Below are 114,708 nucleotides of genomic sequence, written 5' to 3'. Positions count from 1 at the left end.
GCGCCTCGGCCTCGCGCCGCGCCGCCCGGGCGCAGGCCAGCACCGCGACGTAGGCCAGCACGTTGACGTTCCAGTCCTGGAACAGCCCGGGCGTCGTCATGCCGTTGAGGGCGAGCATCAGGATCAGGCAGGCGACGAGGCGGCGGGTGCCGCGATCGGCCCGGGCGGCGAAGCGGACCGGCTCGACCAGGGTCAGGACCGCGAAGGACAGGCCGATGATCCCGGTGCCCGCCCAGGCGCTCAGGAACATGTTGTGCGAGCTGGTGATGAACACCGCGTCGCGGCCGAGCTCGTCGGCGAGTTCGGTCGTCGGGATCAGGAGCTGCACGAAGCGGTCGGCGGCCGAGAAGCCGGAGCCGAGCAGGCGGTCCTGCGTCGCCGCGATGAAGGTCGGCCAGAACTGGCCGCGGCCGGTGGCGTTGGCGAGTTCCACCTTGGGCTTCTGAAGGACGACCGAGAGGAGGTCGAGAAGGCCCGGGAAGCTCGACAGGCCGACCATCAGGAACAGGAACAGCGCGAGCGAGACCAGCGCCAGGACGGTGCCGGCGAGGCGGAGCCCGGGGCGGCGCGAGGCGATCATCAGCCCCGGCCCGACGGCGATCAGCGCCCCCGTCGAGGCGGCCGATCCCGCGATGACGAAGCCCGCCGCCGCCAGCACCAGGTAGCGGCCCCGCCGCCGGTTGGGCGGCCCGAACACGGCCGCGAAGCCGAGGAGCGCGCAGACGAGGGGCATCATGTTGTTCTTGGCCGAGGAGAACACGATGCCGGAGGCCAGGTTCTGGAGGATCTCCGGTGTCACCGCGACGAGCCAGGCGACGATCACGATCGCCAGGATGTCGGCCAGACGCCGCCGGATGTCGGGACGGTCGAAGATCAGGATGCAGGCGAGGGTGAACACCGCGAGTTCCGCGGTGCGGTAGAGCGTGTAGGTCGGCACGATCGACCAGGCGGCGCTCACGCCGTTCACGCCGATCATCATCGTGAACGGCAGGTAGGGCATCGCGAAGGGCAGCAGCAGGATGCGGCGGTCGGCGGCGATCTTCACGACGAGATAGAAGGCCGTCAGCCCGGTGAGCACGATGGTGACGATGTTCGAGGCCGTCAGCCCCTGCTCCAGCACCGCGTTGCCGTCCTCGCGCGGCACCGTGAAGACGAGGGGCATGAAGGCGAACACCACCAGGAGGGCGAGCGGCCAGAACAGCGGCGCGCCGCCGGAGGGCGGATGCGTCTCGAGGCGGCGGCGCAGCACCGGGTAGGCCACCGTGAACCAGCTCGCGGTCCCGACGGCGATGAGGGCGTTCAGCATCGCGGGGCCTCCGCGCGTGTGGCCGGGGCACGGCCGAGGGCCGCCAGGAGGGCGAGGAGCGAGGCGCCGTGGGCCAGCGCCACCACGGCGGCAGCGCCCGTGGCACCGTAGCGGGTGAGGAGCGGCTGGATCAGCACCAGCGACACCGCGAAGCTGACCGCGAAGGCGCGGAAGATCACGTCGGTGCGCCGCCGCGCCCGGAAGATCTGCGCCGCCATGTCCCGCAGGAAGATGAACACCACCCCGAGCGCCAGCCAGCGCAGGGACGGGGCATAGGGCGCGTAGGCCTCGCCGAAGACGAGGCGCAGCCAGAGTTCCCCCGGCAGAGCCACGAGGGCGAGGAGGAGCCCGACCGGAACCCCGAGGCGGCGGGTGACCCTGAGGAGATAGGCCCTGAGCGCGGCCTCGCCGCCGGTGTCGTAGGCGCGGCCCGCCCCCGTCGGCACCACGTTCTCGGTCGCGGCGAGCATCAGGAGCACGAGGCCGACGAGGTATTGCGACGCCCGCAGACCCCCTAGGGCCTCGTCGCCGAGGACGCCGCCGGCGAGGATCCAGACCAGCTGCTCCTGCCCGAAGGTGACGAGCACGACCGGCAGGAGCCAGCGCGCCATCTGCCAGTGGCGCAAGGCGGCGGCGGCGAGGCGCCGGCGCCCGGGATCGGCCGCCCGGGCGAGGAAAGCCGGCAGGGTGGTCAGGAACGCCGTCAGCGCCAGCAATTCGACCAATCGCGTCGCGTCGAGGCGGAGTCCGGCCGCCCAGAGGAGCGCGACGGCGAGAGGGAACAAAGCCGCCCGGGCGAGGTCCATGGCGAGCGCCTTGTCTCCCCCGTCATAGGCGAAGAGCAGCCGCCGGGTCGTCAGCTGGAGGTTCTGCGCCAGGGTGAGCGCCCCGGCGGCGGTGACGAGATCGACCGGCACCGCCTCGCCGCGGGCGGAGAAGTACAGGGCGAGCGCCCCGGCGACGCCGAAGGCCAGCCCCGCCGCCAGCACCAGGGCGCCGGCGCCGACGGCGGCCGCGTAGCGGACCGGATCGCGCACGGTGCCGGCGAGCGTCATCAGCGGCGCGGTGACCAGCGCGTTGTGCAGCCCCTGCGCGAAGCCGGCCACGATGAGCACGAGGGCGAAGCGCCCGAACCCCTCCATGTCGATCAGGCGCGCCGCCGCGATGCCGGCGAGGAAGCCGAAGCCGCTCACCGCCCCCTGGTCGAGCAGCGAGAGCAGCGCCGGCCCGCGCAAGCGGGCGGGGAGAGCGGACAGCACGTTCACCGGGCCAGCACCGCCCCGGCCGCCGCGGTGACGAGGCGGTTCCGGCCGTAGAGCCAGAGCGGTCCGGTCGACGCGACGTTGCGGGTGAGCCCGCGCTTGAAGTCGTAGACGCCCCGGTTGTTCGCCGGGTCGATGCCGCCGAAATCGAACACCCGGCAGCCCTCCTCGGCGCCGCGGCGGATGAAGCTCCACACCGCCAGGTAGGCGGCGGCATTCGCCTTGGCCCGCTCGGTCGAGGCGGTGAAGAAATCGGTGAAGCGGTCGCGGCTCACATGCGCGATGCGCACCAGGCACAGCTCCTCGCCCTCGCGCACCTCGAGCATGACGTGGCGCGGGTCGTTCGCCGCGAGATCGCGGTACGAGGCGGCGTCGAAGTCGTTCGAGAAGCCCTTGCGGGTCTTCAGGGCCGCGTACATCGCCGTGAAGGCGTCGAAGGCCCGCAGCCGCTCGGCGGGATCGTCGAGGAAGCGGAGGGTCAGCGCCGCGTTGCGCTCGGCCTTGCGCAGGGCCTTGCGCCAGCGCTGCTCCATCTCGGCCTGCACGGTGTCGAGACCGCGGGTGAGGTCCACCTCCAGGGTGTGCCGGCTCGCTTTCGCGACCGGCCGGAACCCTGTCGCCAGGAGGCCGAGCACCGCGCCCGGGCTCTCGGCTTGGTTGAAATCGACCACCAGGAGGTCGAGCGGCCCGAGGGCGAGATGCGCGAGCAAGGCGCGCATCACCGCCTCGCCCTGGCGCTCGCCCTTGTGGGTGAGGAGCGGCCCGCCCTGGAGGTAGAGTTGCCGGGCCGGGCCCCGGCGGCGGCGCTGCACCTGTGCCAGGCCCAGGCAGTCGCCGGCCTCGTCGACGACGCTCAGCCGCTCGACGGCCGCCCCGCGGCGCGCCTTGTAGGTGCCCCACCCGGAGGCGGAGAAGATGGTGCCGCGCGGCTGCGCCCACACGGCCTCGTCCCATTGTGGCGCGTCGGTGAGGGCCAAGACCCGCAATCCCGTCTCTTGGTCCGTCATGGTCATGGGGTTTCCGTGCCAGGATGCGACATCGCTCGCCGCCGATGCGCCCGTGACGCAAGCGGCGCACCGGATGTCGTCCCCGCCGGACCCGAGCGCGCCCGGTCTACGTGGTTTTCTTGGCTTGTACCCGGGCCGGGCGGGTCGCACCTACCGCAAACGGATTCTTTTCCACGACGGCGGGCGGGATGCTGCATACCCTCAAGACCCTCGCCCGCGACCATCCGGCGGTCCGGGCCCTGCTGCTGCGCGGGCTCGCCCAGCTGCGCCGGCTCGCCCATGCGCCGCCGGGCCTCTACACCCTGTGCTACCACCACGTGCCGGAGCGCTTCCGGGCCGGGTTCGCGGCGCAGATCGCCTACCTGCAGCGGCACGGCCGCTTCGTCGGGGCGGACCAGGCGGTGGCCTTGCTCGAATCCGGCGCGATCGGGGCGGAGCGGCACTTCCTCGTCAGCTTCGACGACGGCTATGCCGACACGGTCGAGGTGGCGCTGCCGGTCCTGCGCGCGGCCGGCGTGCCGGCGATCCTCTTCCTCGTCAGCGACTGGCTCGACGCGCCGCCGTCCAGCCCGCCCGGTCCCTATGCCGACCGGGCCCAGGTGGCCGCCTGGCTCGGCGCCGGCATGGAGATCGGCTCGCACAGCGCGAGCCACGCCCGCATCGCGACCCTGGACGAGGCCGGGGCCGCACGGGAGATCGCGGGTTCCCGAACCGCGCTGGAGGCGGCGACCGGGCGGCCGGTCCGGCACTTCGCCTGTCCCTGGGGCGTCGCGGAGCGCGATTACCGGCCGCACCGCGACCCGGCCCTGGCGCTCGCCAGCGGCTACGCCACCTTCTTCACCACCCGCCGCGGCGTCGCCACCGGCGCCCACGACCTCCCGACGATGCCACGCCACGTCCTCGAGCCGGAATGGCCGCTGCACGAGCTCGACGCCCTGATGGGAGCGCGCCTTGCCCGGTGAGCCCGATTCCCCCGTCGTGGTGGTGACCGGCGCGCTCGCCCCCTACACCCAGGTGCTCTACCGGGAGCTCGCCGCCGCCCTCGACCGGCCGCTCACCGTCCTCGCCTGCGCGGCCAAGGAGCCTGCCCGCCAGTGGGAGCTGGCCGCGGCGGACGGCTACGGCTTCGCGGTGCTGCCGGGCCTGCGCTGGCACCGGGACGCCGTGCGCAACCTCTACGTCAATCCGGGCGTCGTCGCGCGCCTCGCCGCCGCGCGGCCGGCGGCCGTGATCCTCAACGACTTCTCGCCCACCATGGCGATGGCGGCGCTCGCGGCGCGCGCCCTGCGCATCCCCTACGCGATCCGCACCGACGGCGTGCCGGAGACCGATCCGGGCGCCCGCTCGCCGGCACACCGCCTGTTGCGCCGGGCCATCGTGCCGGGGGCCGCCTTCGGCCTCGCGCCGAGCGAGGGCAGCCGCACGCTGCTCGCCGCCTACGGCCTCGCGCCCGGGCGGGTCTTTCGCGCCCCGCTCTTCCCGGCCTGGACGCCCGCGCCGCCCCTGCCCGATCCCGAGACCCGGCCCTACGACGTCCTGTTCTGCGGCATCCTCAACGAGGAGGTGAAGGGCGCACGCTTCTTCACCGACGTGATGCGGGCCTGCGCCGCCGCCGGGCGTCCCCTGCGGGTGCGGGTGACGGGCGACGGCCCGCTCCGGGCCGAGATGGCGGCGCGCCTCGCGGAAGCCGGGATCCCGGCCCGGTTCGACGGCTACCTCGCGCAAGGGCAACTCGCCGAGGCCCATGCCTCGGCCCGGCTGCTGCTCTTCCCGAGCCGCGGCGACGTCTGGGGCATCGTGGTCAACGAGGCTTTGCAGAGCGGGGCGGCGGTCCTCGCCTCGCCCCATTCCGGCGCCGCCCGCGAGCTGCTGGAGGCGCGGGGCTGCGGCACGGTGCGGCCGATGGAGGTCGCGGACTGGGCGCGCACGACCCTGGCGCTCCTCGACGATCCCGGCCGGCGGGCGCGCCTGCGGGAGGCGGCCGAACGGGCACTGCCGGACTTTTCGCTCGCCCGCGCCGTCGAGGCGTACCGGGAGGGGCTGGCCTCCGTGAGGTGACGCGGCGCGGTATCCGCTGACGCACGAGCCGGATCTTTCACCCAAGCTCGGCGTTGAGACGCAACGAGCGCCCGTTCCAACCCGCGGCGCCTCCGGCAGAGGGACCCCTTCGCCCCATGAAACTCTCCGTGATCGCCGCCCTCGCCCTCTCCACCCTGGCGCTCGCCGGCGCCGCCGAGGCGCAGGGCATTCCCGGCGGCATCGACCGCGGCGCCCGCGAGGGCAACCGGGTCGGGGGGCCGGTCGGCGGCATCGTCGGCGGCGCGGTCGGCGGGGCCGTGGGCGGCGTCAACGGCGTGCTCGGCATCGATCCGGGCCGGCGTGCCTACCGCACCGGCCTGCCGGGGCGGCGGCATCACCACCATCGCCGGCACCGCCACAACCGCTGAGATCGAGGCCGCGCAGGCGGCAAGATCGATCCTGGAGATTGATCCTGGAGATCGATCTTGCCGATCCGCTTCGTTTTGTAGACGTTGCTTCTCTGCACCGGTTCATCGCCATTCCGGCGCACCGAACCCGCGGGCTCTACTGTGCGGATCGACGGTCATCCCCGCTTGACCCCCGCCGCGGACGGGTCCTAAGCACGTCGGCCAAAGACCGACGCCCGAGGACGCCATGACCGACCGCCAGCCCGGCTTCAACACTCTCGCGATCCATGCCGGCGCGGCGCCGGACGCCGCCACCGGCGCGCGGGCGACGCCGATCTACCAGACCACCTCGTTCGTGTTCGACGACGTCGATCACGCCGCCTCGCTGTTCGGGCTGCAGGCCTTCGGCAACATCTACAGCCGCATCACCAACCCGACCAACGCGGTGCTGGAGGAGCGGATCGCCGCGCTCGAGGGCGGCACCGCCGCGGTCGCGGTGGCCTCCGGCCACGCCGCCGAGTTCCTGGTGATGCACGCCCTGATGCAGCCGGGCGACGAGTTCATCGCGGCCAACAAGCTGTACGGCGGCTCGATCAACCAGTTCAACCACTCCTACAAGAACTTCGGCTGGAACGTCGTCTGGGCCGATACGGACGATCCGGCCTCGTTCGAGGCGGCGATTACCCCGCGCACCAAGGCGATCTTCATCGAGTCGATCGCCAATCCGGGCGGCGTCATCACCGACATCGCGGCGATCTCCGCGGTCGCCAAGCGCCACAACATCCCGCTCATCGTCGACAACACCATGGCGACGCCGTACCTGATCCGTCCGTTCGAGCACGGCGCCGACATCGTGGTTCACTCGGCTACCAAGTTCCTCGGCGGCCACGGCAACTCGATCGGCGGCCTGATCGTCGACGGCGGCTCGTTTACCTGGGCCGGCGACGCGCGCTACCCGATGCTGTCGCAGCCGCGGCCGGAATATGCCGGCATGGTGCTCTCGGAGACCTTCGGGAATTTCGGCTTCGCCATCGCGGTGCGGGTGCTCGGCCTGCGCGACCTCGGGCCGGCTTTGTCGCCGTTCAACGCCTTCCTGATCATCAACGGCATCGAGACCCTGCCGCTGCGGATGCAGCGCCATTCCGACAACGCCAAGACCGTGGCCGAGCACCTGAGCCGCCATCCGGCGGTGGCCTGGGTGAGCTATCCGGGCCTTGAGGCCGACCGCTACCACCAGCTCCACCGCAAGTATTGCCCGCACGGCGCCGGTGCGGTGTTCACCTTCGGCCTCAAGGGCGGCTACGAGGCGGGCGTCGCCCTGGTGTCGAACCTGAAGCTGTTCTCGCATCTCGCCAATATCGGCGACACCCGCTCGCTGGTGATCCATCCGGCCTCGACCACCCACCGCCAGCTCACGGACGAGCAGAAGACCCGGGCCGGCGCCGGCCCGGAGGTGGTGCGCCTGTCGATCGGCATCGAGGACCCGCGCGACCTCATCGCCGACCTGGATCAGGCGCTGGCCTGAGCCGCATCCGGCCGCGTCCATCGCGCGGCCGGCTGCCTTCCGCTGAGAGAGGGCGAATAAGGAAAAATGTCGCAAGCATTGCGGCCGAGCCTGCTCCCGTGATCTAGTGGTCTCGTCCAGTTTCGGCGTCGGGTTGAGCCGATCCGCGCCAGCCGGGATGCATGCCGCCCGGGCGGGTCTGGAGGCTGGTGGATGGTCGCCCACGACGCCGACGCCGAACGCGCCTCCGGTGACGAGACCGCGCGCCAGCGCGCCATCCACGAGGAGACCGCCCGGCTGCGCGCCCTTTTGCGCGACGCGGCCGGCCTTCCTGCGGGCGGCGCGTCCCCCGTCCCCGCCGGGTGGGAGGCGCGGCTCGCCACCGCCGAGGAGTTGAACGCCCGGCTGCGGGCGAGCGAGGCCTTCACCGCGAGGCTCCTGGCGGCGAGCCGCGACAGCATCCAGGTCCTCGCCCTCGACGGCACGGTGCAGTGGCTGAGCGAGGGCGGCCGCGCCGCCGCGGACCAGCCCGACGACCCGGTGATCGGCACCGCCTGGGCCGCGTCCTGGCCGGATCCCGGCGACCGCATCGCCGCCGAGGTGGCACTCGCCGCCGCGCGGTCCGGGCGCACCGGCCGCTTCCGCGCGCCCTCCGGCAGCCAGGACCCGCGCTGGTGGGACGTTGTGGTCTCAGCCATCCAGGGGCCCGACGGAACCCCTGAGCGCCTGCTGGCGGTCGCCCGCGACGTGACGGAGGCGCACCGGGCCGAGGAGCAGCAGGCGCTGCTGATGCAGGAGATGGCGCACCGGGTGAAGAACACCCTGGCGCTGGTCCAGGCGGTCGCCGCCCAGACGCTGCGCAGCGCCTCCACCCTGGACGCGGCGATGGAGGCGTTCAACGGCCGCCTGATGGCCCTGTCCGACGCGCACGACGTGCTGATCCGCGGCGCCTGGGCGGCGGCCGACCTCGCGGCGGTGGTCGAGGGCGCGATGGCGCCGCATCTCGACCGGGAGGCGGGCCGGTTCGCCGCCGCCGGGCCCCGCGTCAGCCTCGGCCCCCGCTCGGTCCTGACCCTGTCGCTGATGCTGCACGAGCTCGCCACCAACGCGGCGAAGTACGGCGCCCTGTCGAGCCCGACGGGCCGCGTCGCCGTCACCTGGGAGCTTGCGGGGAGCGCGGAGATCCTGCTGCGCCTGCGCTGGCAGGAGAGCGGCGGCCCGCCCGTCGCGCCGCCGACCCGGGGCGGCTTCGGCTCGCGGCTGATCGAACGCAGCCTCGTGCACAGCTTCGGCGGCCGGGTCAGCCTGCGCTTTCCGCCGGAGGGCGCCGTGATGGAACTCGAGGCGCCGCTCGCGGCGATGCAGGACGGGACGGCGTAGCCGTCACCCGGACGGGACGGCGTCGCAGTCCTGCGCCGATTTCCGGCCACGCTTGACCCACGGGATGCGGACCCATAGGCAGCACCCTTCGGCAGCAACCTTTCGCCCCCGGCCGCATTGCCCGCGATGACATCCGACCAACACCGACACGATCAGGCTTCCCGTCAGGAAGCCTCCCGGCAGGATGGGCCTGACGCTCCCTGCGACGCCGCGCCGGTGGTGCTCCTCGTCGAGGATGACGGCCTCCTGCTGATGGAGGCCGCCGACACCTTGGCGGAGGCCGGCTTCACGGTCCTGGAGGCGCCCCATGCCGACCAGGCGCTCAAGGTGCTGGAGAGCCGGCCCGACGTCGAGGTCCTGATGACCGACGTCGACATGCCGCTCGGCTCGATGAACGGCTTCGCCCTCGCACGCCTCGTCTCCCGGCGCTGGCCGCGCATCCCGGTGCTGGTGGTCTCCGGCATGGGCAGCCCCGGCCCGCACGACATGCCGCCGGGCGCGCGCTTCATCCCCAAGCCCTACGCACCGTCGGCCCTGGTGCGCACGCTCCACGACACCGTGCGCCGCGCCGCCTGAGCCGACCCTTCCACGGACGAACCCGATGACCGATCCGACCAAGCTGCATTTCGCCACCCGGGCGGTCCATGCCGGCACCGCGCCCGACCCGGCCACCGGCGCCCGGGCGCAGCCGATCTACTTCACCAACGGCTTCGTGTTCGAATCGAACGAGCAGGCCGCCGACATCTTCGCCATGCGGGCGACGGGCTTCTCCTATTCCCGCGGCTCGAACCCGACCGTGGCGGCCCTGGAGCGCCGGGTCGCGGCGCTCGAGGGCGCCAAGGCCGCGGTGGCGGTGGCCTCCGGCCAGTCGGCGATGCTGCTCGTGCTGATGACCCTGATGCAGTCGGGCGACGCCTACGTCGCCTCCTCGCGGCTGTTCGGCGGCTCGCTCGGGCTGATGCGCCGGCTCGAGGGCCGCTACGACCTCGTGCCGCAATTCACCCGCGGCCTGACTCCCGAGGACTTCGAATCCGCGATCACCGACAAGACCCGGGCGATCGTCTGCGAGTCGATCGTCAACCCGTGCGGCACGGTCATCGACCTCGAAGGCGTCGCCGCGGTGGCGCGCAAGCACGGCCTGCCGCTCGTCGTCGACAACACCCTCGCCTCCCCGGCCCTGATCCGGCCGATCGAGCACGGCGCCGACATCGTGGTCCACTCGACCTCGAAGTTCCTGTCGGGCTCCGGCACGGTGATCGGCGGCATCGTCTGCGATGCCGGCCGCTTCGACTGGAAGGGCTCGGGCCGCTACAACCTGATCAACGAGCCCTGGCCCGATTACGAGGGCCTGATCGTCTCCGAGCGCTTCCCCGAGACGTCCTTCGCCACCGCCTGCCGGCTGTTCGGCCTGCGCGACCTCGGCCCCGGCCTGTCGCCGATGAACGCCTTCCTGACGCTCACCGGCACCGAGACCCTGCCGCTGCGCATGGAGCGCCACTGCGCCAACGCCAAGGCCGTCGCGGCCTTCCTCAAGGACCACCCGAAGGTGGCCTGGGTGAGCTACCCGTCGCTGCCGGGCCAGCCGGGCGAGGCGCTGGCGAACCGCTACTCGCCGATGGGCGTGGGCTCGATCTTCACCGTCGGCCTCAAGGGCGGCGAGGCGGCGGCGCAAAAGTTCATCACCGGGCTCAACCTGATCTCGCACCTCGTCAATATCGGCGAGATCAAGTCCCTGGCGATCCACCCCGCGACCACCACCCACCGCCAGCTCCCCGCCGCCGACAAGGAGGCCGCCCGGGTCGGCCCGGACACCGTGCGGCTGTCGATCGGCCTGGAATCGATCGAGGACCTGATCGCCGACGTGGCGCAATCGCTCGACGCGCTCGACTGAGCATCGGCGCCGTCCGGGCTCCCCGGACGGCGCTTGCCTCTTTCTCCGAACAAATGTAGAACATGCTCCGGCCTCCGGCATGTGTGTAGTGGGCAAAAGGGCGCCCCTCCCCTTGCCGGTCCAGGCCTGTTCGGCCCAACTCGCGGACCCGAAGCGGTGGTCCGCGGCGTCGGCCGGGCATGCGCCCGAGTGAGATGGAACGAGAGGAGAGCGGGATGGCGGGCAGCGTGAACAAGGTGATCCTGGTGGGCAATCTCGGGCGCGATCCCGAGACCCGCCGGCTGGCCTCCGGCGATCCGGTGGTGAACCTGCGCCTGGCCACGTCCGAGTCCTGGAAGGACAAGGCGACCGGCGAGCGCAAGGAGAAGACCGAGTGGCACTCGGTCGTGATCTACAACGAGAACCTGGCCCGGGTCGCCGAGCAGTACCTGCGCAAGGGCTCGAAGGTCTACGTCGAGGGGCAGCTCCAGACCCGCAAGTGGCAGGACCAGTCCGGCGTCGAGAAGTACACGACCGAGATCGTGCTGCAGCGCTTCCGCGGCGAGCTGACGATCCTCGACGGCCGCGGCGGCGGGGCCGAGGGCGGCATGTCCGAGATGGGCGCCGACGACATGGGCGGCGGCCAGATCAGCCGCGGCGGCGATTTCGGCGGCGGTGGCGGTGGCGCCGGTCGCAGCAGCGGTGGACGCTCGTCGTCCGGCGGCGAGCGGCGCCCGGCCCCGTCGGGTGGCGGCAACCAGAAGCGCTACGACGACCTGGACGACGATATCCCGTTCTAGGGTTCCGACATCCCGTCGGTTGCGTCGATCGCGGCCCGGATCGCGCGATCCGGGCCGCTCTGCGTTCACGCCGCGCCCGTCACAGGTCGACCGACATCGACAGCAGGTAGGTGCGCGGCGCGCCCTGGAAGAAGGTGCCGAACGAGGCTACCCCAGTCCAGTAATTCGCCCCGGTGACGTTTAGCACGTTCGCCCGGAACGTCGTCTTGCGGCCCTCGATCACGGTCGCGTAGCGCAGGCCGAGATCGAGGCGCGCCCAGTCCGGCAGGGCCTGGGTGTTCGCGGTGTCGACGAACTGGCGGCCGGTATAGATGACGGCGCCGGTCAGGGTCAGGCCCGGCACCCCGGGCAGATCCCACTCGGCGCCGAGATTGAGCTGCACCCGCGGCACCCCGATCGGTACGTGGCCGACATTGGCGGCGGTCGCGGTCCGGGTGAGCACGCCGTCGAGCAGCGTCAGGCCGCCGAGGAGCCGGGCCTGCGGGGTGATCTCGCCGTAGACGCTGAATTCGAGCCCGCTGACCTGCTGCTCGCCGGTCTGCGCGAAGCGGCGCTGGAGGCTGAGCTCCCCGATCGGCCGCGTGATCTGGAAGGCGCTGAACGTCGCGCCGATCGTGCCCGCATCCACCTTGATGCCGGCCTCGACCTGATGCGCCACGGTGGGCGCCAGGATCTCGCCGGCATTGGTCGCCGTGGCCGGGGCGACGTCGCCCCGGCTCAGGCCCTCGATGGAATTGACGAAGAACGACACGCTCTCCCACGGCCGCACCACGAGACCGACCAGGGGACTCGTGGCGCTCTTGTCGTAGGCGGAGGCCAGGGTGCCGACATTCGGGACGTAGTTATGCGCCTCGATGCCCTGCCGGCGCAGGCCGAGGGTGAGCAGGACGCGGTCGTCGAGGACCGACAGCGTGTCGGCCACCGACAGGCCCGTCAGCGTGCTGTCGGAGAGGCGTGGCCGCGAGGTGATCGCCGGCGGGGCGAGGGTCGGGACCAGGATGGGATCGTAGAGGTTCGACCGATAGGTCCCGGTGCCGGCGGGAAGCCGGCGGGCGGTGTCCTCGGCGTAGCGGGAGGCCTGCATGACGAGGGCGTGGCGGACGAAGCCGGTGTCGAACCGGGCGCGCAGGCCGCCATCGATGGTGAGGCGGTCGACGCCGAGGCTGTAGAATTGAGGGGTGGTGGTGGTGTCGCCGCGCGCGTTGACGATGGTCGGGGCCGAGGCGAAGTAACGCTCGACCCCGGTCTGCGCGCCGCCGAGATCGCCGAACAGGGTGACCCGGTCGGTGAGGTCGTATTCCAGCCGCAGCAGGCCGCCGCGATCGTCGATATCCGAGTATTCCCAGGGCTGGGTGAGGTTGCGGCGGCCGTTCGGCGCCCTCGGGACCGGCACGCCGGCCCGGAGAAGGAACGGGCGCAAGGGAGCGGTGAAGCGGTCGGTCTGGGCCAGCAGGTAGAGCCACGCCCGGAACCGCTCGCCCTGGTAGTCGAGGGCGAGCGCCCCGACGCCGGTGGTCTCGGATTGCCGGTCGATCGGCGTGTCGCCGCCGCGCAGGCTGCCGACGAGGCGCGCGCCCCATTCCCGGTTCTGGCCGTAGCGCCGGGCGACGTCGATCTGGCCGCCGCCTTGCGCCACCGAGCCGTAATCGAGGGACAAGCGTGTGAGGTCCTCGCCGGCGCGCTTGGGCACGATGTTGATGACGCCGCCGATGCCGCCATTGGGGGCGACGCCGGAGAGCGCGGCGGAGGGTCCCTTCAGGACCTCGATGCGCTCGGCATAGTCGGTGAAGACGCGGAAGCTCGGGGCGACGCCGTACACCCCCTCGAAGGCGAACTCGCCGCTGGTGTTCTCGTTGATCGGAAAGCCGCGGATCGCGAACGAGTCGAACGGGGCGCCCGTCGTCTGCGTGCCGCGCACGGACGGATCGAGGGCGAGCGCCTCGGAGGCCGTCCGGGCCTGCCGGTCGCGGATCAACGTCTCGGTGTAGCTGCTGACGCTGAACGGAGACTTCGTCGTCTCGGTATTGCCGAGGAGGCCGAGCCGTCCGCCCCTAGCGACCTGCCCGCCGGCATAGGCCGGCACGATCCCGGGGGGGGCCGCCGGTCCGGAGACCGCGATCTCGTCGAGCCGGATGTCGGTCGCCTCCTCGGCCCGCGCCGCTCCGGCGTGATCCGCGAGCCAGATGAATGTCGCAGCGATCGCCCCGCATGATCTGCCGATGCGACGATGTCGTGCCTGTTTCATGCCGACGAGCCCAGCTCACAGGGCGTCGTCGGACCATGTTTCATGGTCCGATCGTCGTTCGCCCTAGGGAATGGATGGTCGTATCGCATCGGGTGCGACAAGGCGCAACACTCGAATACATGACGATGATATTTATTATTTATAATAATGCCAAATCGACATGAGCATTGCAGCTTGCAATTGTGGCTCTCGTGGCATGCATCGGAGCCTGCTTGAATTGGCCAACCGTCGTGCAGCCCTCTGCATCATCCCGGAGCCGTGCAGCGGAACTTGGCATGATGCAGAGAGATGTCGGACTGTCTGCCAGCTTGATCGATGCAACCGATCAAACGAATTCTCATAGACAGGAACATCGGATCTTGATCGACGCAGCCATAAACCAAGCGTGCGCCCAATAACCTATTTCGCCAACCTGCCCGTCATTCCCGAGACGCGAAATCTCGATCCGGCATCATGAAGCGCAAGTGGAAAGGGGGAGCGGGATAGTGTCCGCTTCGTTCCGAAGCGGTGAGAGCCAGTCTCGCCAGCTGCAACGAAATCGATCCTGCGCGCGTCATTCCAGGGCCGCGCAGCGCAGACCGGAATGACGCCGAGGATGCCAATATTGTCGATCAGTCAAACCGGATCAGTCGTTCCGGATTGCCCGCCGTGCCCTTTCGGGCCCGGGATCTTTCGGGACTCACCATGAAAGATTCAAGAGCGATCGACCACATTGCGCCGGGTCTTGGAGGGACCACATCGAGGCAGCCCCCCAATCATGGCGGACATCGAGGGGGCGTCCGGCCGAAGACGCCGGACGCCCCTCCCCGTCTCGCCTCAGGCCGGCGCGCCCGCGGCCTTGGCCTCGCGCCGGCGCGCGTGCAGCACGTACTCGGTGTAGCCGTTCGGCTGGACGCGGCCCTTGAACACCAGGTCGCAGGCCGCCTGGAAGGCGGGTCCGTCGAAGCCCGGCGCCATCGGGCGATAGAGCGGGTCGCCGGCATTCTGGCGGTCGACCACCTTCGCCATGCGCTTCATCGTCTCCATGACCTCCGACTCGGAGACCACGCCGTGGTGCAGCCAGTTGGCGATGTGCTGGGACGAGATGCGCAGCGTCGCCCGGTCCTCCATCAGGGCGACGTCGTGGATGTCCGGCACCTTGGAGCAGCCGACGCCCTGGTCGATCCAGCGCACGACGTAGCCCAGAATGCTCTGGACGTTGTTGTCGATCTCCTGCTGGACGTCGTCGGGGGCGAAGTTCGAGCGGGCGAGCGGGATCTGCAGGATCTCGTCGAGCGCCTGGCGCGGCCGGCGCGCCAGTTCCTGCTGGCGGGCCTTCACGTCGATCTCGTGATAGTGCAGCGCGTGCAGGGTCGCGGCGGTCGGCGAGGGCACCCAGGCGGTGCTGGCCCCGGCCTTCGGGTGGGCGCCCTTCTGCATCAGCATGTCGGCCATGGCGTCGGGTGCCGCCCACATCCCCTTGCCGATCTGCGCCCGGCCGAGCAGACCGCAGGCCAGGCCCACATCGACGTTGTTCTCCTCGTAGCCCTTGATCCAGGGCGTGCCCTTCATGTCGTTCTTGCGGATGACCGGGCCGGCCTCCATCGAGGTGTGGATCTCGTCGCCGGTGCGGTCGAGGAAGCCGGTATTGATGAACACCACCCGCTCCGCCGCCGCCTTGATGCAGGCGGCGAGGTTGACCGTGGTGCGGCGCTCCTCGTCCATGATGCCCATCTTGAGGGTGTTGGGCTTCAACCCCAGCATCGCCTCGACGCGGGTGAACAGCTCGACCGCGAAGGCGACCTCCTCGGGCCCATGCATCTTCGGCTTGACGATGTAGACCGAGCCGCGGCGGCTGTTGCGGAGGCCGGACGTGCTCTTGAGGTCGTGGATCGCGATCAGCGCCGTGATTGCGGCGTCCAGGATGCCCTCCGGCACCTCGGCACCGGATTCGTCGAGCACCGCATCCGTGAACATGTGGTGGCCGACATTGCGCACCAGCATCAGCGAGCGGCCGGGTACGCTCACCTCGCCCTGGCCGTCGGGGGCGGTGTAGGTCCGGTCGGGGTTGAGCTTGCGCTCGAAGCGGCGGCCGTCCTTCTCGACCGGGGCCGAGAGGGTGCCGTTCATCAGGCCGAGCCAGTTGCGGTAGACCACGACCTTGTCGTCGGCATCGACCGCCGCGACCGAATCCTCGAGGTCCATGATGGTCGAGACCGCGGATTCGACCAGCACGTCGGCGACGCCGGCGGCGTCGAAGCGGCCGATGCGGTGGGTGCGGTCGAGGACGATCTCGACGTGCAGGCCGTTGTGGCGCAGCAGCAGCGCGCTCGGCGAGGTGGCCTTCCCGCGATAGCCGGCAAACGCCTCCGGCCGGGCGAGCGGGATCGTGTCGCCGGTATTCATGTTGCCGACGAGCTGGCCGTTCTCCACCGCGTAGGTCACCACGTCGGCGTGGCGGCCGCCGGCGAGCGGCAGGGTGCGGTCGAGGAAGGCGCGGGCGCGGGCCACCACCCGGGCGCCGCGGGTGCGGTTGTAGCCGCCGCCGCGGGTCGCCCCGCCCTCCTCCGACACCGCGTCGGTGCCGTAGAGCGCGTCGTAGAGCGAGCCCCAGCGGGCATTGGCGGCGTTGAGCGCGTAGCGGGCATTCGAGGTCGGCACGACGAGCTGCGGGCCCGCGATGGTGGCGATCTCGTCGTCGACGTTGTCGGTGCGCACCTGGACCGGGCCCGGATCGGGCAGCAGGTAGCCGATCTCGGTGAGGAAGGCCTTGTAGGCCGCCTCGTCCACGGGCTTGCCGACCCGCTCGCGGTGCCAGGCATCGATCTTCGCCTGGATCGCGTCGCGGATCTCGAGCAGGGCGCGGTTGCGGGGGCTTAAGTCGCGCACGATGGCCGACAGGCCGTTCCAGAAGGCCTCCGGGCTGATCCCGGTCCCCGGCAGGGCTTCCTCCACCACGAAATCGTGCAGCACCGAGGCCACCGACACGCCACCGACCGTCTTGCGATCCATCAGCTTTCCTCCCGCGGGCATCCGCACGTGCCGCGTCTTCGGCCCCCCCTTAACAGGGGATGCGGGCGCCAGAAAGCCGGCGCGCCGGCGCAGCCCGCGACGGTCATCCCCGCATCCCGGGATGAGACGACCTGTCGAAAACGTAATGCAGTCGGTAGGCGAAAATGCCCCGCTCGGGCGTTGCCTCCCCGTGACAAATGCCGGCCCCCCTCCCATCTCGTGGGCGCCGGGCCGGGCCCGCCCGCCGGCAACCGAAGGAGTACGGCTCCATGAACAGCGAAGAACGCGACGTCATCAACGGCATATTCCAGCGACTGGAGCAGGCCGCGCAGCAGCCCCGCGATGCCGACGCGGAGCGCTTCATCGCCGACAAGATCCGCGCCCAGCCCTACGCCCCCTACGCCCTGGCGCAGCTCGTCTACGTGCAGGAAGAGGCGATCAAGAGCCTCAACCAGCAGCTCGAGCAGGCCCGGGCGGAGGCGCAGCGCGGCGGCCAGGGTGCGGGGCAAGGATCCGGCGGAGGCGGCTTCTTCTCCAGCATCTTCGGCGGCGGTTCGCGGCCCGAGCCGCAGCAGCCGCCGCAGCGTGCCGGCGCCTGGGGCAACCAGGGCGGCGGCTACGGCCAGCCGCAGCCCGGCTATGGCGGCCCGCAAGGCTACCCGCCGCAGCAGCCCGGCTACGGTGGCCCGCAGCAGGGCGGTCCCTGGGGCGGCCAGCCGCAGGCGCCGCAGCAGCGCGGCGGCGGCTTCCTCGCCACGGCGCTGCCGATGGCGGCGGGCGCGGCCGGCGGCATGCTGCTCGGCAGCGCGCTCAGCAACGCCTTCGCGGGCGGCCACTCCTCGCTGGGCAGCATGGCGGGCCTCGGCGGCGCCGGCGCGGCGGGAGCGGGCGGTGAGACCGTCGTGGAGAACAACTACTTCGGCAACCAGGGCGGCAGCGAAGATTTCGGTGCCCCGCTCGGCGGCGACGATGCCGGCTTCCAGGACGCCTCCTTCGACGGCGACATGGGCGACGGCGGCAGCGACGACTGGGTCTGACCGCGCGTCACGCCGGTCCTGAAGGGCCTCGCCGCGGCGACGCGGCGGGGCCTTTCGCGTCTCATGCCATCGTACCTTCGCATCGACGTATCGAGGCAAAGGCGTCCGGAGCATCAGCGCCGGCGCCCATTCGGGCTTGGCCAGCGCCGTCGAACGAGTTCGTTCGAAGGCGCCGCGGTATCAGATCACCTTCCCGTCAGATCACCTGCACGCGGGCACCGACCGGCACGCGCTCGTAGAGATCCATCACGTCCTCGTTCATCATCCGGATGCAGCCCGAGGAGACCGACTGGCCGATCGTGTGCGGCTCGTTGGTGCCGTGGATGCGGTAGAGCGACGAGCCGAGATAGAGGGCGCGGGCGCCGAGCGGGTTGGCGGGGCCGCCGGCCATGTGGCGCGGCAGGTCGGGGCGGCGGCGCAGCATCTCGGCGGGCGGGGTCCAGTCCGGCCATTCGCGCTTGGCGCTGACCGTCTTCATCCCCGACCAGGTGAAGCCCGGCCGCCCGACGCCGATGCCGTAGCGCAGGGCCCGCCCCCCGGGCTGGACCAGGTAGAGGAAGCGCGACGGCGTATCGATCACGATGGTGCCGGGCCGGTGCCCGCCGTCATAGGCGACCTCCTGGCGCTGGAAGCGCGGGTCGATCGCCCGGCCGATCCCCTCCTCGCGAGCCTCGGGCATCGGCACCGGGCGGCCGCGGGGCGCCTCGAACGGATCGGGCGCGTAGGCCTGCGGGGCCGGGGGCGGGTAGGCTTGGGAGGGATAGGCTTGGGAGGGATAGGCTTGGGAGGGATAGGCCTGGGAGGGGTAGGCCTGGGCCGGCACCGGGTCGCCGGAATGCGGGTATTGTCCGGGCACGACCGGGGCGTAGCCGATCTGCGCGCCCGACGAACCGGCGGCCGTGTAGCCCACGGTGCGGGCATAGGCCGGACGTTGCCCGCCGTAGGCGTCGGCTGCATAGCCGGCTTGCCGGTAGCCACGGCCCGCCAGGATCGTGCCGTCCGGGGCGACCGGGGCCGGGCGCAGAGGGCGAGCCACCGCAGCCGGGTCCTGCCCGGTCATCAGGTACTCGATGAAGCCGCCGCCATAGGGTCCCGGAACCCCTTGCGCCTGGGCCGGCAGAGTTCCGGGACCCGCCCCGAGACCGGCCGCGATCACCCCGGCCAGCACCATCCCGCGCACCACCATCGCAACCGTCCCCGACCCTCCGCCGACCACCGGCGATGGCGGCAGCAGAGCAGGACGCCCGGGACCGGACGGTGAAGGAACGTGGTGAGCGTTTCGCTAAATCCCTGCAGCAAATTGTTAATTCATCCGCATCGTGAATCCTTCGTCACCGCGTCCGCGCGCCCTGGCAGGCATTCAGCAATTCGCAATCAATCTTGGGGACATTGGCCGGCGTGGGCCGTGCGATGCGGCCGCGGTTGCAGGCTCTCTCGGACCCATGAAGAACAAGCGCTTCCGCATCGAGGACAGTCTCGGCGTTGCCTATGCTCCCGTCGAGGTGGCGGCGGCTCCGCCGTCCTCGGTCAACGACGACCGGATCTCCGAGATCCTGGCGACGGTCAACGAGCTCAAGCGGCTCACCGCCTCCACCACCGGCGACGTGATCGACGCCTGCCGGCGGGAGATGGCCGAGATCTACGGCATGCGCACCGAGCTCGACGTGATGAAGGCGGCGATCGGACGGACCAAGCACGAGATCGCCGTGCTGCACCGGCAGGATTTCGACGGCAAGGGCGTGCGCCGGGCCGCCGGCGAGCTGGACGCCGTGGTCGACGCCACCGAGCGGGCCACCACCGCAATCCTGGCTGCGGTCGAGGACATCGAGACCCATGCCTCCATGCTGCGCTCGAACGGCGGCCTGAAGGATCATTCCGACGTCGACACGATCCTCGAGCGCACCGTGGTGCTCTACGAGGCCTGCAACTTCCAGGACCTGACCGGCCAGCGCATCAGCAAGATCGTCAGCGTGCTGAAGTTCGTCGAGGACCACATCGACCGGATGATCGAGGCCTGGGGCGGGCTCGAGGCCTTCAAGGACCTCATCGGCGAGCGCGCCGGGGTCAGCATCGACGACGAGAGCAGCCTGCTCAACGGACCGAAGCTCGACGAGGATCCTGGCCACGTCGACCAGAACGATATCGACGCGCTGTTCGACTGACGATCGGGGCGATGGGCGTCGAGGGTCCGGGCTTCATGAGCCAGCCCGGATTCGTGGTCGAGCCCGCCGCGAGCCGAAAGATCGGCTTGCATCGGCCTGCCAAGAGGTCGGCTGGCCAAGAAATCGGCTTGCCAAGAGGTCGTCTTGCCAAGCGATATTTTTTCCAAGAGATCTGTTTCGTCCACCCGACGAATTTCGAACCCTCCGTCGTCATCCCGGGGCGCGCCGAAGGCGAGAACCCGGGATGACTCGGAGGATGTCGGCATCGTCGCTGGAAAATCAGGCCGGTCGACGCGGTTCACGGCCATGGCGGCCTCGGGCGAAGGAAGTCCGGAGCGGAATGGATCGCAAACGCTAAGTCCGCCCCCGCCCGGCCATCCGGCCCAGCCGCGACCACGCCGCCGACAGCACACCCCGCCCGGGAGCCGAGGCAGCCCGCATCCTGTCCATCCGCCGCAGCAACCCGTCGGCGGCGGCCCGCGGATCGGTGAGGGTCTGCTGGCTGCCGAAGGCCCCCGGCTCGGTCTCAGCCGTGCCGGGCTGGTGGAGATAGGCGACGGCATTGCCGCATAGGGCGTCGACGAGCAGGAAGGTGGGGTTGATCCGCGGGCCGGGGCTCAGCGCCACCACCCGACGACCGGACGGCGCGAAGAGCGCGGTGTGCAGGGCCGAGCCGAGGGAGCCCGCGACCACCTGCCTACGGGCGAAGAGCCGGACTTGATCCGAAAAGCTCATCGCCTCCGGGTGCAGGATCTCGACGCCCTCCCGCGCCAGGATCTCCGTCACCGCCTCCTCGTTCGCGAAGCGGCGCACGCCGCCGGACAGCCGCGTCTTGGCGAGGTAGGCCGGCCTTTCGTCCGCATCGACCTCGTCCGGAGCGTAGCAGCCGGCCCCGATCTCGCGGCACAGGTCGCGAAAGACCGTGTGGGCGAAGCCTTCCTCCTGGAACGCGGGAGCCGGTACGATCGCACGGCGCAGGCGCATCGGCGCCTCGAAGGCGTGGATGTCGCGCACGTCGAGGCCGAGGAGCGCCAGGATGTCAACGGCGAAGCGGAAGGGCTGCCACAACGCGGGATGGGCCGGGGCGTAGCACAGGACCGGCGCCGGGGCCTGAGCGCGCAGCAGCGGCCAGAACCGCGGCAGGGTGGTGACCAGGAAGTGCCCGTAATGCAGGTGCGCCCCGCCGAGGAAGAGGTAGGTCTCCTCCGGCGCCTCGGCCACGCTCGCCGGCGGGCCGTCCGGCCAGTCCTGTGGCCAGTCGGTGCGCTGCCAGGATGGCGTGGTGCCGCTCCCGCGGACATCCACGCTCTCGGGGATGAAGTGGCGCGCGGCATCGAACAGGGCCGAAGGCTGGCCCCGCGCCTCGCTGTGCGGCAGGTAGAGGACGTTCTCGACCACCCGCACGGCCGGCAGGTCACGCCGGAGACGCGGGGTCCGGGGCGTCCGGCAAACGCGAAGCGTCATGAGGGGTGAAGCGTCATGCGGCGTGAGGGGTCACTTGGCGCTCCTTCGCGGGCGCGGGGCTGAAGGGAGGCCTTTTAGCGCCCCGGCGCGGTCTTTCCAGCAGCGGGAAGGCCGCCTACATCGCCTGGATGAGCCGACAGCCTGGGAACGACGTGCCGCCCGACGCCCTCGACGCGATCGAGGACGACGACGAGGCGGTGGACGCCCTCGACACCGCCCCCGAGATCGACTTCGACCTCGATGCCGGCGCAGGCGCGATCCAGGCCGGCACCGCGGTGATCCGCCGGTTCTGGACCACCCTGCCGACCTCGCCGGGCGTCTACCGGATGTTCGACGCCAAGGGCGACGTGCTCTACGTCGGCAAGGCGAAGAACCTGAAGAACCGGGTCGGGTCCTACGCCCGCGGCCAGGCGCACACCAATCGCATCGCCCGGATGATCGCCGAGACGGCCTCGATGGAGTTCGTCACCACGGCGACCGAGACCGAGGCCTTGCTGCTGGAAGCGAACCTCATCAAGCAGCTGAAGCCCCGCTTCAACGTGCTGATGCGGGACGACAAGTCCCTGCCCTACATCCTGCTCACCGCGGATACCGACGCGCCGCAGCTCGTCAAGCATCGCGGGGCGCGACGCCGGGCCGGCCACTATTACGGCCCCTTCGCCAGCGTCTGGGCGGTGAACCGCACGGTCAACGCGCTGCAGCGCGCCTTCCTCCTGCGCTCCTGCTCCGACAGCTACTTCGAGAACCGCACCAGGCCCTGCCTGCTCTACCAGATCAAGCGCTGCTCGGGCCCTTGCACCAAGGAGATCTCGGTCGAGGATTACGCCGGCCTCGCCGCGGAGGCGCGGGGCTTTCTGTCCGGCAAGTCCAACGCCGTGAAGGAGCGCATGGCCGCCGAGATGCAGGCCGCCTCCGACGCCTGGGAGTTCGAGAAGGCGGCGCGCTACCGCGACCGCATCGCCGCGCTCGCCGCCATCCAGGGCGTGCAGGGCGTGAACACGCAAGGGATCGAGGAGGCCGACGTCTTCGCCCTCGACGAGCAGGCCGGCCAGTTCTGCATCGAGGTCTTCTTCTTCCGCAACTGGCAGAACTGGGGCAACCGGGCCTATTTCCCGAAGGCCGACCGCAGCATGACGCCGGCCGAGGTGCTGGCCTCGTTCCTGGCCCAGTTCTACGACGACAAGCCGGCGCCCCGGCTGGTGCTCACCTCGCACGAGATCGAGGATGCGGAGCTGCTGGCCGCTGCGCTTTCGACCCGGGGCGAGAACCGGGTCGAGATCCATTCCCCGAAACGCGGCGAACGGAAGAACCTCGTCGACTACGCCGCCCGCAACGCCCGCGAGGCGTTGGCCCGGCGCCTCGCCGACACCGCCTCGCAGGGCAAGCTCCTCGCCGCGCTCGGCACGTCGTTCGGGCTGGCCTCCGCGCCGCGGCGGATCGAGGTCTACGACAACTCGCACATCATGGGGACGAACGCGGTGGGCGCGATGATCGTCGCCGGGCCGACGGGCTTCATGAAGACCCATTACCGCACCTTCACCATCAAGTCCGAGGAGGTGAAGCCCGGCGACGATTACGGCATGATGCGCGAGGTGCTGCAGCGCCGCTTCGCCCGCCTGGTCAAGGAGCATCCCCGCACGAAGGCCGAGGCCGCGATCGCCGCCGCCGAGGGCGGGCCGCCGGAGCCGGAGCCCGCGCCCGATCCGGCCGACACCGACGTTTTTCCGGCCTGGCCCGACCTGGTGCTGATCGACGGCGGCCGGGGCCAGCTCGAGGCGGCCCGCAAGGCGCTCGACGAAGTCGGGGTGACCGACGTGCCGCTCGTCGGCATCGCCAAGGGGCGCGACCGGGATGCGGGGCGCGAGACCTTCTTCGTGCCCGGCCAGGCGCCCTTCCGCCTGCCGCCGCGGGACCCGACGCTCTACTTCGTCCAGCGCCTGCGCGACGAGGCCCACCGCTTCGCCATCGGGGCGCACCGGGCCAAGCGCAAGCGCGAGATGGTGCGAAACCCCCTCGACGAGATCCCGGGGGTGGGGCCGACCCGCAAGCGCGCCCTTTTGCACCATTTCGGGACGGTGAAGGCGATCCAGCGGGCGGCGCTGGAGGATCTCGCCAGAACGCCCGGCGTCAACGCCGCGACGGCCCGGGCGGTCTACGACTTCTTTCATGCCGATGCGTGACGAATCGCCGATGCGTGACGCCGAGTCCGGGCCGGGCTCGGTTGACGCCCCCTCCTCCCGCATGGTTTCACCGATGGCGATGAACGTGGTCGTACCCCGGCGCCGCTCGACGGCCCTGAACCTCGCCAACCTCCTGACCTACGGCCGTCTGGTCGCGGTCCCGGTGGTGGTGGCGCTGCTGTTCTGGCCACAGGACGACACGGCGCGCTGGATCGCCGTCGCGGTCTTCGTCGCCGCGGCGATCACCGACTATCTCGACGGCTATGTCGCCCGCACCTATTCCCAGAGCTCGGCGCTCGGGCGGATGCTCGACCCGATCGCCGACAAGCTCCTGGTCGCCGCGAGCCTGCTGATGCTCTGCGCCGACGGGACGATCCGCGGCTGGTCGCTCTGGGCCGCGATCGTGATCCTGTGCCGCGAGATCCTGGTCTCGGGCCTGCGCGAGTACCTGGCCGAGCTGAAGGTCGGCGTGCCGGTGAGCCGGGTCGCCAAGTGGAAGACGGCGGTGCAGCTCGTGGCCCTCGGCGTGCTGATCGCCGGCCCCGCCGGCGAGCGGGTGCTCCCCGGCAACGGCACCCTCGGGCTGATCCTGCTGTGGCTCGCCGCGGCACTGACCCTCTATACCGGCTACGACTACATGCGCTCCGGCATCCGCCACGTGATCGACGACGAGAGATGAGCAGCCCCCCATGAAGCTCGTCTACTTCGCCTGGGTCCGCGAGCGGATCGGCCGCCCCGAAGAGACCCTCGACCTGCCGCAGGAGGTGGCGACCGTCGCCGACCTCGTCGCCTGGCTGAGGGGCCGCGGTGAGGAATACGCCTACGCCTTCGAGACGGACGGCGTGGTCCGCGCCGCCGTCGACCGGGTCCATGCCAAGCCCGAGACGAGGCTTGCCGGCGCGAGCGAGGTGGCATTCTTCCCACCGATGACCGGGGGTTGAGGCGGTCAGCCTCGTCGGTCCACCCGTTCCAGTTTCAATTCATCCCACCCTGCGACCTCATCCCGAGGTGCCCGGCCGATCGGAGATCGGTTGGGCCTCGAAGGAGCCACCCGGAGTCACGCGGGTTTCTGGAGCCCACCTCCGAGGCTCGCTGACGCTTGCACCTCAGGATGAGATCGCGGGTGGGATCTCGAAACATCTCCGTGGGAGTTCCCGATGTCCCGCCCCCTGCCGCTCCTCGCGCTCCTGGCCTCGTCGCTGGCGGTCCCCGCCGCCTCGGCCGAGCCGGTGACGATCGGCCCGCTCATGGAGCATCGCGGGATGTGCGAGGCCTCGGGCGCGGTGCCCTATCCGCGCGGCAGCGTCAACGACCGGTTCCTGGTGGTCGACGACGAATCGACGGTGATGGGGCTCTACCGGGCCGGCGCCAGCGGTGACGCGCTGCCGCTGAGCGGCGCCGATCTCGCAGCCCATCTCGGTCTCACCCCCGAGGACCGCAAGGCCGACCTCGAATCCGCGACCTGGCTCGGATCCGACCTCTACGTGCTCGGGTCGCACAGCCGCCGGCACGGCGGCAAGCAGAGCCCGGGCCGCGGCCGCCTCGCCGCGCTGACGGTGACGGAATCGGGCGGCGTGACCAGCCTGACCCCCAAGGGCGGCACGGTCAGGGGACTGCCCCAGGCCTTCGCGGCCCTGTCGCCGCTCTTCGCGTCGCGGATCGGCCTCGACGTGCCGGCCCGGGACGACCTCGACCCCAAGCGCAAGGGTTTCAACATCGAGGGAATGGCGCCGCGGCCGGACGGGACGTCGCTCTGGCTCGGCCTGCGCAACCCGCTCGACACCGACGCGAACGCCCTGCTGGTGCCGCTGGAGAACCCGGCCGAGGCGGTCGCCGGCGCCGCCCCGCGCCTCGGCACCCCGGTCGCCCTGGACCTCAAGGGCCGCGGCATCCGCGACATCGCCTACGCCCCGGAGGCCAGGGCCTACCTGATCCTCGCGGGTGGCGCCGGCGGCGGGGGCGAGCCGTTCGACCTCTATCGCTGGTCGGGCGATCCGGCTGACAGGCCGGTCCGGGTCGAGGGCGCCGCCGCGGCCTTCGCGGGGATCCCGGATTTCCAGCCCGAGGCCCTGCTGGTCAGCCCGGCCGGCGACCGGATCCAGGTACTGAGCGACGACGGCGAGGCCCTGGGCTCCGACGGCAAGCCGTGCGAGGAGTCGCGGGACGGCAAGCGGTTCCGGAGCCTGACGCTCGACGTGAGGTGAGGCCAAGGCCTCACCCGCTCAGCGCCGCCACGAACTCCTTCACGTTGTGGCGGATCATCTCGAGATAGGTCGGGGCCGGGCCGCCGGGCTCGGACAGGGCGTCGGAGAAGACCCGGCCGCCCGCCCTGGCGCCGCTCTCGCGGGCGATCTGCTGCATCAGCCGCGGGTCGGAGATGTTTTCGAGAAACACCGCCGGGATCTTGTCGCGGCGGACCTGCCGCACGATGGCGGCGACGTCGCGGGCGGTGGCCTCGCTCTGGCTCGACACGCCCTGGGGGGCGAGGAAGCGCAGGCCGTAGGCCTTCGCGAAGTAGCCGAAGGCGTCGTGCGTGGTGACGATGCGCCGGCGCGCCTCCGGGATGCCGGCGATCGCCGTCCGCACCTCCGCGTCGAGGGCGTCGAGCTGCGCCAGATAGGCGGCCGCGTTGGCCTGGTAGGTCCCCGCTCCCTCGGGATCGACGCTCAGGAGGCCGTCACGGATCGTGGCGACGTAGCTCCTGGTGTTGGCGACGTTCTGCCAGGCATGGGGATCGGCGGCGTGGGCATGCCCGTGATCTTGGGAATGCCCCTGATCATGACCGTGACCGCCGCCCTCGTCCTCCTCCTCGATCGGGACGATGTCCTTTGCGGCGACGACGACCGTGGCCTTGGTGCCCGAGGCCTTGATCAGCCGGTCGATCCAGCCCTCGAAGCCGAGACCGTTGACCACCACGAGCCGGGCGGCGGCCACGGCCTGCGCGTCGGCCGGGGCCGGCACGAAGCTGTGCGCATCGCCGTTCGGCCCGACCAGGGTGGTGACGGCGACCCGCGAACCCCCGACCTGGCGCACAAGATCGCCGAGGATCGAGAAGGTCGCCACGACCCGGACAGGCTCCTGCCGGACAAGCTCCTGCCGGACGGGCTCCTGCGCCCGCGCCGGGGCGATCCAGGCGAGCCCCATGGAGGCCAGGCTCAAGAAGGCCAGGCTCAAGGCCAGCAGCAGCGTCCCGATCCTCAGCCTGCCCATCACACGCATTCCTCGCTCGATGACGGGCCTCACCTAGGCCGAAGCGAGAGAGAATGCAACAATGTTACATCCATGAGGGGCCGAGACTCTGCCGGCGAGTTAACCTGGGTCGAAGACAGGCCGCCGGGGCCGGTCCAGGGTCGCGCCCGTCACGCCGTTCCTGCCGCTCCCGCTCGGACGGTGTCACCGGCGGGCCGGACCATCATGCGCGAGCGGGATGCCCCGGCCCGCTGCTCTCCTGCCTCTCCCGACCGTCGGGCGGCCCTGCCTCACCCCGTCGCCCCGAACCCGGTGGCGACGCAGTTGATCGACAGGAGCAGGGCCGATTTCAGCGCCTCTCGCGCCGTCGCGTCGGTCTCGGTGCGGAAGCGGCGCAGGAGGTTCACCTGCTCGCGGCTGACCTGGTTGAGCACCGGCAGCCGCTCGGCGAGCCGGCCGCGATAGAGCGGGAAGCGTTCGGCGAGGGTGCGTGCGCCGCTCACCTCCAGGGCCATCGCGCAGGTGAGCCGGTACTCGGCCTCGATCATCGCGAAGACCGCCTCCCGGGCGCCCTCGTCCGGGCACAAGCCGGCGAAGTCGCGGGCGATGGCGAGATCGACGGTGAGCAGGGTCTTCTCGACCTCGTCCATGATCAGGCGGAAGAGGGGTGAATCCTCGAACATCCGCCGCAGCAGCGCCCGGCCGGCCTCGCCCCGCACGTCGAGGAAGCTCTTCAAGCCGCTGCCGACCCCGTACCAGCCGGTGATGCCGTGCCGGTTCTGGCTCCAGGCGAAGACCCAGGGAATCGCCCGCAGGTCGGCGAGGCTACGGGCTCCGAAGCGGCGGGCCGGGCGCGAGCCGATATTGAGGAGCGCGATCTCGTCGAGCGGGCTCGCGGCGCCGAAATAGGTCACGAGGTCGGGATGCGTCAGGAGCCGGGCATAGGCCGCCCGCGACGCGCCCGACAGCGCCTCCATCGCGTCGTCGAATTCCGGGTTCGCCGCCGGAATCCCGGGGGCCGCCCCGTCGAGGGCGTGGGCCAGCACGGCGGAGGCCAGAAGCTCCATCTGGTAGGCGGCGGTGCCGCGGTTGGCGTACTTGAACGACACCACCTCGCCCTGCTCGGTGGTGCGGAACCGGCCGCGGATCGAGCCCGGCGGCTGGGCGGCGATGGCCCGGGCGGTGGGCGCGCCGCCACGGCTCACCGAGCCGCCGCGGCCGTGGAAGAAGGCGATGCCGATCCCCGCCTGCTCGCCGACCTGGGTCAGCAGCCGCTGCGCCTTGGCCAGTTCCCAGTTCGAGGCGACGAAGCCGCCATCCTTGTTCGAATCGGAGTAGCCGATCATCACCTCCTGCACCCCGCCCTGCTGGCGGGCGGAGCGGCGCACCACCGGCACCTTGAGCAGCGCCCGCATGATCGCCGGGGCGGCGCGCAGGTCGTCGATGGTCTCGAACAGCGGCACGATCGGCAGCGGGCAGACCTCGATACCCGCCGCGTCGAGGAACACGCCGGCCTGCTTGGCCAGCAGATAGCCGCCCAGGATGTCGGGCACCGAATGGGTCATCGACAGCACGAAGGCGCCGAAGGCCTCGCGGTCGAGGCTGCCGCGCATCTCCGCCACCAGCCGGAAGGTCGAGAGCGTCTCCCGCGCCTCCTCGGGCAGGCCGGAGAGGTCGGGCAGGCCATCGAGGGGACGGGCCAGCTCGGTCTCGAGCCACCCGGTCCAGGCCGGGGCGTCAACGTCCGGCGGCTCGCCTTCATTCCGCTGGCGCCACAGCGCCTGGAGCGCCCGCGTCGTGCGGGTGGTGTTCTCGCGGATGTCGAGCCGCACGGTCGAGAAGCGGAAGATCTCGACCATCCGGCGCACCGGCCGCACCCGGTTGGCGGTGAGCGAGGGGCAGCCCGCGGCGGAGAGGCCCTCCTCCAGCGCGCGCAGGTCGGCGATCAGCGCGTCGGCATCGGCGTAACCGGGACCCACGGGCCCAGTCCCGGGCTCCTCCTCCAATCCGGTGATCGTCGCGTCGAGGCGCCGGCTCAGGCAGGTCAGGAACTGCCGGTAGGGCTCGCCGGGATTGCGCCGCGCGATCTCGTCCCCGTCCGGCTGGAGCGCGAGCTGGTCCTTGAGCGCCGCCGCGAAGGCCTCGGCCACCGGCAGGGCGCGGGCGCTGATCGAGAGGGTGCGGGCGAGCCCGCCGATCCCGTCGCGGTAGCGCCGGAGGCTCGCCAGCGCGTTGCGCCGCAGGTGCGCCGCGTCACCTCGGCGGTGACGAAGGGGTTGCCGTCCCGGTCACCGCCGATCCAGGAGCCGAACTGGAAGAAGGCCGGCACCTCGAACCGGGCACCCGGATAGGCGCTCGCCAGCGCCTCCTCGAGCGAGTTCAGGGTCTCGGGCAGCATCTCGAACAGGGTCTCGTCGAAGAAGTGCAGCCCCCAGGCGACCTCTCGGTCGACGGTCGGCTTCTCGAGATGCAATTCGCCGGTCATCCAGACCAGCTCGATCTCGTCGCGCAGGTCGTCCATCAGGGCGTGACGCTCGCGCTCGGTCCAGCGCGGCATCTCCAGCTCCTTCAGGATCAGGTAGATGCGCCGGAATTTTTCCAGCACCGTGACCCGCTTGGCCTCGGTCGGGTGCGCCGTCAGGGTCGGGCGCACCCGCAATGAAGTCAGGAGTTCGTGCACGGTCCCGGCCGGCACGCCCTGCGCGGCGGCCCGCGCCAGGACGGCGCTGAACGAGTTCTTCAGCCGGTCGCGCCCCGCATTGCGCTCGACGTGGCGCCGCCGGCGCATGGCGGTGTTCTGCTCGGCGATCGCGATCAGCTGGAACCAGATGCCCTGGACCTGCAGGGCGCGGGCGGTCAGTTCCGGCGACAGCCCGGCGATGTCCGCCTGCCCGCGCAAGACCGCTTCCAGCTCCGGCTGGTGGCGCCGGCAGACATCCACCAGCGAGCGGAACAGCACGTCGAGGGCGACGCGATCCTCGGTGCCGGTGATGAGCGGCGGGACGAAGGGCGTGTCGGGGACGGGAGTGTGGATCATCGGGGGCTCCCCGTGGGGATCGAGGGAGGGATTGTCGATGCGCGCGGCCTCCCCTCTCCCGTGTGGGAGAGGGGATCCAGCGCTGAAGCGCGGCCGTTCACGCCGCCTTGCGGCGCTCCGCCATCACCTGCGCCATGGTGGTGCCGAAGGCGCCGGGGCTGGGGGCCACGGTGAGGCCGAAGGAGCGCATGATCTCGGCCTTCTCGGCGGCGCTGTCGCCGGCGGCCGAGATGATCGCGCCGGCATGGCCCATCTTGCGGCCCTTGGGCGCCGTGAGCCCGGCGACGAAGCCGACCACGGGCTTCCTCATGTTCCGCTGGATCCAGGCCGCGGCTTCCGCCTCCTGCGGGCCGCCGATCTCGCCGATCATCAGCACCGCCGCGGTGTCGGGGTCCGCCTCGAACAGGGCGAGATGGTCGAGGAAGGACGAGCCGTTGATCGGGTCGCCGCCGATGCCGACCGAGGTCGAGATGCCGAGGCCCACCGCCTTCATCTGCGCCGCGGCCTCGTAGCCGAGCGTGCCGGAGCGGGAGATCACGCCGATATTGCCCTTGAGGTAGATGTGGCCCGGCATGATGCCGAGCATCGCCTTGCCGGGCGAGATGATGCCGGCGCAGTTCGGCCCCACCACCATCGGCCGGCGCTCCTTCGGGTAGCGCCGCAGGTAGCGCTTGACCCGCATCATGTCCTGGGCGGGAATCCCGTCGGTGATCGAGCAGATCAGCCGGATGCCGGCATCCGCCGCCTCCATGATGGCGTCGGCCGCGAAGGGCGGAGCCACGAAGGTGATGCTGGCCTCGGCGCCCGTCTCCTGCACCGCCTGGCGCACCGTGTCGAAGACCGGCACGCCGTGCTCGGTGCGGCCGCTCTTGCCCGGGGTGACGCCGGCCACCACCCGCGAGCCGTACTCGATCATCTCGCGAGCGTGGAAGCTGCCCTTGTCCCCGGTGATGCCCTGAACCAGGATCCGGGTCGTCTCGTCGATCAGGATGCTCATCGGACAGGTCCTCAGTTCTTGGTGCGGATGGCGGCCACCGCCTTCTCGGCGGCCTCCGTCAGGGTGTCGGCGGTGATGAGGTCGAGGCCGCTCTTCTCCAGGATTGCCTTGCCGGCCTCGACGTTGGTGCCGGCCAGCCGCACCACCAGCGGCACGCCGATCTTCACCTCGCGGGCGGCCTGGACCACGCCCTCGGCGATCCAGTCGCAGCGGTTGATGCCGGCAAAAATGTTGACCAGGATCGCCCGCACGTTCGGGTCGGAGAGGACGAGGCGGAAGGCCGTCGCGACCCTTTGCGGCGAGGCGCCGCCGCCGACATCGAGGAAGTTCGCCGGCTCGCCGCCGGCATGCTTGATCATGTCCATCGTCGCCATGGCGAGGCCGGCGCCGTTGACGATGCAGCCGATCTCGCCGTCGAGGCCAATATAGTTCAGGTTGTGCTCGGCGGCCTGTGCCTCGCGCGGGTCGCTCTGCGAGGGATCGTGCATGTCCGCGATATTGCGGCGCCGGAACAGCGCGTTGTCGTCGAACGACATTTTGGCGTCCAGCGCCAGAACCCGGTCGTCGCGCGTGACGACCAGCGGGTTGATCTCCAGCATGACGGCGTCGCAATCGCGGAACGCGCGGTAGGCGCTCATGATCGTCTTCACGGCGGCGCCGACCTGCTTGATGTTGAGGCCGAGGCGGAAGGCCAGCTCGCGCGCCTCGAAGGGCTGGAGGCCGACCGCCGGCTCCACCACCACCTGCAGCAGCGCCTCCGGGTCGGTCGCGGCGATCTCCTCGATGTCCATGCCGCCGGCCTTGGAGGCCACGACCCGCACCCGCTCGACCTTCCGGTCGAGGACGATGCCGAGATACAATTCGCGCTCGAACGGGTCGGCGGTCTCGATATAGACCCGCTGCACCGGCTTGCCCTCGGGGCCGGTCTGCTGCGTGACGAGGCGCCGCCCGAGGAGGTCGGTCGCGGCGTCGCGGACCTCGTGGGTGGTGCGGCAGAGCCGGATGCCGCCGGCCTTGCCGCGGGCGCCGGCATGGATCTGCGCCTTCACTGCCCAGTGCCCGCCGCCGAGTTCCGTGGCGGCGTAGACTGCCTGGTCCGGGCTGAACGCCACGGCCCCCTTCGGGATCGGCACGCCGAAGCTCGCGAGCAGCTCCTTGGCCTGGTACTCGTGCACGTCCATGGCGTCCTCCTGGATGTTTGGCAAAGGCTTCCCGTTCCGGGCGCGAGGGGGTTCCTCGCGCCCGGCCGAAAAAGCTCGGTGCGTTGCTTCGACTGTTCGGCCCGATCAGTTCATCGGGTCCGGCCGACCGTCAGGTCAGCTTCGACTTCACCAGGCCGTAGACCCGCTCGGTCAGGGCGTCGGCCCCGTCCAGCGCTCGGGCGAGGTCGGCGAGGCGGCCTTCCGCGAAGGTCCGGTCCTCGATGGCCTTGGCGTTGACGTAGACGTTGAGGGCGGCGCTGCGCAGGCCGGCCTGGGCGGCCAGCACCGCGACGCCCGCATCGCTGACGACGTTGAGGTTGCCGCGCTCGGCGATCCCCTCGCAGAGGTCGATCACCGCCCGGCAGGTCTTCGCGCAGGCGAGCGGCACGTCGGTGGCAAGCCTCAAGGCATCCTGGATCGCGGCGGCGCGTGCCGCCTTCTCGTCGTCGGTCGCCTTGGGCATCCCGTAGGCGCCCATCACCGCGTTGAAGGCGCTGACATCCTCGGCGATCATGCCGGTCAGCTCGGCCCGTAGGGCTTCCGCACGGTCGCGGATCGCGATCATCTCGCCCTCGACCTCGGCGTACTTCTTCTTGCCGATGGTGAGGTTGCAGACCATCGAGACCAGGGCGGCCCCCATGGCGCCGGAGATCGCCGCCGCGCCGCCGCCGCCGGGGGTCGGCCGCTCACTCGCCAGCGCGTCGAGGAAGCCCGGGATCGTGTCCTCGGAATGCGCCATCACGCCATCTCTTTCGCAAGCGCGTAGATCTCTTCCGCGTCGAGGACCAGTTCGGTGCTCTCGAACAGCTTGGCGACGCAGGCGCGATGCAGCTTGAGCTTCAAGCCCCCGATGCCGAGGGCCCCGAACACGGTCTTGCCGTGGCGGTCCTTGCCCTTGTCGGTCGCCTCGATCCCGCCGAAGCCCAGCGGCGGCTGAGCGTTGTAATCGGCCAGGAAGGCGAGGTCCCGGGCACCCTGCCACTGCGCTTGCGCGACGAGTTCCAGCCCGATCGCGCCAGCCGAGAACGCCACGTCAGCGTCGGCGACGGCCGCCCCACGGGATTCGGCATCCGGGGTCTCGATCGCCCGGATCGTGACCTTGAAGCGGGCCTCGATGGCCTTGGCGGCCTCCTCGGCCTTGGCGAGCTGGCGCCCGGCGAGGGTCACGGCGGCGCCCTCCTTGGCGAGGAGCGCCGCCGAGCGCATGCCGACCGGGCCGGTGCCGGCGAGCACCACGGCGCGCTTGCCCTGGAGCGAGCCCGCCGCCTTGGCGACGAGGGCGACGCCCGCCGCCGCGGTGGTGTTCGAGCCGTTGGAATCGAGCATGCACGAGACCCGGAACGGGCCGAAGAAGCGCTTGCGGACAGCCTTGAACACCGCCTCGCCGGCCGCCATGCTGCCGCCGCCGACGAAGATCGCGGTCGATTTCTTCTCCGATCCGCCGCGGGTGTAGATCGTGCCGTCGACGAGCGCCCCGACATTGTCCGGCGTGACATTGGCATAGCCGGTGATGATGTCGGCGCCGCCATCGTAACCCACCACCGTGTCGAACACGCTGGGCATCGGGTCGGTGTCGAACTGGAACAGGAGTTTCTTCATCGTCATCCTTTCCGCCGCGGGGCATCCAAGGGGCGTCCAAGCCCGCGCGGGGCATCCTTCGGGTCGCGGGAGCGGGTTAGCGCCCCCTCCCGCGCTACTCCACCACGTTTTGCGGCCGGCCGGCCACGAAGGCCTCGATGTTGTCGACGAGCTGGTCGGCCAGGATCTGCATGGCCTGCCTGCTCGCCCAGGCGACGTGGGGGGTGATGATGAGGTTCGGCAGGTCGAGGGCGAGGAGCGGGTTGTCGTCCCGCGGCGGCTCGCTGGTCAGCACGTCGAAGCCGGCGCCGCCGATCGTCCCGGCTGTCAGCGCCTCGGCGAGCGCCGCCTCGTCGACGAGGCCGCCGCGGGCGGTGTTGATGAGGATGGCGTCGCGCTTCATCCGCGCCAGCTCGTCCCGGCCGATCATGTTGCGGGTTTCCGGCGTCAGCGGGGCGTGCAGGGTGATGACGTCGCTCTCGCGGAGGATCGTGTCGAGGTCGACGAGGCCTGCTTGAGGCATCACGTCGTAGGCGAGCACCCGCATGCCGAGCGCTTCCGCCCGCTGGCCGATCGACTTGCCGAGCGCGCCGTAGCCGACGATGCCGAGGGTCGAGCCGGCCACGTCCCGGATCGGGTAGTCGAAGTAGCAGAAGTGCCGTGCCCGCCCCCAGTCGCCGCGCCGGACCGAGTTGGCGTAAGGTACGATCGCCCGGCGCAAGGCGAAGATCAGACCGATCACGTGCTCAGGCACGGTGTTGAAGGCGTAATTGCGGACATTGACGACCGTGATGCCGCGCGCCTTGGCGGCAGCCTTGTCGACCACGTCGGTGCCGGTCGCGGCGACCGCGATCAGCTTCAGGTCCGGCAGCTGGGCAAGGGTCTCCTCCCGCATCGGCACCTTGTTGATGATGGCGATGTCGGCGCCCTTGAGCCGCGCCACGATCTCCCCGGGGGCCGTCACGGCGTGCTCGACGTAATCGTGCGGGAAGCTCGGGCGCCGTAAGCAGGCATCCAGGGTCTCGCGGTCGAGGAAGACGATGCGGTGGGACATGTCGGTCTCCGGCGCCCCGGTGCGGCGGGGCATGGCGCGGCAGAATGGCACGGAGGGTGGGGATGTGGCAGCCGGTCTAACGGCTGGCCCGGGATGCCCCCTGCCCGCGGGCAGCAGGACTATGCGGGGGAAGGAGTGGCGCGGGCCCCCCAAGTGGGAGAGGCGCCGAGGGTGAGGGTGGCTCGGGTTCAGGAGAAACGGCCAAGTGTCGAGCCGCGCAGCTCGACAGTTCGAGCTATATTCGGAAGCGCGCCACCCTCACCCCTACCCCTCTGCCACTCGGCAGAGGGGATCCCGCGACGCTCATTTGTCTATCAGCCCTGCCATCCGCGGGGAGAGGAGCAGGCTTACGCCTCACGCCTCCACCCGCGTCTCCCGAAAATGCTCCTGCGCCGCCGCGACGCCGCTGCCGGGCTCGATCCGGATGCCGGCATCCCGCATCGCCATCTCGCAGCCTGAGAGGGCGCCGAGCAGCATCAGCTCGTTGAGGTCGCCGAGATGGCCGATGCGGAAGAGCTTGCCCGCCACCTGCGACAGGCCGGCCCCGAGGGCGAGGTTGTAGCGGCGATAGGCGAGGCTGATGACCTCGGCGCCGTTGATCCCCTCCGGCACCATCACGGCGCTCACCGTGTCGGAGTGCCACTTCGCCTCCTTGGCACACAGGGTCAGACCCCAGGCCCGCACCGCCGCGCGGGCGCCGTCGGCCAGCCGCCGGTGGCGGGCGAAGACCTGCTCCAGCCCTTCCTCCTCCAGGCAGCGCAGGGCCTCGCGCAGGCCGTAGAGCAGCGGCAGCGGCGGCGTGTAGGGGAAGTAGCCGGTGGCGTTGGCCTTCTGTTGGTCGGCGAACTCGAAATAGGCGCGGCGGCACTCGGCGGTCTTGGCGGCCTCCAGCGCCCGCTTGCTGGCGCAGACGATGCCGAGGCCGGCGGGCAGCATCAGCCCCTTCTGCGAGCCGGTGATGGCGCAGTCGACGCCCCATTCGTCGGCCCGGAAGTCGATGCTGCCGATCGACGAGACGCCGTCGACATAGAGCATGGCCGGGTGGCCCGCCGCGTCGATCGCCCGGCGCACCGCGCCGATATCGGAGGTGACGCCGGTGGCGGTCTCGTTGTGGACCACCAGCACGGCCTTGATCCGGTGCTCGCGGTCGGCCCGCAGGGCCTCCTCGATCCGCGCCGGATCGGCGCCGCGGCCCCATTCCTCATCCTGGATCGCGACGTCGAGGCCGACCCGCTGGGCGAGGTCGATCCACAGGGTGCTGAACTGGCCGAAGCGCGGCGCCAGCACCCGGTCGCCGGGGGAGAGGGTATTGGTGAGCGCCGCTTCCCAGGCGCCGGTGCCGCTCGACGGGAACAGGAAGACCTGGCCGTCGCGGGACTTGAAGATCTTCTTCGTCTCCTCGAACAGCGGCAGGACCAGTTCGGGGAAGACGGGCGAGCGATGATCCTCCATCGGCACGATCATCGCGCGCTGGACCCGCTCCGGCACGTTGGTCGGGCCCGGAACGAAGAGGAAGTTGCGTCCCGGGCGTCTCGATCCAGCCATGATGTCTCCTCCGGCCCTGCGGGCTGACCTGATCCGGACGTTGCCTCGTCCGGTGTCGTGGCATCGGGTCCGCGCCGCCGGCCGCCGCGGGGGGCGCCGGCCAGATCCCGTTTCGGGTCGGCGCGGGCGCGGTGATCGCAAGGCCAGGCGGCGGCTCGTCGCCGCCCGCTGCCCCGGATCGCCGTGTCGGGAGCGACTATGCGGGTGCCCGAGCGGCAAGGAAAACTGAAAAAACTGAGCCTGACCTTCAAAAATTTGAAACGCAGCCGGAGAGCTTGGCCGAAAGGAGTAGGCGGCTGCGCCTTCCGCCGCACAGCCTAATCTAGGCTATGCCGTATCGGCAGTATTGCTTAGAAATTCTGCCAACATTATCGAATGTGATCAGCGGTTCCGATCACGGCGGATATGCATCGGCCCCAAGATGCAACGGGTCGGACCCGGGGGGAGACTACCAATGACCGCGAGCAGCGTGGGCTCAGGGTTCACACGCGCATGGCCGCGCACGGTGCGGCGCTGGCCGACCTACAACCTGTTCCGCCGGCGCGAGGAGCCGGATCTGGTCTGTGCCGTGCCGAACGACTTCCCGGTGCCGGCCTTCGTCACCGGCGAGGCCTGGACGTATGCGGGCAGCATCGACGCTCCGTCCGAGGCGCCGCCCGGCTTCCTGGCCGAGGTGGCGGAACGCGGCGCCGAGACCTGCGGCTTCCATCTGTTCCATCAGCTGCCGGCTGCCGCAGCGGCACGCGAGGAGGGATGGCGGGCGGCCGGATAAGCTTTTTTCGGAGAACCGGGGCCGGGGTCTGCGCATTGTCTTGGCAAGAAATGCCGCGGCAGGATCTGCCCCGCACCGGAGACCTCGAGATGCTTCTCAAGACCGTCATCGCGGCCGGAGGGTTTTAGGGCTGCATAGATGACCTATCTTCCTCGCCGAGCGCATTCGGCGGGAGGTGGGTCATGGGTCTGCAGTGCAAGCGTTGTGGCAGTGAGGAGCACGTCAAAAATGGGCTGATGCGCTCCAAGCAGCGGTATCGGTGCAAGGCCTGTGGCCTGAACTTCACCGACACGCCCGCCCGCGGCAAGCCGCTGGCCATGAAGGCCACCGCGGTCCTGCTGTATGTCAGCGGCTTGTCGATGAACCGCACCGCCAAGCTGCTCGGTGTCTCGACACCGACGATCCAGGCTTGGCTGGAGCAGTTCGCCGCCGCCTACGCGCACAAGCCCGAGCCGGAAGGCCGGGCGGTGGTGATCGAGCTTGATGAGATGTGGCACTATGTGAAAAAAAGTCCGAGCCGCTCTGGATCTGGAAAGCTTGGGATCGTGCTTCAGGGCAGTTGGTGGACTGGGAATGCGGCGGTCGTGACAAGGCCACCTGCGAGCGCCTGATCCAACGGCTGCAGCGCTGGCGCACCCGGCTCTACTGCACGGACGCCTACGCTGCCTACACCGCGCTGTTGCCGATCGGGCAGCACTATACGGGCAAGGACGAGACCCACAGCATCGAGCGGGACAACGCCCGGCAGCGGCATTGGCTCGCCCGCTTTCGACGCCGCTCAATCGTGGTCTCGAAAGCCAAGCGCATGGTGGACGTCAGCCTCGCCCTCTTCGCCCGTTTCGCCGGAAACTGCAGGATCAGCGACCTGCTCTCTATGCTAACCTAAAACCCTCCGCGGCCGGCCTCGTTCTGGCCGGCTCCGCCGCCGCCCGCGCCGAGGGCACCAGCCTCGACCAGGCCGGCATCCCGGCCCTCGACGTGCCGGGCTTCTCGGAGCGCGTGCCGGCCGGCATGCCGCTCTTCGCCGCCCTGCCCCACATGGCGCCCGGCGCCGAGGTGGATGTGCGCGGCATCGAGACCAGCGGCCTCGTCGCCTTCGGACCGTCCGTGCCGCAGATGGTCGACCCGAACGCCGACATTGCGACCGGCTCGCTGAAGAAGTGAGCGGCGCCGCCGGGGCGGCCCCGCCCCGGCCCGTCAGGCGCTGAGGCTCGCGATCCGCGCCGCGGCCTCGAACTCCGCCCGCCGCCGTGCGAGGCGGTCCTCGGCTTCCGCATCCCGGCCCCAGACCTCTGCCTGGAAGGTCTCGTCGACATGGGCGGCGGCCCAGGCCTCCTGCGGCGTCAGGCGGCCATGAAGGACAGCGAGGGCGATCAGCAGCGAGCCGGTCAGGGTCGTCATCGAGTGCAGGCCCGCGAGGGCGGTGGGGCTCTCCACCGTCTCGACGGCGCGGCGGATCGCGGCGAGGGACTCGGCCGGCTGGGTGACGTGCATCACCCCCTCGCTCAGGATGAACCGGGCGCCGAGGATGTCGCGCGCCCAGTCGAGCACCGGATCCCAGGCCGCGCCCTGCGCCGCCACGAGCCGGGCCGGGTCGCCGGCCCGGTAGACGACGAGATCGGTACCCGCATAGGCCGCAAGGTCGTCGACCACCGCCTCGCGCCTGTCGGCCACCCCGTCGAGGGCCGAATTGACGAGGCGGGTGAGGGGCATCCGCGCCGGGTCGATGAACTCGCCCTGCGCGCCCCACTCCTCCGCCAGGGCCTCGGCGATGGCCGCCTGCGGCACCGCGAGGCGGCGGCGGGCGGGGGTCAGGGCCGGGCGGCCGTCGAGGACGAGGCGGTGGCCGTCCTCCGCCTGCGCGACGCCGGCCTCCTTGTAGAAGCGCTTCGGCAGCGCGGGCTTCGCCGATTGGCGGGCAGCGCGGACCGGATCGGGCTGTGGCTCCGGATCCCCGAGCCAGTCACGGGTCACGTCGTTGGTCATGGGCTTGAAGATAGGGCTCCGGGCTGCCGGTTGCGAGACGGTCGTCAGGCCGCCGCGATCCGCTCGAACAGAGCGGATTCGAGTTCCGAAAAGCTGTCCATCACCGCGTGCGCGCCGGCCGTCCGCAATGCCTCGGGCGTGTGGTACCCCCAGGCGACGCCGAGCGCGGAGACCTGGGCGCCCCGCGCCATCACCATGTCGTAGGTCGAATCGCCGATCATCACCGTCTCCGCCGGCGCGGCACCGGTCTCGGCCATCGCCTGTTCGAGCATCGCCGGGTGCGGCTTCGAGGGGGCGTCGTCGGCGGTCTGCACCGTCGAGAACCAGCCCTCCCAGCCGTGGAGGGCGACGAGGTGGTCGACGCCGCGGCGGGACTTGCCGGTGGCGATGCCGAGCTGCACCGCCGGCTCGCGGTTGAGGCGGGCGAGCAGGGCGGCGGCGCCGGGAAACAGCGTCTCGCGGATCTCGGCCCGGGCGCGCAGCCGGCCGAAGGCCTGCTTGTAGGCCTCCGACAGGGCCACCACCGGGCCGTCGGCCCCGACCAGGGCGGTGAAGGCCTGCGGCAGCGACAGCCCGACCACCGACAGCGAGCGCTCCCGCGTCGGCGCCGGCAGCCCGACCGCCGCGAAGGCCTCGGCTTGCGCCGCCACGATCATGTGCTGGCTGTCGACGAGGGTGCCGTCGACGTCGAAGACGATCAGGATCATGAGAGTTCGGGCCGCCTCGCTGTCGTGCCGGACGCGGCCCGGGCGAGGCCCGTCAGGGCTTGGCGCGGGCCGGCTGGCCCGGCTGGATCCGCTCATAGCCCAGGCGACAGCGGATCAGGAAGCGTCGCCGCGCGCCGCCCTTCAGGCTGCGCCGCTGCGAGGCACGGTTGCAGGCGGCGTAGCTCGGGCGGCGGCGGCGGGGCGTCGCCGCGCGCTCGGGCGTGGCCGGCCTGGCCGTCGACGCTCCCCCGTCGGCGGGAGCCGCGCGGCCCTCCGGGTGGCGCCCGTCCGGACGGACCGAAGCGGGCTTGCCGTCCGGGCGGGCGGCCGGCGCCGCCGGCGTGGTCGCCGGCGCCGGTGCGGGGGGCGAGGCGGTGGGGGCAGACGGTGTCGGGGCGGGCTGAGCCTGCACCGTCCCGGCGCAGGCGAGGAATCCGATCAGGCCGAGGCTGGCGAGCGCGGCGGGTCTCATCTGGCTTGTCTCACTCCCGGATGGGCCGCTTAAGCCCGCGCTGGTGCCGTGGTCGCGGCGGCCCGTCTTGAGAATAAGGCGCGCGGGCGTCCTGCCAAGGGTTCGGTTCCCGAGGGTTCGGTTCCCTTGGGTCCGGCCTCCGACGACCAGTCGAGGCCGGCCGGCCGCCGTATCACGCCTCCGGCGCCTCGACGATCGGGTCGTAGCGGGCGGCGTCGAAGCCGAGCAGGTTCCAGCTCTGCGCCATATGGGGCGGGAGCGGCGCCGTCACGTCGATCGGCTTGGCGGTGCGCGGATGCGGGATGACGATGCGGCGGGCGAGCAGGTGCAGGCGGTTCTGCAGCCCGCCGGGCAGCTCCCAGTTCTCGATGTCGAAATACTTGGGGTCGCCGACCAGCGGATGGCCGATATGCGCCGCGTGGGCCCGCAGCTGGTGGGTGCGGCCGGTGACCGGCTTCAGCGACAGCCAGGCGAGCTTCTGCCCGGCCTGGTCGACCACCGCGTAATAGGTCAGCGCGTGGCTCGCCCCCTCGTCGCCGTGCTTGGCGACCCGCATGCGGGCATCCGCATCGCCGATCTCCTCCTTGGCGAGGTAGGTCGAGATCCGGCCCTGGCGCACCTTCGGCACCCCGGCGGCGAGGGCCCAGTAGATCTTGCGCGCCGCCCGCGACCGGAAGGTCTTGGCCAGCGTCGCGGCGGCGAGCCGGGTCTTGGCGATGATCAGGCAGCCCGCCGTGTCCTTGTCGAGACGGTGGACGAGGCGCGGCTTCTGGCCGTCCTTGTCGCGCATCGCCTCCAGGAGGCCGTCGACGTGGCGGGTGGTGCCCGAGCCGCCCTGCACCGCGAGGCCGAAGGGCTTGTTGAGCACCATCATGTCCTGGTCCTCGTAGAGGATCAGGGAGCGCAGGAAGGCGAGGTCCCCTTCCGCCCGGGGCGAGTTCGGGGCCGGCGGGCGGGCCTCCAGGCTCAGGGGCGGCACGCGGACGCTGGCGCCGGGCTCGACCCGGTCGGCGGCCTTGGCACGCTTGCCGTTCACGCGCAATTCGCCCTTGCGCACCAGGCTCTGGATGCGGGTGAAGGGCAGCTGCGGGAACCTGGCCGAGAGGAAGCGGTCGATCCGCATCCCGGCCTCGTCCGGCGTCACCTCCAGGGTCTGCACCCCGGTGGCCAATGCCTCGGCGGTCGCCTCGCGCAGGGCCCGGCGGGTCGGGGCTTTGGGCTCCGCGGGCCCGCGGCTCCGCGGCGCCTCGGAATCCTGGCGCTCGTCGCGGCGCGGCCGGGCCGGCGGACGGCCCTCGGGGGGCTTACGGGAGGCGGGCCTTTCGGCCCGTTCCGCCGCACCGGCGCGCGGCCGTTCGGATTTCGAGCGTTCGGATTTCGGCTTGGCCGGGGATCCGGCGGGCGCGCGGCTCGGCGCCTCGTCCCGCTCCCAGGGCGCGGCGTCGCTCATGTCGCGGCCGAAGCTCGCGCGGGAGGGGCTCGCACGAGAGGAGATGGCCAGGCCGGCGGCGCGCTCGGCGGCGTCGCGGGCGGTGTTGCGCGGTCCGGTGCGGGCCCGCAGCGGGCGGCCGGAGGCGGGTCCGCCCGGGCCAGTCCGCGACCGCCCGGAACCGCCGCGAGAGGGAGGCTTCGTCATGCGGCGGCTCGTAGCACCCACAGCCTTCCCCGTCACGTCCAGCGGCTCACGAGCGGTGCGTCATCTCCGACGGATCCAGGTCATCTCCAGGAGACCCCGCGCGAGAAACCTTCCGTCCGTCCGTAGGCGGGCTCCGCGAAGGCGGCGACGCAGTCGATGCCGAAGCGCTGCACCAGATCGTCGGCGAGGCCGGAGAAATCCTCCGTGGCGCGGGCCCGGGGGCGGATGCGCCGCACCGGCTGGCGCAGGGCGAAGGCCTCGCTCACCGCCACGTCGGTGCGCACGCCCCGCACCATCTGGCCCGGGCCGAAGGCGGTGCGGAGCGTCCCCAGGGTCTCCCGCTCGACATTGGTGCGCAGGTCGATGCGCATCGGCGCGATGGCGAGGCCCAGGGGCGCGGCCCGGAACCGCAGCATCGTGTCATGGTAGGAGCGGGCGAACTGTCGCACGCCCTCGAGGCCGAGCGGATCGAGGGTGGTGGGGATGACCACGCCGTCGCTCGCCATCAGGGCGCAGACCGTCAGCGCCGCCGCCGCCGGCGGCACGTCGATCAGGACCAGGTCGTAGACGTGGCACAGAGGCGTCAGGGCGTTGGCGAAGCAGCGGATGTCGCTGGTGCCGAGCTGCCCGTCGAAGCCCCGGTCGGCCGGCACCAGCCACACATTGTCCTCGTCGGTGGCCTGGACGGCCCCGTCAAGGCGGGCCCCTGGCCGCAGAAGCGGCGTGTGGGCGTTGGGCGAGCCGAGCCGAGCCATGACCCCGAGGCCCAAGCCCGAATGGCCCTGCGGGTCGAGGTCGACCACCAGGACGCGGTAGCCCCGGGCGCCGAGCTCGGCCGCGAGATTGACGGCGGAGGTCGTCTTGCCGGTGCCGCCCTTGCAATTGGCGATAGAGAGGATTCGCGCGGTCATCCTGCCGGGCCATGCGGGAGGGAGAGATTCTGTCTCATTCCCACAGGCTGACTTAAGGGAGAGTGGCGCGTCAACGCCTATCCGTCAGGTCGTTCACATAACCGTCACGAATCTTCCCCAGCGCGCTCGCGGCGCCTCACCTCCCACCAATCCAGCCGCTCGGCGACGCGACGCTCGAAACCCCGGTCGGTCGGAGTATAGAAGCGTTGCCTGCCCAAGCGTTCCGGCCAGTAATCCTGGCCCGAGAAGGCGTCGGGCTCGTCGTGGTCGTAGCGGTAGCCTTCGCCGTAGCCGAGCTTGCGCATCAGCTTGGTCGGCGCATTGAGGATGGTGCGGGGCGGCGGCAGCGAGCCGTGCTCCTTGGCGGTGCGGGTCGCGGCCTTGTAGGCCGTGTAGAGGGCGTTCGATTTCGGCGCGGTGGCGAGGTAGACCGCCGCCTGCGCCAGGGCCAGCTCCCCCTCCGGCGAGCCGAGGAAATCGAAGGCCTCCTTGGCGGCGTTCGCCACCGCCAGGGCCTGCGGGTCGGCGAGACCGATATCCTCGACCGCCGCCCGCACCAGCCGGCGGGCGATGAACAGCCGGTCCTCGCCGGCGTCCAGCATCCGGCAGAGATAGTACAGGGCGGCGTCCGGGTCCGAGCCGCGGATCGTCTTGTGCAGGGCGCTGATGAGGTTGTAGTGGCCCTCCTGCGCCTTGTCGTAGACGGGGGCGCGGCGCTGGATCAGCTCCTGCAGGAGGGCGGCATCCAGGGTCTCGTCCGGCCCGACCGACCGCCAGACCTCCTCGGCGAGGGTGAGCGCCGCCCGCCCGTCGCCGTCGGCCATCCGCACCAGCACGGCGCGGGCCTCCTCGTCGAGGGGCAGCGGCCGGCCGGTCACCGTCTCGGCGCGGTCGAGGAGCTTGGCGACCGCCGCCTCGTCGAGGGCGCGGAAGACCAGCACCCGGGCGCGGGAGAGGAGCGCGGCGTTCAGCTCGAAGGACGGGTTCTCGGTGGTGGCGCCGACGAGCGTGACCGTGCCGTCCTCGACCACCGGCAGGAAGGCGTCGAGCTGGGCGCGGTTGAAACGGTGGATCTCGTCGACGAAGAGCAGCGTGCCCCGCCCCGCCGCCCGCCGCGCGCGGGCCGCTTCGAACACCTTCCGGAGTTCCGCGACGCCGGAGAAGATCGCCGAGATCTGCTCGAAATGCAGGTCGGTCTCGCCGGCGAGGAGCCGCGCCGCCGTGGTCTTGCCGGTGCCGGGCGGTCCCCACAGGATCAGCGAGCCGAGGTTGCGCCCGCGCAGGAGCCGGGTCAGCGCACCGCCATCCCCGGTCAGGTGCTCCTGCCCGACCACCTCGGCGAGGCTTGTCGGCCGCAAGAGATCGGCGAGGGGACGGGGCGCGTCGCGGTCGAGGCCGGCGGAGGCGAACAGGTCGGACATGGCCGCATCAACACCCGCCGGGCCCGGGCCCGCAAGGGGCCGCGGACGCCCGCCCACCGCGAGGATGATCCGGGCGACGGGAGCTGCTAGGTCTGACGGGCGCGATCCCCGGTCGCGCCGGCGCGCGCGCCACCGCCTTGCCGCGACACCGTCTTCAGCCTAGCAAGCAGCATGCGATTCAACTTCAACGTCGTCGGCCCGGCGAGCTTCGATCTCTGGATCGCGCCCGACGACATGCGCCGCACGCCGCGCCTGCGCGTGGTCATGGACCGGACGCGCGAGGCCGTGATCGAGGCCTGGGTCCATTACCCGCAGCTCAAGGAATTCGGCTGGCACGCCCACGGCATCTGCGGCTTCAAGCTCAACGGCGAGAGCTGCCCTGGGCTGGACCAGGCCGGGCGCTACGACATCTACGACGCCGACACCAACATCCTGCTCTACCGGCACCGCCCCGACGCCACGTATCGCCAGGCCCGCGTCCTTTCGCTCGACTACACGATCAACCAGGACAACGCCGCCCGCGACATGCTCTTTCCCGAGTTCGCGATGGCGTATTTCGGCGTCCACGACATCCATTTCGATCTGTTGCGCTGCATCATCGACATCAAGTACAGCGACTCGCTGCTGCTGCAGGGCAGCCTGCTCCTGAAGCGCTACGAGGACGTGGTCCAGGCCGGCGAGTACGTGAAGACGATCCTGGTCGTCGATCCCTACGTGGAGCTGGCCAAGCGCATCCTGTGGCTGCGCCGGATGGCGGAGATCGGCAAGGATCCGGTCCAGAGCTGGCGCGTCGACCATCTCCAGGGTCCCTGCGCCTTCGCGGCCGGCCTCGACCTCGGCAGCGTCTCGGCGCTGCGCAAGGGCTTCGACCGCATCGACCTGGAGACCCATGCCTGGCTGGAGAACCCGCTCACGCGCGACCTCTCCTGTACGTTCCCGGGCGAGGCGATGAAGCCGGGTCACTGGACGCTGGCGATCGAGGCGCTGTCGCGCTTCCACGTCATCGGCCACCAGCATTTCTGGGGCGCCTACACGGCGATGCTGGCCGACGTGCTGAAGCTCGAAGGCCCGGCCGCCCCGGAGCGCCGGGTGCCCGAGCCGGTGCTGGAACTCGCCGAGACCCTGAGCCGCGTGAAGAACACGATCGGCCTCGTCGAGATGGACATCAACCTCAGCGACAAGGTCTACACGATCATCGAGAGCCAGTGGGAGAAGGCGTAAGGCGCCGTCCGGACGACCTGTCCGACTTCGCCGACCGGCCTGCGATCCACGGCGTCATCCCCTGCCCGCGAAAGCGGAACCCCGGGATGACACGGAGGGTCGACGGGCCGTCCGGGCGCCCGCCTCTCGGGGGCTAGCGCCCCTCAGGGCCGGCGATACACCCAGACCCGCGCCGGCGGCAGGTTCAGCCAGACCTTGTTGGAGCGGCTGGCGGTGTAGGTCGTGGACTTGGCCGGGATCGGCGGCACCACCGCGTAGGTGAACTGCACGAACGGCGCATCCGCATGCATCAGGTCGTGGGCGGCCGTCAGCAGGTCGAGGCGCTGCTCCAGGGGCTTGGTGAAGAGCGGCAAGCTCGAGATCGTGGCGGAGGCCGGCTCGGCGACCACGCCCGCCAGGGTGGCGCGGATGTCGTAGGCATCGCCCTGCAGCACCGTGGCCTTCGGAAAGCGCCGGCGCAGCAGCTTGCAGAAATCCGGGTTGTACTCGACGAGCACCAGGCGCTCCGGGGCGATGCCGCGGCGGACCAGCGCGTCGGTCACCGGGCCGGTGCCCGGCCCGAGCTCGATCACCGGCCCGGACAGGCGCGGATCGACGTAGGAGGCCATGGTGCGGGCGAGCATCCGCCCCGACGGCGTCACGGCGCCGGTGACCAGCGGCCGCTCGAACCAGGAGCGCAGGAACCGCGCCTCGTCCTCCAGGATGTCGCGCTTCTTCTGGGGCTTCGGGTGGGGCAGCGGGCTCGAGACCGCGACGGCTTTGGCCCTGGATCGGTGAGGCAAAGGCAAGACCGAAGACCCTTGAACACGCGAAAGACGATGGGTTGGCGAACGGCTGTCGTTCAAAGGCGCGTCGCCGTCAAGCCTGACGCACCCGGAACGAGACCCGCAGCCCACGCAATCCTACCGCGCGTGAACGCGCGAGGGCTGCTTCGGTTCGCGGATCCCCTTTACGGAGCCCTGCGATCGGGCGCGGGGCACGCCGCGGTACCGGCCGTCTGGCGCGGCCGGTGCTCCAGCATCGACGGTCAAGCGCGGCCGGAGCCGCAGCGTCGATGGTCAAGCGCGGCCGGAGCCGCTCAAGCCGTCGAAGAACTCCTTCACCCGGGAGAAGAAGCCGGCACTCTCCGGATGGTTGTCGGCTTGGCTGCCATGGGTGTCGAATTCCTGCAGCAGCTCGCGCTGGCGCTTGGTCAGGTTCTGCGGCGTCTCGACGAAGACCTGGATGTAGAGGTCGCCGACGTCGCGCGAGCGCAGGACCGGCATGCCCTTGCCCTTGAGGCGGAACTGCTTGTTGGTCTGGGTGCCGGCCGGAACCCGGACCGAGGTGTGCGAGCCGTCGATCACCGGCACGGTGATCTCGCCCGAGAGCGCCGCCGTCACCATCGAGATCGGGACCCGGCAGAACAGGTCGGCGCCGTCGCGCTGGAAGAACGGGTGCGGCTTGATCGACAGGAAGATGTAGAGGTCGCCCGCCGGACCGCCGCGCAGGCCCGATTCGCCCTCGCCGGCCAGCCGGATGCGCAGTCCGTCATCGACGCCCGCCGGCACGTTGATCGAGAGCGTGCGCTCGCGGGTGACGCGGCCGGCGCCCGAGCAGGCCGGGCACGGGTCCTCGATGATCTCGCCGCGGCCCTGGCAGTTCGGGCAGGTCCGCTCGATGGCGAAGAACCCCTGCGCCGCCCGCACGCGGCCGTAGCCGGCGCAGGTCGGGCAGGTCTTGGGCTTCGAGCCGGCCTTGGCGCCCGAGCCGGCGCAGACCTCGCAGGTGACCGAGGTCGGCATCGTGATCGTCTCGGTCTTGCCGGTGAAGGCCTCCTCGAGGGCGATCTCGAGATTGTAGCGCAGGTCGGCGCCGCGCTCGCGGCCCCCGCCCGGCCGGCCTCCGGCCGCCCCGCCCGGGCGCCCGCCGCCGCCCCGGGCGTCGCCGAAGAACGTATCGAAGATGTCCGACATGAAGTCGCCGAACTCGTTGCCGAATCCGGGGCCGCCCTGGCCGCCCTGCGAGAAGGCGGCGTGGCCGAAGCGGTCGTAGGCCGCTCGCTTCTGCCCGTCGGAGAGGCACTGGTAGGCCTCGTTGAGCTCCTTGAACTTGAGCTCGGCCTCCTTGTCGCCGGGGTTGCGGTCGGGGTGGTAGACCATCGCCAGCTTGCGGAAGGCCGACTTCATCTCACCGTCGGTCGCGGTGCGGGCGACGCCCAGCACCTCGTAATAGTCGCGCTTCGACATTCCTGTCCCCGGCCCCGCCCGTCCCAGTCCCGGCCCCGTCGGGCATCGTCCACACACGTCCGGTCCCCGGCGCCGTTTCCATGCACCGGGGACCGGATCGGTCTGCCAATTTCCGGCCGCACGGATCTCAGATCCGTGCGGCAACCTCAAGGCGTGATTTTACGCCCGCTTCTTCTGGTCCTTGTCGTCGACTTCCTGGAAGTCGGCGTCGATCACGTCGTCCTTCTTGGGCTCGGCCCCCTGGGCGCCGGAAGCGGCGTCCGGGGCGGCCTGGCTGGCCGCGTACATCGCCTCGCCGAGCTTCATCGAGGCCTGCATCAGGTCGGTGGTGCGAGCCTTGATCTGCTCGACGTCCTCGCCGGCCAGGGACTGGCGCAGGGCGTCGATGGCGGTGGTGATCGCGGCCTTGTCGGAGGCCGGCACCTTGTCGCCGTGCTCGGTCACCGACTTCTCGGTCGCGTGGATCAGGCTCTCGCCCTGGTTCTTCACCTCGACCAGCTCGCGGCGCTTCTTGTCGTCGGCGGCGTTGGCCTCCGCCTCCTGCACCATGCGCTGGATGTCGGCGTCGGACAGGCCGCCCGAGGCCTGGATGCGGATCTGGTGCTCCTTGCCCGTCGCCTTGTCCTTGGCCGTCACGTTGACGATGCCGTTGGCGTCGATGTCGAAGGTCACCTCGATCTGCGGCAGGCCGCGCGGGGCCGGCGGGATGCCGACGAGGTCGAACTGGCCGAGCAGCTTGTTGTCGGCCGCCATCTCGCGCTCACCCTGGAAGACCCGGATGGTGACCGCGTTCTGGTTGTCCTCCGCCGTCGAGAACACCTGCGACTTCTTGGTCGGGATGGTGGTGTTGCGGTCGATGAGCCGGGTGAACACGCCGCCGAGCGTCTCGATGCCGAGCGACAGCGGGGTCACGTCGAGGAGCAGCACGTCCTTGACGTCGCCCTGGAGCACGCCGGCCTGCACCGCGGCGCCGATCGCCACGACCTCGTCCGGGTTGACGCCCTTGTGGGGCTCCTTGCCGAAGAAGGTCTTCACCTGCTCCTGGACCTTCGGCATGCGGGTCATGCCGCCGACCAGGACCACCTCGTCGATCTCGGAGGCCGAGACGCCCGCATCCTTGAGCGCCTTGCGGCAGGGCTCGATCGTGCGCTGCACCAGGTCGTCGACCAGCGACTCGTACTTAGCGCGGCTGAGCTTCAGCGCCAGGTGCTTCGGACCGCTCGCATCGGCGGTGATGTAGGGCAGGTTGATCTCGGTCTGCGTCGCCGAGGACAGCTCGATCTTCGCCTTCTCGGCAGCCTCCTTGAGGCGCTGGAGGGCGAGCTTGTCCTTGGTCAGGTCGATGCCCTGCTCGCGCTTGAACTCGGCCGCGAGGTACTCGACGATGCGGTTGTCGAAGTCCTCGCCGCCCAGGAAGGTGTCGCCGTTGGTCGACTTCACCTCGAACACGCCGTCGCCGATCTCGAGGATCGAGACGTCGAAGGTACCGCCGCCGAGGTCGTAGACCGCGATCAGGCCGGACTTCTTCTTGTCGAGGCCGTAGGCGAGCGCCGCCGCGGTCGGCTCGTTGATGATGCGCAGCACCTCGAGGCCGGCGATCTTGCCGGCATCCTTGGTCGCTTGGCGCTGGGCGTCGTTGAAGTAGGCCGGGACGGTGATGACCGCCTGGGTGACCGGCTGGCCGAGATAGGACTCGGCCGTTTCCTTCATCTTCTGCAGCGTGAAGGCGGAGATCTGCGACGGGGAGTAGGACTTGCCGTCCGCCTCGACCCAGGCGTCGCCGCCGCTCGAGCGGGTGATCTTGTAGGGGACGAGCCCCTTGTCCTTCTGCGTCATCGGGTCGTCGTAGGTACGGCCGATGAGGCGCTTGATGGCGAAGAAGGTGCGCTCGGGGTTCGTCACCGCCTGGCGCTTGGCCGGCTGGCCGACGAGCCGCTCGCCGTCGTCGGTGAAGGCGACGATCGACGGGGTGGTGCGCGCGCCTTCCGCATTCTCGATGACCTTGGGCTGCGTGCCTTCCATCACGGCCACGCAGCTGTTCGTCGTGCCAAGGTCGATGCCGATCACTTTACCCATGGTGGGATCCCTCGTTGGTGTTTTTTAAGCAGACCGCCGAGCCCCGAAGCAGCTCGGCCCATGGCGGTACTTGTCAAAGGTTTGAGCCGGGGCGGGCCGGACCGCGCCTCGCCGGGAACCCGGCGAGCGGGGGAGTTGCCCGCGCCGAGCCGGATATAAGAAGGCCGTTTCGGGGCCGCAAGGCGAGGCGGGCCGGCTCGCGCATCGCGCGTCGCCCGAGACGCCCGAGACGGCCGAGGGCCGTTTCTCCCGGGCGGCTTTCCTCCAACCCATGGTCAAGCCGCCACGACAATGTTGCGGGCTTGCCACGCCCCTGCCACGGACCCCATGCTAGGACCCTGCAGACAGCGATCCTCGATCGATGTCGTTGTGGCCTTCGCCCCTGGTGGCCCTTGCCTTTCGCCTGGAGCCTGATGCAGCCCGTTCGCCCCTCCCCCCGCCCGGTGGCCCTGCCCGTGCTGGCGGCCCTGCCCCTCGCGGCGGTCCTGATGGTGGCGCCGGCCCCGGCCTCGGCCCAGTCCTTCCTGGAGGAATTGTTCGGCATCGGCCGCGCCGCCCGCCCGCCGGTGCCCCCGGCCCCGATCCCGGGCGGACGCGCCCCGGGCGAGGCGCCGCCGCCCGAGGCCGCGCCCCGTCCCGCGCCCGCGCCGCCCGCGCCCCCGAAGCCGGTGGTGCTGAAGACCCCCAACGACGACGCGATCCTCGGCCAGGATCTGCAGCAGAACGGCAATGCCGGGTCGCTCCGCCTGGAGCGGGCGGGCGGCGGCTTCACGGCCCGCCTGACGCTCGCCGGCACGAAGGTCTCGCAGCCGACCGAGAGCTGCAAGGTCGCGCTCGGCGACGACCAGCCCCTGGCGCTCGCCGACCAGGGCAAGCCCAACGGCGTCACCCAGCTCGCCTCGTCGGGGGCGGCCTGCCCGCTGCGCTTCGAGATCCTGGAGGGCAGCGTGATGGTCACGCCGCTCGGTGAGCCCGATTCCTGCGTCTTCACGGCCTCGGACTGCGCCACCACCCCGAAGGGCCTGTGGGGGCCGGGCGCCGCCACGCTGCTGCCGCGGGCCCAGGAATTCGACTCGGCCCGCGGTGCCGCCGACAAGGCGGTGCGCGAGAACTACAAGGTGATGACCCAGCGCGCCCGGCGCGAGGACGTGCGGCCGATCGTGACCGAGCAGGCCGCCTTCTCGGCCGACCGGGAGCAGTTCTGCCGCGCCTATGTCCGCGAGGGCTCGCACGGCTTCTGCCACCTGCGCTTCTCGGAGGCGCGGGCCCTGTCGCTCGCCACCCGCCTCGGCCTGTCCGGCGCCGCCCCGACGGCGAGCGCGGCCCCCCGGCCCGCGGCGCGTGTCCGGCGTCCGGCCCCGGCCGTCGACGGGATGAATCCCGGCTTCGAGGCCGGCGCGCAGGACCAGTAGGCGGGGATCGGCCGGGCGGCGTGCCGGTCAGGCGTGGCCGGCGGTGGCCGAGAGCATGGCGGGCTCGATGCCGATGCCGCGCAGGGCCCGGTCGTACTTCGTCTCGAGGGCGGTGTTGAAGATCAGGTCCGGATCGGCCGGGCAGTGCAGCCAGCCATTGGCCTGGATCTCGCTCTCGAGCTGGCCGGCCTGCCAGCCGGCATAGCCGAGCGCCAGCACCGCGCTCGCCGGCCCCTTGCCGACCGCGATCGCCCGCAGGATCTCGATCGTCGCGGTGAGGCAGATGCCGTTGTCGATCAGGAGGGTCGACTGGTCGATGTGGAAGTCGGGCGAGTGCAGCACGAAGCCCCGGCTCGCCTCGACCGGCCCGCCCATCAGCACCGGCATGTGACCCACCCGGCTCGGCAGCCGGATGGCGTCATCCTGGGCGATGATGTCGAGCTGGACCAGGAGGTCCGGCATGTTGAGGTCGGCGGCCGGCTTGTTGACGATGATGCCCATCGCCCCCTCCGCCGAATGCGCGCAGAGATAGATCACCGAGCGCGAGAAGCGCTCGTCGGCCATGCCCGGCATCGCCACGAGGAGCTGCCCGTCGAGGTAGCTCGGCGCGCCGCGGGCCGCTCCCTCCCGGTCGCCGGCGCGCGGGTCCGGCGCCCCGCCGCTCACGGCCGGGTCCTGGGAGAGGAGGTCCTGTGGAAATCTGCTGCGCATGAAGCCCATGCTACGCTCCGCCCCGGCGTTGTCCATAGTCCGCTTGTGCGGGAACGCGCGGGGAGGCCCGCCGGGTCCCGCGCCGCTCGCCGCGGGGCGGAGGCGGGGCACGCCGCCCCGCGCAACCCTGACCCGCGACCTCGACTCACCTGGACCGCCGCGCTAGACCCCGCCCGGACCATTCCGCGAGGAGAGCCACGATGACGATCCAGGTCGGCGATCACCTGCCCCAGGCGACTTTCCGTGTCATGGGCCCCGATGGCCCCGTGCCCAAGACCACCGACGACGTGTTCAAGGGCCGCCGCGTGGTGCTGGTGGCGGTGCCGGGCGCCTTCACGCCGACCTGCCACCGCAACCACCTGCCCGGCTACGTCACCCGGCGCGGCGACATCCTGGCCCGTGGCATCGACGCGATCACGGTGACCTCGGTCAACGACGTGTTCGTGCTCGACGCCTGGTCGAAATCGGCCGGCGCCGAGGGCATCGAGTTCCTGGCCGACGGCAACGGCGACTTCGCCAAGGCGCTGGGCCTCGACATGGACGGCACCGGCTTCGGCCTCGGCGTGCGCTCGAAGCGCTACGCCATGGTGGTCGAGGACGGCGTGGTGCGCGTCCTCAACGTCGAGGACGCGCCGTCGAAGGCGGACCTGTCCGGAGCGGAGACGCTGCTGAAGGCGCTCTGAGGGACGGCTCTGGTTTCGTCCCGCCGGGCCGTCCGAGGAAAATCCTTCGAAGTTCAGGCGCGGGTCCCCCCCTCTCCCACCCGGGAGAGGGGGGGACCCGCGCTCAATCTTTTTCAGGACAGCCCAGCCTGTCCCGCGATGACTGGCGATCGCAGGTCGCTCTGCGCCGACGACCTTGCCGGATGGACGCGGACGCTTCCGCCATCCCCCGGACTCCGCGGCCGCCGCCCCGCCAGATGAATCCCATTCACCTTCAGCTGCAATTTCCGCGTTTGTCCGCCTCCCTCCGCCGGGGCACAGTGTGCCCAACGAGACGAGGGAGGAACCGTCGAGGACGGGCGGCGATGCGGGGGTGAGCCCCGAGCGCCGCGAGACTCTCCCTCGTGCCCGAAGGCCGGCCCGACGCACGGGCCCGCGCCGAACAAGCCAGGGAGGACGACATGCTGCTGACCGACAAGGTGTGCCTGATCACCGGCGCCGCATCGCTGCGGGGGATCGGCCGCGCCACCGCGAAGCTCTTCGCCCAGCATGGCGCCAAGGTGGTGATCCTCGATCTCGATGCCGGCCAGGCCGAAGAGGCCGCCCGCGCGATCGGCGAGGGCCATGTCGGCCTCGCCTGCAACGTCACCGACAAGGCCGCCTGCCAGGCCGCCGCCGACGAGGTGGTCTCCCGGTTCGGTCGCATCGACGTGCTGGTCAACAATGCCGGCATCACCCAGCCGCTGAAGTTCATGGAGATCGAGCCCGGCAACTACGACGCGGTGCTCGACGTGAACCTGCGCGGGACGCTCTACATGAGCCAGGCGGTGGTGCCGCAGATGCGCCGGCAGAAATCCGGGTCGATCGTCTGCATGTCGTCGGTCTCGGCGCAGCGCGGCGGCGGCATCTTCGGCGGGCCGCATTACAGCGCCGCCAAGGGCGGCGTGCTGGGCCTCGGCAAGGCGATGGCCCGCGAGCTCGGCCCCGACACGGTGCGGGTCAACAGCATCACCCCGGGCCTGATCCAGACCGACATCACCGGCGGCAAGCTCACCGACGAGCTGAAGGTCGAGATCGCCAAGGGCATCCCGCTCGGCCGCCTCGGCGTCGCCGACGACGTCGCCAATGCCTGCCTGTTCCTGGCTTCCGACCTTTCCTCCTACATCACCGGCGCCGTCATCGACGTGAACGGCGGCATGCTGATCCACTGAGGAGCCGATCATGCCGACCGTCGAATCGCCTCCCCGGCAGAACAGCCCCTCGCTCGCCGAGCGGGCCTACCGCATCCGCCGCAACGCCCTGCTGATGGGCGAGGTCCAGGGCCAGGGCTACATCGCCCAGGCCCTCGGCATCGCCGACGTGCTGGCGGTGTCGTACTTCCACGCCATGCGCTACCGGCCGGACGAGCCGGAATGGGAGGGGCGCGACCGCTTCCTGCTCTCGATCGGCCACTATGCCATCGCGCTCTACGCCGCGCTGCTCGAGGCCGGGATCCTGCCGGAGGACGAGCTGACGAGCTACGGGGCCGACGACAGCCGGCTGCCGATGTCCGGCATGGCCGCCTACACTCCCGGGATGGAGATCACCGGCGGCTCGCTCGGCCACGGCCTCGCGCTCGCGGTCGGCTTCTGCCTCGGCCTCAAGCGCAAGAAGTCCGACTCGTTCGTCTACTGCCTGATCTCCGACGGCGAGCTCGGCGAGGGCTCGATCTGGGAGGGCGCCTGGTCGGCGAGCCACTGGAAGCTCGACAACCTGATCGCCATCGTCGACGTCAACAACCAGCAGGCCGACGGCCCGGCCTCGCAGGTCACCGGCTTCGAGCCGGCGGCCTCCCGCTTCGAGGCCTTCGGCTGGCACGTCCAGCGGGTCGACGGCAACGACATCGACGCCCTGGTCCGGGCCTTCGACCAGGCCCGGGCCTGCACTGAGCCGAAGCCGCGCATCATCATCTGCGACACCAAGATGGCGAAGGGCATTCCCTTCCTGGAGGCGCGCGAGCGCAATCACTTCCTGCGGGTGGAGCCGCAGGAATGGCAGGACGCGATTCACATCCTGGATGCCGGGAGGCCCGCATGAGACGCTCGAAGTACACGCGCCCGGCCTGGCTCTCCGAGGCCAACACGGGTGAACGGCTCACCACCTCGGCGATGATCGCCTCGCTGGCCGGCCCCGACCAGCGCACCGCGCCGGCCCCCTTCGGCCATGCGCTGGCCAAGCTCGCCGAGGAGCGGCCCGAGATCGTCGGGCTGACCGCCGACCTCGGCAAGTACACCGACCTGCACATCTTCGCCCAGAAGCACCCCGAGCGCTTCTACCAGATGGGCATGGCCGAGCAGCTGCTGATCAGTGCTGCCGCCGGCATGGCGCGCGAGGGCTTCCAGCCCTTCGCCACCACCTACGCGGTGTTCGCGGCGCGGCGGGCCTATGACTTCATCTGCATGGCGATCGCGGAGGAGAATCTCGACGTCAAGATCGTCTGCGCGCTGCCCGGCCTCACCACCGGCTACGGCCCGAGCCATCAGGCGACGGAGGACATCGCGATCTTCCGCGGCCTGCCCAACATGACGATCCTCGACCCCTGCGACGCGCACGAGATCGCCCAGGCCGTGCCGGCCATCGCCGATCACAAGGGGCCGGTCTACATGCGGCTCCTGCGCGGCAACGTGCCCCTCGTGCTCGACGAGTACGGCTACAAATTCGAGCTTGGGAAAGCGAAGACGATCCGCGACGGCAACGACGTCCTCATCATCTCGACCGGCCTGATGACCATGCGGGCCCTTGAGGCGGCGGAGGCCCTGCGGGGCGACAAGATCGACGTCTCGGTGCTGCACGTGCCGACGATCAAGCCGCTCGACACGGAGACGATCCTGCGCGAGGCCGGCAAGGGCGGGCGCCTGGTCGTGGTGGCGGAGAACCACACGGTCGTCGGGGGCCTGGGCGAGGCGGTGGCGGGGCTGCTCCTGCGCTCCGGCACGGTGCCGAAGGCGTTCCGCCAGGTCGGCCTGCCGGACGAGTTCCTGGATGCCGGCGCCCTGCCGACCCTGCACGACCGCTACGGCATCTCGACGAGCGCCATGGTGCGGAGCATCCGCGAATGGCTGTGAGCGCAATGTCCCCCGTCGCCTTCGTGGGCTTGGGCTCGATGGGCCTGCCGATGGCCCGCAACCTCGTGCGGCACGGTTTTCCCGTGCGCGGCTTCGACGTGCGGGCGGAAGGGCGCAGCGCCTTCGCGACTGCCGGCGGCACCCCCGCCGACACGATCGCGGCAGCGTCCGAGGGCGCCGGCGCCCTGGTGCTGATGGTGGTCAACGCCGATCAGGCGGAGAGCATCCTGTTCGGCGAGGGCGCCCTGGAGCGCTTGGGCCCGGACGCGGCAGTGGTCCTGATGGCGACCTGCCCGCCGGCCGCCGTCGCGGCGCTGGCCAGGCGGGTGACGGCGACCGGCCGGGCCTTCGTCGATGCGCCGGTCTCCGGCGGAGTCGTCGGTGCCGAGGCCGGGACCCTCACCATCATGGCGGCGGCCCCCGCCGACGTGATCGCCGGGGTGCGGCCGCTGCTGGAGGCGATGGGCGACAAGGTGTTCCATGTCGGGCCCGAGCCCGGCCAGGGCGCCACCATGAAGGCGGTCAACCAGCTCCTGTGCGGGGTCAATCTCGCGGCGGCGGCGGAAGCCCTGTCGCTCGCGGCGAAGGTCGGGATCGACGGCGCGACCGCGCTCGAGATCGTCTCGGGCTCCTCGGCATCCAGCTGGATGCTGCGCGACCGCGGTCCCCGGATGCTGGAGGAGACCCCGCGGGTCACCAGCGCCGTCGACATCTTCGTCAAGGATCTCGGCATCGTGCTCGAGGCCGGCCGCAGCGAGAAGGCGGCCCTGCCCCTCGCAGCCCTCGCCCACCAGCTCTTTCTCGCGGCGTCGAGCCGTGGGGCGGGCGCGGAGGACGACAGCCAGGTGATCGGGTCCTACCGCGCACTGAACGGCAAGTAAGCCCAACACACCTCCCCTCTCCCATGTGGGAGAGGGGCCGGGGGCGAGGGTGGCGACGGTCAAGGATCGAGCACCGAACGTCGAGCCGCCAGCATCACGGTATCCGCTTCACGCTGAGGCGTCCCACCCTCACCCCTACCCCTCTCCCACACGGGAGAGGGGATCCCGCGCTTCATTCTGGATCTTGCGGCTCCGCCGCAGACGAAATCGTCACGTTCAGAGGCCGGCCCACCGGCCCTCCCCTCCCGAGGAAACGACCATGAGCCACACCCTCTCCCGCCGAACGCTCATCGCCGGCGCAGCCGCATTCCCGCTCGCCACGATCTTCACCCGGCCGGTGCGCGCCGCCGAGTTCGAGTACAAGCTCGCCACCGGCCAGGACCCGACCCACCCGGTCAACACCCGCGCCCAGGAAGCGCTCGCCCGCATCCGCGAGGCCTCGAACGGGCGGCTCGACATCAAGCTCTTCCCGGCCAACCAGCTCGGCTCCGACACCGACCTGCTGTCGCAGGTGCGCAACGGCAGCGTCGAGTTCTTCAATCTCTCGACCTCGATCCTCTCGACCTTCGTCGCCGCCGCGGCGCTGCCGAATACCGGCTTTGCGTTCAAGGATTACGACGACGTGTGGAAGGCCATGGATGGCGGTCTCGGCACGTATGTCCGCGAGCAGATCGCCAAGACGCCGATCCAGACCGTCTCGAAGGTGTGGGACAACGGTTTTCGCCACATCACCTCCTCGACCCGCGAGATCAAGGTTCCTGAAGACCTCAAGGGCTTCAAGATCCGCGTACCGCCGTCGCCGATGCTGACCTCGCTGTTCAAGGCGCTCGATGCCGGCGCCGCGCCGCTCAACTTCAACGAGCTGTATTCGGCGCTGCAGACCAAGATCTTCGAGGGCCAGGAGAACCCGCTCGCCATCACGGCGACGACCCGGCTCTACGAGGTTCAGAAGAGCTGCAGCCTCACCGGCCACGTCTGGGACGGCTACTGGATCCTCGGCAACAAGAAGGCCTGGCAGCGCCTGCCCGAGGACCTGCGCGCCATCGTCACTCGCGAGCTCGACCGCTCGGCCGACGACCAGCGCGCCGACATCGTCAAGCTCAGCTCCTCCCTCCGCCAGGATCTCGGATCCAAGGGAATCACCTTCGTCGAGGTCGACCGCCAGAAATTTCGCGATGCGCTCGGCCGCACGACATTCTACAAGGACTGGAAGAACAAGTACGGCGACGCGGCTTGGGAGCACCTCGAGGCCGTCTCCGGCAAATTGGCCTGAGGGAGGCATAGGATGCATGTCGACATCGCGACGGAGACGCCTGCCTTGCCGGCGGCGTCCGCCAAGCGCGCCTGGGCGCGCACGCTCGACGACACGCTCGGCTGGCTGATCGAGATCCCGGCCGCCCTCCTGGTGGTGGCCGAGGTCGTGGTGCTGCTCGCCGGCGTGGTCAGCCGCTACGTCTTCCACGCCCCCATCGTCTGGTCGGACGAGCTCGCCTCGATCCTGTTCCTCTGGCTTGCCATGCTGGGCTCGGTCGTCGCCTATCGCCGCGCCGAGCACATGCGGATGACGGCGCTCGTCAGCATGGCCTCGGTGAAGACCCAGGCCTTCCTGGAGGCGGTGGCGCTCGCCGCCGGCCTCGCCTTCGTGCTGATGCTGCTGCATCCGGCCTACGAGTTCGCCGCGGAGGAGGTCTTCGTCCAGACGCCGGCGCTCGAGATCACCAATGCCTGGCGCGCCGCCGCCCTGCCGGTCGGCTTCGCCCTGATGCTGGTCGTGGCCACCCTGCGCCTGATCGAATGCGCCGACTGGCGCCACGCGGTCGGCGCGGTCGCGCTCACCGGCCTCATCATCGCCGCCCTGATGCTGGCCGAGCCGACCCTGCGCACCCTCGGCAACTGGAACCTGCTGATCTTCTTCGTGCTGGGCGTCGGCGCGCTCGTCTTCACCGGCGTGCCGATCGCCTTCGCGTTCGGGCTCGCCACCTTCGGCTACCTGATGCTGACGACGCGGGCCCCCGCCATGGTGGTGGTCGGGCGCATGGACGAGGGGATGAGCCACCTCATCCTGCTCGCCGTGCCGCTCTTCGTGTTCCTCGGCCTGCTGATCGAGATGACCGGCATGGCCAAGGCCATGGTGGGCTTCCTGGCGAGCCTGCTCGGCCATGTCCGCGGCGGCCTGCACTACGTGCTCGTCGGCGCGATGTACCTCGTCTCGGGCATCTCGGGGTCCAAGGCTGCCGACATGGCGGCGGTGGCCCCGGTGCTCTTCCCCGAGATGAAGAAGCGCGGCGCCAAGGAGGGCGACCTCGTCGCGCTGCTCGCGGCCACCGGCGCGCAGACCGAGACCATCCCGCCCTCGCTGGTGCTCATCACCATCGGGTCGGTCACCGGCGTGTCGATCACCGCGCTCTTCACCGGCGGCCTGCTGCCCGGCGTGGTGCTCGGCATCACGCTCTGCACGCTGGTCTGGTGGCGCTACCGCGGCGAGGATCTCCGTCACGTCAAGCGCGCCGGCAAGGGCGAGATCGGCAAGGCGCTCGTCATCGCCTTTCCGGCCCTGGCGCTGCCCTTCGTCATCCGCGCCGCGGTGGTCGAGGGCGTGGCGACCGCAACGGAAGTCTCGACCATCGGCATCGTGTACGCGATCCTCGCCGGCCTCCTGATCTACCGCCAGTTCGACTGGCGCCGGGTCTACCCGATGCTGGTCTCGACCGCCTCCTTGTCGGGCGCGATCCTGCTGATCATCGGGGCGGCGACCGGCATGGCCTGGGCCCTGACCCAGTCGGGCTTCTCGCAGAGCCTGGCCGTGATGATGAAGAGCCTGCCCGGCGGGGCGCGCGGCTTCCTGGTCGTCTCGGCGGTGGCCTTCGTGATCCTCGGCTCGGTGCTGGAAGGCATCCCGGCGATCGTGCTGTTCGGCCCGCTGCTCTTCCCGATCGCCCGCCAGGTCGGAGTGCACGAGGTGCACTACGCGATGGTGGTGATCCTGGCGATGGGCGTCGGCCTGTTCGCGCCGCCCTTCGGCGTCGGGTACTACGCCGCCTGCGCGATCAGCCGGATCCATCCGGATGCGGGCATCCGGCCGATCGTCGGCTACATGCTGGCGCTGCTCGTCGGCCTCGCGGTGGTGATCCTGGTGCCGTGGATCTCGATCGGGTTCCTGGGCTGATCGAGGCGGTCCGGATCACGGTCCCGACACACGACGCGTCATCCCGGGGCCGCGAAAGCGGAACCCCGGGATCCATGACCGCAGAAGGTCCAGAACAGCGCGGATCGCATTCCGTGCCGTTCTTCACCGTCGGCGGAGATGCATCCCGGGTCTCGTCTTCGGCGAGGCCCGGGATGACGCGGATTGACTTAAGTCCAACCTACGAAAACACGATCCCTACTCCGCCGCCTTGGCCAGCGCCTTGCCGTAGGCGCCGCTCTTCAGCGTCTTCGACAGCCACCCGTCGACCGCCGCCTTCAGGGCCGGGTCGCGGGTCATCCAGAACGCCTTGTCGGCCTTGTCGAAGGTGCCGGTCACGGCGGCAGGGCAGAGCACGCCGGCATTGAGCCGGGACTGGTAATCGACCTCGGCGCCATCGGTCACCATCAGGTCCGCGCGACCCTCGGCCACCTCCTTGAAGATCGCGCGGTTGTCCGGAAACACCCGCACCGAGGCGTGCGGAAAGTTGGCATCGGCGAAGCGCTGGTTGGTGCCGCCGGGATTGACCACGACCCGGACCTCCGGCTTGTCGATGTCCTTGATCGAGACGTAGCGGTCCTTTTCAGCGCAGCGCACGATCGGGCGTTTGCCGTCGGTCAGCACCGGAATCGAGAAGTCGGCCACCGCCGCCCGGTCCGGGGTCACGCTGACGCCCCCCATGGCGACGTCGTAGCGGTCGGAGAGCAGATCGTCCTTCAGGGTCTTCCAGGTCGTCGGCACGATCTCGACCTTGACGCCGAGGGCCTTGGCGAGGTCGCCCGCCATCACGACGTCGGCGCCCTTGATGCTGCCGTCGGGCTGGCGCAAGGAGTAAGGTGCGTAGTCGCCGGTCAGCCCGACCCGCAGCGTGCCGTCCTGCTGAATCGCGGATAACGGCCGCCCCTCCGCCGGCAAAGCCGCCAGCGCGGCCAGAACGCCCATTACCCCCACGATCTTGCGCATCGTCACCGCCCCGACCCTCGCGTTGCCGTTAACTCTTCCGTCGTAGGGACATCGCATGGGGGCGGTAAAGCCCGGATGACGGCGCGATCCCCCGCGAAGCGGTGCCGCGGCGGTTGACTCGGCGGCCCGCACCCGCTCTGACCCGGCCATGGCTTCACTTCCGGGCAGCCTCTCCGACCGCCTGCGGCGCTGGTTCGACCGGCAGCGGCCGCGCCTGACGCAGGGCTTGCGGATGACGGCCGCGAGCCTCGCGACCTACGGGCTGGCCGAGGCGTTCGGGCTGCCGCAGGGCTACTGGGCGGTCATCACCGCGCTCATCGTCACCCAGAGCAGCGTCGGCGGCTCGCTCAAGGCGGCGCTCGACCGGTTCCTCGGCTCGGTGCTGGGCGCCTGCTACGGCGGCGTGGTCGCCTTCGCGATCCCGCATCACGGCGGCGCCTCGACCTTCGCGGCGCTGTTCGTCGCGGTGGCGCCCCTCACCTTCGCGGCGGCGGTCTCGGCAGGCTTCCGGATCGCGCCGATCACCGCCATCATCGTGCTGCTCTCCACCACCGGCTCGACCCTCGGACCTCTCGCCTTCGCCCTCGACCGGATCCTGGAGATCGGGCTCGGCTGCGTCGTGGGTCTCGCCGTCTCGCTCCTCGTGGCGCCGGCCCGGGCCGCCCGGGCGGTGACGGGTCAGGCCGCGCGCCTCGCGCGCCTCCTCGCCGACCAGCTCGAGGCGCTCGCGCGCCTCGACGCGGAGGAGACGCCGGAGGCCAAGGCCCTGCCGCCGACGGTGCGCCGGAGCCTCGCGCGGCTGGAGACCCTGGCGGGCGAGGCTGCCCGGGAGCGCCGCAGCCGGCTCTCGGCCGCCCCCGACCCGGACCCGCTGCTGCGCACCCTGATGCGCCTGCGCCACGACCTCGTTCTCCTGCGCCGCGCCATCTCGGAGGCCGACGTGGAGGTGCTGCGGGCCCATCTGGCGGAGCCCTGGGGCACGGCCGCCCGGGCGGCGGCCGCGCGCCTGCGGGACCTCGCCGACGCGCTCGGCACGGGGCGGCGCCCTGCCGGGGACGACGCGGCCCTGGCGGCGGCGATCGCCGGCTATCGTGACGCCATCGACGGGATGCGCCGGCGCCAGGTGACCCGGACCCTGTCCACCGACGGCGTCGGCCGCATCTTCTGGCTCGCCTTCAGCCTGGAACAGATGCGGCGCAACCTCGACGACCTCGCCGCGCGGGCGACGGACTTCTCCGGGCCCGAGACCGGCGGCGAGGCGTGAGCGCCGTCACGGCGTGCGCTTGCGCAGCACCATGTTGCCCTGGAACAGGAATTTCTGGGCCCGCTTGCCGGTATCGACCTCGGTGGTGAAGACGTTGCCCCGCGAATCGACCGCGAGGTTGTGCACCTAGTGGAAGTCGCCGGCCATCCGGCCGTTGCGGCCGAAACGGCCGAGGACCGCGCCGTCCTCCCGCCGCAGGGTGCGGACCTCGTTGTTGGCGCCGTCGGCATTCAGCAGATAGGTCTGCGCCTCGTCCGGCCACAGGGCGAGCTCCCAGACCGAGCCGTTGGCCCGGGTCTGCGGCTCGACCCGGAACTCCTTCACGAAGGTGCCGTCGCGGCGGAAGACCTGGACCCGGTCGTTGGTACGGTCGCAGACATAGACGAGGCCGTCGCGGGCCACCTGCACGCAATGGACCGGGTTGCGGAACTGCCGGGGCAGCGCCGCTGCCGGGTCGTAGGGCCCCTGCACCTCGTCGGTCGGGGGCTCGCCATAGGCGCCCCACATCCGCTTGAACGCCCCGGTCTCGGCGTCGAACACGATGACCCGGTGGTTGTAGTAGCCGTCGGCGACGTAGAGTTCGTTCGTCTCCGGATCGACCTGCATGTTGGCCGGGCGGCCCAGCCGCGTGGTGTCGCGGCTGTCGGTCTGCGGCCCGGACTTGCCGATCTGCATCACGAAGCGGCCGTCTTTCGTGAATTTCAGGATCTGCCCGTCCTGATCGCCGTTGCCGGCGAGCCACACGAAGCCCTTGTGGTCGATGTGGATGCCGTGCTCGTTCTGCGGCCAGTCGTAGCCCTGGCCCGGCCCGCCCCAGGACTTGATGAGAGTGCCCTCCTGGTCGAACACCAGAACCGGCGGGGCGGGGGCGCAGCAGCGGGTGCGCGGCGGGTTCAGGCTCGCGGCCTTCTCGTCGTCGGTCAGCGTGCGCGAGCGCTGGATCACCCAGACATGGTCCTCGGCATCCACCGCGACGCCCGCGGCCTGACCCATGATCCAGTTGTTCGGCAACGGCTTCGGCCAGGCCGGGTCGACCCGGAACGCGAGCGGCTCCTCGGCCAGGGCCGGTGCCGCATAAGGGGACGCGCAGACGAGGGCGACGAGGACGGCGATCCAGCGCATGAGTTCCTCCCGGCATGGTTGTTGCCGGCAGTGTAAGGGAGGATCGCCCGGTCACGCCAGCGCTCACGTCTGGAGCGCCCGCCCGACCGCGAGCGCCGCGCAAGCGACGAGGAGCGCCGCCAGAACGAGGCGGGCGAGGCGCCCGGTGCCGGCGAGACGCGCCCGGCAGGACGGCCGCGCGAGGACGAGGCCGACGAGGCCGAACCATGCCGCCGCCATGCAGAACACCGCCGCCCCCGCCACCGGCACCGCCGCCCGGTCCGGATGGGCCAGGAAGAAGCCGGCGAAGAAGGCGAGGCTGACCGGGTTGGTCACCGCCGCCCCGAGGCCGAGCGCGAAGGTGCCGGCGTCGCGCCCGCGCACGAGCCGAGCCGGATCCTCCGGCAGGCCGGCCCGGCCGCTCACCAGGCGATAGGCGGCGCGCAGCATCAGGAGCGCGAACAAGGCGGTACCGAGGCCGGTGACGAGGCGCCCCGCCGGCAGGAGCGAAGCCCCGAGCCCGGCGAAGGCCGCCGCCAGCCCGGCCCCGCAGGCGACCCCGAGGGCGGCGACGAGCGGACCGCGCCCGGGCGCCGCGACGCTCGCGCGTAGCACCACCAGCAGGTTGGGCCCGGGCACGGCGAGGACCGGGGCATAGGCGGTGACGAGCGGCCCCAGCAGGGCGGACCACGCATCGGCGTCGGACATCCGGCATCCCCCCGGCGCCCGCGGCGCCGCTCAGGTGCCATAAAGATGCCAAACCCCGGCATTTTGCGTCATTCAATTGAAGGAGCCGAGGTGCGCCGGCGCACAATGCAGCGCAATCGACGGATAGTTGTCGCCAATCGACGGGACCCGCAACCGGCATACGGGCAGTCGAGGGACAATTCGCTCGCCAGGATGGCGGCCCGTGCCGCGCTCCGGGCGCAAAAGGGAGCGGCGGCAGGGTCGCCCCTGCCGCCGCCTGTTTCACGTCACCCGATGACCAATCAGCGCCGCTCGGTGCCCAACGGCTGACGGGCCGGGGGCAGCTCGTCCTCGATGCCGACATGGCGCTCGCGGGTGGTGCCGGGCAGGCCCGCATCGACCGTCTGGGTGGTCGGCGTGGCGCCGGCCGCAAAGGGCATCCCGCCGGTATTGAGGCCGGTGGTGGTGCTGCCGGCCGCGCCCACCGCCGACGAGCCGCCGGCGACCGCCGCCGGGTTGGTCAGCGAGGAGGCCGTCTCGTCGTGGCGTCCGGTCCAGCCCTCCTGGCGCCAGCCGCGGGCGCGGTCGTCCATGTCGACCGAGCCGTGCTCCTTGAGGATGCTGTTGACGCGGTCGGCATGGGCGTCGTCCGCCCGCACCGTGACCAGGGTACCGCCGCGGCGCACGCCTTCGGCGTAGGTGTGGGCGTGCTCCTCGCTGAGGCCCGCCCCGGTGAGGGAGCCGATCAGGCCGCCGGCTGCGGCGCCGACGCCGGCGCCGGTGAGCGTCGCGACGAGCCAGCCCGCCGCGACCACCGGGCCGACGCCCGGAATGGCGAGCAGGCCGAGGCCGGTGAGCAGGCCGGCGCCGCCGCCGAGAATCGTGCCGAGCGAGGCGCCGGCCCCGGCGCCGGTCGAGGCGTCATGCGCCGTCTCGCCGGTCGTCGTGCCGGTGGTCGTGGCGTCGCGCTGGCCGATATGGCCGGAATAGCGGTCACCCTGGTTGTTGGCCACGATGCTGATGTCGGAATGCGGCACGCCGGCCGCCTCCACCTTGCGCACCGCCGCGGAGGCGTCGTCGTAGCTGTCGAACAGGGCCGTGATGGTACGGGTCGCCATGGGCGTCGTCCTCATAGGTTGTCGGGAGGGGGATACGGGTCCTGGCTCTGCTTACCGGGCCGTCGAGACGTTGCCCTTGAAGTCGAGGCCGACCATCACGGTGTTGCCGGCCTGCATGGCTTGGCCGCGCCAGATGCCCTGGTCGTCCTTCTTGAGGTCCTTCACGTCCTTGAAGCCGGCCTGCTCCATGCGGCTGCGGGCCTGGGCCTCGGTGAAGCTGTTGGCACCGGGCTCGAGCTTGGCGTTGGTCGACACCGTCCCGGTGGTGCCCGGGTTGCTCTTGTCCATCATGTCGGTGTTGGGCCGGGTCACCGCCTCCTGGCCCTGCGAGTGGGTGCTGGGCTTGGCATCGCGGGCCGGGTCGCCCGTCACGGTGGTCTGGGCCTGCGCCATCCCGGTCCCGAGAGCGCCGAGGGCCGCGAGGGTGATGAGAGTCTTGCGCATGGTCTCCTCGAACCTTGTCTGACCGATCGATGCCATCTCAATCGTTGCCGGGCGGCTTGGTTCCGCAGGAGGAACGTTGAACCTCGGACGCCTCCCCGATTTCAAAATACCTCGTATTCAGCTTGACCGTTCGGTTCAGAATCTTTGCTTTGCAATTTTATTGCGACGCACAAAACCGGAACGCGAAGATTGTTCCCGTCCGATACTGAACAGTGCTTCATCGTGCGTCCCGGGTAGCGGCCGGTGGCGCTACCGGCCCCAGGGGCAGCGTCGTTAACGGTTCCCTAACCATGGACCCGGCAGGAATTGCCGGGTCGACGGGAAGGTGGGACTTCGATGAACGAGACCGGGGCACTCGGCGCGGGACGCATCTTCGCCCTGCCGACGCGGGCGGACCTGATGGCGCTGACGCGGCGCAGCGATCTCGTGCTCGCCGTCTCGGTGCTCGCCATCCTGGTGGTGCTGATCTTCCCGCTGCCGGCCCTGCTGCTCGACCTTTTGCTCGCGGTCTCGATCATCCTGTCGGTCCTGATCCTGATGACCGGCCTGTTCATCGAGAACCCGCTCGAGTTCACGGTCTTCCCCACGGTTCTGCTCATCACCACGATGCTGCGGCTGGCGCTCAACCTGGCCTCGACGCGGCTGATCCTCGGCCACGGCCACGAGGGCACGGCGGCGGCCGGCCACGTCATCGAGGCCTTCGGGCAGTTCGTGATGGGCGGCAACTTCCTGATCGGGATCATCGTGTTCGCGATCCTGATCATCGTGAACTTCATCGTCATCACCAAGGGCTCGGGGCGCATCGCCGAAGTGGCGGCCCGCTTCTCCCTCGACGCGATGCCGGGCAAGCAGATGGCGATCGACGCCGACCTCTCGGCCGGCCTGATCGACGAGAAGACCGCCCGGACCCGCCGCCAGTCCCTCGAGGACGAATCCTCGTTCTTCGGTGCCATGGACGGCGCCTCGAAATTCGTGCGCGGCGACGCGATCGCGGCGCTCCTCATCACGTTCATCAACGTGGTGGGGGGCATCATCATCGGCGTCGCCCAGCAGGGCATGGGCTTCTCGGAGGCAGGCAAGACCTACACCCTGCTCACCGTCGGCGACGGCCTCGTCAGCCAGGTTCCGGCCCTGATCGTCTCGACCGCGGCGGGCCTGCTCGTCTCCAAGGCCGGCGTGCGCGGCGCCGCCGGCCGGGCTCTCGGGCGCCAGATCGCCAACTACCCGAAGGCGCTCGGCATGTCGGCCGGCGTGATGATCCTGATCGGGCTCCTGCCGGGCATCCCGATGCTGCCGTTCCTGAGCCTCGGGCTCGGCGCCGCCTATCTCGCCCGCCGCATCGCCCTCCTGCCGAAGCCGGCGGAGGACGAGGCGTCCGGCGGCGCACCGGCGGCCGACGGCGCCGTGACCGGGGCCGGGGCGGGCGCCGCGGCCAAGGAGGAGACCGCGGCCGACCTCCTCAAGCTCGACGACCTGAAGCTCGAGATGGGCTACGCGCTGCTCGCCCTCGTCAACGGCCCGGAGGGCCAGGACCGGCTCACCGACCAGATCCGGGCGCTGCGCCGGCAGCTCGCCGCCGAGCTCGGCTTCGTGATGCCCTCGGTGCGCATCCTCGACAACGTCCAGCTCGACGCCAACACCTACGTGGTGCGGGTCAAGGAGATCGAGGCCGGGACGGGCCAGGTCTTCCCGGGCCAGTTCATGGCGATGGACCCGATGGGCGGACAGGTCCAGCTGCCGGGCCAGCATCTCATGGAACCGACCTTCGGCCTGCCGGCGACCTGGATCGATGCGGCGTTGCGCGACGAGGCCCAGCTCAAGGGCTACACCGTGGTCGATGCCGCGACCGTGGTGTCGACGCACCTCACCGAGGTGATCAAGGCCCATGTCGCCGACCTGCTCAACCACGTCGAGGTGCACAAGCTCCTCAAGGAGCTGCCGAAGGAGCACGGCGAACTGCTCAAGGAGGTGGTGCCGGGGCAGATCGCCACCACGGGCATCCAGCGGGTGCTGCAATACCTGCTGGCCGAGCGGGTCTCGATCCGCGACCTCGGCACCATCGTGGAAGGCATCGCCGAGGTGGCTGGCCACATCAAGAACCCGCGCGACATCGTCGAGCATGTCCGCGCCCGCCTCGGCCGCCAGATCTGCGCCCAGTACCAGGGACCGGGCGGCGTCCTGCCGATCGTCACCCTGTCGCCGGCCTGGGAGAGCGCCTTCATGGACGCGATCGTCGGCCACGGCGACGAGCGCCACCTGGCGATGCAGCCCTCGAAGCTGTCCGACTTCGTCACCACGGTGCGCGACCGCTTCGAGGAGGCGGCGCGCCTGGGCGAGATGCCGGTCCTCGTTACCTCGGTCCAGGCCCGGCCCTTCGTGCGTTCGATCATCGAGCGCTTCCGCCGCGAGACCCCGGTGATGAGTCAGGCGGAGATCCATCCGCGGGTCCGGCTGAAGACCGTCGGCTCTGTCTAGGATATCGACCCGAGTCGGTAGGCTGGCGCCTCCACTTGCCGGGCACGGCCGTGGTCCTGTCATTCGGCAGACTAGATACTCCCATACCGTTCCACTCGTCCTGGCGGACCGTCGCTTTTTCTCCGAAAGCGGTAAGGCGCGACTTCATCCTCCACTGGAGTGCTGGCCGCTCCTCGGCCCTTTGCGCCCGCTCGATTTGCCGCACCCTGGTCTAGCCTTCGCGGCGCAACACGGGATCGGGGAGCAGGGCAGGTGGCGAGCATCGGCATCGTCGGCACGGGATTCGTGGCCGATTACTACATGCGCTCCCTGGCGACCGTGCCGGAGGTGACGGTCGTCGGGGCGTGGGACATCGATCGCGACCGGCTGCACGCCTTCCGCAAGTACTGGCGCGTCCCGGCCGCCGCGAGCCTCGACGACCTGATCGGCCGCCGGCCCGACCTGATCCTCAACCTGACCAATCCGGGCTCGCACTACGCCGTGAGCCTGGCCTGCCTGGAGGCCGGGCTGCCGGTCTACTCGGAGAAGCCGCTGGCCACCCGGCTGGACGATGCCCGCCACCTGCACAGGATCGCGACCGAGCGGGGCGTGATGCTCGCCTCGGCGCCGTGCAGCGCCCTCGGCGAGAGCGCCCAGACCGTCTGGAAGGCCCTGCGCGAGCGCGTCATCGGCACGCCCCGGCTCGTCTACGCCGAGATCGACGACGGCTTCCTGATCCGCGCGCCGCACACGACCTGGCGCAGCGAATCCGGCGCGCCCTGGCCGGTGCAGGACGAGCTGGCGGTGGGCTGCGCCCTCCAGCATGCGGGCTACTACCTGACCTGGCTGATCGCGATGTTCGGCTCGGTGACCCGGGTCGCGTCCGCCTCCGCCGACGTGCTGGGCCTGACCCTCGCCGACGGGTCCGCGGCGGCGCCGACCTATGCCTGCGCCTCGCTGTTCTTCGAGAGCGGAATGGTGGCCCGCCTCACCTGCTCGGTGGTCGCGCCGCACGACCACTCTCTCCGCATCTTCGGCGACGAGGGCATCCTGGAGGTCGCCGAGTGCTGGTCGAACGAGTCCGCCGTACGGGTGCGCCGCCGCCACGTGGTGCGCCGCCGCCTGATCGATTCTCCCCTCACCCGCCGCCTGCGCATCAAGACGCCGACCCACGCCAAGGTCAGGCGGAAGGGGGTGACGGCAATGAACTTCGCCCTCGGTCCGCAGGAGATGCTGGCGGCGCGGGCGGAAGGGCGGGCGAGCCGCCTCGACGCCGACCTCGCCCTGCACCTGACCGAGGTGGCCCTGGCGATCCAGACTGCCGGCAACGCCACCGGCCATCAGGTGATCGCCTCCCGGGCCGGGGCGGTGGCGCCGATGCCGTGGGCCCTGGTTTGAGGAGCCTTGGTTTGAGGGGCCTTGAGTTGAAGGAGCCTTGAGTTGAAGGAGCCTCGGGTTGAAGGAGCCTTGGGTTGAAGGAGCCTTGGGGTGACCGGACCTGGGTTGATCGGGCTGACGGCGCCCGTCCGGCATGCGAAAGGAGGCCTCAACCACCGGAGGATCCCACGATGCCGCTCTACGCCCTCGACACTGTCAGCCCGATCCTGCCCGAGGATGGCAGCGCCTGGATCGCGCCGGACGCCCACGTGATTGGTCGCGTGCGGCTCGGCCGCGAGGTCGGGGTGTGGTTCGGCGCGGTCATCCGCGGCGACAACGAGCCGATCACGGTCGGCGACCGCACCAACATCCAGGAAGGCGCGGTGCTCCATACCGATGCGGGCTTCCCACTGACCCTTGGGCAGGGCATCACGGTCGGGCACGGGGCCATCGTGCATGGCTGCACGATCGGCGACAATTCGCTGATCGGGATGGGCGCGACGATCCTCAACGGCGCCAGGATCGGCCGCAACTGCCTCGTCGGCGCCAACGCCCTCGTCACCGAGGGCAAGGAATTTCCCGACAACAGCCTGATCGTCGGGGCCCCCGCCAAGGCGGTGCGGGTGCTGGACGAGGCGGCGGTGGCGTCTCTGCGCGCCTCGGCCGACCGCTACGTCGCCAATGCGAAGCGCTTCGCGCAAGGCCTGCGGCGGGTGGACTGAGCGTCAAGGCCCGCGATCCGGATCGGCCCCGCGGCTCATGCCGCCGCATTCTCGCCGCCGGGCCCCTCACTGGTATGCTCGGCGAATTGCGCGATCGGGCCCGGGCGACCGAGGAGGTAGCCCTGCGCCTCCTGACAGGCCTCGGCGCCGAGGAAGGCCAGCTCGGCCGAGGTCTCGACGCCCTCGGCCAGGACCGGCAGCCCGAGGCCGCGCCCGAGGCCGAGCACCGCCCGCATGATCGCGGCGGTCTCCCGGTTGACGTCGACGGCGCGGATGAACGAGCGGTCGATCTTGATCTTGTCGAACGGGAAGGCGCGCAGGTTCGACAGCGACGAATAGCCGGTGCCGAAATCGTCCATCGCGATCCGCACCCCCATCGCCTTGACCCGCCGCAGGGCGGTGAGCGCCCGGACCGGGTCGCGCACCAGCGCCGTCTCGGTGATCTCGAGCTCCAGGCGGGCGGGCGCGAGGCCGGTGGTGAACAGCACCTCGTGCACCAGCTCCGAGAAGCCCGGGGCGTGGAGCTGGACCGCCGAGACGTTGACGGCGATGCGCAGGGGCTTCTGCCAGGAGGCGGCCTCGCGGCAGGTCTCGCGCAGCACCCACTCGCCGATCTGTAAGATGCTGCCGGTCTCCTCGGCGATCGGGATGAACAGGTCGGGCGGGACGGTGCCGCGCTCCGGATGGTGCCAGCGCAGCAAGGCCTCGAAGCCCACCACGACGCCGCTGTCGATCGCCATCTGGGGCTGGTAGACGACCCTCAGCTCGCCGCGCTCGACGGCGTGGCGCAGGTCATGCTCGAGGGAGCGGCGGTCGCGGATCTGCGCCGCGAGGACCGGCTCGAAGAACCGGTGCACGCCCCGCCCATGATTCTTGGCGCAGTAGAGCGCGGCATCGGCGTGGTTGAGCAGGGTCTGCCCGTCCTCCGCATCGGTCGGGCAGAGCGCGATGCCGATGCTGGTCGCCAGGATCGGCCCTCTTCCCGCCCGCTGGTTGCCCTCGCGGATCACTCGCAGGACCTCCTCGGCGATCCGGCCGGCCTCGTCCCGCTCGACGTCCGGCAGGAGGATCGCGAACTCGTCGCCGCCCAGGCGGGCCATCATGTGTCGCGGCCCCAGCACCGGCGCGACCCAGCGCGCCAGGGCCTGGAGGAGTCCGTCGCCCATGGCGTGGCCGTAGAGGTCGTTGACGTCCTTGAACCGGTCGAGGTCGAGGCAGAGCACCGCCACCAGCCGGCCGCCGGCCCGCGCCAGGGCGATCTCCTCGTCGAGGCGGGCGCGGAAGGTCGTCCGGTTCGGCAGGCCGGTCAGGGTGTCGTGATGGGCCAGGAACTGGATGTCGCGCTCGGCCTGGCGCCGCGCCCGCAGGTCGCGCACGGCGATGGCGCGGCAGGGCCGGTTGCCGACCGGGCGGCGGATCACCTCGACCGGCAGCGCCTCGCCGCCGGCACCGACGAGCTCGGCCTCGATCGCCCGGCCGTCCGGGCCGGCATCGAGGCGCGCGACCACCGTGTCGGGCAGGATCTCGCCGATCGGCCGGCCGGTCAGCGCCGCCGGCGCCCGCCCGATCAGCTCGGCGAGGCTGGTATTGACGGTCACGATGCGGCCGCCCTCGCAGATCGCGATGCCCTCCACCGCCGCATCGGCGAGGCTGCTCATCAGGTCCTGCGACTCGCGGCGGCGCCGGACGCGGCTGTCCAGGGTCAGGCCGAGGAAGGACAGGACGAGCAGCGTCAGGCTGGCGAAGCCGAGGGAGGCGGCGAACTCACCATCGAGCATGACCGGCTTCAGCCCGCCGCCCGCCGCGGCAAGGCCGACGGCATGCGGCAGCATCACGGCGCCGGACAGGCACAGGGCCCCCACGGCGCGGCGCGCCGGGCTCTCCCGCAGGCTGCAGCCCAGGGCGAGGCCGGACAGGACCATTCCGGCGACGCCGGACAGGACGAGGCCCGCGCTCCAGGCCGGCCCACCCGCCCCCGGCAGGCCCGCCGATACCGCGGCACCGACCGCCGCGAGCCCTAAGCCGATCAGGCCCCCGCCGAGGGCGGTGGCGACGCGCCGGGGCGCCGAGACGGCGGCCCGCAGGCCCGCCCCGGCGAGGAGCACCATGAGCACGAGGCCGAGCAACAGGGTCTCGCTGCCGCGCAGGATCTCGGCGGCGGGGCGGATCGAGGCCTGCGCGATGAACTGGCTCGCCCACAGCCCGAACCCGCCGGCGATGCCGGCAGCCGAGATCCAGATCCCCCGGCTGCTGCCGCTGGTGGCGCGGGCGTGCTGGAACAGGTCGATCATGGTGATCGCCGCGAGGACGCCGATCAGCAGCGCCAGACCGATGAGCCGCCCGTCATGCAGGGCGAGCAAGGTGTCGGCGGTCTGCAGCATGGGAGGTTCGCGGTCCAGCCTCGGCTCCCGACACCGTGACGGCGAGCCGGTTGCGAAGCGGTAAAGCATGGCGGCGGATTCGAGCGGCCCGGCCCGCGCGGCGTAGAATTGCACAGCTAATCTTGGGTCAGCGGCGATCGATCACCGGTCGCCGGCACGGATGGACACTCGGGCAGGACATTTGTCTCATCCTTTCGCCGCCGGCCTTTTCCCAAGGGAAAACCGCCCCGAATCCTCGTCAGGCGCGCGCAAGGACATCGTGCAAGGACAAGCGCAAGGCCGCCGCGCAACCGTCCGCTCAGCGCTCGTCGAGCTGCAGCCGCGTGATCGCGCAGCCCCGCGCCACGAGGTCCGCCGGACACAGATCGGGGAACAGGCCGGCGTAGCGGCGCACCAGGGCCGCCGCCAGGGCGTCGGCGTCGCGGATCGTCGGCAGCGAGACCCGGAACAGCTCCGGCGTCACCGCCGCCACCGGCACGCGCTGGCGCACCTCCACGCAGAGACCGGTCCGGAACCGGGTCGGGTCGAGGACCGGCAGTTCCTCGGGCCCGCCCGGCCGCCGGAAGCCGGGCCGCAGGATCGGCAGCAGGGCGTAGCGCAGGCCGGCGCGGTTGATCGTGCGCTCGAGGTTGAAGTGGACGAGGTCGCGGCCGACGCCCGCCAGCCCCGCAAAATCCGCCTCGTGCAGGCGGATCAGTGCGTCGACGCCGAGCGACACGGCGAGGTCGGCGACCGCGACGACGCGCTCGGCGGTGCCGTCCGCCACGGCGACCTGACGGCTGTTCGAGATCGGCAGCGGCACGGGCGTTCTACCGGAAGGCCGGCTCGTCGAAGCTTCGCAGCTTGCGCGAATGCAGTCCGTGGCGGTTGCGCCTCAGGGACTCGAGGGTCGCGAGCCCGATCAAGAGGTGCTCGCCGACCGCCCGCTCGTAGAAGGCGTTGGCGGCGCCCGGCAGCTTGATCTCGCCGTGCAGCGGCTTGTCGGAGACGCAGAGCAGCGTGCCATAGGGCACCCGCAGGCGGTAGCCCTGCGCCGCGATGGTGCCGCTCTCCATGTCGACGCCGATCGCCCGGGACAGGTTGATCCGCCGCCGTTCCTGCGACCAGCGCAGCTCCCAGTTGCGATCGTCGTAGGTCACGACCGTGCCGGTGCGCAGGCGCTGCTTCAGGGCCTCGGCCCGCTCGCCGGTGACGCTGGCGGCGGCCTCCTGCAACGCCACCTGGACCTCGGCGAGCGCCGGGATCGGCACGTCGGGCGGCACGACCTCGTCGAGGATCCGGTCGCGGCGCAGATAGCCGTGGGCCAGCACGTAGTCGCCGATGGTCTGCGACTGGCGCAGGCCCCCGCAATGGCCGACCATCAGCCAGCAATGCGGCCGCAGCACCGCCAGGTGATCGGTGATCGTCTTGGCGTTGGAGGGACCGACGCCGATATTGACCAGGCTGGTCCCCTGTCCGTCCCGCGCGACGAGGTGATAGGCCGGCATCTGGAAGCGGTGCCAGGGCGAGGCGGCGATCAGCGCGTCGGCCTGCGCGCCGGCGGCGTCCCCGGCCTCCACCGCGACGCCACCGGGCAGGACCAGGCGGGCATAGCGCTCGGGCTCGGCGGCCAGCGCCTTCAGGCCGACCCGCACGAACTGGTCGACGTAGCGGTGATAGTTGGTGAGCAGGATCCAGGGCTGGATCTGGCGCCAATCGGCCCCGGTATAGTGCACGAGGCGGCGCAGCGAGTAATCGACCCGCGGCCCGTCGAACAGGGCGAGCGGCCGGGGCTCGTCGCCGGCCTCCAGCCACAGGCCGTCGGCGATCTCGTCGCCGACGCTCGACAGCATCGGCGTCGGGAAGTAGCGCGCGAGGTCGCTCGAGGTGACGCCGCGGGCGAGCTCCGCCCCGGGCTCGACGACGTAGGGGTACGGGATCTCCTGGGCGCTCAGGCCCACCTCGATCGTGGCGCCGTAATCCTGCACCAGGGGGCGCAGCTGCTCGAGCAGGTAGGCGCGGAAATGCGCCGGCTGGGTCAGGGTGGTGGCGTAGACGCCCGGCCCCTGGAACTTCGCGGTGGCGCGGGTGATCCGCGGCAGCGGCCCGGTCGGGCGGTAGGTCAGGCGCAGCTCGGGATAGCGGAAGGTCAGCCGCTCGGCGGCGTCGGGGGGCACACCGTCCGCGAGGAAGCGGGCGAGCGCGTCCCGCAGGCTCCCGGTGGCGGCGGCGTGGAGCGCCGCCAGGCGGTCGACCGCCGTCTCGGGGTCGGCCACCGTCTCCATCGGTCTCAGCTCGTCGGCGAACACGGTCGATCGGTCTCCCTGATGCCCTGGCGGCCAGCCTATACTGGGTGGAGCGGCGGGGCGACCCGGATCCCGCCCTGATCGTGGGACGTCAGATGACGCAAGCGGATTTCGGCCCGCGGCCGGGCGAGGAGAGCATCGCCCTGCCGGAGGCGTTCGATGCCGGCCTCTACTTCGTCGGCCGGGTGCGCACGCCCTGGACCGAGCGGGCGGAGTGCCCGCGCAATTCGGCGCAATCGGACGCGGTCTGCACCCTGGAGGTCGATCCCCGCTTCGCCCCGGGCTTGCGGAGCCTCGAGGGCACCACCCACCTGATCGTGCTCTACTGGATGGACCGGGCGCCGCGGAACCTGGTGGCGCAGCAGCCCCGCCACGCGCCGGACTCTCGCGGCACCTTCGCGCTGCGCTCGCCGGCCCGTCCGAATCCGATCGCCGTCTCGGTGGTGGAACTCCTGGGGATCGACGGCGGCACCCTGCGGGTGCGCGGGCTCGACTGCCTCGACGGCACGCCGCTCCTCGACATCAAACCCTACTTCGCCTCGACCGATGCGCGGCCGGACGCCAGGGTCGGCTGGCGGGAGGCGGAGAGGGCGGCCGCTGTCAGCGGCCCCGCAGGCGGGCGAGCCGCGCCCTGAGCCAGGCTTTCGCGGCGTGCTGCCGCCGGGCCCGGGCGGCGATCCGCTCGGGCGCGGGCCCGCCCCGCGGCGAGACCACGATTTCGGCGATGCGGGTGCGCTCGGGGTAGAGGTCGTCGAGCACCGCGCTCGCCAGCGTCGCCGAATCGAGCCGGTCGGCGAACCGGGTCTCGTGCAGGGCCCGCACGATCTCGGCCTCGAGCAGCACGCCCGGGGCGAGCGCGCGCAACGCCTCGTCGTAGGCGGTCTTGAGCAGCGTCGCGGTGCCGCCGCAGACCAGCGCGAGGCTCGCGGCGACCACCCGCCCGTCGAGGCGCAGGAGGTCGGCCCGCGCCGTCACCGGCCCGCCGCCGGCCCGGAACAGGTCTTTCGCAAGGCCTTCGGTCTGCGGCCGGCAGGCGAGCGCGGTGCCGGCCCGCCCCTTCCAGCCGCGCCGCTCCAGATCGAGGAATGCCGCGACCGCGCCGGCCAGGTCCCCGTCCGGCCCGATCGCCTCGACCGTGACGATGCCGGCCTCGTCGAGGCGCCGGCGTCGCCGGCGCAGGTCCTTGAGCCGGCCCTTGTGCGGATGCTCCCTGAGGAAGATGTCGTGGCTCGCGCGCCGGTCGAGCACCGGGCGTGAGAAACCCGAGACCTCGGCGCTGCCCCAGCCGTCGCGGGCGAGCGCGGCGAGGAGGGGCGATTCGTCCGCCGGCAGGAGCGGCCACCACCACGGTTGCCCGAGCGTTCGCATCCCGGCGACGAGCGCCGCCAGGGCCGGGACGCCCTCCGTCCCGGCAACCACGAGGGGCGCCGTCACGGTGAGGTAGGGCGAGGCGAAGGGCCGGGCGATCCGGCCGAGCCCGAGGGGGCCGCGCCCCGTCCGGTAAGGCAGCAGCGCCAGCAGGTCCGGGCCGGCGCGCACCGCGAGGCAGGGCAGGTCCGCCGGGGCGAGCCCGTGGTCGCGATGCGCCTCCAGCACGCGGCGCGCATAATCGGGCGTCGGCCCGGCGGCACGGGCGACCAGGGCGTCCCAGGACGCGGGCTCGCGGCTCAAGGATGCGAGGGTCGTGATCTCGCAGGCCGGGGCCGCGACGGTCGTCGGGAGCGGGAATGCCGGCGCAGTCATCGGGCGAAGGCCGGCGTGACGAGGCCGAGGCGACGATAGGCGAGCCTCGCCAGGACGCCGCCGCGTGCGGCGGTCACGAGGGCGGCGGCGAGCGCCGCGCCGGTGAGTCCGAGAGGCGGCACCAGCGCCAGGGTGAGGAGAACCGCCGCGACGAGGAGCGCGACCGTGACGGCGGCGCAGGCACGCTCGGCTCCCAGCATGGTCAGGAGGTCTTCCGCCGGCCCGCAGGCAGCGGCGAGGCCGTGGCCGGCGACGAGGAGCGCGAGGAGCGGCAGGGCTTCGCGAAAGTCCGGCCCGAACAGGCCGAGCAGCAGCGGTCCCGCCGCCACGAGGGCGAGGCCGGTCGCGAGGGTGGCGAGCAGCGTCAGCCGCGCCCAGCGCCGGACCAGGGTTTCGAGCTCCGCCCGGTCGCCCCGCGCCTGCGCCGCGGCGAAACGCTGCGCCGTCACCGAGGAGGCGGCGTACTGGACGAAGACGACGAATTGCAGGAGCCGCGTCGCCGCGAAATAGGCGCCGACCTCCGCCGGCGGCAGCAGGAAGCCGAGAACCAGCACGTCGACGAAGTTGAAGCCCGAGCCGGCGAGATCGATCAGCGCCATCGGCAGGGCCGCCCGCAGCCAGTCGCGCCAGGGGTAGCGGGCGCGGGCCGAGGGCCGTTCGGCCCGCAGGCGCCGCAGCAGGAGCGTGGCCTGCATGGCGAGGGACAGGGCGGTGGCGGCGAGCGTGCAGGCGACGGCGACCGTGGCCTCGGCCGGCGCCCCGAACGCGACCGCCGCCAGCATCAGCGCCATGATCAGGCCCTGGCGCAGGAGGTAGGGCGGCGCCACGGCGAGCAGCGTCCAGTTGCGGCCCCGCGCCACGCCCTCGCAGAAATCCTGGAGCGCGAAGAGCGGCAGCACCAGCGCCGCCACGAGGAGCGGGCCGGCATGGTTGCCGGCGACGAGGCCGGGAACGAGCCAGAGGAGTGCCGCGCCGAAGCCCGCCAGGGCCGAGGCGGCCGTCAGCGAGAACACCGCTCCGAAGGCGAGGAAGCCGCGCTCCGGCCCGACGGCTCCTGTCGCCCGGTAGGTCGGCAGGAAGCGGCAGGCGGCCTGAGACAGGCCCCAGGTCGAGGCATGGCCCATGAGCGCGGTCCAGACCCAGATCGTGGCGAAGACCCCGTATTCCGTGCCGCCCATCAGCCGGGCCATCAGCACCTGGGCCACGAAGGCGCAGGCCGCGGCAACGATCCGCACGCCGAACACCGCGAGCGCGGTGCCGGCACCGCCACCCGCCTCGCCGAGAGCCGCCCCGGCCGCCATCCCGCCGCTCCTTCGCCGCGCGAGCCTCCGTGTTAGCGGATCGGCCTTGCGGGGGGGTTAAGTGGCGCGTCGCGAAACGACCGCCCCGGAACGGCCGCCTCCCGAGGCCGCCGCGGCCCGTCAGAGCGCGATGTCGATGCTTGCCGCCGTGCCCTTCTCGGCTTGCGCGTAAGCGATCTGCGCGCGCAGGTTCGACGCCATGGCGCGCACGATGCGCGAGCCGAGCCCGGTGCCGCGCGGGGTGCCGGCGCCCTGCCAGCCGACGCCGTCATCCGCCACGGTGAGGCGCAGGGTGTCGCCGTCGCGGCGGGCCGTGATGCGGATCTCGCCGGTCGCGCCCTCCGGATAGGCGTATTTGTAGGCGTTGGTGACCAGCTCGGTCACGATCACGCCGAGGGAGACCGCCTTGTCGGTCGCCACCTCGACCGGGGCCGCGTCGAGGAGGATGCGGTGGCGCTGGCCGGTGGCGTTCATCGCCCCGTCGAGATCCTCCACCAGGGTCGCCAGATAGGCGTCGACCGCCACCACCCGCACGTCGTCGGAGGTGTAGAGCCGCCGGTGGATGCCGGCGATCGCGGTGATGCGGGTCTGGGTCTCTTCGAGCGCCGCGCGGGCGGAGGCGTCGGTGACGGCGTTGGCCTGCATCCGCACCAGGGCCGCCACCAGGGCGAGGCTGTTGGCGACCCGGTGGTTGACCTCGCGCAGGAGCAGCTCGGCCCGGTCGCGGGCCTCGCGCACCTCGGCCTCGGCCCGCTCCTTCTCGCGCCGCGTGCGGTCCTGGAGCACGGCGGTCGCCACCGCCTCGGCCAGCAGCTCCCGGAAGTGGCCCTGAAGATCCTTCCAGACGTAGTCGACGGCGCCGGCCTTCAGCGCCGCCACGGCGACGCGGCTGTCTTCCGAGCCGGTGACGTAGATCACCGGCGGCGCCTCGGCGAGGGCGCGGATGCGCGGCAGGATGTCGAGGCCCGTCTCCAGCGGCATGTGGTGGTCGAGGGCGACCACGTCGAACCGCTCCGCCGCGATCAGCGCCAAGCCCGCCTCGCCGTCGGGGGCGTGCACCACCTCGCAGCCGCGGCCCGCCAGTGTGCGGGCGACCAGCCGCGCCAGTCCGGGATCGTCGTCGATGTAGAGCAGGCGGACCGGTTCGGTCACGATCAGGCGCTCTCCGGGACCTGCATCACCGAGAAGAACAGGCCGAGCTGGCGGATCGCGTTGGCGAAGCCCTCGTAGTTCACCGGCTTTGTGATGTAGACGTTGCAGCCGAGGTCGTAGCAGCGCTGGATCTCGCGCTGGTCGTCGGTGGTGGTCAGGATGACCACCGGCGAGCGGCGCAGATGCGGGTTCGACTTCACCTTCTGCAGGATGTCGATGCCGGTCATGTCCGGCAGGTTGAGGTCGAGGAGGATGAGGAGCGGCCGGCCGGCATTGATCTCGCCGCTGCCGTCGGGCCCGAACAGCGCGGCGAGCGCGGAGGTTCCGTCCCGGAACGACTCGATGACGTTGTTGACGCCTGCGCGGCGGATGTTCCGCTCGATCAGCCGGGCATGGCCCTCGTCATCCTCGATCATCACGATGTGTACGGCCGGCACCTGACGACTCCCCGTGGCGAAAACCCGGCTGCGCCGGGACGCCTGTCCCTTGCTCACGACACCGCGCCGAAAGCGGTCGTCCCAGGGAGACATGCTCCCGTCATACTCTCTAGACCATTTACCGCGGGCTTGGACACGCGGCTGGCGTAGAAAACGCCGAGACCCGGTTAACCTGGCGTTGCACCCCGCCGAGTCCAACTCACCCCTGGCGCAGCGGCAGCGTCACGCTGAAGGTGGTGCCGGCCCCGATCTCCGAGGACAGGTCGATCCGCCCCCCGAGCGCCCGCACCAGGGTCCGGACATGGGCGAGCCCGATCCCCTCCCCCGGCCGGTCCTGGGCGCCGGAGCGACGGAAGAGCTCGAACACCCGGGCATGGTCGCGGGCATCGATGCCGCGGCCGTTATCGGCGACCCGGAACACCGCGAGCCCGTCCGAGACCGACCCGGTGACCGCGATCCGGCCCGGCCGGTCCTTGGCCAGGTACTTGATCGCGTTGTCGATCAGGTTGCCGAAGATCTGCTCCACGGCGAGCCGGTCGGCGGTGATCCCCGGCAGATCGCCGATGGCGATGACCGCGTCCGCGGCGTCCGTCTGGTGGCGCTGCGCGTCGGCGAGGCCCTGGACCAGGGCGGTCATCGCCAGGGGCTCGGGCTGGAAGTTGCGCCGCCCCTCCCGCGACAGCTTCAGGATGGCGTTGATCAGGCCGTCCATCTTGGTGATCGCGGCCTTGATGAAGCTCACCGATTCGCTGAGGTCGGCGTCGATCCGCCCCGCCTCCGGGCGGCCCGCCAGGGCGGCCCGGATGTCGTCCTGGCTCGCCTCGATCTCGCTGGTGAAGCCCATGATGTTGACGAGCGGCGCCCGCAGATCGTGGCTAACGATGTAGGCGTAGCGCTGGATCTCCTCGTTCGATTCCCGGAGCGCGGTCTCGGCGGCGCGCTGCTCGGAGATGTCCGAATGCACGCCGACCCATTCGCGGATCGAGCCGTCGGGGTCGAGCACCGGCACCGCCTGGATCGCGAAGGTGCGAAACACCCCGTCGTGGCGGCGCACCCGGTGCTCGTGGGTGTAGCGCCGGCGCTCGGCGACCGCCGCGTTCCAGCTCTCGACGCTGGCGGCGCGGTCTTCCGGATGCACCGCCTCGGCCCAGCCGTAGCCGGCATATTGCTCCTGCGTCTGCCCGGTGAGCGCCGCCCAGGCCGGCTGGTCGCCGGCCATGCGGCCTGCGGCGTCGTTGGTCCAGAGCACGCCGCGCACCGCCTGGACGGCGGCGGCGAAACGGTCCTGCTCGCGCCGCACCGAGGCGAACAGCCGGGCATTGTCCATCGCGACCGCGGCCTGTCCGGCCAGGCCCTCGATCAGCGCCGCTTCGCGGGTGCCGAAGCGGTGCGGCTCGGGATGGCCGAACAGCAGAGCGCCGAGGATGACGCCGTCGCCCGAGACCACCGGCACCGCGAGGTAGCTGCGCACCGGCAGGTGGCCCTGCGGCATGCCGCCATGGCTGCCGTAGCGCGGATCCGCCGTCACGTCCTCGCTCAGCACCACCCCGCGGGCGGCGAAGGTGTGGCTGAACAGGGTCGTCACCCGGGGCAGGCCGAAGCGGGTGAAGGCCTCCCGCGGCGCGCCGGTGAGGCTGAGGAGCCGCCAATGCTCGGGACCGTCCGGGCTCTCCGGCACCCGCTCGAACAGGGCGCCGTAGGCCGCGCCGGTCAGGTGGGTCGCGGCCTCCACCACCGTGTCGCCGAGGCGCTGGCGGTCGAGCTCGCTCGCGAGCGCCGTGCCGAGGCGGTTCATCACCTCCAGGCGCTGGGTCTCGGCGCGCAGGGCCGCGGCGGCCCGCGCGCGCTCGGCCGCGCGCTCGCGCTGGCGCTGGGCAGCGCTCGCGATCTCGGCGCTCACCGCGGCGACCTCCGCCGGCACCCCGGCGAGGACGGGGGCCGCGCGGCCGGAGCCGAGGGCCACCGCCTGATCGCGCAGGGCCCGGAGCGGCGCCGCGATGCCGCGGGCGAAGGCCAGCGCCAGAACCGCCGCGATGGCGGCCAGCATGCCGCCGAGCGCGGCGAACCAGACGAGGGAGGCCCGCACCGGGGCCGCCAGCGCCTCCTCCGGCACTCCGACGGCGACGCGCCAATCCGGTACCCCGGCCCGCGCATAGGCGACGAAGAACGGGTCGCCCTCCATCGAGGCGCCGCGCCAGCTCCCCTCCGGCCCGGTGGCTCGGCGCAGATCGTCGGGGGCCTGCACGCCGGTGAAGCGCTCCGGCGCCCGGGTGCGGGTCAGGATCCGCTGGTCGCGGTCGATGACGCTCAGCACCCAGGCCTTCGGCACGCCGCCGGAGGCCAGCACGTCGCGGATCCGGTCCGTCGGCAGGGAGAAGGACAGGAGGTAGAGCACCGCGTCGCCGCCGCGGCGCATCACCGGCACCGTCACCCGGAACCGTCCGTCGACCACGCCCGAGACCGCAGGGCGGCCGTTGAGCGCGCTCGCATCGGCCGCGTCGAGGCGTTCCGCCATCGGTTCGGCGCCGAGGTCGATCAGGCGCCGCCCGTCGGCGTCGCGCAGGGTCGCCGGCAGGCCGCTGCGGCGGAGCAGCTCCTGCATCTGCTCGCGGAACGCCGTCACGTCGCCGCGCTGGAGCGCGTTGGAGAGGCTCAGGGCCTCGAGGGTGGCGACGAGGCTCGCCACCTCGCGGTCGACCGCCGCCGCCTCCATGCGGGCGCGGCCCAGGGCCTCCGCCTCGAGGCGGTCCCGCGCCGCGCCGGCGAATTGCCACAGCACCACGCCGCCGAAGATCAGGATCGGCACCGCCAGACCGAGGGCGAAGACGACCAGACGGCGCATGATCGAGCCCGGACGCGCGCGTCCAGGCGGAGACGGGGCAGGCCCCGGCGGGGCCGCTTGGGCCTGCATCGGCATGGCGGTGGGTTCCTATTCGCCGGGTGCGACGTAGAGGTCCCCGCCCTGCGTCATGAATTCCGCCGATTTTTGGGCCATGCCGGCCGCCCGCTCCGCTTCGCTCAAGGGTGTGGCCTCGCCGACCACGGCGCTCGCCGCCGCCATGGCCAGCACGTCGGCGCGCAGGTCCTGGGTGATCTTCATCGAGCAGAATTTCGGCCCGCACATCGAGCAGAAATGCGCGACCTTGTGGGCGTCCTTCGGCAGGGTCTCGTCGTGATAGGCCCGCGCCGTGTCCGGATCGAGGGAGAGGTTGAACTGGTCCTCCCAGCGGAAGTCGAACCGGGCCCGCGACAGGGCGTCGTCGCGCAATTGGGCGGCCGGGTGGCCCTTGGCGAGGTCGGCGGCATGGGCGGCGATCTTGTAGGTGATGACGCCGGTCTTCACGTCGTCGCGGTTCGGCAGGCCGAGATGCTCCTTCGGGGTGACGTAGCAGAGCATCGCGGTGCCGAACCAGCCGATCATCGCCGCGCCGATGCCGGAGGTGATGTGGTCGTAGCCCGGCGCCACGTCGGTGGTGAGCGGGCCGAGCGTGTAGAACGGCGCCTCGCCGCACTCGGCGAGCTGCTTCTCCATGTTGACCTTGATCTTGTGCATCGGCACGTGGCCGGGGCCCTCGATCATCACCTGGCAGCCCTTGGCATGGGCGACCTCGGTGAGTTCCCCCAAGGTCTCCAGCTCGGCGAACTGCGCCGCGTCGTTGGCGTCCGCGATCGAGCCCGGGCGCAGGCCGTCGCCGAGGGAGAACGACACGTCGTAGGCCCGGCAGATGTCGCAGATCTCCTCGAACCGCTCGTAGAGGAACGATTCCCGGTGCCCGGCGAGGCACCAGCGCGCCATGATCGAGCCGCCGCGCGAGACAATGCCGGTGACGCGCCGGGCGGTGAGCGGCACGTGGGCGAGGCGCACGCCGGCATGGATGGTGAAGTAATCCACCCCCTGCTCGGCCTGCTCGATCAGCGTATCGCGAAACACCTCCCAATCGAGCTTGAGGGGATCGCCACCGACCTTCTCCAGCGCCTGGTAGATCGGCACCGTCCCGATCGGCACCGGCGCATTGCGCAGGATCCAGCCACGGATGTTGTGGATGTTGCGCCCCGTCGAGAGGTCCATGACCGTGTCGGCGCCCCAGCGGATCGCCCACACCATCTTCTCGACCTCCTCGGCGGCCGAGGAGGTCACGGCCGAGTTGCCGATATTGGCGTTGATCTTGACGAGGAAGTTGCGGCCGATGGCCATCGGCTCGAGTTCGGTGTGGTTGATGTTGGCCGGGATGATCGCCCGCCCGCGCGCCACCTCGTCGCGCACGAAGTCCGGCGTGATGAAGGGCGGGATGCTCGCCCCGAAGCTCTCGCCGTCGGCGAGCTTGTCCGCGGCCCCCGCCAGCATCGCCTCGCGGCACAGGTTCTCCCGGTGGGCGACGTAGATCATCTCCTCCGTGACGATCCCGGCGCGGGCGAACTCGTACTGGGTGACCCTCTGGCCCGGGGCGCCCCGGCGCACGGTGCGGGCGGCCGGGCACGGCGCCACCAGCCTGTCCGCGCTGGCGAAGCCGTTATCCTCTGGCTTCACCGCCCGGGGGGCGGTTGCCGCGTAGCCGCGGCCCGCGATCCAGCGCTTACGGATCTCGGGCAGACCGGCCGCGAGGTCGATGCGTGCATCGGCCTCCGTATAGGGGCCCGACGGGTCGTAGACCCGCACCGGGGCCTCGCGCGGATCGGAGAGCGCGATCTCCCGGTAGGGCACATGAAGGTCGGGGCGCTCCTGGGGCGAGGCGTAGGCCTTCACCGAGCCGGCGACGGGCCCCGTGGTGACGCTGTGCGGCAGATCTTTCGCGAGGATGGGTGCGTTCATGGATCTCTCCCGGGGAGACGATCCGGCCTCGGGGCGCGAGGACGCACGGGTCACGTCGGTCATGGCAGGTTCCCGTCCCTCCGCCGGTACGAACCGGATCAGGTTCAAGGGTCAGGACGCACGCTCGTCCAATCTCAGCCCCCGTCGGCGGGGCTCCCCTCGGTCACGGGGCGACTGTCCGGCGGGGCGCGAGGTTTGTCAATCGCAGGCCGGCGGCGGCGCTGCGGCATCCCGGCCGCGACCTTGAAACGCCCGGGCGCCGCGACCCAGATACGGACGGTTCTCCCCGCCATTCAGGAGCTGGCCTTGGGACGCCGAGAGCGGCGCTGGCGCGACGACGACCCCTCGACCCATGGCACCCATGCCAGCGAACCGGCGATCTGCCCGCTCTGCGAGCGGCCGATCCCGCCCGGCGCCCGCCAGAGCAAGCATCACCTGACGCCGAAGCTGAAGGGCGGCACCCATGGCGAAACGGTGCAACTGCACCAGATCTGCCACTCGGCGATCCATGCCCGCCACAGCGAGGCCGAACTGGCGCGTCGCCTCAGCGACGTCGAGAGCCTGCGGGCCGAGCCGGAGATCGCCCGCTTCCTCGCCTGGGTGCGCACCAAGCCGGACGATTTCCACACCGCGACGCGCCTGACCCGGACGCGGCGTGAGGCGAGGCGGAGCGTCCGGTAACGGCATCGACATCGTCGACGAGACGGTGAATCCGCGGTTGCGAGTTCTCGCGCGATTCGATCGGCCGATCCGGCTGCGATCTTTACGCCTCCCTGCGAGCCTTCGCGCCTTGTCCGTGGAGACGCCGATGTCCGCCCGCCCCAGCACCGAACCCGCCCTCTCGGTCCGGCCGGACGATCCGGTGCGCCCGCGCGGCGTGCCGGAAGCGGGCCGCCTCGCCTGGGTCGACGTCGCCAAGGGGATCTGCATCATCCTGGTGGTGATGATGCACTCCACCCTCGGGACCGGCGAGGCGATGGGGGCCGAAGGCTTCATGCACCACGTGGTGGAGTTCGCCAAACCGTTCCGGATCCCGGACTTCTTCCTCCTGTCCGGCCTGTTCGTCGGCCGCGTGATCGACCGCGACTGGCGGCTCTTCGCCGACCGGCGCATCGTCCACTTCGCGTATTTCTACCTGCTGTGGCTTCTGCTCCAATCGGCGGTGAAGTACGGCCAGATCACCGACGGGGCGGGACCCGGCGCGTTCCTCGCCCATCTCGCCTACGGGTTGATCGAGCCCTACTCGACCCTGTGGTTCATCTACCTGCTGGCGGTGTTCTCGGTCGCCGTGAAGCTGCTGCGCCGGGTCCCCGGCCCGGTGCTGCTGGTCGGCGCCGCCCTGCTGCAGCTCGCACCCATCCATACCGGCTCGACCCTGATCGACGAGTTCTGCGCCCGCTTCGTCTACTTCGTCGCCGGATACCTGTTCGCGGCCCGCATCTTCGCCCTGGCCGACTGGGTGCGGGCGCGGGCCGGCCTCGCGCTCGCCGGCCTCGCCGCCTGGGCGCTGATCGAGGGTGTCCTGGTCTTCACGCCGACCGGCCTGGCCTCGCACCCGACCCTGGCGGGCCTGCCGGGGTTGAGCCTGGGGCTCGGCGCCGCCGGGGCGCTGGCCATCGTGGCGACGGCGGCCCTGCTGACCCGGGCCGGTGGTCCCGTCACAGCCTTGCTCCGGGCCTGCGGCGAGCGCTCGATCGTGATCTACCTCGCCTTCTTCCTGCCGATGGCGGCGCTTCGCACCGCCCTCGTGAAGAGCGGGATCATCGCGGATGTCGGCCTCGTCTCGCTCCTCGTCACCGTGGCGGCGGTGGCCGTGCCTCTCGGGATCGAGCGGCTGGTGCGCCACAGCCCGGCCCGGTTCCTGTTCCGCCGGCCGGCCGCCTTCCACCTCGTCGGCGAGGAGCGCCCCGGCCCGGCTCCCCGCCTCGCCTCCGCCCCGACGACCTGACCTGCCGGCCTCGGGCCGGCTGAACCGGTTGCCGGACCTCAGCCGACAGCCTCATTCACGAGAAGCCGGGCTTCTCGGGGCCGAGGTCGCACGCTTCCTGCCCTGCATGCGGGCGGCCTCATCCGCCTCAGCGGCGGGCGGCGCGCGGCCGCACCAGACGGTCGAGGAAGTTCCCGATCTCGCGCCGGCGCCGCTCCGGCACCAGCACCTCGGCGGTGACGCCGAGGCGCCAGGCGAGATCGGGGCGTCCTTCCGGATCGTGATGCAGGTCGCGCAAGGAATCCGCGTAGGCCTGAAGCGAAGGCGCGTCCGGGCACAGGCCCGCCTCCACCACGCCCTGGGCCGACAGGCGCAGCATCGCCGCGACCTCGTCGAGGTCGAGCTCGGGATGGTACTGCGTGCCCCAGAACACCCCCTCGCCGAGGCGGATCTCGATCGCCTGGACGTCGAGGCGGTCGTTGCCGGCAAGGATGCGGGCGCCCGGCGGCGGTTCGATCACGGCGTCGTCGTGGATGGCCGGCGCGTCCCAGGCCGGCGGCCGGCCGTCGAGGAGCGGGTGCCCGGCTCCGGCTTGCGTCCGGCTGATGGCGCGGGCGAGCCCGAATTCCGGGCCCTTCGGGTTGCGGCCGGCCCGGCCCCCGGCGATCGTGGCCGCCACCTGCACGCCCCAGCACGAGCCGAAGACCGGAAGGCCGGCCTCGAGCGCCGCCCGCATCAGCTCGCATTGCCGCGTCACCGCAGGCCCGCCCTCCTCCACGTGCAGGGTCGAGCCGGTCAGCACCAGGGCATCGCATTCGGGAAGAGCGCGAGGCAGCACCATATTCGCATCGGCGGGGGCGACGAGATGGCAATGGGCGTCCGGCGCCAGGGCGCGCAGGATGCCCGCATAGGTCTCGGCCGAGGTCTTGTCGCAGACCGAGAGATGCGTCTCGCGGCCGGCCCGGTCGTTCCCGTCGGCCACCAGAAGGTGCAGCATGTCGGCTCCTTGATAGAGCCACCGCAACGCTCGCCCTGGTGCGCCGTTCCCGGCGCGGCTTGCCGCAGCCCGGCGGCCACAGCGCTAAGTCCCGAGGATCCTTCGACAAAGTTTCGGTTAACGGCCCTTAAACCCGCCTCAATTAACGTCTCTTGAGTGTCCTGCGCGGGCCGGCGACGCCTCGCGTGGGCCGGCGACGCCCCGCGCGGGCCGGCATGTCCGGGGGCGAAGGGGAACTCGGCAGGATGGCGAAGGGACGCGAGCGCAAGGGCCGGGTCGAGCCGCGCTTCGAGGCGGAGGGGCCCACGGACCCGGCAGCCCTCGACCTGCGCCTCTCGCGTGGGGACCGGGCGGGGGGCGGCGTGGCAAAAGGAACGTCCAAGGGAACCGGGAAGGCAGCCCCGAGGCGCGCGGCCGCAGCGGCCCCGCGGCGCCGGCGGCGCTCGTTCCTCGGGAGCCTCGTCTACGGCACGATGATCCTCGGCCTCTGGGGCCTGGTGGCGGTGGCCGGCATCGTCGCCTACCACGCCTCGCAGCTGCCGCCGATCGACCAGCTCGCCGTCCCGAAGCGCCCGCCCAACATCGCGATCCTGGCCGCCGACGGCTCGCTGCTCGCCAATCGCGGCGAGACCGGCGGCCGCACGGTGAGCATCCGCGAATTGCCGCCCTACCTGCCCCGGGCCTTCGTGGCGATCGAGGACCGGCGCTTCTACGGCCATATGGGCATCGACCCGATCGGCATCGCCCGGGCCATCGGCCAGAACCTGACCCGCCGCGGCGTGGCCCAGGGCGGCTCGACCCTGACCCAGCAGCTCGCCAAGAACCTCTTCCTGACCCAGGAGCGCACCGCCTCGCGCAAGATCCAGGAGGCGATCCTGGCGCTCTGGCTCGAGCACAAATACACGAAGGACGAGATCCTCGAACTCTACCTCAACCGGGTCTATTTCGGCGCCGGCGCCTACGGCGTCGAGGCGGCCGCGCAGCGCTACTTCGCCAAGCCCGCCAAGGAGGTGACGCTGGCGGAAGCCGCGATGCTCGGCGGCCTCGTCCAGGCGCCGTCGCGGCTGGCGCCCAACCGCAACCTGGCCGCCGCGCAGGCCCGCGCCGCCCAGGTGCTGGCGGCGATGCAGGAACTGGGCTTCGCGAAGGCCGCCGACGTGCAGGTGGCGCTCGCCCAGCCGGCGAAGCCCGCCCGGGCGAAGGGCGGCGGCTCGGCCAACTACGTCGCCGACCTCGTGATGGACGTGCTCGACGATTACGTCGGCAAGATCGAGACCGACGTCGCGGTGCAGACCACCGTCGATCCGGCGCTCCAGGCGGTGGCCGAGCGCGCCCTCGTCGACGAATTGAACCAGAAGGGCGGGCGCTACAACGTCGCTCAGGGCGCCGTCGTGTCGATGCGGCCGGACGGGGCGATCCGGGCCCTGATCGGCGGGCGCGACTACGCCCAGAGCCAGTTCAACCGCGCCACCACCGCCAAGCGCCAGCCCGGCTCGGCCTTCAAGCCCTTCGTCTACCTCGCGGCAGTCGAGCGCGGCCTGACCCCCGACACCGTGCGGGACGATTCACCCGTGAACATCAAGGGCTGGAGCCCGGAGAACTACTCGCGCAGCTATAGCGGGCCGGTCACCTTGCGCGACGCGCTCGCGCATTCGCTCAACACCGTGGCGGTGCGGCTCGGCCAGGAGGTCGGTCCGAAGGCGGTGGTGCAGACGGCCCAGCGCCTCGGCATCACGTCGCCGCTCCAGGCCAACGCCTCGCTCGCGCTCGGCACCTCGGAGGTCACGCCGCTCGAGCTCGTCGGCGCCTACGCGGCCTTCGCCAATGGCGGCATGGGCGTGATTCCCTACGTGATCGCCAGCGTGAAGACCGTCGACGGCCGCATCATCTACAAGCGTGCGCCCAGCGGCCTCGGCCGGGTGATCGACGCCAACGCAGTCGGCATGATGAACGCCATGCTGCACGAGGTCTTCGTCACCGGCACGGCGAAGAAGGGCGACATCCCGGGCTGGGACCTCGCCGGCAAGACCGGCACCACCCAGGACTTTCGCGATGCCTGGGCGGTCGGGTTCTCCGGCACCCTCGTCACCGGCGTCTGGCTCGGCAACGACGACGGCGAGGCGACCAAGAAGGTCTCGGGCGGCAACCTGCCGGTCGAGATCTGGAACCGCGTGATGACCGCAGCCCTGCGCGGCGACAAGCCGGTGCCCCTGCCGGGCGCGGCCCGCTGGCGCCGCAGCAGCGGCACCGCCGTCGCGGCGGCGGGCCCGGCCGAGCCGCAGACGCTCGGCGGCCTGATCGACACCCTCGTCGGCGGCGGCCAGCCGCCGGCGCGCCAGCCGGCGCCGCAGCGCGGCGGTCCGGCGCGGGAGGAGAAGAACTTCCTGGAGCGGATGTTCGGGATCGATTGAGGGGATAAGCCCCCGTCGCAACGGTGATCGCCGTGGGGTCCCCGAACCGGCAACCCGGCGCCGCCGTCCGGGATCCGTGCGCGAGGCGGCGGATGCCCCTGCATCCGCGGCGCTTGCCGAGCCCCAAGGCTCCGTGCTCCGCTGCCCCGTGCTCCGCTGCCCCGTGCTCCGCTGCCGCGACGCCGCTTCAGGACGACCCGATGCCCCCCTCCTCCGATCTCGTGACGATGCGCGCCACCGACCTCGCGCGGGCGATCCGCGACCGGGCCGTCTCGGCCCGGGAGGTGATGCAGGCCCATCTCGACCAGATCGCCCGCCACAACCCCGTGGTGAACGCGATCGTGTCGTTGCGCGAGCCCGACCTGCTGCTCGCCGAGGCCGAGGCCGCCGACCGGGATCTGGCGGCGAACGGCCCGCGCGGGCCGCTCCACGGCCTGCCTCACGCGGTGAAGGACCTCTCGGCCACCGCCGGGATCCGCACCACGCAGGGCTCTCCCCTGTTCCGCGACACCGTGCCGGCGACCGACGCGCTCCACGTCGCGCGGCTGAGGGAGGCCGGCGCGATCCTGATCGGCAAGACCAACGTGCCGGAATTCGGCCTCGGCTCGCACAGCACCAACCCGGTCTTCGGCGTGACGCGCAACGCCTATGACCCCGCGAAGGCGGGCGGCGGCTCGAGCGGCGGGGCGGCGGTGGCGCTCGCACTGCGCATGGTGCCGCTCGCCGACGGCAGCGACCATGGCGGCTCGCTGCGCAACCCCGCCGCCTGGAACAACGTGCTGGGCCTGCGCCCCGCCGCCGGCCGGGTGCCGGGCCACACCGACGAGGTCTTCCTGCCCCAGCTCGGGGTCGTCGGGCCGATGGCGCGGTGCACCGCCGATCTCGGCCTGCTGCTCTCGGTCCAGGCCGGCTACGACCCGCGCACCCCGAACGCGATCCGCCAGGATCCCGCGGGCTTCGCTGCCCCGCCGCCGCGGGAGCTGAAGGGCCTGCGCATCGGCTGGATCGGGGATTTCGGCGGTCACCTGCCCTTCGAGCCCGGCGTTCTCGACCTCTGCGAGGCCGGCCTCCAGGCGTTCGCGACCCACGGCGCCGCGGTCGAGCCGGTGCTGCCTGCCTTCGATCCGGAGGCGATCTGGCGCGCCTGGATCATTCTCCGGCAGTGGATCACCGGCGCCAGCCTCTCGGTCCACTGGCGCGACCCGGCCAAGCGCGCCCTGATGAAGCCGGACGCCGTCTGGGAGGTCGAGCAGGGCCAAAGGCTCTCGGCCTTCGACGTGCACGCCGCCAGCGTCACCCGCACCGCCTGGTACCAGTGCGTGCGCGGGCTGTTCGAGCGCTTCGACGTGCTGGCCCTGCCCGCCGCGCAGGTCTTCCCGTTCGAGGCCGGGGAGACCTGGCCGCGCCGCATCAACGGGCGCGCGATGGACACCTATCACCGCTGGATGGAGGTGGTGGTGCCGGGCACGATGTCCGGGTGCCCGGTGATCAGCCTGCCGGTCGGCCTCAACCCGGCCGGACTGCCGATGGGACTCCAGCTCATCGCCCCGAACCACCAGGAGGCCGATCTGCTCGCCATCGCGGCAGCCTACGAGGCCGCGACGGGCTTCGACCGGACACTGCCTCCTGCCCTGCGCGGCTGATCACGGCGGCGTGAACGGCCTAGGCGTCCTGCTCTGCTTGCCGCCTGTGAGAGCTGCCGGCATACATGGCGAGCAACAAGCTCGGCCACGCCTGAAATGGCCGACACGGAGGACACCCCGATGAAGCCCTTCCTGATGGCGGCTCTCGCCGCGAGCGTGTCTTTCGCGGGCTCGGCCCTCGCGCAGGACGCCACCGCCGGCGACACCAAGGCCAAGGTCGACAACCTGGAGAAGCTCGGCAGCTTCAAGCAGACCGGCGTCGCCGAGCCGCCGCCGATCCCGCAGACCGGCCGGCGCGCCGACGCGATCAACCGCACCCTGCAGAAGATCAAGGTGCCGGACGGCTTCAAGATCGAGCTCTACGCCGTGGTGCCGGATGCCCGCGCCATGGCGGTCGGCCCCAATGCCGGCGTGGTCTTCGTCGGGACCCGCAAGTCCAAGGTCTACACCGTCACCGACCGCGACAAGGACCGGGTCGCCGACGAGGTGAAGGTCTACGCGCCGGGCGTCGACTTCAAGATCCCGAACGGCGTCTGCTTCTCCCGCGACGGCGTCCTGACCATCGTCGAGCAGAACCGGGTGCTGGCCTTCCCGGCGGCCGAGTTCTTCTACGAGGGAACGGACGGCCCGGCGGTCGTCGTGGTCAAGCAGGGCGAGCTGATCCCGCCGGGCGAGGAGAGCTACAACCACACCGCCCGGATCTGCCGCATCGGGCCGGACGGCAAGCTCTACGTCTCGCTCGGCCAGCCCTACAACGTGCCGCCGAAGGACAAGGCCGACCTCTACGCCAAGACCGGGATCGGCGGCATCATCCGCATGGATGCCGACGGCAAGAACCGCGAGGTCTACGCCACCGGCATCCGCAACTCGGTCGGCATGGACTTCGCCCCCGACAAGACCCTGTGGTTCACCGACAACCAGGTCGACGGCATGGGCGACGACCAGCCCCCGGGCGAGCTGAACCAGATCACCAAGCCGGGCCAGAACTTCGGCTTCCCGTGGTATGGCGGCGGCGGCGTCCGCACGGTCGAGTACAAGGACGACAAGGTTCCGGCCGACGTCGTGCCGCCGAAGGCGGAGCTGCCGCCCCACGCCGCCGATCTCGGCATGATCGTGTACAAGGGCAAGCAATTCCCGGACAAGTACCGCGGCGGCATCTTCACCGCCGAGCACGGCTCCTGGAACCGCACCACGCCGATCGGTGCCCGGGTGATGTTCGTGCCGGTCAACAAGGACGGCACCGCCGGCAAGCCCGAGCCCTTCGCCGAGGGCTGGCTGACCGAGGGCGGCGAATATCTCGGCCGCCCGGTCGACGTCGCGACCCTGCCCGACGGCTCGCTGCTGGTCTCCGACGACACGGCGGGCGCGATCTACCGCATCTCCTACGAGAAGTAGCGTTTGTTCAAGGGGGCGGTCCTCGGGCCGCCCCTCCCCCTCAGGAGACGCCCATGACCCGCTCCCTCGCCCTCCTGCTGCTGCTTGCCGCGACCGTTCCGGCCGCCGCCGGGGACGCCAAGGCCGGCCGGGCCAAGGCGGTGGGTTGCCAGGCCTGCCACGGCCTCGACGGCCTCTCGAAGCTGCCCGACGCCCCCAACCTCGCCGGCCAGGTCGAGCCCTACCTCGTCAAGGCGCTGACGGAGTTCCGCAATGGGACCCGCAAGAACGAGGTGATGTCGGTGGCGGCGCAGGATCTGTCGGATGCCGACATCGCCAACTTGGCCGCGTATTACAGCGGGATCCAGATCGATGTGGTGCCGCCGGGATAGAAGCCGATCAAACCCGCGCGAGACGTGCCGAACGGACCTTGCCGGTGCCGCAGAACGGACCGGGCTCATCGCCGAGTGGCGCTGCGTCCTCTCCCCGGCACGCGCGCCGCGCATCCGTCTTCCGTCCAGTTCAGCACGGCGAGGCGCTGTGGCGATGCACGTCCAGCCTCCTCGGGCCCGCCCGGGACCTGCGCCTGTGCGCGTACGGACTTAACGGCTTGCAGGCCTTGCACCTGGCGGTGGTCCCGGCTCATCGCCGTCTCGGGGGAGGCTGCGTTCCCCACCGCGAAGACTCGTCGCGCGCGGGAGCCGGTGAGCTGTCCTGGACGGGTACGGATCTGTTGCCCCTGGCGCCATTCAGCCTGGACGACCTGCATGCGCGGGCGCTCGACCCTCGTCGAAGCAGGTCCCCTGGAGGCGCGCGGCGACGGCTGGCGGGCCGTCCCAAGTGGAGGAGAGCCGTGGGACGGCACCGGCCCACCTGGGCGCAGCACCCCCGTCCTGCCCGGCGATGCCGCGCCGCCACAAGCCTGGCCATAACTGCCTGAGCGCGGGTAGCCGGGCCGGGGGCGGATGCGCTACTCTGGCCTCCCGCGCCCGGGAGGTCTGCAACCCGATGCCGATGCCGTTGAGCCGTACCCGGCCCGCCGTGTCCGCACGGGCCTCCATCGTCCTGTGGGCCGAAATGCCCTCAAGGGCGTCGTTTTCCCGGACCGCAATGTCCGTCCGGTCCGAAGTGTTCGCCGGATGACGTTCGTGTCCCCCGTGCCCGGCGGCGCTCCGCAGCGGGTGCTGATCTACTCGCACGATACGTTCGGGCTCGGCCACCTGCGCCGGGCGCGGGCCATCGCGCATGCCCTGGTGGCGGGGGCGCCGGAGCGGCGGGTGGTGATCCTGTCCGGCTCGCCGGTGAGCCACGCCTTCCGGTTCGCCCCCGGGGTGAGCTGCCGGCGCCTGCCGGGGGTGACCAAGCTCGCCAGCGGCGAGTACCAGAGCCTCGGCCCCGGCCACGGCCTCGACGAGGTGGTGGCGACCCGCGCCGCCCTGATCCGCCACGTCGCCGAGCGCTTCGCCCCCGACCTGTTCCTCGTCGACAAGGAGCCGGCGGGCTTCCACGGCGAGGTGCTGCCGGCGCTCCACCGCCTCAAGGCCAGGGGCTGCCGGCTGGTCCTCGGCCTGCGCGACGTCCTCGACGATCCGGCGCTGCTGGCGCCCGAATGGGAGCGCAAGGGCGCCCTCGCCGTGCTGCCCCTCTACGATTCGCTCTGGGTCTACGGCCTGGAGGAGATCTACGCTCCCCTCGACGGGCTGGCGCTGCCGGGGGGCGTCGCGGAGCGCCTGACCTATACCGGCTACCTGCGCCGCGACGCCCCCGACGCCGCCTTGCCCGACGCGACGGCGGAGGAGCCGTTCCTCCTCGTCACCCCGGGCGGGGGCGGCGACGGGGTCGAGCTGGTCGAGGCGGTGGTGCGGGCCTACGAGGCGCAAGGACTGGAGCACCGGGCGCTGGTGGTGTTCGGCCCGTTCTTCCCCGCCGCCGAGCAGGCGGCGCTCAGCGCCCGCATCGCCGCCCATCCGCGACTCGCCTCCCTGGATTTCGACGCGCGGCTGGAACGGCTGATGCGCCGGGCCGCCGGCGTGGTGGCGATGGGCGGCTACAACACCTTCTGCGAGATCCTGTCCTTCGACCGCCCAGGCCTGATCCTGCCGCGGGTGCGGCCCCGGCGCGAGCAGCTGATCCGCGCCCGCGCCGCCGCCCGGCTCGGCCTCGTCGGGGTCATCGAGCCCGGGGAGGACGAGGACACCGCCCGCATGGCCGCGGCCCTCGCCGCCCTGCCCCACAATCCGCCCCCCTCGTCCCGGCCGATACCCGGCCTCCTCGACGGCCTGCCGGCGATCCGCCGCCTCGCCGCCGCGGCGGACGCCGCCTGCGTGGCCGCCGAGTAAGCGACCTGTCCCGAGCGACCCCTTTCATGCCCCCGCTTCGCATCGCCGTCCTCGTCAAGGGCTATCCGCGCCTGTCCGAGACCTTCATCGCGCAGGAGCTGCTCGGCCTCGAGGCGCGGGGCCTGGACCTGACGATCTGGTCCCTCCGCCAGCCGCATGACGGCGCCGTGCACCCGATGCACCGGCAGATCCGCGCCCCCGTCGCCTACCTGCCGGAATACCTCTACCAGGCGCCGCTCCGGGTGCTGCGCGGGGCGCTCGCGGCCCTGCGCCGGCCGGGCCTCCTCCCGCTCCTGAAGCTCGCCTGGCGCGACCTCGCCCGCGACCTCACGCCCCATCGCGGCCGGCGGCTCGGCCAGGCCCTGGTGCTCGCCCGCGAGCTGCCGGCCGAGATCGCGCACATCCACGTCCATTACCTGCACACCCCGGCCTCCGTGGCGCGCTACGCCGCGCTGCTCACCGGGCGGAGCTGGAGCGCCTCGGCCCATGCCAAGGACATCTGGACCACGCCGGACTGGGAGCTGTCGGAGAAGCTCGACGATGCGCGGCTCTCCTTCGCGGTCACCTGCACGGCCGCCGGCGCGGCGCGGCTGCGCGAGGTCTCGAGGAATCCGGACCGGATCTCGCTCGTCTATCACGGCCTCGACCTGTCGCGGTTTCCCGAGCCCCCGGAAACCCGTCCGGCCCGGGACGGGTCGGACCCGGCCGATCCTCTCAGACTCGTCACCGTCGGCCGGGCGGTGGCGAAGAAGGGCTTCGACGACCTCCTCGACGCGCTCGCCGCGCTTCCGCCCGACCTGCACTGGCGCCTCGCCCATATCGGCGGCGGCGAGGCGCTGGCGGCGTTGCGCGAGAAGGCCGCCGCCCTCGGCCTGTCGCAGAAGGTGATCTTCCTGGGCGCGAAGCCCCAGCCCGAGGTGGTGGCGCTGCTGCGCGAGGCCGACCTGTTCGTGCTGCCGGCCAAGCGCGCGCCGTCGGGCGACCGCGACGGGCTGCCCAACGTCATCATGGAGGCGGCCTCGCAGGGCCTCGCGGTGGTCGCCACCGACTTCGCGGGCATACCGGAATTCCTTCGCGACGGCATCGAGGGAAGGCTGGTGCCGCCGGGGGACTGGGGGGCGCTCTCGAACGCCATCAACCTGCTCGCCCGCGACCCCGCCGAGCGCAGCCGCCTCGCGGCCGCCGCGCTCGCCCGGCTGCGGGCGGAGTTCGGGGCCGAGGCCGGCTTCGAGACCGTGGCGTGCCTGCTCAACGGGGCGGCCAAGGGGGCGGCCAAGGGGGCGGCCAAGGGGGCGGCCAAGGGGGCGGCAATGCGATGAGCCGGGTCGCCTTCTACGCACCCCTCAAGGCTCCCGGCCACCCGGTCCCCTCCGGCGAGCGCACGATGGCGCGGCTGCTCCTGCGGGCGCTCGCGGCGGCGGGGTTCGCGCCCGAACTCGCCAGTGCCCTGCGCACCCGCGATCCCGACGGGGCGCAACACCCGGTCCTGAAGGCGGCGTCGCTGGAGGAGGCCGGGCGGCTGATCGCGGCGTACCAGGCCGATCCGCCCGCCCTCTGGTTCACCTACCACGTCTACTACAAGGCGCCGGACTGGATCGGTCCGGCGGTCTCGCGGGCGCTCGGCATCGCTTACGTGGTGGCGGAGGGGTCGCGGTCCCCCCGGCGTGCCGCCGGCCCGCACGCCCTCGGCCATGCCGGCGCCGAGGCCGCCCTCGACGCGGCGGACCTGATCCTCGTCATGAACCGCCGCGACCGGCCGGCCCTCGAGGCGGCGCGGCCGCGGGGACAGGTGCTCGCCGACCTGCCGCCCTTCCTCGACCCGGCGGAGTGGCCGGTGACCGACGCGGCACGGGCGCCCGGCCCTTTGCGCCTCGTCACCGTCGCGATGATGCGGGAGGGCGACAAGCTCGCCTCCTACCGCCTGCTGGCCGAGGCCCTGGGCCGGATCGGCGATCGTCCCTGGACCCTCGACGTCGCCGGAGACGGCCCGGCCTCGGAGGCGGTCGCGGCCCTGCTCGCGCCGTTCGGCGACCGGGTGCGCCGGCACGGCAGCGTCGCGCCCGCCGGCCTTTCGGGGCTCTACGGCGGCGCCGACCTGCTGGTCTGGCCTGCCGTCAACGAGGCCTACGGCATGGCCCTTCTGGAGGCGCAGGCCCATGGCTGCCCGGTCGTGGCCGGCGGCTATGGCGGCGTGCCGGACGTGGTGCGCGACCGCGTGACCGGCCGGGTGACGCCGCCCGGCGACGCCGCGGCGCTCGCCGCCGCGATCCACGGCCTCGCCGAGGCGCCCGGGACCCTTGCGGCGATGCGGGATGCGGCCCTCGCCTTCGCCCGCGAGGAGCGCGGCCTGGACGCCGCAGCCGCCCGCCTGCGCGCGGCGCTCGCCCCGCTCCTGGGGGATCGCCCGAGGGATCACGCATGAGCCGGATCCTGATCGCCGTCACCCACCTTCTCGGGGCCGGGCATCTCACCCGGGCGGCGGCTCTGGCGCGGGCCTTCGCGGGCGCCGGCCATACCGTGACGCTCGTCTCCGGCGGCCTGCCGGCCGTGCTGCCCGGCCTCGACGGGATCCGACTGGTGCCGCTGCCGCCGGTACGGATCACCGGCACCGCCTTCACGGCGCTCCTCGATCCGGAGGGCGCACCGGTCACGGCGGAGCGCCTGGCGGCCCGGCGCGACGCCCTGCTCGCCGCCTTCGCGGAGGCCGGTCCCGACGCGGTCGTCACCGAGCTCTATCCCTTCGGCCGCCGGGTGCTGGCGCCGGAATTCGAGGCCCTGGTCGAGGCCGTGCGGAGGGCCTCGCCCCGTCCCCTGCTCCTTGCCTCGATCCGCGACATCCTCGCGACCCCGAGCCGGCCGGAGCGGATCGCCGCCACCCACGCACGCCTCGATGCCTATGACGGCGTGCTCGTCCACGGCGATCCCGCCTTCCTGCCCCTCGACGCCTCGTGGCCGGTCGATGGCGAGGTGGCGCGGCGCCTGCGCTATACCGGCTATGTCGACGAGGCCGGGGCGGCGCCGGCCCCGGACGGTCCCCGCGCCGGCATCGTGGTCTCGGGCGGGTCCAGCGCCGCGGGGCTGCCGCTCCAGGAGGCGGCGGTGGCCGCGGCGGCGCTGACGCCCGGCCTGTCCTGGCGCATCCTCGTCGGCCGCGCCGTGCCGGAGCCCGCTTTCGCCGGGTTGGCCGCGGCAGCGCCCACGAATGCGGTCGTCGAGCGGGCGCGGCCGGATTTCCGCGCGCTGCTCGCGCGCGCCGCCCTGTCGGTGAGCCAGGCCGGCTACAACACCGTGCTGGACCTCCTGCATGGTGGCTGCCCGGCCCTGCTGGTGCCGTTCGAGGCCGGCCACGAAACCGAGCAGCGCCTGCGCGCCGAGACCCTGGCCGCCCACGGCCTCGCCCGGGTGCTGGCGGAGAGCGAGCTGACGGCGGAGCGCCTCGCGGAGGCGGTCCTGGCCGCCCCGCCGCCGGGCGCCGATCACGCCATCGCGCGGGACGGGGCGCGGCGGAGCGTGGCGATCGTGGAGGAGATGCTGAGAGGGGCGAACCGGGGCGGGCGGACGCCATCCTCGCAGGATGCGGCGCCGGCCGCCCCTCTCCCCGCGGGCGGCGAGAGGGCTGCTGCCCACACGTCGGGTCAGCGGCGAGCCCGCAGGGCGAGGGTGAGGGGGGGGTCCGGAGAAGTCTCATCCGGAGATACCCCCTCACCCTTGCGCCGGCTGCGCCAGCGCTCGCCGCCCCTCTCGATCTCACGCCCCTCATCGACGCCCTCGCCCGCGCCGGGGAGGAAGGCCGCACCACCACCCTCTGGTGGCGCGACGACGACGCGGTCGCCCACACCCCCGCCCTCGACCGCCTGCTCGCCCTGGCGGCCCGGGCCGGCTGGCCGGTGGCCCTCGCGGCAGTGCCGGCCCGGGCCGAACCGTCGCTGGCGGCGCGCGTCGCCGACGAACCGGGCGTCGACCTCCTCGTCCACGGCCTCGCCCACACCAACCACGCGCCCGCCGAGGCCAAGAAGGCGGAGTTCGGCCCGCATCGCCCCCTCGCGGTCATACAGGCCGATGCCGCAGCGGCCCTGGCCCTCGCGAAAAGCCGCCTCGGTCCCCGCCTGCTGCCGGTGCTGGTGCCGCCCTGGAACCGCATCGCCCCCGACCTGCCCGCGACCCTGCCGGCCCTTTCCTACCACGGCGTCTCGGCGGCCCGTCCCCTGCCCCCGGTGCCGGGCCTCGCCCAGGCCCATGCCGCCCTCGATCCGGTCGCCTGGCGCTCCGGCGGCGGGCTCGCCGATCCGGCGGTCCTCGTCGCCCGGGCCGCCCAGGCGGTGACGGAGGGCGATCCCATCGGGCTCCTCACCCACCATCTCGTGCAGGACGAGGCGACCTGGCGTTTCTGCGAGCGTCTCCTCGACCTCCTCGCCTGCCACGCCGCAAAATGCCGGGCGTTGAGACTATCGCGTGCCGCCGCTTTGTTTGCGCACACGGCGTCGCCCGTGTCACACATGGACCCTATCTCCTGTGAAGATCCGGGGATGCTCCCGCCCCGAGAGGACCGCACGGCACCAGGATGACGGCACCGCTCCTGTCGATCCGCGACCTCAGGGTCGATTTCACGACCGATTCCGGCGCGTTCCGGGTGGTCGACGGCCTGTCCCTCGACGTGCCGGCGGGCCGCACCGTGGCGCTCGTCGGCGAATCCGGCTCGGGCAAGTCGGTCACCGCACAGGCCATCCTGCAGATCCTGCCCAAGGTGGCGCGGATCACGGGTGGCAGCATCCGCCTCGCCGAACCCTCCGGGCCTCCGGGCGGCATCGACATCGCGGCCCTCAAACCCGATTCCGCCCGGATGCAAGCCCTCCGCGGCGGGCGGATCGCGATGATCTTCCAGGAGCCGATGACCTCGCTGTCGCCGCTCCACACGGTCGGCGACCAGGTTACCGAGGCCCTGCGCCTGCACGCCGACGTCTCGGCCGACCAGGCCAGGGCCCGGGCGATCGAGGTCTTCGAGCGCGTCGGCTTCCCGGATCCGCAGCGGGCGCTCGTCACCTACCCGTTCGAATTGTCGGGGGGCCTGCGCCAGCGCGCGATGATCGCGATGGCGCTCATCACCCGGCCCGCCCTCCTCATCGCCGACGAGCCGACGACCGCCCTCGACGTCACCACCCAGGCCCAGATCCTGGAGCTGATGCGCGACCTCCAGGCAGAGACCGGCATGGCGATGCTGCTCATCACCCACGATCTCGGCGTCGTCGCCAACATGGCCGACGACGTGGTGGTGATGTATCGTGGCCGGGTGATGGAAGCGGGCTCGCGCGAGGAGATTTTTCGCCGTCCCGGCCACCCCTACCTCAAGGCCCTGATGCGGGCCGTGCCACGCTTCCACATGGCGCCCGGCGAGCGCCTGACCCCGATCCGCGAGGTGAAGAGCGCGGTGCTCGCCCGCAAGGCCGGGGAGCCGCACCGGCCCGATCCGGACGGGCCGCTCCTCGCCATCGAGGAGGTGCGCAAGTCCTTCACCCTGCGCTCGGGCTGGTTCAAGGGGAAGACCCGCACCATCAACGCCGTCAACGGCGTCTCGCTCAAGCTGTATCCGGGCCGGACACTGGGCCTCGTCGGCGAATCGGGCTGCGGCAAGACCACGTTGTCGAAGGTGGTGATGCGGGCCCTGCGCCCCGATGCCGGCACCGTCACCTTCGACGACGGCTCGGGCCGGGGCCCCCGCGACGTCTTCGCCCTCAAGGACCGCGAGCTGAAGGATTTCCGCCGCGCGGTGCAGTTCGTGTTCCAGGACCCGTTCTCGTCGCTCAACCCGCGCATGACGGTCTACGAGCTCTTGACCGAGCCCCTGCGCATCCACGGCATCGGCACATCCGACGAGCGCTATGAGCGGGCGAAGGAACTGCTCGACATGGTCGGGCTCGATCAGTCGTCCCTGCGCCGTTACCCGCACGCCTTCTCGGGCGGCCAGCGCCAGCGCCTCGGCATCGCCCGGGCGCTGGCCCTGAAGCCCCGGGTGCTGCTCTGCGACGAGCCGGTCTCGGCCCTCGACGTGTCGGTCCAGGCCCAGGTGCTCAACCTCTTGAAGGACCTCCAGGCGAGCCTCGGGGTCTCTTACCTGTTCGTCTCCCACAACCTCGCGGTGGTCGACTACATCGCCGACACGATCGCGGTGATGTGCCGGGGCTACATCGTCGAGGAGGCGCCGAAAGCCGCCTTGTTCAAGAACCCGGCCCACCCCTACACGAGGGCGCTGCTCGCCGCGGTGCCCGAGCCCGACCTCGACCACCCCCTCGACCTCAAGCTCCTGATGAGCGACCGCTTCTCCGACCCGGCGAGCTGGCCCGAGCCCTACCGCCTCACCGGCGGCGCAGCCGGCACCATGACCGAGATCGAGCCCGGGCATTGCGTCCGGGTCGCCGGGCCGGTGCTCCGGCAAGCCGCCTGACCTGTTTCGACGAGACTCCGATGTCCCACGGCGCCGCCCTCCGTCCCCACCCCTTCGTCGAGCGGCTGCGCCGCCGCTTCCTCGGCCGCCTGTTCGACCGCCTCGGCTACGACCTCGTCCCGGCGGTGTCCGACTGGACCCACCGCCCGCTCTCCGGGCCGGAGACGGACGCGCTGATCGCGGCCGCCGCCGCGCGGCTCGACCACGACCTCGCCGCCTCCGGCCTCAGCCTGCCGGGCGGTGCCGCTCCCGCGGTGGCGGCCTTCTGGGATCTGATCGCCTCGGCACCCGTGGCGCAGAAGCGCGGCGGCAACGGCTTCAACGGCGCGCTCCAGCTCTACGTGCTGATGCGGGCGCTCAACCCTGAGGTGATCGTCGAATCGGGCGTGTTTCGTGGGCTCACCACCTGGGTGATGCGCCAGGCCTGCCCTCAGGCCGAGATCTTCTGCTTCGACCCCGACCTTTCAGGGCTACGCTACCGCGACGCACGCGCCCGCTACCATGCCGGCGACTGGTCGGCGGCGAGCCTGCCGCGCCTCGAGGCGGACCGGGCGGTCGGCTTCTTCGACGACCATATCAGCCAGGCCCGGCGGGTGCTGGAAGCGCGCGAGCGCGGCCTGACGCGGCTGATCTTCGACGACGACGCCGCGGCGCACCGGCTCCATGCCCATGGCGGCCCCGCTTTCCCGACCATCGCGATGCTGATAGCGCCCCGCTCCGGCGAGCCGGTGCGCTGGCGCCGCAACGGCCGGGAATTCGTCTACCGGCCCGACGACCCGGAGGCGGACGCCGCCCGCAGGGCGATCGCCGCCACCCACGCCTTCGACGACCTGCACGCCGCGACCGGCTACTCGCCCACCCGCCTCACCTGGGTGCGCCTGCACGGGAGGGACGGGACATGACGGTTCGGTTCGGACGTTTTTTCCTGAACGCTGCCGCTGCTGAACCCTCCCCCCTCCGCGGAGGAGGGCGGCCTGCGGAGCAGGCCGGACGAGGGGACGCCGCTTCCGGAGAAGTCGCGCGCATCATGGGGGGCGCCACGTCCTGCGCCGTCGCGCTGCCCCTCCCCCGCCCGGCGCACGAGTGCTTCGCATCCGCAGCCGGGCACCCTCCCCCGCGGAGGGGGGTGGGTTGGGCGAGCGCTGCCCTGACCGTCCTCTTCTTGCTCGTCAGCCCGGCCCTCGCCGCCGAATCCGCCGCCGACCGCCTGCCCAAGCAGCCCCTCGTGGTCGACCTCGCCGCGCAAGGCCGCCAGCTCGGCAAGCCCGGCGGCGACATCGTCACCCTGGTCTCGAAGGCCCGGGACATCCGCTACATCTCGACCTACAGCTACACCCGCCTCGTCGGCTACGACGAGAAGCTGACCCTTCAACCCGACATCCTGGAAAAATTCGAGAACGACGGCGACCGGATCTACACCTTCACCTTGCGCGAAGGCCATCGCTGGTCCGACGGCCAGCCCTTCACGGCGGAGGACATCCGCTACTGGTGGGAGGACGTCGCCCTCAACAAGGAGCTGAGCCCCTCCGGCCTGCCGGAATTCATGATGGTCGACGGGCAACCGCCGCGTTTCGAGCTGATCGACCCGCTCCATGTCCGCTTCACCTGGGACAAGCCGAATCCCCGCTTCCTGCCCGAGCTGGCCTCGCCGCGCGATCCCTTCATCTACCGGCCGGCGCATTACCTGAAGAAATTCCACGCCAAGTATACGCCGAAGGCCGAACTCGAGCCGCTGGTGAAGCATGCCAAGGTCAAGGGCTGGGCGGCGCTCCACAACCGGCTCGACGCGATGTTCGAGCAGACCAACCCCGACCTGCCGACGCTCCAGCCCTGGCGCGTCACCAACACCGCGCCGGCGGCCCGCTTCGTCTTCGTGCGCAATCCCTATTACCACCGGGTCGACACGAACGGGCAGCAATTGCCCTATATCGACAAGGTCAACATGGACGTGGCGGCCGGCGGGCTCCTCGCCGCCAAGGCCAATGCGGGCGAGGCCGATCTCCTGTTTCGCGGCCTCAACATGGAGGACATCCCGATCCTGCGCGAGGGCGAGCGCGCCAAGGGATACCGCACCCATCTCTGGCCCACCGCCCGCGGCTCGGAACTGGCGCTCTACCCGAACCTCACCGTGACCGACCCGGTCTGGCGCAAGCTCAACCGCGACCTGCGCTACCGCCGCGCCCTGTCGCTCGCCATCGACCGGCGCACCCTCAACAACGCCCTGCTGTTCGGGCTCGGCACCGAGGGCAACGACACCGTCGTCGAGAAGAGCCCGCTCTACCGGCCCGAATACCGCACCCTCAACGCCGGCTACGACCCGGCCGAGGCGTCTCGCCTCCTCGACGAGGTCGGGCTGACCCGGCGCAACGGCGCCGGCATCCGCCTGCTGCCCGACGGGCGCGAGCTGGAGATCGTGGTCGAGACCGACGGCGAGAGCAGCATGCTCACCGACGGGCTGACCCTGATCTCCGAGTTCTGGCGCGAGGTCGGCGTCAAGCTGTTCGTCAAGCCGCAGGACCGCACGGTCCTGCGCAACCGCGCCTATTCGGGCGCCGCCGTGATGGTGGCGGCGCAGGGGCTCGACCTCGCGATGCCGACCGCCGAGATGTCCCCCGACGAGCTCGCTCCCGTCCACCAGGACACCTATGCCTGGCCGAAATGGGGCCAGTACGTCGAGACGCGGGGCAAGGAGGGCGAGCCCTGCGACATCCCCGAGGCGAAGGTGCTCATCGACCTCAACGCCCGCTGGATGGCGACCCCGGACAATGCCGAGCAGGCGACGATCTGGGCCGAGATGCTGAAGAACCGGGCCGAGAACCAATGGGTGATCGGCACCGTCTCGGGCGCGCTGCAGCCGGTCGTGGCCAAAACCCGGCTCCTCAACGTGCCCGACAAGGAGACCTATAGCTGGAAACCGACGGCCCTGATCGGAATCTACCGCATGGACCAGGTCTATTGGGGGCCGAACCCGAAGGAGGCTGCGCGGTGATCCGCTACCTCGCCCGCCGCCTCCTCACCATGGCGGTCACGCTGCTCATCATCTCCGCTCTCGTCTTCGTCATCATCAAGCTGCCGCCGGGCGACTTCTTGACCAACCAGATCGCCGAGCTGCGCTCGCAGGGCGAGGCGGCCTCCGTCGCCAAGGCGCAGTTCCTGATGCAGCAATACGGCCTCGACCGTCCGGTCTGGGAGCAGTACCTGCGGTGGATCGGGCTATGGCCCAATCCCGAGGGCGCCTTCAACGGCCTGATCCAGGGCAATTGGGGCTGGTCGTTCGAGTATGACCGCCCGGTGCGCGAGGTGGTGGGCGACGCGCTCTGGCTGACGCTCGTCGTCAACCTGGCGGTGGTGATCTTCGTCCACCTGGTGTCGATCCCGATCGCCATCTACTCGGCGACGCGGCAATACTCGATCGGCGACTACGTCGCGACCTTCATCGGCTATATCGGGCTCGCCACCCCGTCCTTCCTGCTGGCGCTGGTGATGCTGTTCTACGCCAACCGCTGGTTCGAGGTGTCGATCGGCGGGCTCTACGACAGCGCCTATTCGGGCCTGCCCTGGACCTGGGAGAAGATCCGCTCGCTGCTCGCCCACCTCGTCGTGCCGACGCTGGTGATCGGTCTCGGGGGCACCGCCGCGATGATCCGGCGGATGCGCGCCAACCTCCTCGACGAATTGGGCAAGCAATACGTCGTCACCGCCCGCGCCAAGGGCCTGCCGCCGACCCGGGCGCTGATCAAATACCCGTTCCGGATGTCGCTGAACCCGTTCATCGCCGATATCGGCAACCTCCTGCCCCATCTGATTTCGGGCTCGGTGCTGGTGTCGCTGGTGCTGAGCCTGCCGACCGTCGGGCCGATCCTGCTCGCCGCGCTCAAGAGCCAGGACCAGTTCCTGGCCGGCTTCATCCTGATGTTCGTGGCGATGCTCACGGTGATCGGCATGCTGATCTCCGACCTGCTGCTCGCCTGGCTCGATCCGCGCATCCGCCTCGGAGGGGACGGCCGATGAGTCTCGAGTTGCGCGACCGGCCGCACCACTTCGTCGACACCGCCCCGTTCGATCCCGGCCGGACGGAGCCGGTGGGGGCGGAGAGCAGCGCCGTCGACCGCGCCTCGTCCCTGCGCCTGACATGGTGGAAGTTCCGCAAGCATCGGGTCGCGGTGGCGGCGGGGCTGATCCTGATTGCCTTCTACGCCCTGATTCCGTTCGTCGAGGTGATCGCGCCCTACAACCCGGCCAAGCGCCACGGCGACTTTCTCTATGCGCCGCCGCAATCGATCCACCTGTTCCACGAAGGCCGCTTCGTCGGGCCCTACACCCATCCCTACCACTTCACCTTCGATATCGAGAGCTTCCAGCGCAAATACACGGTCGATCGCAGCACGGTGCAGCACTTACGCTTCTTCTGCCGCGACGAGAGCTATTCCTTCTGGGGCATGGTCGACACCGACTGGCACCTGGTCTGCCCGCCGAAGGACGGCACGATGTTCCTGCTCGGCACCGACCGGCTCGGGCGCGACCTGCTCTCGCGGATCATCACCGGCACCCGGATCTCGCTCACCGTCGGCCTCGTCGGCATCGCGGTGTCCTTCGCGCTGGGCCTCTTCTTCGGCGGCCTTGCCGGCTATCTCGGCGGCTGGGTCGACAACGTGATCCAGCGCATGATCGAGATCCTGCGCTCGCTGCCCGAATTGCCGCTCTGGCTCGCCCTCTCGGCGGCCCTGCCACCGAACTGGAGCCCGATCCTGGTCTTCTTCGGCATCACGCTGATTCTCGGCCTGCTCGACTGGCCGGGCCTCGCCCGGGCGGTGCGCTCGAAGCTCCTGGCTCTGCGCGAGGAGGATTACGTCCGCGCCGCCGAGCTGATGGGCGCCTCGAAGACCCGGATCATCGCCCGGCACCTGATCCCGAACTTCATGAGCCACCTGATCGCCTCGGCGACCCTGTCGATCCCCTCGATGATCCTCGGCGAGACCGCCCTGTCGTTCCTAGGGCTCGGCTTGCGGCCACCGGTGACGAGCTGGGGCGTGCTGCTGAACGAGGCGCAGAACCTCGCGGCGGTGCAGCTCCATCCCTGGCTGCTGGCGCCGATCCTGCCGGTGGTGATCGTGGTGCTGGCCTTCAACTTCCTCGGCGACGGCCTGCGGGACGCGGCCGATCCGTATCATTGAGCGGGGCGGGTGAATCGGGATGAGATCGGCCCCGATCGCGTGGATCGACGGCATCGGGCCCGGACCGCATCCCTTGCGGAGTCCCTTGCCGGTGGGCATCTGACGGGCATGGCCCGGACGAATCTGGACGACAGCAGCCTCGCCCCCTTCCTGGCGGCCTTCTACGCGCGTGTGCGCAGCGACCCGCTCATCGGCCCGGTCTTCGCCGCCGCGATCGCCGACGCCGACTGGCCGCGGCACATGGCGACCGTCGAGGCGTTCTGGTCGTCGGTCCTGTTCAAGACGGGCCGCTACAAGGGCAATCCCTTCGGCCGGCACCAGGCCCTCGGCGGCTTGCGGCCGGAGCACTTCGCCCGCTGGCTCGACCTGTTCGGGCAGACCGCCGCGGCGCACTTTGCCCCGGACGATGCCGCGGCCCTGCAGGAGCGGGCCGGGCGGATCGGCGCCAGCCTCAAGGCCGGCCTGTTCTTCCGCCCGGAGACGGGGCTCGCCCCCGGATCGGGTCCGCCCGCCGGGTGAGCGGGGCCCTCGTCACGTCTGCGCCCCGAGCCCGGCCGACAGGCGCTCGGCCTCCTCCCGCAGCCGCGGCGCGAGCAGGCCAGCCTGCTCGGCGGTGAGGCGCGAGGACGGACCTGACAGCGCGAGGGCGCCGATCAGCCGGCCTCCGGCGCCGAAGACCGGCATCGCCAGGGAGGCGACGTGCGGGTCGGTGATGCCCGAGGTGTAGAGCGGCAGCTCCGGTGGCGGCTGCGGGGTCGACCGTTCGAAGGCCGTCAGCACCTGGGCGATCGCCGACTGGTCCATCGGCCGCATGTCGCCGGGCCGTACGTTCATCCGCAGCGGATAGGGCGAGTCCGCCCGGAACAGGCACAGCCTCTGGTTACCCCGGCGGATGTAGAACGACGCCGTCTCCCGGGACTCGGCGGCCAGGCGCTCCAGAACCGTCACGCCACCGGGCTCCGTCGACGAGCAGGCGCTGCATCGCAAGATGATGTGGCGCATCCTGCCGTTCCTGTTCGTCTGCTACGTCGTCAGCTACCTCGACCGCGTGAATGTCGGCTTCGCCGCGCTGACGATGAACAAGGATATCGGCCTCTCGGCGACGGCGTTCGGCGTCGGCGCCGGCCTGTTCTTCTTCGGCTATTTCATCGCCGAGATCCCTAGCAACTTGATCATGATTCGCGTCGGAGCGCGGATCTGGATCGCCCGGATCATGATCACCTGGGGCCTGGTCTCGGCGGCGACCGCCTTCGTCACCGGCCCGGTCCAGTTCGGCATCGCGCGCTTCCTCTTGGGCCTCGGCGAGGCCGGGTTCGTGCCGGGCGTGTTCCTGTACTTGAGCCTGTGGTTTCCCTCCGCGGTGCGGGCGCGGGCGACCGCCCTGTTCCTGCTCGGCATCCCGGTCGCCAACATCCTGGGCTCGCCGGTCTCGGGCGCGCTGATCCAGGTCGAGGGCTTCGGCCTCAAGGGCTGGCAGTGGCTCCTGATCCTCGAGGCGCTGCCGGCGGTGGGCTTGGGCATCGCCTGCCTGTTCGTCCTGACCGACCGGCCCGAGAAGGCGGCCTGGCTGTCGCCGGCCGAGCGCGACGCCCTCGTCGCCAGGCTCGCGGCGGAGAAGGCGGCGATCGAGCAGAAGCACAGGATGACGCTTGCCCAGGCCCTGCGGAACGGGCGCGTTCTGATGCTCGCCTGCATCAACTTCTGCGCCATCGTCGGCTCGCTCGGCATCGGCCTGTGGCTGCCGCAGATCATCAAGCAGCTGGGCCTGGCCACCTCCCTCGTCGGGGTGGTGACGGCGATCCCCTACATCTGCGGCGCGGTCGCCATGGTGGTGTGGGGCCGGATGTCGGACCGCGGCAGCGACCGGACGATCTACCCGGCGATCTCGCTCCTCGTCGGCTCCGCGGCCCTGATCGCCAGCGCCTTCACCCCGTCGCCGCTCCTCACCATCGCGGCGCTCTGCCTCGCCGTCATGGGCATCAACTCCTTCGTCGCCACCTTCTGGGCGGTGCCGTCGGGCTTCCTCACCGGCCGCGCCGCCGCGGGCGGGATCGCCATGATCGTCTCGATCGGCAATCTCGGCGGCTTCGCCGGGCCCTCCATGATCGGCCTGGTGCGCGACCTCTCGGGCGGGTTCACCGCGCCGCTGGTGACGGTGGGCCTGTGCCTGCTGGTCGGCGCGGTCCTGATGCTCGCCTTCGGCCGGCGCGCCCGCCGCGCCGACCTGCCCGCCGCGCTCCTGGCCTGACGCCATGATCCCGCGCCTGCCCTCCGAGCCCGAGACGGCGTCGCTCCACGCGGCCTTCTGCGCCGAGCTGCGGGCGCGGGGCTTCTCCGGCGACCTGTCCCTGGCGGCCTCCGACCGCACCGTGCTGGCGACCGACAACTCGATCTACCAGCTCACGCCGCAAGCCATCGCCTTCCCGCGCGAGCGCGACGACCTCGTGCGGATCGCCAAGCTCCTGTCCGAGGAGCGCTTCGCGGAGATCAGGATCGCCCCCCGCGGCGGCGGCACCGGCACCAACGGCCAGTCCCTCACCGACGGGCTGCTGGTCGACCTGTCGCGATACATGACCCGCATCCTGGCGATCGATCCGGCGCGGCGCACGGTCCGGGTCGAGGCCGGGGTCGTCAAGGACCAGCTCAACGCGACCCTCAAGCCCCTCGGGCTGTTCTTCGCCCCGAGCTTTCGACCTCGAACCGCGCCACGATCGGCGGAATGATCTCGACCGACGCGTGCGGCCAGGGCTCCTGCCTCTACGGCAAGACCCGCGACCACGTGCTGGCGCTGACGACGATCCTCTCCGACGGCACGGTCTGGCATTCTGAGCCCCTCGACGTGGCGGGCCTCGCCGCGGCGAAAGCCCGGCCCGACCGGGCCGGCGCCATCCACCGGGAGGTCGACCGGCTCCAGCGCGAGAACGCGGCGCTGATCGCCGAGCGGTTCCCGCCCCTCAACCGCTGCCTCACGGGCTACGACCTCGCCCATCTCCAGCGCGCCGACGGGCTCTTCGACCTCAACGCCGTCCTGTGCGGCTCGGAGGGGACGCTGGGCTTCATCGCGGAAGCGACGCTCAACGTCCTGCCGCTGCCGAACCACGTCGCCCTGGTCAACCTGCGCTATGCCAGCTTCGACGCGGCGCTCCGCGACGCGCGGTCGCTCGCCGGAAGCGGGGCGGCGTCGATCGAGACGGTCGATTCCAAGGTGCTGGCCCTGGCCCAGGGCGACCCGGTCTGGGACGGCGTCGCCGCCTTCTTCCCCGAGGATGCGGGCGAGCGGGCCCGCGGCGTCAACCTGGTCGAGTTCGTCGGCGAGACCGAGGCCGTGGTCGCGGCCCGCGTCGGCCGCCTGACGGCGATGCTCGATGCGGCCGGGCCGGAGGCCGGGCGGCGCGGCTACACGATCGCGCGGGGCGAGGTCGAGGTCGGCCGCCTCTGGACCATGCGCAAGAAGGCGGTCGGCCTCCTCGGCAACCAGAAGGGCGAGGCGCGCCCGATCGCCTTCGTGGAGGACACAGCCGTCCCGCCGGAGCACCTCGCCGACTTCATCGCCGAGTTCCGGGACGCCCTCGACCGGCGCGGTCTCGATTACGGCATCTTCGGCCACGTCGATGCCGGCGTGCTGCACGTGCGGCCGGCGATCGACATGAAGGCACCGGGCGCCGAGTCTCTCGTGCGGGCGGTCACCGAGGACGTCGTCGCGCTGACGCAGAAATACGGCGGCCTCCTGTGGGGCGAGCACGGCAAGGGCGTGCGCTCCGAGTTCTCGCCGCAGGTGTTCGGCCCGCTCTACCCGGTGCTCCAGGCGGTAAAGGCCGCCTTCGACCCGAGGAACCAGTTCAACCCGGGGAAAATCGCCGCGCCTCAGGGCAGCGCGCTCCTGACGATCGACGGCGTGCCGACCAAGGGCCGCCGCGACCGGGCGATCCCGGCCGACGTGCGGGCTGCCTACGACGAGGCCTTGCACTGCAACGGCAACGGTGCCTGCTTCTCGTGGGATCCGGACGAGGCGATGTGCCCGTCCTGGAAGGGCACGCGGGAGCGCCGGCACTCGCCGAAGGGCCGTGCCCAGCTGATGCGCGAGTGGCTGCGCCGCCTCGCCGCCGAAGGCAGCGATCCGCTGGCGGAGGCGCGGTTCTTACGGGCCCGCCCGGGCTGGCGCGCCTTCCCGGCCCGCCTCGCCGCGACCTTGCGGCGGCGGGACGACGACTTCTCCCACGCCGTGCACGAGGCGATGGCCGGGTGTCTCGCCTGCAAGTCGTGCACGGGCTTGTGCCCGATCAAGGTCGACGTCCCGACCTTCCGGGCGAAGTTCCTCGAACTCTATCACGGCCGCTACCTGCGGCCCCTGCGCCACCACGCCGTCGCGGCTCTGGAGCCGCTGGCCCCCTGGCTCGCCAAGGCGCCTCGTCTCGTCAACGCCGCGACGAGACTCGGCGCCGGACGGGCGGTCGGCCTCGTCCACGCGCCGACCCTGTCGGGGATCGATCTCGGGCGGGAGAGGGCGCGCCGGGGCGTGGCCCTGGCCGATGCCGACGCGCTGGCGCGGCTCTCCCCCGCCGAGCGGCTGGCGAGCGTCGTCGTGGTGCAGGACGCCTTCACCAGCCACTACGACACATCGGTCCTCCTCGCGCTCCTCGACCTCCTGACCGGCCTGGGGATCCGGCCCCGGCTCGCGCCCTACCGCCCGAACGGCAAGCCCCTGCACGTCCACGGCTTCCTCGGCCGGTTCGAACGGTGTGCGGCCGCGAATGCCGCCGATCTCGAACGGCTCGCCGCGACCGGCATCGCGCTCATCGGCCTCGACCCGTCGATGACGCTGACCTACCGGGCGGAGTACCGGCAGGCCCTGCCGGGGCGCGACCTGCCGCAGGTCCGGCTGGTGCAGGAATGGCTCGCCGCGCGCCTCGACGACGGCGCAGCCGGACCCGACGGCGAGCCCTACTGGCTTCTTCCGCACTGCACCGAGCGGACGACGGCGCAAGCAGCCGTGGCGGCCTGGACGGGTGTCTTCCGGGCTTTCGGCCTGCGCCTCGCGGTGCTGCCCTCGGGCTGCGGCGGCATGGCCGGGACCTACGGCCACGAGGCCGAGAACCGGGCGACCTCCGCGCGGATCTACGGCCTCAGCTGGTCGAAGCCCGTGGCGGAGAAGGGCCGGACCGGGCGCCTCCTCGCCGACGGCTATTCGTGCCGCTCGCAGGCGAAGATCATCGATGGCGTGCGGCTGCCGCACCCGGTCGAGATCCTGCGCGACCATCTCGCGACATCCATCCCCGCGCCCCGCCTCGGCCCGGCGCGACACCTCGACACCATCTGACACAGGGAGCCCATCATGGCGGAGCGCACGCAGTTCAGGTTCGGCCTCGTCGGCTACGGCGAGATCGGCAGCACCCTCGGGGCCGGCCTTCGCGGCGCCGGCCTCACGAGCATCGCCTGCTACGACAAATACGCCTTCGACGGCCCCTATGCCGACCTGATCCAGCGCCGGGCGCGGGAGGCCGGGGTCACCCTGGTGCGCTCGAACGCCGAGCTCGCCGAGGCCGCCGACCTGATCGTCAGCGTGACGCCCGGCGTCGCCTCGCTCGCGAGCGCCGAGGCCTTCGCGCCGGTGCTGACGAACCGCCACACCTTCCTCGACTTCGCCTCCGCCACGCCGAAGGTGAAGCAGGGCGTCGCCGAGCGGCTTTCCGCCACCGGCGCCCTCCTCGGCGACGGCTCGATCGAGGGCACGCCGCTCCACGGCTATTCGATGCGGATGCTGTCGAGCGGGCCGGCCGGCGAGCGCGTGCGCGACCTGCTGGTACCCTGGGGCATGCAGATCGAGTTCACCGGCCCGACCCTCGGCCGGCCTCCGGCATCAAGATCCTGCGCTCGGTCCTGATCAAGGGCATCGAGGCTCTGCACGACGAGATGCTGCTCGCCGCCCGCCAATACGGCATCGACGAGATCGTGCTCGCCTCGGCCTCGAAGACCCTGGCCCGGCCCTGGATGGACACGGTGCAGAGCCTCACCCCGTCCGGCGTCATCCATGCCAAGCGCCGGGCCGAGGAACTGGAGATGTCGGCCGAGGCGGTCGCCGATTCCGGCGTCGAGCCGATCATGGCCCGGGCCATCGCGCAGCGCCTGCGCTGGAAGGAGAGCCTCGGCCTCAAGGACCATTTCGGCGGCGTCGTGCCCGGCACCTACCAGGAGGCACTGGAGGCCATGGCCGAGAAGGCGGGGCTGAAGCCGTCTGGAAAGGTGCGATCGGTCGCCTTCCACAAGTATCAGTAAGCAGCAACAGCGCACTTCATGCCATCCCACGCGCGACCTCGTCTTGAGGCGCGAGCGTGAGCATGCCTCGAAGGAGGCCTCCAGGGATCACGGAGACTTCCGGAATCCTTCTTCGAGGCCTCCGCTTCGCTCCGGCACCTCAGGATGAGGTCGTGGGTGGGATGAACAGAGCGACGACAACCTGACAACCTCCGGAAGCATCCCCATGCCCATCGGCTTCAAGATCCATCCCCGCACCCGCACGGTCGATTCCGCGACGGTCGAGAGGTTCAAGGCCATCGCGGTCGCGAATATCAGCGACTCGATGAGCCGCATGGTTCATGCCGGGCCGCGCCTGCGCCCGATCCATGCCGGCGGCGTGCTGTGCGGCGTCGCGCTGACGGTCCGGACGCGGCCGGGCGACAACCTGATGATCCAGGCCGCCCTCAACCGCGCCAAGCCCGGCGACGTCCTCGTCGTCGATGCCGGGGGCGACCTCACCAACGCGCTGATGGGCGAGCTGATGCTGGCCCACGCGCAGCAGATCGGCGTGGCGGGCGTGGTCCTGAACGGCGCCGTGCGCGATTCCGGCTGGATCCGCGCCAGCGCGCTGCCGGTCTACGCCGCCGGCATCACCCATCGGGGTCCCTACAAGAACGGGCCCGGCGAGATGAACGTGCCGGGCGACCTCATCGTCGGCGACGACGACGGCATCGTCTGCGTGCCCTTCGACCAGGTCGAGGAGGTCTACGCCGCCGCGAACGCCAAGCAGCAGGGCGAGGCCAAGACCATGGCGGCGATCAAGGCCGGCACCGTCGACCGCTCCTGGGTCGAGCGCGCCCTCGAGGCGGCCGGCTGCGAAGGCGTCTGATCGTCAGCGACGCAGAGACGGAAGGACGGGACGTGAGCGCCACCGCAGACGAGACGCAGACCCTCGAGGCAACCACCATGCGCCGGGTGATCCTCCGGCTCGTGCCGTTCCTGATGGTCTGCTACTTCTTCGCCCTGCTCGACCGGGTGAATGTGGGCTTCGCCGCCCTGCAGATGAACCACGATCTCGGGCTGACGCCAGCGATGTTCGGCTTCGCCGCGAGCCTGTTCTTCGTGTCCTACTTCCTGGTCGAGGTGCCGAGCAACCTGGCGCTGCAACGCGTCGGCGCCCGGCGCTGGATCGCCCGGATCATGATCACCTGGGGCCTGGTGACGATGGGCATGGCGCTCGTCGTCGGGCCCACCTCGCTCTACGCGATGCGCTTCATCCTGGGCGCGGCCGAGGCCGGGTTCTTCCCGGGCGCGATCCTGTACCTGACCTACTGGCTGCCAAGCCGGTACCGGGCGCGGGTAATGGCGACCTTCACGGTCTCGATTCCGCTCGCGACCTTCCTGGGCTCGCCGCTCTCGGTCACGCTGCTCGAGCTCGACGGCCTCCTCGGCCTCAAGGGCTGGCAGTGGCTGTTCGTGCTGGAAGGCCTGCCGACCGTGATCCTCGGCATCGCCTGCCTGTTCGTGCTGACCGACAAGCCGAAGGACGCCGTCTGGCTCGCGCCGGCGCAGCGCGCCTGGCTGGTCGGCCGCCTCGCCGCGGAAGCCGCCGGCAAGACGCCGGTCGGCCACATCTCGCTCTGGGGGCTGGCGCGCAACAAGTACTTCCTCACCATGGCGCTGGTCTGCGCCGGGGCCTCGGCCACCGGCAGCACGCTCTCGGTGTGGCAGCCGCAGATCATCAAGGCGTTCGGCCTCAGCAACCTGCAGACCGGCTTCGTCAACTCGGTGCCCTACGGCATCGCGACCTTGCTGATGATCCTGTGGGGCCGCCACTCGGACCGCCGCGCCGAGCGCATCTGGCACACCGCGATCCCGCTGCTGCTGGCCGGCCTCGGCCTCGCCGCCCTCAACCTCGCCGGCGGCCTCACGATGACGATCGTGGCGGTCTCGTTCGCGCTCGTCGGCGCCTACGCCTTCAAGGGACCGTTCTGGGCGCTGTCGGCGGGGTAGCTCCCGGCCGGCACCCTGGCGGCGGGCCTCGCCGGCATCAACGCCATCGCCAACCTGATCGGCGGCGGCCTGATGGTGAACATCGTCGGCCTGGTGAAGACCGCGACCGGCAGCTTCGCCCTCGGCCTGCTCCCGGTGGCGCTCCTCGACGTGGCCGCCGCCCTCTGCGTGCTGACGATCAGCCGCGCCCATGCCCGCGCGGTGCGGGCGCAAGCCGTAGCGGCCTGACCGCCCGAATCCAACCCATTCGAGGCCCGCGATGTTCTTCGCTCCCCCGCCGCTTGTCACGGCCGAGATC

91 protein-coding genes, 5 pseudogenes and 1 riboswitch (2 of these 97 cut by a window edge) are annotated in these 114,708 nt (G+C 71.4%); of the genes and pseudogenes, 55 read left to right on the top strand and 41 right to left on the bottom strand.

Features of this window, described 5'->3' with window-relative positions; genetic code table 11:
* The 3 genes in view from DA075_RS26660 to DA075_RS26650 are tightly spaced (each overlapping or abutting the next) and all read right to left on the bottom strand, a layout consistent with a single transcriptional unit that may run on beyond the window.
* Positions 1-1,306, bottom strand: the 5' portion of a protein-coding gene (locus DA075_RS26660; protein ID WP_099955796.1) for an O-antigen ligase family protein. It extends 65 nt beyond the left edge of the window; the window shows 1,306 of its 1,371 coding nt (coding positions 1-1,306); it begins with the start codon at positions 1,304-1,306; its stop codon lies beyond the left edge, outside the window.
* Positions 1,300-2,571, bottom strand: coding sequence for a lipopolysaccharide biosynthesis protein (locus DA075_RS26655; protein WP_123834438.1), 1,272 nt, complete (start codon positions 2,569-2,571; stop codon positions 1,300-1,302). The genes DA075_RS26660 and DA075_RS26655 overlap by 7 nt, the downstream gene beginning before the upstream one ends.
* Positions 2,568-3,575: a lipid II:glycine glycyltransferase FemX gene (locus DA075_RS26650; RefSeq protein WP_099956827.1), complete on the bottom strand. Its 1,008-nt coding sequence runs from the start codon at positions 3,573-3,575 to the stop codon at positions 2,568-2,570. Before DA075_RS26650 ends, DA075_RS26655 begins: the two co-directional genes overlap by 4 nt.
* 188 nt (positions 3,576-3,763) lie before the next feature.
* On the opposite strand from DA075_RS26650, the gene DA075_RS26645 reads away from it, so the two are divergent.
* From DA075_RS26645 to ssb, 8 genes are all read left to right on the top strand, one after another.
* Positions 3,764-4,537 (top strand): polysaccharide deacetylase family protein, encoded by a 774-nt coding sequence (locus DA075_RS26645; protein WP_099955794.1) that lies wholly within the window; start codon positions 3,764-3,766, stop codon positions 4,535-4,537.
* Positions 4,527-5,633 (top strand): glycosyltransferase family 4 protein, encoded by a 1,107-nt coding sequence (locus tag DA075_RS26640; protein ID WP_099955793.1) that lies wholly within the window; start codon positions 4,527-4,529, stop codon positions 5,631-5,633. The genes DA075_RS26645 and DA075_RS26640 overlap by 11 nt, the downstream gene beginning before the upstream one ends.
* Positions 5,634-5,749: 116 nt before the next feature.
* The gene (locus tag DA075_RS26635; protein WP_099955792.1) at positions 5,750-6,022 is read left to right on the top strand and encodes a hypothetical protein; all 273 of its coding nucleotides are present in this window, start codon (positions 5,750-5,752) and stop codon (positions 6,020-6,022) included.
* Between the two features lie 226 nt (positions 6,023-6,248).
* On the top strand, positions 6,249-7,526 hold the full coding sequence (locus DA075_RS26630; protein WP_099955791.1) for an O-acetylhomoserine aminocarboxypropyltransferase: 1,278 nt from the start codon (positions 6,249-6,251) through the stop codon (positions 7,524-7,526).
* 192 nt (positions 7,527-7,718) lie between these two features.
* Positions 7,719-8,885: a sensor histidine kinase gene (locus tag DA075_RS26625; RefSeq protein ID WP_099955790.1), complete on the top strand. Its 1,167-nt coding sequence runs from the start codon at positions 7,719-7,721 to the stop codon at positions 8,883-8,885.
* Between the two features lie 216 nt (positions 8,886-9,101).
* Complete coding sequence (locus DA075_RS26620; protein ID WP_048449488.1) at positions 9,102-9,461, top strand: response regulator; 360 nt, start codon at positions 9,102-9,104, stop codon at positions 9,459-9,461.
* A gap of 25 nt (positions 9,462-9,486) precedes the next feature.
* Positions 9,487-10,776, top strand: coding sequence for an O-acetylhomoserine aminocarboxypropyltransferase/cysteine synthase family protein (locus DA075_RS26615; RefSeq protein WP_099955788.1), 1,290 nt, complete (start codon positions 9,487-9,489; stop codon positions 10,774-10,776).
* A gap of 215 nt (positions 10,777-10,991) precedes the next feature.
* On the top strand, positions 10,992-11,555 hold the full coding sequence (ssb, locus tag DA075_RS26610) for a single-stranded DNA-binding protein (RefSeq protein ID WP_099955787.1): 564 nt from the start codon (positions 10,992-10,994) through the stop codon (positions 11,553-11,555).
* Between the two features lie 79 nt (positions 11,556-11,634).
* Here the strand turns inward: ssb and DA075_RS26605 are convergent, their stop codons facing one another.
* A complete protein-coding gene (locus DA075_RS26605) occupies positions 11,635-13,800 on the bottom strand; it encodes a TonB-dependent receptor (RefSeq protein ID WP_099955786.1) in 2,166 nt (721 codons plus the stop codon).
* 816 nt (positions 13,801-14,616) lie between these two features.
* The gene (locus tag DA075_RS26600; protein ID WP_099955785.1) at positions 14,617-16,791 is read right to left on the bottom strand and encodes a malate synthase G; all 2,175 of its coding nucleotides are present in this window, start codon (positions 16,789-16,791) and stop codon (positions 14,617-14,619) included.
* Between the two features lie 269 nt (positions 16,792-17,060).
* Between DA075_RS26600 and DA075_RS26595 the strand changes: the two genes are divergently transcribed.
* On the top strand, positions 17,061-17,828 hold the full coding sequence (locus DA075_RS26595) for a DUF2076 domain-containing protein (protein ID WP_099955784.1): 768 nt from the start codon (positions 17,061-17,063) through the stop codon (positions 17,826-17,828).
* 196 nt (positions 17,829-18,024) lie between these two features.
* On the opposite strand, the gene DA075_RS26590 is transcribed toward DA075_RS26595, so the two are convergent.
* Entirely contained in the window at positions 18,025-19,014 is a 990-nt protein-coding gene (locus DA075_RS26590; protein ID WP_331254755.1) for a L,D-transpeptidase, read from the bottom strand.
* A gap of 256 nt (positions 19,015-19,270) precedes the next feature.
* On the opposite strand from DA075_RS26590, the gene DA075_RS26585 reads away from it, so the two are divergent.
* Together DA075_RS26585 and DA075_RS36110 are read left to right on the top strand one after the other, a co-directional pair.
* A complete protein-coding gene (locus DA075_RS26585; RefSeq protein WP_099955783.1) occupies positions 19,271-19,990 on the top strand; it encodes a chemotaxis protein in 720 nt (239 codons plus the stop codon).
* A gap of 11 nt (positions 19,991-20,001) precedes the next feature.
* Positions 20,002-20,238 (top strand): hypothetical protein, encoded by a 237-nt coding sequence (locus tag DA075_RS36110; protein WP_123834436.1) that lies wholly within the window; start codon positions 20,002-20,004, stop codon positions 20,236-20,238.
* Positions 20,239-20,344: 106 nt separating this feature from the next.
* Here the strand turns inward: DA075_RS36110 and DA075_RS26580 are convergent, their stop codons facing one another.
* The gene (locus DA075_RS26580) at positions 20,345-21,454 is read right to left on the bottom strand and encodes a glycosyltransferase family 61 protein (protein WP_099955782.1); all 1,110 of its coding nucleotides are present in this window, start codon (positions 21,452-21,454) and stop codon (positions 20,345-20,347) included.
* Positions 21,455-21,582: 128 nt separating this feature from the next.
* Here DA075_RS26580 and uvrC point away from each other — a divergent pair, with 128 nt between their 5' ends.
* The 4 genes from uvrC to DA075_RS26560 all read left to right on the top strand — a co-directional run bounded on the left by uvrC (position 21,583) and on the right by DA075_RS26560 (position 25,838).
* The gene (uvrC, locus tag DA075_RS26575) at positions 21,583-23,634 is read left to right on the top strand and encodes an excinuclease ABC subunit UvrC (protein WP_099955781.1); all 2,052 of its coding nucleotides are present in this window, start codon (positions 21,583-21,585) and stop codon (positions 23,632-23,634) included.
* Between the two features lie 79 nt (positions 23,635-23,713).
* Positions 23,714-24,313, top strand: coding sequence for a CDP-diacylglycerol--glycerol-3-phosphate 3-phosphatidyltransferase (gene pgsA, locus DA075_RS26570; RefSeq protein WP_099956825.1), 600 nt, complete (start codon positions 23,714-23,716; stop codon positions 24,311-24,313).
* A 10-nt stretch (positions 24,314-24,323) separates the two neighbouring features.
* Complete coding sequence (gene moaD, locus DA075_RS26565; RefSeq protein ID WP_099955780.1) at positions 24,324-24,575, top strand: molybdopterin converting factor subunit 1; 252 nt, start codon at positions 24,324-24,326, stop codon at positions 24,573-24,575.
* A gap of 216 nt (positions 24,576-24,791) precedes the next feature.
* Positions 24,792-25,838 (top strand): DUF3616 domain-containing protein, encoded by a 1,047-nt coding sequence (locus DA075_RS26560; protein WP_099955779.1) that lies wholly within the window; start codon positions 24,792-24,794, stop codon positions 25,836-25,838.
* A gap of 10 nt (positions 25,839-25,848) precedes the next feature.
* On the opposite strand, the gene DA075_RS26555 is transcribed toward DA075_RS26560, so the two are convergent.
* From DA075_RS26555 to DA075_RS26520, 8 genes and pseudogenes are all read right to left on the bottom strand, one after another.
* Positions 25,849-26,844, bottom strand: a complete 996-nt coding sequence (locus DA075_RS26555) for a metal ABC transporter solute-binding protein, Zn/Mn family (protein ID WP_099955778.1) — start codon at positions 26,842-26,844, stop codon at positions 25,849-25,851.
* 269 nt (positions 26,845-27,113) lie between these two features.
* A pseudogene (locus DA075_RS26550) lies at positions 27,114-29,860 on the bottom strand (phosphoenolpyruvate carboxylase).
* 97 nt (positions 29,861-29,957) lie between these two features.
* A complete protein-coding gene (gene sucD / locus DA075_RS26545; RefSeq protein ID WP_099955777.1) occupies positions 29,958-30,857 on the bottom strand; it encodes a succinate--CoA ligase subunit alpha in 900 nt (299 codons plus the stop codon).
* Positions 30,858-30,868: 11 nt separating this feature from the next.
* Positions 30,869-32,038, bottom strand: a complete 1,170-nt coding sequence (locus DA075_RS26540; RefSeq protein WP_099955776.1) for a malate--CoA ligase subunit beta — start codon at positions 32,036-32,038, stop codon at positions 30,869-30,871.
* 130 nt (positions 32,039-32,168) lie between these two features.
* Complete coding sequence (fchA, locus tag DA075_RS26535; RefSeq protein WP_099955775.1) at positions 32,169-32,798, bottom strand: methenyltetrahydrofolate cyclohydrolase; 630 nt, start codon at positions 32,796-32,798, stop codon at positions 32,169-32,171.
* Positions 32,798-33,658: an NADP-dependent methylenetetrahydromethanopterin/methylenetetrahydrofolate dehydrogenase gene (locus DA075_RS26530; protein ID WP_414468074.1), complete on the bottom strand. Its 861-nt coding sequence runs from the start codon at positions 33,656-33,658 to the stop codon at positions 32,798-32,800. Before DA075_RS26530 ends, fchA begins: the two co-directional genes overlap by 1 nt.
* Before the next feature lie 94 nt (positions 33,659-33,752).
* Positions 33,753-34,691 carry a D-2-hydroxyacid dehydrogenase gene (locus tag DA075_RS26525; RefSeq protein ID WP_099955773.1) on the bottom strand — a complete coding sequence of 313 codons (939 nt, stop codon included), beginning with the start codon at positions 34,689-34,691 and terminating at the stop codon, positions 33,753-33,755.
* A gap of 354 nt (positions 34,692-35,045) precedes the next feature.
* Positions 35,046-36,236 carry an aminotransferase class V-fold PLP-dependent enzyme gene (locus DA075_RS26520; protein ID WP_099955772.1) on the bottom strand — a complete coding sequence of 397 codons (1,191 nt, stop codon included), beginning with the start codon at positions 36,234-36,236 and terminating at the stop codon, positions 35,046-35,048.
* Between the two features lie 454 nt (positions 36,237-36,690).
* On the opposite strand from DA075_RS26520, the gene DA075_RS26515 reads away from it, so the two are divergent.
* The 4 genes from DA075_RS26515 (at position 36,691) to DA075_RS37725 (ending at position 38,172) form a co-directional block, all read left to right on the top strand.
* Positions 36,691-37,008, top strand: coding sequence for a hypothetical protein (locus DA075_RS26515; RefSeq protein ID WP_232386753.1), 318 nt, complete (start codon positions 36,691-36,693; stop codon positions 37,006-37,008).
* Between the two features lie 182 nt (positions 37,009-37,190).
* Entirely contained in the window at positions 37,191-37,619 is a 429-nt protein-coding gene (locus tag DA075_RS37205) for an IS1/IS1595 family N-terminal zinc-binding domain-containing protein (RefSeq protein WP_083461089.1), read from the top strand.
* Positions 37,571-37,894, top strand: coding sequence for an IS1 family transposase (locus DA075_RS37200; RefSeq protein WP_053622179.1), 324 nt, complete (start codon positions 37,571-37,573; stop codon positions 37,892-37,894). The genes DA075_RS37205 and DA075_RS37200 overlap by 49 nt, the downstream gene beginning before the upstream one ends.
* 92 nt (positions 37,895-37,986) lie before the next feature.
* Positions 37,987-38,172, top strand: a complete 186-nt coding sequence (locus tag DA075_RS37725) for a hypothetical protein (protein WP_244936355.1) — start codon at positions 37,987-37,989, stop codon at positions 38,170-38,172.
* A 33-nt stretch (positions 38,173-38,205) separates the two neighbouring features.
* On the opposite strand, the gene DA075_RS26500 is transcribed toward DA075_RS37725, so the two are convergent.
* The 6 genes from DA075_RS26500 to DA075_RS26475 all read right to left on the bottom strand — a co-directional run bounded on the left by DA075_RS26500 (position 38,206) and on the right by DA075_RS26475 (position 44,141).
* On the bottom strand, positions 38,206-38,994 hold the full coding sequence (locus tag DA075_RS26500) for an ATP12 family chaperone protein (RefSeq protein WP_099955771.1): 789 nt from the start codon (positions 38,992-38,994) through the stop codon (positions 38,206-38,208).
* A 44-nt stretch (positions 38,995-39,038) separates the two neighbouring features.
* Positions 39,039-39,701 carry an HAD-IA family hydrolase gene (locus DA075_RS26495; RefSeq protein WP_099955770.1) on the bottom strand — a complete coding sequence of 221 codons (663 nt, stop codon included), beginning with the start codon at positions 39,699-39,701 and terminating at the stop codon, positions 39,039-39,041.
* 52 nt (positions 39,702-39,753) lie between these two features.
* A complete protein-coding gene (locus DA075_RS26490; protein ID WP_099955769.1) occupies positions 39,754-40,173 on the bottom strand; it encodes a hypothetical protein in 420 nt (139 codons plus the stop codon).
* Positions 40,174-40,345: 172 nt separating this feature from the next.
* Positions 40,346-41,809 (bottom strand): RluA family pseudouridine synthase, encoded by a 1,464-nt coding sequence (locus DA075_RS26485; protein WP_099955768.1) that lies wholly within the window; start codon positions 41,807-41,809, stop codon positions 40,346-40,348.
* Positions 41,810-41,889: 80 nt separating this feature from the next.
* Positions 41,890-42,720, bottom strand: coding sequence for a ParA family protein (locus DA075_RS26480; protein WP_099955767.1), 831 nt, complete (start codon positions 42,718-42,720; stop codon positions 41,890-41,892).
* A 104-nt stretch (positions 42,721-42,824) separates the two neighbouring features.
* A complete protein-coding gene (locus tag DA075_RS26475; RefSeq protein WP_099955766.1) occupies positions 42,825-44,141 on the bottom strand; it encodes a replication-associated recombination protein A in 1,317 nt (438 codons plus the stop codon).
* A gap of 171 nt (positions 44,142-44,312) precedes the next feature.
* On the opposite strand from DA075_RS26475, the gene DA075_RS26470 reads away from it, so the two are divergent.
* On the top strand, positions 44,313-45,362 hold the full coding sequence (locus DA075_RS26470) for a hypothetical protein (RefSeq protein ID WP_099955765.1): 1,050 nt from the start codon (positions 44,313-44,315) through the stop codon (positions 45,360-45,362).
* 143 nt (positions 45,363-45,505) lie between these two features.
* Here DA075_RS26470 and DA075_RS26465 read toward each other — a convergent pair whose 3' ends face one another.
* From DA075_RS26465 to dnaK, 3 genes are all read right to left on the bottom strand, one after another.
* Complete coding sequence (locus DA075_RS26465) at positions 45,506-46,150, bottom strand: class I SAM-dependent methyltransferase (protein WP_174800124.1); 645 nt, start codon at positions 46,148-46,150, stop codon at positions 45,506-45,508.
* Positions 46,151-46,420: 270 nt separating this feature from the next.
* The gene (gene dnaJ, locus DA075_RS26460; protein WP_099955763.1) at positions 46,421-47,590 is read right to left on the bottom strand and encodes a molecular chaperone DnaJ; all 1,170 of its coding nucleotides are present in this window, start codon (positions 47,588-47,590) and stop codon (positions 46,421-46,423) included.
* Between the two features lie 159 nt (positions 47,591-47,749).
* A complete protein-coding gene (gene dnaK / locus DA075_RS26455) occupies positions 47,750-49,666 on the bottom strand; it encodes a molecular chaperone DnaK (RefSeq protein WP_099955762.1) in 1,917 nt (638 codons plus the stop codon).
* Between the two features lie 413 nt (positions 49,667-50,079).
* Here dnaK and DA075_RS26450 point away from each other — a divergent pair, with 413 nt between their 5' ends.
* Positions 50,080-51,078 carry a hypothetical protein gene (locus DA075_RS26450; RefSeq protein WP_099955761.1) on the top strand — a complete coding sequence of 333 codons (999 nt, stop codon included), beginning with the start codon at positions 50,080-50,082 and terminating at the stop codon, positions 51,076-51,078.
* A gap of 27 nt (positions 51,079-51,105) precedes the next feature.
* Here the strand turns inward: DA075_RS26450 and DA075_RS26445 are convergent, their stop codons facing one another.
* Positions 51,106-51,651: a YqgE/AlgH family protein gene (locus DA075_RS26445; RefSeq protein ID WP_232388677.1), complete on the bottom strand. Its 546-nt coding sequence runs from the start codon at positions 51,649-51,651 to the stop codon at positions 51,106-51,108.
* 338 nt (positions 51,652-51,989) lie between these two features.
* Here DA075_RS26445 and DA075_RS26440 point away from each other — a divergent pair, with 338 nt between their 5' ends.
* The 7 genes from DA075_RS26440 to DA075_RS26410 all read left to right on the top strand — a co-directional run bounded on the left by DA075_RS26440 (position 51,990) and on the right by DA075_RS26410 (position 59,602).
* Positions 51,990-52,472, top strand: coding sequence for a peroxiredoxin (locus DA075_RS26440; protein ID WP_099955760.1), 483 nt, complete (start codon positions 51,990-51,992; stop codon positions 52,470-52,472).
* Between the two features lie 440 nt (positions 52,473-52,912).
* Positions 52,913-53,662 carry an SDR family NAD(P)-dependent oxidoreductase gene (locus DA075_RS26435; RefSeq protein WP_099955759.1) on the top strand — a complete coding sequence of 250 codons (750 nt, stop codon included), beginning with the start codon at positions 52,913-52,915 and terminating at the stop codon, positions 53,660-53,662.
* A gap of 10 nt (positions 53,663-53,672) precedes the next feature.
* Positions 53,673-54,527: a transketolase gene (locus DA075_RS26430; protein ID WP_099955758.1), complete on the top strand. Its 855-nt coding sequence runs from the start codon at positions 53,673-53,675 to the stop codon at positions 54,525-54,527.
* Positions 54,524-55,555, top strand: a complete 1,032-nt coding sequence (locus DA075_RS26425; RefSeq protein WP_099955757.1) for a transketolase family protein — start codon at positions 54,524-54,526, stop codon at positions 55,553-55,555. Before DA075_RS26430 ends, DA075_RS26425 begins: the two co-directional genes overlap by 4 nt.
* Positions 55,552-56,436 (top strand): NAD(P)-dependent oxidoreductase, encoded by an 885-nt coding sequence (locus DA075_RS26420; protein ID WP_414468186.1) that lies wholly within the window; start codon positions 55,552-55,554, stop codon positions 56,434-56,436. The genes DA075_RS26425 and DA075_RS26420 overlap by 4 nt, the downstream gene beginning before the upstream one ends.
* A gap of 259 nt (positions 56,437-56,695) precedes the next feature.
* A complete protein-coding gene (locus DA075_RS26415; RefSeq protein ID WP_099955755.1) occupies positions 56,696-57,709 on the top strand; it encodes a TRAP transporter substrate-binding protein in 1,014 nt (337 codons plus the stop codon).
* A gap of 12 nt (positions 57,710-57,721) precedes the next feature.
* On the top strand, positions 57,722-59,602 hold the full coding sequence (locus tag DA075_RS26410; protein WP_099955754.1) for a TRAP transporter large permease: 1,881 nt from the start codon (positions 57,722-57,724) through the stop codon (positions 59,600-59,602).
* A gap of 216 nt (positions 59,603-59,818) precedes the next feature.
* On the opposite strand, the gene DA075_RS26405 is transcribed toward DA075_RS26410, so the two are convergent.
* On the bottom strand, positions 59,819-60,583 hold the full coding sequence (locus DA075_RS26405; protein ID WP_099956821.1) for a transporter substrate-binding domain-containing protein: 765 nt from the start codon (positions 60,581-60,583) through the stop codon (positions 59,819-59,821).
* Positions 60,584-60,731: 148 nt separating this feature from the next.
* On the opposite strand from DA075_RS26405, the gene DA075_RS26400 reads away from it, so the two are divergent.
* A complete protein-coding gene (locus DA075_RS26400) occupies positions 60,732-61,847 on the top strand; it encodes an FUSC family protein (protein ID WP_099955753.1) in 1,116 nt (371 codons plus the stop codon).
* Positions 61,848-61,853: 6 nt separating this feature from the next.
* Here DA075_RS26400 and DA075_RS26395 read toward each other — a convergent pair.
* From DA075_RS26395 to DA075_RS26380, 4 genes and pseudogenes are all read right to left on the bottom strand, one after another.
* Positions 61,854-62,969 (bottom strand): annotated as a pseudogene (locus DA075_RS26395) (NHL repeat-containing protein).
* A 63-nt stretch (positions 62,970-63,032) separates the two neighbouring features.
* Positions 63,033-63,656, bottom strand: coding sequence for a LysE family transporter (locus DA075_RS26390; RefSeq protein ID WP_099955752.1), 624 nt, complete (start codon positions 63,654-63,656; stop codon positions 63,033-63,035).
* Positions 63,657-63,937: 281 nt separating this feature from the next.
* Positions 63,938-64,753, bottom strand: a complete 816-nt coding sequence (locus DA075_RS26385) for a hypothetical protein (RefSeq protein ID WP_099955751.1) — start codon at positions 64,751-64,753, stop codon at positions 63,938-63,940.
* A 51-nt stretch (positions 64,754-64,804) separates the two neighbouring features.
* Positions 64,805-65,197 (bottom strand): hypothetical protein, encoded by a 393-nt coding sequence (locus DA075_RS26380; protein WP_099956820.1) that lies wholly within the window; start codon positions 65,195-65,197, stop codon positions 64,805-64,807.
* A 336-nt stretch (positions 65,198-65,533) separates the two neighbouring features.
* Between DA075_RS26380 and flhA the strand changes: the two genes are divergently transcribed.
* The 3 genes from flhA to DA075_RS26365 all read left to right on the top strand — a co-directional run bounded on the left by flhA (position 65,534) and on the right by DA075_RS26365 (position 69,750).
* A complete protein-coding gene (gene flhA / locus DA075_RS26375; protein ID WP_099955750.1) occupies positions 65,534-67,672 on the top strand; it encodes a flagellar biosynthesis protein FlhA in 2,139 nt (712 codons plus the stop codon).
* 252 nt (positions 67,673-67,924) lie between these two features.
* The gene (locus DA075_RS26370) at positions 67,925-69,049 is read left to right on the top strand and encodes a Gfo/Idh/MocA family protein (protein WP_099955749.1); all 1,125 of its coding nucleotides are present in this window, start codon (positions 67,925-67,927) and stop codon (positions 69,047-69,049) included.
* A gap of 170 nt (positions 69,050-69,219) precedes the next feature.
* The gene (locus tag DA075_RS26365; RefSeq protein WP_099955748.1) at positions 69,220-69,750 is read left to right on the top strand and encodes a gamma carbonic anhydrase family protein; all 531 of its coding nucleotides are present in this window, start codon (positions 69,220-69,222) and stop codon (positions 69,748-69,750) included.
* 35 nt (positions 69,751-69,785) lie between these two features.
* Here DA075_RS26365 and DA075_RS26360 read toward each other — a convergent pair whose 3' ends face one another.
* The 3 genes from DA075_RS26360 to DA075_RS26350 all read right to left on the bottom strand — a co-directional run bounded on the left by DA075_RS26360 (position 69,786) and on the right by DA075_RS26350 (position 74,419).
* Complete coding sequence (locus DA075_RS26360) at positions 69,786-72,131, bottom strand: putative bifunctional diguanylate cyclase/phosphodiesterase (protein WP_099955747.1); 2,346 nt, start codon at positions 72,129-72,131, stop codon at positions 69,786-69,788.
* Positions 72,132-72,429: 298 nt separating this feature from the next.
* A complete protein-coding gene (locus DA075_RS26355) occupies positions 72,430-72,933 on the bottom strand; it encodes a hypothetical protein (RefSeq protein ID WP_099955746.1) in 504 nt (167 codons plus the stop codon).
* A gap of 7 nt (positions 72,934-72,940) precedes the next feature.
* The gene (locus DA075_RS26350) at positions 72,941-74,419 is read right to left on the bottom strand and encodes an AMP nucleosidase (RefSeq protein WP_099955745.1); all 1,479 of its coding nucleotides are present in this window, start codon (positions 74,417-74,419) and stop codon (positions 72,941-72,943) included.
* 92 nt (positions 74,420-74,511) lie between these two features.
* Between DA075_RS26350 and tsaA the strand changes: the two genes are divergently transcribed.
* The gene (gene tsaA / locus DA075_RS26345; RefSeq protein WP_099956819.1) at positions 74,512-75,051 is read left to right on the top strand and encodes a tRNA (N6-threonylcarbamoyladenosine(37)-N6)-methyltransferase TrmO; all 540 of its coding nucleotides are present in this window, start codon (positions 74,512-74,514) and stop codon (positions 75,049-75,051) included.
* Here the strand turns inward: tsaA and DA075_RS26340 are convergent.
* The 6 genes from DA075_RS26340 to thiC all read right to left on the bottom strand — a co-directional run bounded on the left by DA075_RS26340 (position 75,017) and on the right by thiC (position 83,859).
* Positions 75,017-76,159: a GNAT family N-acetyltransferase gene (locus DA075_RS26340; RefSeq protein ID WP_099955744.1), complete on the bottom strand. Its 1,143-nt coding sequence runs from the start codon at positions 76,157-76,159 to the stop codon at positions 75,017-75,019. The genes tsaA and DA075_RS26340 overlap by 35 nt on opposite strands.
* Positions 76,156-77,460, bottom strand: a complete 1,305-nt coding sequence (locus DA075_RS26335) for a lipopolysaccharide biosynthesis protein (protein WP_099955743.1) — start codon at positions 77,458-77,460, stop codon at positions 76,156-76,158. Before DA075_RS26335 ends, DA075_RS26340 begins: the two co-directional genes overlap by 4 nt.
* A 120-nt stretch (positions 77,461-77,580) precedes the next feature.
* Positions 77,581-78,615, bottom strand: a complete 1,035-nt coding sequence (locus DA075_RS26330) for a sensor histidine kinase (RefSeq protein WP_210207066.1) — start codon at positions 78,613-78,615, stop codon at positions 77,581-77,583.
* Positions 78,615-79,028 carry a response regulator gene (locus tag DA075_RS26325; RefSeq protein WP_064503883.1) on the bottom strand — a complete coding sequence of 138 codons (414 nt, stop codon included), beginning with the start codon at positions 79,026-79,028 and terminating at the stop codon, positions 78,615-78,617. Before DA075_RS26325 ends, DA075_RS26330 begins: the two co-directional genes overlap by 1 nt.
* A gap of 220 nt (positions 79,029-79,248) precedes the next feature.
* On the bottom strand, positions 79,249-80,844 hold the full coding sequence (locus tag DA075_RS38240) for an ATP-binding protein (protein WP_099956818.1): 1,596 nt from the start codon (positions 80,842-80,844) through the stop codon (positions 79,249-79,251).
* A 1,134-nt stretch (positions 80,845-81,978) separates the two neighbouring features.
* Positions 81,979-83,859: a phosphomethylpyrimidine synthase ThiC gene (thiC, locus tag DA075_RS26315; RefSeq protein WP_099955741.1), complete on the bottom strand. Its 1,881-nt coding sequence runs from the start codon at positions 83,857-83,859 to the stop codon at positions 81,979-81,981.
* 58 nt (positions 83,860-83,917) lie between these two features.
* Positions 83,918-84,029, bottom strand: a riboswitch (TPP riboswitch).
* 136 nt (positions 84,030-84,165) lie between these two features.
* On the opposite strand from thiC, the gene DA075_RS26310 reads away from it, so the two are divergent.
* Together DA075_RS26310 and DA075_RS26305 are read left to right on the top strand one after the other, a co-directional pair.
* Positions 84,166-84,540, top strand: a complete 375-nt coding sequence (locus DA075_RS26310; RefSeq protein ID WP_099955740.1) for a restriction endonuclease — start codon at positions 84,166-84,168, stop codon at positions 84,538-84,540.
* Positions 84,541-84,667: 127 nt separating this feature from the next.
* Positions 84,668-85,807, top strand: a complete 1,140-nt coding sequence (locus tag DA075_RS26305; protein ID WP_099955739.1) for an acyltransferase family protein — start codon at positions 84,668-84,670, stop codon at positions 85,805-85,807.
* A 127-nt stretch (positions 85,808-85,934) separates the two neighbouring features.
* Here the strand turns inward: DA075_RS26305 and DA075_RS26300 are convergent, their stop codons facing one another.
* The gene (locus DA075_RS26300; RefSeq protein WP_099955738.1) at positions 85,935-86,783 is read right to left on the bottom strand and encodes a type 1 glutamine amidotransferase; all 849 of its coding nucleotides are present in this window, start codon (positions 86,781-86,783) and stop codon (positions 85,935-85,937) included.
* 245 nt (positions 86,784-87,028) lie between these two features.
* On the opposite strand from DA075_RS26300, the gene DA075_RS26295 reads away from it, so the two are divergent.
* The 14 genes from DA075_RS26295 (at position 87,029) to DA075_RS26230 (ending at position 106,682) form a co-directional block, all read left to right on the top strand.
* On the top strand, positions 87,029-89,194 hold the full coding sequence (locus tag DA075_RS26295) for a transglycosylase domain-containing protein (protein ID WP_099955737.1): 2,166 nt from the start codon (positions 87,029-87,031) through the stop codon (positions 89,192-89,194).
* A gap of 200 nt (positions 89,195-89,394) precedes the next feature.
* Positions 89,395-90,837 (top strand): amidase, encoded by a 1,443-nt coding sequence (locus DA075_RS26290; protein WP_099955736.1) that lies wholly within the window; start codon positions 89,395-89,397, stop codon positions 90,835-90,837.
* Between the two features lie 120 nt (positions 90,838-90,957).
* Positions 90,958-92,232, top strand: coding sequence for a PQQ-dependent sugar dehydrogenase (locus DA075_RS26285; protein WP_099956817.1), 1,275 nt, complete (start codon positions 90,958-90,960; stop codon positions 92,230-92,232).
* 53 nt (positions 92,233-92,285) lie between these two features.
* Positions 92,286-92,603 (top strand): c-type cytochrome, encoded by a 318-nt coding sequence (locus DA075_RS26280; protein ID WP_099955735.1) that lies wholly within the window; start codon positions 92,286-92,288, stop codon positions 92,601-92,603.
* Positions 92,604-93,359: 756 nt separating this feature from the next.
* Positions 93,360-94,550 (top strand): glycosyltransferase family protein, encoded by a 1,191-nt coding sequence (locus DA075_RS26275; RefSeq protein ID WP_232386730.1) that lies wholly within the window; start codon positions 93,360-93,362, stop codon positions 94,548-94,550.
* Positions 94,551-94,576: 26 nt separating this feature from the next.
* Positions 94,577-95,869 carry a glycosyltransferase gene (locus tag DA075_RS26270; RefSeq protein WP_099955733.1) on the top strand — a complete coding sequence of 431 codons (1,293 nt, stop codon included), beginning with the start codon at positions 94,577-94,579 and terminating at the stop codon, positions 95,867-95,869.
* A complete protein-coding gene (locus tag DA075_RS26265; RefSeq protein WP_099955732.1) occupies positions 95,866-96,972 on the top strand; it encodes a glycosyltransferase family 4 protein in 1,107 nt (368 codons plus the stop codon). Before DA075_RS26270 ends, DA075_RS26265 begins: the two co-directional genes overlap by 4 nt.
* Positions 96,969-98,873, top strand: coding sequence for a glycosyltransferase family protein (locus DA075_RS37715; RefSeq protein ID WP_244936352.1), 1,905 nt, complete (start codon positions 96,969-96,971; stop codon positions 98,871-98,873). The genes DA075_RS26265 and DA075_RS37715 overlap by 4 nt, the downstream gene beginning before the upstream one ends.
* A gap of 238 nt (positions 98,874-99,111) precedes the next feature.
* Positions 99,112-100,989 (top strand): ABC transporter ATP-binding protein, encoded by a 1,878-nt coding sequence (locus DA075_RS26255; RefSeq protein WP_099955731.1) that lies wholly within the window; start codon positions 99,112-99,114, stop codon positions 100,987-100,989.
* Between the two features lie 20 nt (positions 100,990-101,009).
* Complete coding sequence (locus tag DA075_RS26250; RefSeq protein WP_099955730.1) at positions 101,010-101,891, top strand: hypothetical protein; 882 nt, start codon at positions 101,010-101,012, stop codon at positions 101,889-101,891.
* A 125-nt stretch (positions 101,892-102,016) separates the two neighbouring features.
* Positions 102,017-103,978: an ABC transporter substrate-binding protein gene (locus DA075_RS26245; protein WP_099955729.1), complete on the top strand. Its 1,962-nt coding sequence runs from the start codon at positions 102,017-102,019 to the stop codon at positions 103,976-103,978.
* Positions 103,975-105,000 (top strand): ABC transporter permease, encoded by a 1,026-nt coding sequence (locus tag DA075_RS26240; protein WP_099955728.1) that lies wholly within the window; start codon positions 103,975-103,977, stop codon positions 104,998-105,000. The genes DA075_RS26245 and DA075_RS26240 overlap by 4 nt, the downstream gene beginning before the upstream one ends.
* Positions 104,997-106,163: an ABC transporter permease gene (locus DA075_RS26235; protein ID WP_099955727.1), complete on the top strand. Its 1,167-nt coding sequence runs from the start codon at positions 104,997-104,999 to the stop codon at positions 106,161-106,163. The genes DA075_RS26240 and DA075_RS26235 overlap by 4 nt, the downstream gene beginning before the upstream one ends.
* A 108-nt stretch (positions 106,164-106,271) precedes the next feature.
* Positions 106,272-106,682: a group III truncated hemoglobin gene (locus tag DA075_RS26230; protein WP_099955726.1), complete on the top strand. Its 411-nt coding sequence runs from the start codon at positions 106,272-106,274 to the stop codon at positions 106,680-106,682.
* A 12-nt stretch (positions 106,683-106,694) separates the two neighbouring features.
* Here DA075_RS26230 and DA075_RS26225 read toward each other — a convergent pair whose 3' ends face one another.
* Positions 106,695-107,165: an IclR family transcriptional regulator gene (locus tag DA075_RS26225; protein ID WP_244936348.1), complete on the bottom strand. Its 471-nt coding sequence runs from the start codon at positions 107,163-107,165 to the stop codon at positions 106,695-106,697.
* Between DA075_RS26225 and DA075_RS26220 the strand changes: the two genes are divergently transcribed.
* The 6 genes and pseudogenes from DA075_RS26220 to DA075_RS26195 form a co-directional block, all read left to right on the top strand.
* Positions 107,152-108,411 (top strand): MFS transporter, encoded by a 1,260-nt coding sequence (locus DA075_RS26220; RefSeq protein ID WP_099955725.1) that lies wholly within the window; start codon positions 107,152-107,154, stop codon positions 108,409-108,411. The genes DA075_RS26225 and DA075_RS26220 overlap by 14 nt on opposite strands.
* Before the next feature lie 4 nt (positions 108,412-108,415).
* Positions 108,416-111,480 (top strand): annotated as a pseudogene (gene ydiJ, locus DA075_RS26215) (D-2-hydroxyglutarate dehydrogenase YdiJ).
* A 15-nt stretch (positions 111,481-111,495) separates the two neighbouring features.
* Positions 111,496-112,436: pseudogene (locus DA075_RS38430) on the top strand (DUF1932 domain-containing protein).
* A gap of 205 nt (positions 112,437-112,641) precedes the next feature.
* Complete coding sequence (locus DA075_RS26205; protein WP_099955724.1) at positions 112,642-113,286, top strand: RraA family protein; 645 nt, start codon at positions 112,642-112,644, stop codon at positions 113,284-113,286.
* A 32-nt stretch (positions 113,287-113,318) separates the two neighbouring features.
* A pseudogene (locus tag DA075_RS26200) lies at positions 113,319-114,638 on the top strand (MFS transporter).
* A gap of 31 nt (positions 114,639-114,669) precedes the next feature.
* Positions 114,670-114,708, top strand: the beginning of a protein-coding gene (locus DA075_RS26195; protein ID WP_099955723.1) for an SMP-30/gluconolactonase/LRE family protein. Its footprint extends 879 nt past the window's final position; only the first 39 of its 918 coding nucleotides appear in the window; the start codon lies at positions 114,670-114,672; its stop codon lies off the right edge, out of view.

The sequence above is a fragment of the Methylobacterium currus genome (assembly GCF_003058325.1).
In the GTDB taxonomy this organism is placed as follows: Bacteria; Pseudomonadota; Alphaproteobacteria; order Rhizobiales; family Beijerinckiaceae; genus Methylobacterium; species Methylobacterium currus.
Note: the sequence above shows the minus strand (reverse complement) of the source record. Positions and strands in the feature narration are given on the sequence as shown.

Bases quoted from the DNA above. Each gene is read 5' to 3' on its own strand.
- DA075_RS26285 (WP_099956817.1), top strand. From the start codon at position 90,958: ATGAAGCCCTTCCTGATGGCGGCTCTCGCCGCGAGCGTGTCTTTCGCG.
- DA075_RS26410 (WP_099955754.1), top strand. From the start codon at position 57,722: ATGCATGTCGACATCGCGACGGAGACGCCTGCCTTGCCGGCGGCGTCC.
- DA075_RS26340 (WP_099955744.1), bottom strand. From the start codon at position 76,159: ATGACTGCGCCGGCATTCCCGCTCCCGACGACCGTCGCGGCCCCGGCC.
- DA075_RS26605 (WP_099955786.1), bottom strand. From the start codon at position 13,800: ATGAAACAGGCACGACATCGTCGCATCGGCAGATCATGCGGGGCGATC.
- flhA (WP_099955750.1), top strand. From the start codon at position 65,534: ATGAACGAGACCGGGGCACTCGGCGCGGGACGCATCTTCGCCCTGCCG.
- DA075_RS38240 (WP_099956818.1), bottom strand. From the start codon at position 80,844: ATGAACCGCCTCGGCACGGCGCTCGCGAGCGAGCTCGACCGCCAGCGC.
- DA075_RS26325 (WP_064503883.1), bottom strand. From the start codon at position 79,028: ATGATCGAGGATGACGAGGGCCATGCCCGGCTGATCGAGCGGAACATC.
- DA075_RS26220 (WP_099955725.1), top strand. From the start codon at position 107,152: ATGATGTGGCGCATCCTGCCGTTCCTGTTCGTCTGCTACGTCGTCAGC.
- moaD (WP_099955780.1), top strand. From the start codon at position 24,324: ATGAAGCTCGTCTACTTCGCCTGGGTCCGCGAGCGGATCGGCCGCCCC.
- DA075_RS37715 (WP_244936352.1), top strand. From the start codon at position 96,969: ATGAGCCGGATCCTGATCGCCGTCACCCACCTTCTCGGGGCCGGGCAT.
- DA075_RS26425 (WP_099955757.1), top strand. From the start codon at position 54,524: ATGAGACGCTCGAAGTACACGCGCCCGGCCTGGCTCTCCGAGGCCAAC.
- DA075_RS36110 (WP_123834436.1), top strand. From the start codon at position 20,002: ATGGGCGTCGAGGGTCCGGGCTTCATGAGCCAGCCCGGATTCGTGGTC.
- DA075_RS26485 (WP_099955768.1), bottom strand. From the start codon at position 41,809: ATGACGAAGCCTCCCTCTCGCGGCGGTTCCGGGCGGTCGCGGACTGGC.
- DA075_RS26235 (WP_099955727.1), top strand. From the start codon at position 104,997: ATGAGTCTCGAGTTGCGCGACCGGCCGCACCACTTCGTCGACACCGCC.
- DA075_RS26480 (WP_099955767.1), bottom strand. From the start codon at position 42,720: ATGACCGCGCGAATCCTCTCTATCGCCAATTGCAAGGGCGGCACCGGC.
- DA075_RS26595 (WP_099955784.1), top strand. From the start codon at position 17,061: ATGAACAGCGAAGAACGCGACGTCATCAACGGCATATTCCAGCGACTG.
- DA075_RS26435 (WP_099955759.1), top strand. From the start codon at position 52,913: ATGCTGCTGACCGACAAGGTGTGCCTGATCACCGGCGCCGCATCGCTG.
- DA075_RS26475 (WP_099955766.1), bottom strand. From the start codon at position 44,141: ATGTCCGACCTGTTCGCCTCCGCCGGCCTCGACCGCGACGCGCCCCGT.
- DA075_RS26630 (WP_099955791.1), top strand. From the start codon at position 6,249: ATGACCGACCGCCAGCCCGGCTTCAACACTCTCGCGATCCATGCCGGC.
- DA075_RS26295 (WP_099955737.1), top strand. From the start codon at position 87,029: ATGGCGAAGGGACGCGAGCGCAAGGGCCGGGTCGAGCCGCGCTTCGAG.
- DA075_RS26500 (WP_099955771.1), bottom strand. From the start codon at position 38,994: ATGACCAACGACGTGACCCGTGACTGGCTCGGGGATCCGGAGCCACAG.
- DA075_RS26490 (WP_099955769.1), bottom strand. From the start codon at position 40,173: ATGAGACCCGCCGCGCTCGCCAGCCTCGGCCTGATCGGATTCCTCGCC.
- DA075_RS26300 (WP_099955738.1), bottom strand. From the start codon at position 86,783: ATGCTGCACCTTCTGGTGGCCGACGGGAACGACCGGGCCGGCCGCGAG.
- DA075_RS26400 (WP_099955753.1), top strand. From the start codon at position 60,732: ATGGCTTCACTTCCGGGCAGCCTCTCCGACCGCCTGCGGCGCTGGTTC.
- dnaK (WP_099955762.1), bottom strand. From the start codon at position 49,666: ATGGGTAAAGTGATCGGCATCGACCTTGGCACGACGAACAGCTGCGTG.
- sucD (WP_099955777.1), bottom strand. From the start codon at position 30,857: ATGAGCATCCTGATCGACGAGACGACCCGGATCCTGGTTCAGGGCATC.
- fchA (WP_099955775.1), bottom strand. From the start codon at position 32,798: ATGGCGCATTCCGAGGACACGATCCCGGGCTTCCTCGACGCGCTGGCG.
- ssb (WP_099955787.1), top strand. From the start codon at position 10,992: ATGGCGGGCAGCGTGAACAAGGTGATCCTGGTGGGCAATCTCGGGCGC.
- DA075_RS26290 (WP_099955736.1), top strand. From the start codon at position 89,395: ATGCCCCCCTCCTCCGATCTCGTGACGATGCGCGCCACCGACCTCGCG.
- DA075_RS26225 (WP_244936348.1), bottom strand. From the start codon at position 107,165: ATGCGCCACATCATCTTGCGATGCAGCGCCTGCTCGTCGACGGAGCCC.
- DA075_RS26230 (WP_099955726.1), top strand. From the start codon at position 106,272: ATGGCCCGGACGAATCTGGACGACAGCAGCCTCGCCCCCTTCCTGGCG.
- DA075_RS26580 (WP_099955782.1), bottom strand. From the start codon at position 21,454: ATGACGCTTCGCGTTTGCCGGACGCCCCGGACCCCGCGTCTCCGGCGT.
- DA075_RS26250 (WP_099955730.1), top strand. From the start codon at position 101,010: ATGTCCCACGGCGCCGCCCTCCGTCCCCACCCCTTCGTCGAGCGGCTG.
- DA075_RS26520 (WP_099955772.1), bottom strand. From the start codon at position 36,236: ATGGCTGGATCGAGACGCCCGGGACGCAACTTCCTCTTCGTTCCGGGC.
- DA075_RS26245 (WP_099955729.1), top strand. From the start codon at position 102,017: ATGGGGGGCGCCACGTCCTGCGCCGTCGCGCTGCCCCTCCCCCGCCCG.
- uvrC (WP_099955781.1), top strand. From the start codon at position 21,583: ATGAGCCGACAGCCTGGGAACGACGTGCCGCCCGACGCCCTCGACGCG.
- DA075_RS26585 (WP_099955783.1), top strand. From the start codon at position 19,271: ATGAAGAACAAGCGCTTCCGCATCGAGGACAGTCTCGGCGTTGCCTAT.
- DA075_RS26530 (WP_414468074.1), bottom strand. From the start codon at position 33,658: ATGAAGAAACTCCTGTTCCAGTTCGACACCGACCCGATGCCCAGCGTG.
- DA075_RS26650 (WP_099956827.1), bottom strand. From the start codon at position 3,575: ATGACGGACCAAGAGACGGGATTGCGGGTCTTGGCCCTCACCGACGCG.
- DA075_RS26270 (WP_099955733.1), top strand. From the start codon at position 94,577: ATGCCCCCGCTTCGCATCGCCGTCCTCGTCAAGGGCTATCCGCGCCTG.
- DA075_RS26525 (WP_099955773.1), bottom strand. From the start codon at position 34,691: ATGTCCCACCGCATCGTCTTCCTCGACCGCGAGACCCTGGATGCCTGC.
- DA075_RS26405 (WP_099956821.1), bottom strand. From the start codon at position 60,583: ATGCGCAAGATCGTGGGGGTAATGGGCGTTCTGGCCGCGCTGGCGGCT.
- DA075_RS26445 (WP_232388677.1), bottom strand. From the start codon at position 51,651: ATGCCGGGCATGGCCGACGAGCGCTTCTCGCGCTCGGTGATCTATCTC.
- pgsA (WP_099956825.1), top strand. From the start codon at position 23,714: ATGAACGTGGTCGTACCCCGGCGCCGCTCGACGGCCCTGAACCTCGCC.
- DA075_RS37205 (WP_083461089.1), top strand. From the start codon at position 37,191: ATGGGTCTGCAGTGCAAGCGTTGTGGCAGTGAGGAGCACGTCAAAAAT.
- DA075_RS26615 (WP_099955788.1), top strand. From the start codon at position 9,487: ATGACCGATCCGACCAAGCTGCATTTCGCCACCCGGGCGGTCCATGCC.
- DA075_RS26385 (WP_099955751.1), bottom strand. From the start codon at position 64,753: ATGGCGACCCGTACCATCACGGCCCTGTTCGACAGCTACGACGACGCC.
- DA075_RS26600 (WP_099955785.1), bottom strand. From the start codon at position 16,791: ATGGATCGCAAGACGGTCGGTGGCGTGTCGGTGGCCTCGGTGCTGCAC.
- DA075_RS26265 (WP_099955732.1), top strand. From the start codon at position 95,866: ATGAGCCGGGTCGCCTTCTACGCACCCCTCAAGGCTCCCGGCCACCCG.
- DA075_RS26635 (WP_099955792.1), top strand. From the start codon at position 5,750: ATGAAACTCTCCGTGATCGCCGCCCTCGCCCTCTCCACCCTGGCGCTC.
- DA075_RS26555 (WP_099955778.1), bottom strand. From the start codon at position 26,844: ATGGGCAGGCTGAGGATCGGGACGCTGCTGCTGGCCTTGAGCCTGGCC.
- DA075_RS26360 (WP_099955747.1), bottom strand. From the start codon at position 72,131: ATGCTGCAGACCGCCGACACCTTGCTCGCCCTGCATGACGGGCGGCTC.
- DA075_RS26625 (WP_099955790.1), top strand. From the start codon at position 7,719: ATGGTCGCCCACGACGCCGACGCCGAACGCGCCTCCGGTGACGAGACC.
- DA075_RS26205 (WP_099955724.1), top strand. From the start codon at position 112,642: ATGCCCATCGGCTTCAAGATCCATCCCCGCACCCGCACGGTCGATTCC.
- DA075_RS26255 (WP_099955731.1), top strand. From the start codon at position 99,112: ATGACGGCACCGCTCCTGTCGATCCGCGACCTCAGGGTCGATTTCACG.
- DA075_RS26645 (WP_099955794.1), top strand. From the start codon at position 3,764: ATGCTGCATACCCTCAAGACCCTCGCCCGCGACCATCCGGCGGTCCGG.
- thiC (WP_099955741.1), bottom strand. From the start codon at position 83,859: ATGAACGCACCCATCCTCGCGAAAGATCTGCCGCACAGCGTCACCACG.
- DA075_RS26430 (WP_099955758.1), top strand. From the start codon at position 53,673: ATGCCGACCGTCGAATCGCCTCCCCGGCAGAACAGCCCCTCGCTCGCC.
- DA075_RS26560 (WP_099955779.1), top strand. From the start codon at position 24,792: ATGTCCCGCCCCCTGCCGCTCCTCGCGCTCCTGGCCTCGTCGCTGGCG.
- DA075_RS26450 (WP_099955761.1), top strand. From the start codon at position 50,080: ATGCAGCCCGTTCGCCCCTCCCCCCGCCCGGTGGCCCTGCCCGTGCTG.
- DA075_RS26470 (WP_099955765.1), top strand. From the start codon at position 44,313: ATGCGATTCAACTTCAACGTCGTCGGCCCGGCGAGCTTCGATCTCTGG.
- DA075_RS26365 (WP_099955748.1), top strand. From the start codon at position 69,220: ATGCCGCTCTACGCCCTCGACACTGTCAGCCCGATCCTGCCCGAGGAT.
- DA075_RS26590 (WP_331254755.1), bottom strand. From the start codon at position 19,014: ATGGTGGTGCGCGGGATGGTGCTGGCCGGGGTGATCGCGGCCGGTCTC.
- dnaJ (WP_099955763.1), bottom strand. From the start codon at position 47,590: ATGTCGAAGCGCGACTATTACGAGGTGCTGGGCGTCGCCCGCACCGCG.
- DA075_RS26440 (WP_099955760.1), top strand. From the start codon at position 51,990: ATGACGATCCAGGTCGGCGATCACCTGCCCCAGGCGACTTTCCGTGTC.
- DA075_RS26495 (WP_099955770.1), bottom strand. From the start codon at position 39,701: ATGATCCTGATCGTCTTCGACGTCGACGGCACCCTCGTCGACAGCCAG.
- DA075_RS26380 (WP_099956820.1), bottom strand. From the start codon at position 65,197: ATGCGCAAGACTCTCATCACCCTCGCGGCCCTCGGCGCTCTCGGGACC.
- DA075_RS26415 (WP_099955755.1), top strand. From the start codon at position 56,696: ATGAGCCACACCCTCTCCCGCCGAACGCTCATCGCCGGCGCAGCCGCA.
- DA075_RS26390 (WP_099955752.1), bottom strand. From the start codon at position 63,656: ATGTCCGACGCCGATGCGTGGTCCGCCCTGCTGGGGCCGCTCGTCACC.
- DA075_RS26335 (WP_099955743.1), bottom strand. From the start codon at position 77,460: ATGGCGGCCGGGGCGGCTCTCGGCGAGGCGGGTGGCGGTGCCGGCACC.
- DA075_RS26540 (WP_099955776.1), bottom strand. From the start codon at position 32,038: ATGGACGTGCACGAGTACCAGGCCAAGGAGCTGCTCGCGAGCTTCGGC.
- DA075_RS26305 (WP_099955739.1), top strand. From the start codon at position 84,668: ATGTCCGCCCGCCCCAGCACCGAACCCGCCCTCTCGGTCCGGCCGGAC.
- tsaA (WP_099956819.1), top strand. From the start codon at position 74,512: ATGACGCAAGCGGATTTCGGCCCGCGGCCGGGCGAGGAGAGCATCGCC.
- DA075_RS26280 (WP_099955735.1), top strand. From the start codon at position 92,286: ATGACCCGCTCCCTCGCCCTCCTGCTGCTGCTTGCCGCGACCGTTCCG.
- DA075_RS26515 (WP_232386753.1), top strand. From the start codon at position 36,691: ATGACCGCGAGCAGCGTGGGCTCAGGGTTCACACGCGCATGGCCGCGC.